Annotated in this window: 112 protein-coding genes (2 of these 112 running past the window's edge); 64 read left to right on the plus strand and 48 right to left on the minus strand. The window is 59.0% G+C overall.

The window, feature by feature from the left end; genetic code table 11:
- The 4 genes from ACXWTF_RS06915 to ACXWTF_RS06930 all read left to right on the plus strand — a co-directional run.
- On the plus strand, positions 1–193 hold the end of the coding sequence (locus ACXWTF_RS06915; protein ID WP_461714268.1) for a hypothetical protein. 1,052 nt of this gene lie to the left of the window's left edge; the window shows 193 of its 1,245 coding nt (coding positions 1,053–1,245); its start codon lies off the left edge, out of view; it ends in the stop codon at positions 191–193.
- Between the two features lie 136 nt (positions 194–329).
- Positions 330–857, plus strand: a complete 528-nt coding sequence (locus ACXWTF_RS06920) for an FMN-binding protein (protein ID WP_461714269.1) — start codon at positions 330–332, stop codon at positions 855–857.
- Entirely contained in the window at positions 857–1,339 is a 483-nt protein-coding gene (locus ACXWTF_RS06925) for a hypothetical protein (RefSeq protein WP_461714270.1), read from the plus strand. The genes ACXWTF_RS06920 and ACXWTF_RS06925 overlap by 1 nt, the downstream gene beginning before the upstream one ends.
- Entirely contained in the window at positions 1,339–1,806 is a 468-nt protein-coding gene (locus ACXWTF_RS06930) for a hypothetical protein (RefSeq protein WP_461714271.1), read from the plus strand. Before ACXWTF_RS06925 ends, ACXWTF_RS06930 begins: the two co-directional genes overlap by 1 nt.
- Here the strand turns inward: ACXWTF_RS06930 and ACXWTF_RS06935 are convergent.
- From ACXWTF_RS06935 to ACXWTF_RS06945, 3 genes are read right to left on the minus strand one after another with little or no spacing between them, the layout of a single operon-like run.
- Positions 1,742–2,242, minus strand: a complete 501-nt coding sequence (locus ACXWTF_RS06935) for a hypothetical protein (protein ID WP_461714272.1) — start codon at positions 2,240–2,242, stop codon at positions 1,742–1,744. The genes ACXWTF_RS06930 and ACXWTF_RS06935 overlap by 65 nt on opposite strands.
- The gene (locus tag ACXWTF_RS06940; protein ID WP_461714273.1) at positions 2,229–3,164 is read right to left on the minus strand and encodes an FAD:protein FMN transferase; all 936 of its coding nucleotides are present in this window, start codon (positions 3,162–3,164) and stop codon (positions 2,229–2,231) included. The genes ACXWTF_RS06935 and ACXWTF_RS06940 overlap by 14 nt, the downstream gene beginning before the upstream one ends.
- Position 3,165: 1 nt before the next feature.
- A complete protein-coding gene (locus ACXWTF_RS06945; protein ID WP_461714274.1) occupies positions 3,166–3,792 on the minus strand; it encodes an HAD family hydrolase in 627 nt (208 codons plus the stop codon).
- Positions 3,793–3,919: 127 nt separating this feature from the next.
- On the opposite strand from ACXWTF_RS06945, the gene ACXWTF_RS06950 reads away from it, so the two are divergent.
- The 4 genes from ACXWTF_RS06950 (at position 3,920) to ACXWTF_RS06965 (ending at position 9,745) form a co-directional block, all read left to right on the plus strand.
- Positions 3,920–4,738, plus strand: a complete 819-nt coding sequence (locus tag ACXWTF_RS06950; RefSeq protein WP_461714275.1) for an MlaA family lipoprotein — start codon at positions 3,920–3,922, stop codon at positions 4,736–4,738.
- Between the two features lie 4 nt (positions 4,739–4,742).
- Positions 4,743–5,327 carry a Tgt2/MlaC family protein gene (locus ACXWTF_RS06955; RefSeq protein WP_461714276.1) on the plus strand — a complete coding sequence of 195 codons (585 nt, stop codon included), beginning with the start codon at positions 4,743–4,745 and terminating at the stop codon, positions 5,325–5,327.
- Positions 5,320–7,827 (plus strand): efflux RND transporter permease subunit, encoded by a 2,508-nt coding sequence (locus ACXWTF_RS06960; RefSeq protein ID WP_461714277.1) that lies wholly within the window; start codon positions 5,320–5,322, stop codon positions 7,825–7,827. Before ACXWTF_RS06955 ends, ACXWTF_RS06960 begins: the two co-directional genes overlap by 8 nt.
- A 70-nt stretch (positions 7,828–7,897) precedes the next feature.
- The gene (locus tag ACXWTF_RS06965) at positions 7,898–9,745 is read left to right on the plus strand and encodes a response regulator (RefSeq protein WP_461714278.1); all 1,848 of its coding nucleotides are present in this window, start codon (positions 7,898–7,900) and stop codon (positions 9,743–9,745) included.
- A 66-nt stretch (positions 9,746–9,811) separates the two neighbouring features.
- Here ACXWTF_RS06965 and hemH read toward each other — a convergent pair whose 3' ends face one another.
- Genes hemH through ACXWTF_RS06985 form a run of 4 tightly spaced genes read right to left on the minus strand, consistent with a single transcriptional unit; the run spans position 9,812 to position 13,711 of the window.
- The gene (gene hemH, locus ACXWTF_RS06970; protein WP_461714279.1) at positions 9,812–10,765 is read right to left on the minus strand and encodes a ferrochelatase; all 954 of its coding nucleotides are present in this window, start codon (positions 10,763–10,765) and stop codon (positions 9,812–9,814) included.
- Complete coding sequence (locus ACXWTF_RS06975) at positions 10,765–11,535, minus strand: alpha/beta hydrolase (protein WP_461714280.1); 771 nt, start codon at positions 11,533–11,535, stop codon at positions 10,765–10,767. The genes hemH and ACXWTF_RS06975 overlap by 1 nt, the downstream gene beginning before the upstream one ends.
- Positions 11,532–12,569: a hypothetical protein gene (locus ACXWTF_RS06980; protein ID WP_461714281.1), complete on the minus strand. Its 1,038-nt coding sequence runs from the start codon at positions 12,567–12,569 to the stop codon at positions 11,532–11,534. Before ACXWTF_RS06980 ends, ACXWTF_RS06975 begins: the two co-directional genes overlap by 4 nt.
- A gap of 17 nt (positions 12,570–12,586) precedes the next feature.
- Entirely contained in the window at positions 12,587–13,711 is a 1,125-nt protein-coding gene (locus ACXWTF_RS06985) for an NAD(P)/FAD-dependent oxidoreductase (protein ID WP_461714282.1), read from the minus strand.
- A gap of 150 nt (positions 13,712–13,861) precedes the next feature.
- Between ACXWTF_RS06985 and ACXWTF_RS06990 the strand changes: the two genes are divergently transcribed.
- The 10 genes from ACXWTF_RS06990 (at position 13,862) to ACXWTF_RS07035 (ending at position 21,526) form a co-directional block, all read left to right on the plus strand.
- Complete coding sequence (locus ACXWTF_RS06990; protein ID WP_461714283.1) at positions 13,862–14,530, plus strand: nitroreductase; 669 nt, start codon at positions 13,862–13,864, stop codon at positions 14,528–14,530.
- A gap of 69 nt (positions 14,531–14,599) precedes the next feature.
- A complete protein-coding gene (locus ACXWTF_RS06995) occupies positions 14,600–15,829 on the plus strand; it encodes a multidrug effflux MFS transporter (protein ID WP_461714284.1) in 1,230 nt (409 codons plus the stop codon).
- A gap of 98 nt (positions 15,830–15,927) precedes the next feature.
- Positions 15,928–16,389: a hypothetical protein gene (locus tag ACXWTF_RS07000; RefSeq protein WP_461714285.1), complete on the plus strand. Its 462-nt coding sequence runs from the start codon at positions 15,928–15,930 to the stop codon at positions 16,387–16,389.
- A 106-nt stretch (positions 16,390–16,495) separates the two neighbouring features.
- Positions 16,496–16,951, plus strand: a complete 456-nt coding sequence (locus tag ACXWTF_RS07005; RefSeq protein WP_461714286.1) for a GNAT family N-acetyltransferase — start codon at positions 16,496–16,498, stop codon at positions 16,949–16,951.
- Between the two features lie 70 nt (positions 16,952–17,021).
- Positions 17,022–17,552 (plus strand): J domain-containing protein, encoded by a 531-nt coding sequence (locus ACXWTF_RS07010; protein ID WP_461714287.1) that lies wholly within the window; start codon positions 17,022–17,024, stop codon positions 17,550–17,552.
- Between the two features lie 251 nt (positions 17,553–17,803).
- Entirely contained in the window at positions 17,804–19,324 is a 1,521-nt protein-coding gene (locus ACXWTF_RS07015) for a diguanylate cyclase domain-containing protein (protein ID WP_461714288.1), read from the plus strand.
- 187 nt (positions 19,325–19,511) lie between these two features.
- Positions 19,512–19,892 carry a hypothetical protein gene (locus tag ACXWTF_RS07020; protein WP_461714289.1) on the plus strand — a complete coding sequence of 127 codons (381 nt, stop codon included), beginning with the start codon at positions 19,512–19,514 and terminating at the stop codon, positions 19,890–19,892.
- A 59-nt stretch (positions 19,893–19,951) separates the two neighbouring features.
- Positions 19,952–20,413 (plus strand): YccF domain-containing protein, encoded by a 462-nt coding sequence (locus ACXWTF_RS07025; RefSeq protein WP_461714290.1) that lies wholly within the window; start codon positions 19,952–19,954, stop codon positions 20,411–20,413.
- 92 nt (positions 20,414–20,505) lie between these two features.
- Positions 20,506–21,027 (plus strand): hypothetical protein, encoded by a 522-nt coding sequence (locus tag ACXWTF_RS07030; protein ID WP_461714291.1) that lies wholly within the window; start codon positions 20,506–20,508, stop codon positions 21,025–21,027.
- A 43-nt stretch (positions 21,028–21,070) separates the two neighbouring features.
- Positions 21,071–21,526 (plus strand): DUF4188 domain-containing protein, encoded by a 456-nt coding sequence (locus tag ACXWTF_RS07035; protein ID WP_461714292.1) that lies wholly within the window; start codon positions 21,071–21,073, stop codon positions 21,524–21,526.
- On the opposite strand, the gene glyS is transcribed toward ACXWTF_RS07035, so the two are convergent.
- Entirely contained in the window at positions 21,523–23,571 is a 2,049-nt protein-coding gene (gene glyS, locus ACXWTF_RS07040; RefSeq protein WP_461714293.1) for a glycine--tRNA ligase subunit beta, read from the minus strand. The two genes, ACXWTF_RS07035 and glyS, sit on opposite strands and share 4 nt — an antisense overlap.
- Positions 23,572–23,745: 174 nt before the next feature.
- Here glyS and ACXWTF_RS07045 point away from each other — a divergent pair, with 174 nt between their 5' ends.
- The 5 genes from ACXWTF_RS07045 to ACXWTF_RS07065 all read left to right on the plus strand — a co-directional run bounded on the left by ACXWTF_RS07045 (position 23,746) and on the right by ACXWTF_RS07065 (position 28,164).
- Positions 23,746–24,222 (plus strand): HugZ family pyridoxamine 5'-phosphate oxidase, encoded by a 477-nt coding sequence (locus tag ACXWTF_RS07045; protein WP_461714294.1) that lies wholly within the window; start codon positions 23,746–23,748, stop codon positions 24,220–24,222.
- Between the two features lie 30 nt (positions 24,223–24,252).
- Positions 24,253–25,641 carry a phospholipase D-like domain-containing protein gene (locus ACXWTF_RS07050; RefSeq protein WP_461714295.1) on the plus strand — a complete coding sequence of 463 codons (1,389 nt, stop codon included), beginning with the start codon at positions 24,253–24,255 and terminating at the stop codon, positions 25,639–25,641.
- 119 nt (positions 25,642–25,760) lie between these two features.
- Complete coding sequence (locus tag ACXWTF_RS07055) at positions 25,761–26,150, plus strand: class II SORL domain-containing protein (RefSeq protein ID WP_345986872.1); 390 nt, start codon at positions 25,761–25,763, stop codon at positions 26,148–26,150.
- Between the two features lie 77 nt (positions 26,151–26,227).
- A complete protein-coding gene (locus ACXWTF_RS07060) occupies positions 26,228–26,890 on the plus strand; it encodes a uracil-DNA glycosylase (protein WP_461714296.1) in 663 nt (220 codons plus the stop codon).
- The gene (locus ACXWTF_RS07065) at positions 26,887–28,164 is read left to right on the plus strand and encodes a type 1 periplasmic-binding domain-containing protein (RefSeq protein ID WP_461714297.1); all 1,278 of its coding nucleotides are present in this window, start codon (positions 26,887–26,889) and stop codon (positions 28,162–28,164) included. Before ACXWTF_RS07060 ends, ACXWTF_RS07065 begins: the two co-directional genes overlap by 4 nt.
- Here ACXWTF_RS07065 and ACXWTF_RS07070 read toward each other — a convergent pair.
- Entirely contained in the window at positions 28,153–28,533 is a 381-nt protein-coding gene (locus ACXWTF_RS07070; protein ID WP_461714298.1) for a YbgC/FadM family acyl-CoA thioesterase, read from the minus strand. The two genes, ACXWTF_RS07065 and ACXWTF_RS07070, sit on opposite strands and share 12 nt — an antisense overlap.
- A 199-nt stretch (positions 28,534–28,732) precedes the next feature.
- Between ACXWTF_RS07070 and ACXWTF_RS07075 the strand changes: the two genes are divergently transcribed.
- Complete coding sequence (locus ACXWTF_RS07075; protein ID WP_461714299.1) at positions 28,733–30,877, plus strand: alkaline phosphatase D family protein; 2,145 nt, start codon at positions 28,733–28,735, stop codon at positions 30,875–30,877.
- A 36-nt stretch (positions 30,878–30,913) separates the two neighbouring features.
- Here ACXWTF_RS07075 and glgP read toward each other — a convergent pair whose 3' ends face one another.
- From glgP to ACXWTF_RS07120, 9 genes are all read right to left on the minus strand, one after another.
- Positions 30,914–32,551, minus strand: coding sequence for an alpha-glucan family phosphorylase (gene glgP, locus ACXWTF_RS07080; RefSeq protein WP_461714300.1), 1,638 nt, complete (start codon positions 32,549–32,551; stop codon positions 30,914–30,916).
- A 5-nt stretch (positions 32,552–32,556) separates the two neighbouring features.
- Positions 32,557–33,822: a glucose-6-phosphate isomerase gene (locus tag ACXWTF_RS07085; protein ID WP_461714301.1), complete on the minus strand. Its 1,266-nt coding sequence runs from the start codon at positions 33,820–33,822 to the stop codon at positions 32,557–32,559.
- A 73-nt stretch (positions 33,823–33,895) separates the two neighbouring features.
- The gene (glgB, locus tag ACXWTF_RS07090; RefSeq protein ID WP_461714302.1) at positions 33,896–35,818 is read right to left on the minus strand and encodes a 1,4-alpha-glucan branching protein GlgB; all 1,923 of its coding nucleotides are present in this window, start codon (positions 35,816–35,818) and stop codon (positions 33,896–33,898) included.
- A gap of 11 nt (positions 35,819–35,829) precedes the next feature.
- The gene (gene glgA, locus ACXWTF_RS07095; RefSeq protein ID WP_461714303.1) at positions 35,830–37,317 is read right to left on the minus strand and encodes a glycogen synthase GlgA; all 1,488 of its coding nucleotides are present in this window, start codon (positions 37,315–37,317) and stop codon (positions 35,830–35,832) included.
- A 49-nt stretch (positions 37,318–37,366) separates the two neighbouring features.
- Entirely contained in the window at positions 37,367–38,800 is a 1,434-nt protein-coding gene (locus tag ACXWTF_RS07100; protein ID WP_461714304.1) for a glycogen synthase, read from the minus strand.
- Positions 38,793–39,818, minus strand: a complete 1,026-nt coding sequence (locus ACXWTF_RS07105) for a galactose-1-phosphate uridylyltransferase (protein ID WP_461714305.1) — start codon at positions 39,816–39,818, stop codon at positions 38,793–38,795. Before ACXWTF_RS07105 ends, ACXWTF_RS07100 begins: the two co-directional genes overlap by 8 nt.
- 44 nt (positions 39,819–39,862) lie before the next feature.
- Entirely contained in the window at positions 39,863–41,896 is a 2,034-nt protein-coding gene (locus tag ACXWTF_RS07110; RefSeq protein ID WP_461714306.1) for a glycoside hydrolase family 57 protein, read from the minus strand.
- A complete protein-coding gene (locus ACXWTF_RS07115) occupies positions 41,896–44,403 on the minus strand; it encodes a sugar phosphate nucleotidyltransferase (protein WP_461714307.1) in 2,508 nt (835 codons plus the stop codon). The genes ACXWTF_RS07110 and ACXWTF_RS07115 overlap by 1 nt, the downstream gene beginning before the upstream one ends.
- A 90-nt stretch (positions 44,404–44,493) precedes the next feature.
- The gene (locus tag ACXWTF_RS07120) at positions 44,494–44,775 is read right to left on the minus strand and encodes an early set domain-containing protein (RefSeq protein WP_461714308.1); all 282 of its coding nucleotides are present in this window, start codon (positions 44,773–44,775) and stop codon (positions 44,494–44,496) included.
- A gap of 180 nt (positions 44,776–44,955) precedes the next feature.
- Between ACXWTF_RS07120 and gatC the strand changes: the two genes are divergently transcribed.
- From gatC to ACXWTF_RS07135, 3 genes are read left to right on the plus strand one after another with little or no spacing between them, the layout of a single operon-like run.
- A complete protein-coding gene (gatC, locus tag ACXWTF_RS07125; RefSeq protein ID WP_345984383.1) occupies positions 44,956–45,246 on the plus strand; it encodes an Asp-tRNA(Asn)/Glu-tRNA(Gln) amidotransferase subunit GatC in 291 nt (96 codons plus the stop codon).
- Positions 45,243–45,590 (plus strand): arsenate reductase family protein, encoded by a 348-nt coding sequence (locus ACXWTF_RS07130; protein ID WP_461714309.1) that lies wholly within the window; start codon positions 45,243–45,245, stop codon positions 45,588–45,590. Before gatC ends, ACXWTF_RS07130 begins: the two co-directional genes overlap by 4 nt.
- Positions 45,587–46,663 (plus strand): type IV pilus twitching motility protein PilT, encoded by a 1,077-nt coding sequence (locus ACXWTF_RS07135; RefSeq protein ID WP_461714310.1) that lies wholly within the window; start codon positions 45,587–45,589, stop codon positions 46,661–46,663. Before ACXWTF_RS07130 ends, ACXWTF_RS07135 begins: the two co-directional genes overlap by 4 nt.
- A 381-nt stretch (positions 46,664–47,044) precedes the next feature.
- On the opposite strand, the gene ACXWTF_RS07140 is transcribed toward ACXWTF_RS07135, so the two are convergent.
- A complete protein-coding gene (locus ACXWTF_RS07140) occupies positions 47,045–48,394 on the minus strand; it encodes a class II 3-deoxy-7-phosphoheptulonate synthase (RefSeq protein WP_461714311.1) in 1,350 nt (449 codons plus the stop codon).
- 150 nt (positions 48,395–48,544) lie between these two features.
- Between ACXWTF_RS07140 and ACXWTF_RS07145 the strand changes: the two genes are divergently transcribed.
- The 9 genes from ACXWTF_RS07145 to ACXWTF_RS07185 all read left to right on the plus strand — a co-directional run bounded on the left by ACXWTF_RS07145 (position 48,545) and on the right by ACXWTF_RS07185 (position 56,999).
- Positions 48,545–49,147 carry a CvpA family protein gene (locus ACXWTF_RS07145; protein ID WP_461714312.1) on the plus strand — a complete coding sequence of 201 codons (603 nt, stop codon included), beginning with the start codon at positions 48,545–48,547 and terminating at the stop codon, positions 49,145–49,147.
- Positions 49,144–49,626, plus strand: a complete 483-nt coding sequence (locus tag ACXWTF_RS07150) for a Fur family transcriptional regulator (protein ID WP_461714313.1) — start codon at positions 49,144–49,146, stop codon at positions 49,624–49,626. Before ACXWTF_RS07145 ends, ACXWTF_RS07150 begins: the two co-directional genes overlap by 4 nt.
- Positions 49,627–49,641: 15 nt before the next feature.
- Entirely contained in the window at positions 49,642–51,198 is a 1,557-nt protein-coding gene (gene lysS, locus ACXWTF_RS07155) for a lysine--tRNA ligase (protein ID WP_461714314.1), read from the plus strand.
- A gap of 149 nt (positions 51,199–51,347) precedes the next feature.
- Entirely contained in the window at positions 51,348–52,595 is a 1,248-nt protein-coding gene (locus tag ACXWTF_RS07160; RefSeq protein WP_461714315.1) for a serine hydroxymethyltransferase, read from the plus strand.
- Positions 52,595–53,131 (plus strand): DUF1882 domain-containing protein, encoded by a 537-nt coding sequence (locus ACXWTF_RS07165; protein WP_416768199.1) that lies wholly within the window; start codon positions 52,595–52,597, stop codon positions 53,129–53,131. The genes ACXWTF_RS07160 and ACXWTF_RS07165 overlap by 1 nt, the downstream gene beginning before the upstream one ends.
- Positions 53,124–53,822 carry an SPOR domain-containing protein gene (locus ACXWTF_RS07170; RefSeq protein ID WP_461714316.1) on the plus strand — a complete coding sequence of 233 codons (699 nt, stop codon included), beginning with the start codon at positions 53,124–53,126 and terminating at the stop codon, positions 53,820–53,822. Before ACXWTF_RS07165 ends, ACXWTF_RS07170 begins: the two co-directional genes overlap by 8 nt.
- A 12-nt stretch (positions 53,823–53,834) precedes the next feature.
- On the plus strand, positions 53,835–55,241 hold the full coding sequence (locus ACXWTF_RS07175; RefSeq protein ID WP_461714317.1) for an anthranilate synthase component I family protein: 1,407 nt from the start codon (positions 53,835–53,837) through the stop codon (positions 55,239–55,241).
- The gene (locus ACXWTF_RS07180; RefSeq protein ID WP_461714318.1) at positions 55,238–56,035 is read left to right on the plus strand and encodes a shikimate dehydrogenase; all 798 of its coding nucleotides are present in this window, start codon (positions 55,238–55,240) and stop codon (positions 56,033–56,035) included. Before ACXWTF_RS07175 ends, ACXWTF_RS07180 begins: the two co-directional genes overlap by 4 nt.
- Positions 56,016–56,999 (plus strand): lytic murein transglycosylase, encoded by a 984-nt coding sequence (locus ACXWTF_RS07185; protein WP_461714319.1) that lies wholly within the window; start codon positions 56,016–56,018, stop codon positions 56,997–56,999. The genes ACXWTF_RS07180 and ACXWTF_RS07185 overlap by 20 nt, the downstream gene beginning before the upstream one ends.
- A gap of 27 nt (positions 57,000–57,026) precedes the next feature.
- On the opposite strand, the gene ACXWTF_RS07190 is transcribed toward ACXWTF_RS07185, so the two are convergent.
- From ACXWTF_RS07190 to ACXWTF_RS07215, 6 genes are read right to left on the minus strand one after another with little or no spacing between them, the layout of a single operon-like run.
- A complete protein-coding gene (locus tag ACXWTF_RS07190; RefSeq protein WP_461714320.1) occupies positions 57,027–57,809 on the minus strand; it encodes an energy-coupling factor ABC transporter ATP-binding protein in 783 nt (260 codons plus the stop codon).
- Positions 57,802–58,350, minus strand: a complete 549-nt coding sequence (locus tag ACXWTF_RS07195; protein ID WP_461714321.1) for a hypothetical protein — start codon at positions 58,348–58,350, stop codon at positions 57,802–57,804. Before ACXWTF_RS07195 ends, ACXWTF_RS07190 begins: the two co-directional genes overlap by 8 nt.
- Positions 58,340–58,987, minus strand: a complete 648-nt coding sequence (locus tag ACXWTF_RS07200; protein ID WP_461714322.1) for an energy-coupling factor ABC transporter permease — start codon at positions 58,985–58,987, stop codon at positions 58,340–58,342. Before ACXWTF_RS07200 ends, ACXWTF_RS07195 begins: the two co-directional genes overlap by 11 nt.
- Before the next feature lie 10 nt (positions 58,988–58,997).
- Positions 58,998–59,972: a transporter gene (locus ACXWTF_RS07205; RefSeq protein WP_461714323.1), complete on the minus strand. Its 975-nt coding sequence runs from the start codon at positions 59,970–59,972 to the stop codon at positions 58,998–59,000.
- Positions 59,969–60,388, minus strand: a complete 420-nt coding sequence (locus ACXWTF_RS07210) for a hypothetical protein (RefSeq protein ID WP_461714324.1) — start codon at positions 60,386–60,388, stop codon at positions 59,969–59,971. The genes ACXWTF_RS07205 and ACXWTF_RS07210 overlap by 4 nt, the downstream gene beginning before the upstream one ends.
- On the minus strand, positions 60,388–61,056 hold the full coding sequence (locus tag ACXWTF_RS07215) for a hypothetical protein (RefSeq protein ID WP_461714325.1): 669 nt from the start codon (positions 61,054–61,056) through the stop codon (positions 60,388–60,390). Before ACXWTF_RS07215 ends, ACXWTF_RS07210 begins: the two co-directional genes overlap by 1 nt.
- Before the next feature lie 224 nt (positions 61,057–61,280).
- Here ACXWTF_RS07215 and ACXWTF_RS07220 point away from each other — a divergent pair, with 224 nt between their 5' ends.
- Positions 61,281–62,624 carry a DUF4139 domain-containing protein gene (locus ACXWTF_RS07220; protein ID WP_461714326.1) on the plus strand — a complete coding sequence of 448 codons (1,344 nt, stop codon included), beginning with the start codon at positions 61,281–61,283 and terminating at the stop codon, positions 62,622–62,624.
- Here ACXWTF_RS07220 and ACXWTF_RS07225 read toward each other — a convergent pair.
- Together ACXWTF_RS07225 and recR are read right to left on the minus strand one after the other, a co-directional pair.
- Positions 62,621–64,156 carry a bifunctional aminoglycoside phosphotransferase/ATP-binding protein gene (locus ACXWTF_RS07225; protein WP_461714327.1) on the minus strand — a complete coding sequence of 512 codons (1,536 nt, stop codon included), beginning with the start codon at positions 64,154–64,156 and terminating at the stop codon, positions 62,621–62,623. The genes ACXWTF_RS07220 and ACXWTF_RS07225 overlap by 4 nt on opposite strands.
- Positions 64,157–64,160: 4 nt before the next feature.
- Positions 64,161–64,730, minus strand: coding sequence for a recombination mediator RecR (gene recR, locus ACXWTF_RS07230; protein WP_461714328.1), 570 nt, complete (start codon positions 64,728–64,730; stop codon positions 64,161–64,163).
- Between the two features lie 145 nt (positions 64,731–64,875).
- Between recR and ACXWTF_RS07235 the strand changes: the two genes are divergently transcribed.
- The 4 genes from ACXWTF_RS07235 to ACXWTF_RS07250 all read left to right on the plus strand — a co-directional run bounded on the left by ACXWTF_RS07235 (position 64,876) and on the right by ACXWTF_RS07250 (position 68,646).
- Positions 64,876–65,547 carry a class I SAM-dependent methyltransferase gene (locus tag ACXWTF_RS07235; RefSeq protein ID WP_461714329.1) on the plus strand — a complete coding sequence of 224 codons (672 nt, stop codon included), beginning with the start codon at positions 64,876–64,878 and terminating at the stop codon, positions 65,545–65,547.
- Between the two features lie 271 nt (positions 65,548–65,818).
- Positions 65,819–66,517: a hypothetical protein gene (locus ACXWTF_RS07240; protein ID WP_461714330.1), complete on the plus strand. Its 699-nt coding sequence runs from the start codon at positions 65,819–65,821 to the stop codon at positions 66,515–66,517.
- A 9-nt stretch (positions 66,518–66,526) separates the two neighbouring features.
- Positions 66,527–68,137 carry an ORC-CDC6 family AAA ATPase gene (locus ACXWTF_RS07245; protein WP_461714331.1) on the plus strand — a complete coding sequence of 537 codons (1,611 nt, stop codon included), beginning with the start codon at positions 66,527–66,529 and terminating at the stop codon, positions 68,135–68,137.
- A gap of 29 nt (positions 68,138–68,166) precedes the next feature.
- The gene (locus ACXWTF_RS07250) at positions 68,167–68,646 is read left to right on the plus strand and encodes a hypothetical protein (RefSeq protein WP_461714332.1); all 480 of its coding nucleotides are present in this window, start codon (positions 68,167–68,169) and stop codon (positions 68,644–68,646) included.
- A 121-nt stretch (positions 68,647–68,767) separates the two neighbouring features.
- On the opposite strand, the gene ACXWTF_RS07255 is transcribed toward ACXWTF_RS07250, so the two are convergent.
- Together ACXWTF_RS07255 and mltA are read right to left on the minus strand one after the other, a co-directional pair.
- The gene (locus tag ACXWTF_RS07255) at positions 68,768–69,739 is read right to left on the minus strand and encodes a class I SAM-dependent methyltransferase (protein WP_461714333.1); all 972 of its coding nucleotides are present in this window, start codon (positions 69,737–69,739) and stop codon (positions 68,768–68,770) included.
- Positions 69,740–69,746: 7 nt separating this feature from the next.
- On the minus strand, positions 69,747–70,844 hold the full coding sequence (gene mltA / locus ACXWTF_RS07260) for a murein transglycosylase A (RefSeq protein ID WP_461714334.1): 1,098 nt from the start codon (positions 70,842–70,844) through the stop codon (positions 69,747–69,749).
- A gap of 95 nt (positions 70,845–70,939) precedes the next feature.
- Here mltA and dnaJ point away from each other — a divergent pair, with 95 nt between their 5' ends.
- Genes dnaJ through ACXWTF_RS07275 form a run of 3 tightly spaced genes read left to right on the plus strand, consistent with a single transcriptional unit; the run spans position 70,940 to position 72,993 of the window.
- Positions 70,940–72,058, plus strand: a complete 1,119-nt coding sequence (gene dnaJ / locus ACXWTF_RS07265; RefSeq protein WP_461714335.1) for a molecular chaperone DnaJ — start codon at positions 70,940–70,942, stop codon at positions 72,056–72,058.
- Positions 72,059–72,099: 41 nt separating this feature from the next.
- Complete coding sequence (locus tag ACXWTF_RS07270) at positions 72,100–72,393, plus strand: chorismate mutase (protein WP_461714336.1); 294 nt, start codon at positions 72,100–72,102, stop codon at positions 72,391–72,393.
- Positions 72,394–72,993 (plus strand): class I SAM-dependent methyltransferase, encoded by a 600-nt coding sequence (locus tag ACXWTF_RS07275; protein ID WP_461714337.1) that lies wholly within the window; start codon positions 72,394–72,396, stop codon positions 72,991–72,993.
- Between the two features lie 64 nt (positions 72,994–73,057).
- Here ACXWTF_RS07275 and ACXWTF_RS07280 read toward each other — a convergent pair whose 3' ends face one another.
- From ACXWTF_RS07280 to ACXWTF_RS07295, 4 genes are all read right to left on the minus strand, one after another.
- Positions 73,058–73,270 (minus strand): YgaP family membrane protein, encoded by a 213-nt coding sequence (locus tag ACXWTF_RS07280; RefSeq protein WP_461714338.1) that lies wholly within the window; start codon positions 73,268–73,270, stop codon positions 73,058–73,060.
- A gap of 88 nt (positions 73,271–73,358) precedes the next feature.
- On the minus strand, positions 73,359–75,131 hold the full coding sequence (locus tag ACXWTF_RS07285) for an ABC transporter ATP-binding protein (protein ID WP_461714339.1): 1,773 nt from the start codon (positions 75,129–75,131) through the stop codon (positions 73,359–73,361).
- Between the two features lie 86 nt (positions 75,132–75,217).
- On the minus strand, positions 75,218–75,772 hold the full coding sequence (locus ACXWTF_RS07290) for a DUF4382 domain-containing protein (protein ID WP_461714340.1): 555 nt from the start codon (positions 75,770–75,772) through the stop codon (positions 75,218–75,220).
- A gap of 84 nt (positions 75,773–75,856) precedes the next feature.
- Complete coding sequence (locus tag ACXWTF_RS07295) at positions 75,857–77,056, minus strand: amidohydrolase family protein (protein ID WP_461714341.1); 1,200 nt, start codon at positions 77,054–77,056, stop codon at positions 75,857–75,859.
- 97 nt (positions 77,057–77,153) lie between these two features.
- Between ACXWTF_RS07295 and ACXWTF_RS07300 the strand changes: the two genes are divergently transcribed.
- The 11 genes from ACXWTF_RS07300 to ACXWTF_RS07350 are packed head-to-tail and all read left to right on the plus strand — an operon-like array spanning position 77,154 to position 85,886.
- A complete protein-coding gene (locus ACXWTF_RS07300) occupies positions 77,154–77,522 on the plus strand; it encodes a c-type cytochrome (RefSeq protein ID WP_461714342.1) in 369 nt (122 codons plus the stop codon).
- On the plus strand, positions 77,519–78,571 hold the full coding sequence (lpxB, locus tag ACXWTF_RS07305; RefSeq protein WP_461714343.1) for a lipid-A-disaccharide synthase: 1,053 nt from the start codon (positions 77,519–77,521) through the stop codon (positions 78,569–78,571). The genes ACXWTF_RS07300 and lpxB overlap by 4 nt, the downstream gene beginning before the upstream one ends.
- Positions 78,568–79,665, plus strand: a complete 1,098-nt coding sequence (locus ACXWTF_RS07310; RefSeq protein ID WP_461714344.1) for a DegT/DnrJ/EryC1/StrS family aminotransferase — start codon at positions 78,568–78,570, stop codon at positions 79,663–79,665. The genes lpxB and ACXWTF_RS07310 overlap by 4 nt, the downstream gene beginning before the upstream one ends.
- The gene (locus ACXWTF_RS07315) at positions 79,662–80,561 is read left to right on the plus strand and encodes a Gfo/Idh/MocA family oxidoreductase (protein ID WP_461714345.1); all 900 of its coding nucleotides are present in this window, start codon (positions 79,662–79,664) and stop codon (positions 80,559–80,561) included. The genes ACXWTF_RS07310 and ACXWTF_RS07315 overlap by 4 nt, the downstream gene beginning before the upstream one ends.
- Positions 80,558–81,280 (plus strand): acyl-ACP--UDP-N-acetylglucosamine O-acyltransferase family protein, encoded by a 723-nt coding sequence (locus ACXWTF_RS07320; protein ID WP_461714346.1) that lies wholly within the window; start codon positions 80,558–80,560, stop codon positions 81,278–81,280. Before ACXWTF_RS07315 ends, ACXWTF_RS07320 begins: the two co-directional genes overlap by 4 nt.
- 10 nt (positions 81,281–81,290) lie before the next feature.
- A complete protein-coding gene (locus ACXWTF_RS07325) occupies positions 81,291–81,758 on the plus strand; it encodes a hypothetical protein (RefSeq protein WP_461714347.1) in 468 nt (155 codons plus the stop codon).
- 3 nt (positions 81,759–81,761) lie between these two features.
- Positions 81,762–82,799 carry a coproporphyrinogen III oxidase gene (locus ACXWTF_RS07330; RefSeq protein WP_461714348.1) on the plus strand — a complete coding sequence of 346 codons (1,038 nt, stop codon included), beginning with the start codon at positions 81,762–81,764 and terminating at the stop codon, positions 82,797–82,799.
- 44 nt (positions 82,800–82,843) lie between these two features.
- The gene (locus ACXWTF_RS07335) at positions 82,844–82,984 is read left to right on the plus strand and encodes a hypothetical protein (RefSeq protein ID WP_345984425.1); all 141 of its coding nucleotides are present in this window, start codon (positions 82,844–82,846) and stop codon (positions 82,982–82,984) included.
- A gap of 9 nt (positions 82,985–82,993) precedes the next feature.
- Entirely contained in the window at positions 82,994–83,128 is a 135-nt protein-coding gene (locus ACXWTF_RS07340; protein ID WP_461714349.1) for a hypothetical protein, read from the plus strand.
- On the plus strand, positions 83,125–84,450 hold the full coding sequence (locus tag ACXWTF_RS07345) for an NAD-binding protein (RefSeq protein WP_461714350.1): 1,326 nt from the start codon (positions 83,125–83,127) through the stop codon (positions 84,448–84,450). Before ACXWTF_RS07340 ends, ACXWTF_RS07345 begins: the two co-directional genes overlap by 4 nt.
- Complete coding sequence (locus ACXWTF_RS07350; RefSeq protein WP_461714351.1) at positions 84,432–85,886, plus strand: TrkH family potassium uptake protein; 1,455 nt, start codon at positions 84,432–84,434, stop codon at positions 85,884–85,886. The genes ACXWTF_RS07345 and ACXWTF_RS07350 overlap by 19 nt, the downstream gene beginning before the upstream one ends.
- Here the strand turns inward: ACXWTF_RS07350 and ACXWTF_RS07355 are convergent.
- Positions 85,880–86,398, minus strand: a complete 519-nt coding sequence (locus ACXWTF_RS07355) for a hypothetical protein (RefSeq protein WP_461714352.1) — start codon at positions 86,396–86,398, stop codon at positions 85,880–85,882. The two genes, ACXWTF_RS07350 and ACXWTF_RS07355, sit on opposite strands and share 7 nt — an antisense overlap.
- A 176-nt stretch (positions 86,399–86,574) precedes the next feature.
- Between ACXWTF_RS07355 and ACXWTF_RS07360 the strand changes: the two genes are divergently transcribed.
- The 5 genes from ACXWTF_RS07360 (at position 86,575) to ACXWTF_RS07380 (ending at position 91,086) form a co-directional block, all read left to right on the plus strand.
- Entirely contained in the window at positions 86,575–87,150 is a 576-nt protein-coding gene (locus ACXWTF_RS07360; RefSeq protein WP_461714353.1) for a class I SAM-dependent methyltransferase, read from the plus strand.
- 41 nt (positions 87,151–87,191) lie between these two features.
- Positions 87,192–87,521, plus strand: coding sequence for a hypothetical protein (locus ACXWTF_RS07365; RefSeq protein WP_461714354.1), 330 nt, complete (start codon positions 87,192–87,194; stop codon positions 87,519–87,521).
- Between the two features lie 55 nt (positions 87,522–87,576).
- The gene (gene metE / locus ACXWTF_RS07370) at positions 87,577–89,934 is read left to right on the plus strand and encodes a 5-methyltetrahydropteroyltriglutamate--homocysteine S-methyltransferase (protein ID WP_461714355.1); all 2,358 of its coding nucleotides are present in this window, start codon (positions 87,577–87,579) and stop codon (positions 89,932–89,934) included.
- The gene (gene truC, locus ACXWTF_RS07375; RefSeq protein ID WP_461714356.1) at positions 89,883–90,611 is read left to right on the plus strand and encodes a tRNA pseudouridine(65) synthase TruC; all 729 of its coding nucleotides are present in this window, start codon (positions 89,883–89,885) and stop codon (positions 90,609–90,611) included. Before metE ends, truC begins: the two co-directional genes overlap by 52 nt.
- A gap of 82 nt (positions 90,612–90,693) precedes the next feature.
- Positions 90,694–91,086: a hypothetical protein gene (locus ACXWTF_RS07380; protein ID WP_461714357.1), complete on the plus strand. Its 393-nt coding sequence runs from the start codon at positions 90,694–90,696 to the stop codon at positions 91,084–91,086.
- 10 nt (positions 91,087–91,096) lie between these two features.
- Here the strand turns inward: ACXWTF_RS07380 and dsbD are convergent, their stop codons facing one another.
- Positions 91,097–92,902: a protein-disulfide reductase DsbD gene (gene dsbD, locus ACXWTF_RS07385; protein WP_461714358.1), complete on the minus strand. Its 1,806-nt coding sequence runs from the start codon at positions 92,900–92,902 to the stop codon at positions 91,097–91,099.
- A 105-nt stretch (positions 92,903–93,007) separates the two neighbouring features.
- Positions 93,008–94,834: a protein containing Six-hairpin glycosidase-like domain protein gene (locus ACXWTF_RS07390; RefSeq protein ID WP_461714359.1), complete on the minus strand. Its 1,827-nt coding sequence runs from the start codon at positions 94,832–94,834 to the stop codon at positions 93,008–93,010.
- Positions 94,835–94,908: 74 nt separating this feature from the next.
- On the opposite strand from ACXWTF_RS07390, the gene ACXWTF_RS07395 reads away from it, so the two are divergent.
- Positions 94,909–96,111 (plus strand): hypothetical protein, encoded by a 1,203-nt coding sequence (locus ACXWTF_RS07395; protein ID WP_461714360.1) that lies wholly within the window; start codon positions 94,909–94,911, stop codon positions 96,109–96,111.
- 256 nt (positions 96,112–96,367) lie between these two features.
- On the opposite strand, the gene ACXWTF_RS07400 is transcribed toward ACXWTF_RS07395, so the two are convergent.
- From ACXWTF_RS07400 to ACXWTF_RS07425, 6 genes are read right to left on the minus strand one after another with little or no spacing between them, the layout of a single operon-like run.
- Positions 96,368–96,985, minus strand: coding sequence for a response regulator transcription factor (locus tag ACXWTF_RS07400; protein ID WP_461714361.1), 618 nt, complete (start codon positions 96,983–96,985; stop codon positions 96,368–96,370).
- A 1-nt stretch (position 96,986) separates the two neighbouring features.
- On the minus strand, positions 96,987–98,375 hold the full coding sequence (locus tag ACXWTF_RS07405; protein ID WP_461714362.1) for an HlyD family type I secretion periplasmic adaptor subunit: 1,389 nt from the start codon (positions 98,373–98,375) through the stop codon (positions 96,987–96,989).
- A complete protein-coding gene (locus tag ACXWTF_RS07410; protein WP_461714363.1) occupies positions 98,368–100,521 on the minus strand; it encodes a type I secretion system permease/ATPase in 2,154 nt (717 codons plus the stop codon). The genes ACXWTF_RS07405 and ACXWTF_RS07410 overlap by 8 nt, the downstream gene beginning before the upstream one ends.
- Entirely contained in the window at positions 100,522–102,426 is a 1,905-nt protein-coding gene (locus tag ACXWTF_RS07415) for a bifunctional diguanylate cyclase/phosphodiesterase (protein ID WP_461714364.1), read from the minus strand.
- Positions 102,423–103,079: a transglutaminase-like cysteine peptidase gene (locus tag ACXWTF_RS07420; protein WP_461714365.1), complete on the minus strand. Its 657-nt coding sequence runs from the start codon at positions 103,077–103,079 to the stop codon at positions 102,423–102,425. Before ACXWTF_RS07420 ends, ACXWTF_RS07415 begins: the two co-directional genes overlap by 4 nt.
- A 28-nt stretch (positions 103,080–103,107) precedes the next feature.
- Positions 103,108–104,484, minus strand: coding sequence for a TolC family outer membrane protein (locus ACXWTF_RS07425; protein WP_461714366.1), 1,377 nt, complete (start codon positions 104,482–104,484; stop codon positions 103,108–103,110).
- Between the two features lie 166 nt (positions 104,485–104,650).
- Between ACXWTF_RS07425 and ACXWTF_RS07430 the strand changes: the two genes are divergently transcribed.
- Positions 104,651–106,591, plus strand: coding sequence for a thioredoxin domain-containing protein (locus tag ACXWTF_RS07430; RefSeq protein WP_461714367.1), 1,941 nt, complete (start codon positions 104,651–104,653; stop codon positions 106,589–106,591).
- Positions 106,592–106,694: 103 nt separating this feature from the next.
- A complete protein-coding gene (ppk2, locus tag ACXWTF_RS07435; protein WP_461714368.1) occupies positions 106,695–107,636 on the plus strand; it encodes a polyphosphate kinase 2 in 942 nt (313 codons plus the stop codon).
- Between the two features lie 9 nt (positions 107,637–107,645).
- Here ppk2 and thrC read toward each other — a convergent pair whose 3' ends face one another.
- The 3 genes from thrC to cutA all read right to left on the minus strand — a co-directional run bounded on the left by thrC (position 107,646) and on the right by cutA (position 111,006).
- Positions 107,646–109,115 carry a threonine synthase gene (gene thrC, locus ACXWTF_RS07440; protein ID WP_461714579.1) on the minus strand — a complete coding sequence of 490 codons (1,470 nt, stop codon included), beginning with the start codon at positions 109,113–109,115 and terminating at the stop codon, positions 107,646–107,648.
- Between the two features lie 56 nt (positions 109,116–109,171).
- Positions 109,172–110,614: a methylated-DNA--[protein]-cysteine S-methyltransferase gene (locus ACXWTF_RS07445; RefSeq protein ID WP_461714369.1), complete on the minus strand. Its 1,443-nt coding sequence runs from the start codon at positions 110,612–110,614 to the stop codon at positions 109,172–109,174.
- Positions 110,615–110,685: 71 nt separating this feature from the next.
- A complete protein-coding gene (gene cutA / locus ACXWTF_RS07450) occupies positions 110,686–111,006 on the minus strand; it encodes a divalent-cation tolerance protein CutA (RefSeq protein WP_461714370.1) in 321 nt (106 codons plus the stop codon).
- A 73-nt stretch (positions 111,007–111,079) separates the two neighbouring features.
- On the opposite strand from cutA, the gene ACXWTF_RS07455 reads away from it, so the two are divergent.
- Positions 111,080–111,817, plus strand: a complete 738-nt coding sequence (locus ACXWTF_RS07455) for a methyltransferase family protein (protein WP_461714371.1) — start codon at positions 111,080–111,082, stop codon at positions 111,815–111,817.
- On the opposite strand, the gene ACXWTF_RS07460 is transcribed toward ACXWTF_RS07455, so the two are convergent.
- The 3 genes in view from ACXWTF_RS07460 to argB are tightly spaced (at most 16 nt apart) and all read right to left on the minus strand, a layout consistent with a single transcriptional unit that may run on beyond the window.
- Entirely contained in the window at positions 111,818–112,537 is a 720-nt protein-coding gene (locus ACXWTF_RS07460) for an LrgB family protein (protein WP_461714372.1), read from the minus strand. It lies immediately after the preceding gene.
- Entirely contained in the window at positions 112,527–112,889 is a 363-nt protein-coding gene (locus tag ACXWTF_RS07465) for a CidA/LrgA family protein (protein WP_461714373.1), read from the minus strand. The genes ACXWTF_RS07460 and ACXWTF_RS07465 overlap by 11 nt, the downstream gene beginning before the upstream one ends.
- A 16-nt stretch (positions 112,890–112,905) precedes the next feature.
- A protein-coding gene (argB, locus tag ACXWTF_RS07470; protein WP_461714374.1) for an acetylglutamate kinase crosses the window boundary here: on the minus strand, positions 112,906–113,325 show its final stretch. Its footprint extends 432 nt past the window's final position; 420 of the gene's 852 nt are visible here — the last part of the coding sequence; its start codon lies beyond the right edge, outside the window; its stop codon occupies positions 112,906–112,908.

A 113,325-nucleotide genomic window follows, 5' to 3' on the forward strand; every position in this document is an offset into this window, starting at 1 on the left:
GAGCTATGACCCCGTCTCCTCCGTCGCCGGCGGCACCCGCCCGGACCTCGAGCAGACCAACACGACCGTCGGCCTGAACTTCTTCCCCCACGAACAGGTCGTGCTCAAAGCGGACTACGTCATGACCGATTTCCATGACAGCGCCCTTGAAGACTACAACGTCGTCAGTATCGGGATGGGCTTCGTCTTCTAAGACGGCCCCGTGCACGCGCCCGGCAAGCGTTCCTTCTCCTTCCCGCTCTGCCGCCGTGTGTTATAATTTTTGAACAGAGCCGATTATCAAGCACCCGCATCTGCGGGGATTTGATAATCCGTTTTAAGAGAGTTCCATGCTGAAAAAATTGATAGTAACCCTGATTGTATTGAACGCCGCCGCATCGGCTGCCCTGCTGATCTCCCCCATCGATGCGATGCAGCACGCCTTCGGGGCGCAGAGCGAGGTGACAAAGAAGAACACGCTGCTCACCGGCAAACAGGCCGCCGCCGTCACCAAACGCGCCAAGCTCAAACTGGAAACGAAGATCTACCGCTTCTATACCGCCGCGATTGACGGCAAAGCCGTCGGGTACGGGGTCCTCGTGACACGCCAGGTCCGCCAGAAGGATGCCACGGTCCTCTACATGATCACGCAGGAGGGCACCCTAAAGGCCATCGAAATCATCGCCTTCAACGAACCGCCGGAGTATATGCCCCAGCACACCTACCTTGAACAGTTCAAAGGCAAGGACGCCAATGCGACCCTGCGTGTCGGCAAAGACATCCCCACCGTCAGCGGCGCGACGCTGAGCGCGCGCAACGTCACCGACGGCGCCCGCCTGGCCCTGGCACTCTTCGAGACCGTCATCAGGAAAAAGTAATGCGCTTCACCCTTGTCAAGGACCTGCGCAGCGATGCGCTGATGCGTCCGCTGCTCAACGGGCTGCTCCTCTTTACCGGGAGTTTCCTCGTCGCCGACGCCTTTCTCAAACGCGACCATATCGGCCTCAGCCGCGACACCCTCTCGAATACCCTCTACGGCAATGAGGAGGAGTTCATCGAGCCCGTTAGCGAACACTTCGTGCTCGAACTCCTGCACAGCGACATTTTCTTCATGATGATGACGCTGCTGACCCTCTCCGCCGTCTATGCGAGGCTCTGCCCGCTCAAACGCGTTGCCGCGGTCGTGATCAATATCGCCATGATCGCCGCCGTCGCCGACATCACCCTGCTGGCCCTGGCCTATTACCGGGGTGGGTCCTACCTGCTGCCGTGGCTGGGGGCCTTCTGGCTCTGGCACGCTGCGGCGCTTTTTATGGTCTTCGCCTCGCTGCTCTACCTGAACATCCTCAAGAAGCCCTGATGCAGCGCGCCTACCGTTTCGCCATTGTCTACTTCGCCCTGTTCGGCCTCCTGCTCATCGCCTCGGCCGCCGCCCTCTTTCTCAGCAAGGTCGGCTTCTCGGCACAGGGGGTCGAGCTCTACTACCTGGGCAGCGACACCGTCCCGGGCAAGAGCGCCTACGGTCTGCTGGAGAGCGCCGTGCCGCACCTGGCGGCCATGGGGCTTTTCATCATGGTAGGGGCCCACTTCCTGCTCTTTGCGACCGAAACCGCCAAACGGCGTACGATCCGGCTCGCCATCGCCCTCTTTGCCGCGGCGCTGCTCGACATCGCCAGCGGCTACTTTATCGCCTCCGGCGCCACCCTCTGGGTCTGGATCAAACTCGCCGCATACCTGCTGTTGAGCCTGCTGGGTACGCTGCTTATGCTTCAGCTGATCTACTACGCTTTTTGGCATAACTTGTCGCGGCAACGACATCCCCGATAATAGCGCGGTGGTACGCGAAGGGGGCCTTGATATGGCTGATGACATACCGCCCTCCCGAAGTCGTCAGCACCTCAAGCGTTCCGACGTCAATCTGGTTCTTGAACCGTTCGCTGTAGGGCTTGATATAGATCGTCCGGATCTCTTCGAGGTTGATCGGGATGATCTCCCGGTTTTTGAACCCTTTGTGGATGATGAGGCGTTCGGGGGTCAGCACACAGTGGTAATGCTTCTTTTCCCGGATCTCCTGAAGGTGCATGTAGAAGGTACGGAGGATAAGCACCAGACCGATCACCCCGATCTCGTACTCGTAGCCGATGAACAGCAGCAGGGCGCCCAGTCCGTAAAGGGAGAGAATGCCGTTATAGAAGGTCTTGGATATCTCGGCGGCCACGAGGATCGTCTCCTCCGGATGCAGCATCTTCTCAATCATCTTCATGGTTCCCCTCCCATACTTCGAGGTAGTGCGACAGGTTTGCGCTTTTGACGATTGTACCGTCATTATAGATCAGCACATACCCCACCGGCAGCGTCCGCAGAAACGCAACGGCTTTTGGGGGCGGCATTACGGCCGCCGCCGTCGTCCAGGCGTCCAGGTCGCCGCTGCGGACCGTGCCGACGAGGGTGATCGACGCAAACAACCGTTCGGATTCCCGTGTTTTCGGATCGATCAGGTGGTTATGGCTTTTGTCCCCGACAAACCGGCGGTAGTCGCCGCTCGTGCTCATCCCCGTCTCCGGGGCGAGGCTTTTGAAGGCCATCACGGTCCCTTCCGAAAAGGGGTCCTGGATCGCCAGAAGGCAGCGGCCGATACAGCGGATGTCCCCGCTGAGCGCCACCGTTCCCTCCGCGGCACCGCAACGGCGCAGCGCGGCAGCGGCGGCGTCGATGCCCACGCCCTTGCCGAATCCGCCGAAGTCCAGCATTGCACCGGGCGCGAGCCGTGCGGCGGTCGCATTGAACTCCAGCAGGTCCAGCCCGATCGGGAGGGCGGCGACTTCCGCCCTCCCCGGTACGCGTTCGGCTTCGCCGAAGCGGTAGGCCCCGCGGCTCAGCGCACCGATCGTGATATCAAAATAGCCGCTGCTCTGCACGTAATAGCGCTCCGCGCTCTGCAGGGCGTCGTAAAGCGTCGGTGAGATCGCCAGCGACTTGTCCCGGTTGAGCCGGTAAACCTCCGCTTCGGGGTCATAGGATGATAGCGCCTTCTCGACGAAGATCATCGCGGAGAAGGCCCTGTCGATGCATTTGGCATCGCGCTCCTGTACCGACACGGTGGCAAACGTTCCCATGATCACACGGGTACGCTCCGCCGCCTGCAGCGCTGCAAAGAGGAGCAAAATGGTGATCAGCCACTTCATCTTAGACGATGTCCAGCAGCGCCCCGGGATGCCCGATAACGATATCGCCCTCCCCTTCGGCACTGAATCCCCATGTGGAGAAGATCCCGGTAATGCCGGCCAGGCGCGCAGCGTCGATATCTTTACTGTTGTCGCCCACCATCCAGGCCTGATGCTCGCGCGGTTGAAATCCCAGGGATTCGAGGATCAGGCGGAGCATGGCAGGGTCGGGCTTCGAGGCCCCGGCGATGTCGGGCCCGACGATGTGTTCAAAATAGTCCGCCATGCCGAGATGGCGGATCATCCGCCTCGCAAAGCTGCTCGGCGCGTTTGTCGCCACGGCAAGCCTGACGCCCGCGGCGTGCAGCGTCTCGACCGTCTCCCTGATGCCCGGGTAGAGCACCGGGTTCTGCACGCACTGCTCATGGTAGTGGGCCTCAAAAAGTTCGCGATCGCGCGCCTCGTACTGCTCGGTCCCGTAAAAGAGTTTGGGCAGATTGCGTACGGGACGGTTGATCCATTCAACGACGGTGGCGCTGTCGATGGGCGGCAGGGCATGGTTGAGGGTGCGGACATGGTTGATCGAGCAGGTGATGTCATGCTGCGAATCGATCAGCGTCCCGTCCATATCAAAGATCACAATGCGCATGTTTTCCTTCCCTGCCGGTGGTTTCGCGCTATTATAGCGAAGCCGTTAAACGGGACGCGCTCGGTTACCCAACCGTATCAAAATGCAGTGACATATTTAGACAAATTGGGTACAATCGTGCAATTTTATGAAGAAACTGATTCTGACACTGATTTTCGGGTTTACACTGCTTCACGCCCAGGAGGGAGAACGGCCTGCGCCTGCTGGAATGGAGCAGATCGGCCCCCTTGCGCACCTCTCCGGTCCCGAAGACGAGATCTTCGACGACAGCGGTTTCGACGACGCCGGATTCGACGAAGAGTTCGCCGATATCGCCACCGAGCCGGTCTACGACCCGCTTGAGGGGTACAACCGCTGGATGACCGGGTTTAACAATACCCTGTTCGATTACATCCTCGATCCCGTTTTCAGTGCCTACAACTTCCTTCTGCCCGAACCGATCCGGGTCTCGGTCAACAATATTTTCAACAACCTCTACTACCCCGTCAGCCTGGTCAACAACCTGCTGCAGCTCAAATTCGACCACGCCCTCTCCGAGACCGGACGCTTTATCGTCAACTCCACCTTCGGGTTCGCAGGAATGTTCGACACCGCAAGACAGATCGGCGTCGAGCCCCACGTGGAGGATTTCGGGCAGACCCTGGGACACTACGGCGTCGGGAACGGCATTCCGATCGTGCTCCCCTTCTTCGGCCCCAGCAACCTGCGCGACATCACCGGCGACCTGCTCGATTTCTACGTCAACCCCATCTACTATGTGGAGCCGAGAAAGTATAATATCCCCCGCAATATATACGAAGGATGGGGCCTGGTCGGCTACAAACGCTTCAACAAGTTCTCCCTGTACGAAAAAGAGTACAGACAGATACGCGAAGAAGCGATAGACTTCTACCCCTTTATGCGCGATGCCTACGAGCAGAACCGCAACAAACTGATATCGGAGTAATCGTATGAAAAAACTGTTCTATCTTGCCCTGCTCTCCCTGCTGCTGCCGCTCTCGGCCGCAGCGCTCGAAGCGAACGAGATCGGCAGCGTAATGCGCCAGAAAGTCGATGTGGTCCTGGAGATCCTCAACGATCACAACCAGAGTAAAACAGAGCGCAATACGGCCATTGAACAGGAGATGGACCCCTATTTCGACTTTGTCCTGATGGCCAAGCTCAGCCTCGGCAAAAGCGGCTGGCAAAAGGCAACACCCGCCCAGCGCAAAGAGTATGTCGTGCTCTTCGAACGCCGCATCAAAGACTTCTATATGAGCAAACTCGACCTTTACAAGGACGAGGTGATCACCCTGGAGGAGCCCAAACAGGTCAAGAACCGCATCTATCTCAACAGCTACATCGTCGAGAAGGGCGAAAAGAAAGAGGTGCTTTACAAGTTCTACCATGCGAAAAAGGGGTGGCTGATCTACGACGTCGACGTCCTGGGGGTCAGTATCATCCAGTCGTATCGCAGCCAGTTCGCCGGCGAGCTTGAAAAGGGCTCGATCGAGCAGCTCCTCAACAAACTGCGCCAACCGCAACCTGATGCTTAGACGCTTCTATACCGACGTCGTTTTCCGCTTCCCGCGCACGGTCATCGCCCTGGTGCTGCTCACCGCGGCGCTGCTGGGCACCCAGGCCGTCAAACTCAGCGTCGACGCCTCCGCCGAAACCCTCCTGCTTGAAAACGACAAAGACCTCGCCTACTCCCGCCTCGTCGCCAAACGCTACCGCGGACAGGATTTCCTTGTCATCACCTATACCCCAGACGCCGACCTGCTCGCCCCCCGGACCCTCGAAGACATCCGGAGCCTCAGCGCGGCGCTGCTGAAGATCGACGGGATCGACTCTGTCAACTCCATTCTCAACGTCCCGCTCCTGGAGAGTCCCCCGAAACCGGTCAAGGAGCTGCTGGAGAAGATCCCCTCCATCGAGGCGGGCGATGCGAACCTGACCCTGGCGCGCGAGGAGTTCAAACACAACCCGCTCTACGTCTCCAACCTCGTCAGTCCCGACCTCAAAACGACGGCCCTGCAGGTCAACCTCGTGCGCGACGACCGCTACTACGAACTGCTGGACCATCTCAACGGCCTGCGTGCGGCCGATGACAACGGCAGCCTCACCCCGGAAGGCAGAACAGCCCTCGCCGAGGCGACGGCGGCTTTCAAGGACTACCGTGACATCGCCCGGGAGCGCGACCACCGTATGATCCTGGCCGTGCGCGACACCCTGCGCACGCACGACACCGCCGGCGAACTCTTCCTGGGCGGGGTCACGATGATCGCCGACGATATGGTCAGTTTCGTCAAAGAGGACCTCAAGACCTACGGGGTCGCCGTCCTGGCCCTGCTCATCCTCGTCCTCTGGACGGTCTTCCGCCAGAAACGGTGGGTCGCCCTGCCGGTACTGATCTCCGCGCTCTCCATCGGCATTACGGTCGGGCTGCTGGGCCTGCTCGGCTTCGAGATCACGGTCATCTCCTCGAACTTCATCTCGCTGCAGCTGATCATCACGATCTCCATCATCATCCACCTGATCGTGCGCTACCGGGAACTCGCCCTCACCAACCCCGGGGCCGACGAACGCACCCTGGTCCTGGAGAGTACGCTCTCCATGTCCAAACCGACCTTCTTCGCCATCATCACGACGATCGCGGGCTTCGCGTCGCTGATGCTTTCGGGGATCAAGCCGATCATCGCCCTGGGCTGGATGATGAGCATCGGCATCAGCGTCTCCCTCATCGTCGCCTACCTGCTCTTCCCGGCCGTCAACATGCTGCTCAAGCGCAAGCAGCCCAAAACGACCTTTGACAAAGAGTTCTCCGTCACCAAGGTCCTGGCGACCTTCACCGAACGCCACGGCGCCCTGACGCTCATTACCGCCGTGGCGCTGATCGCCTTCTCCGTCACCGGCGCGCAGCGGCTCGTCGTCGAGAACAGTTTTATCAACTACTTCAAACCCTCCACGGAGATCTTCCAGGGGATGTCCGTCATCGACCGCCAGCTCGGCGGGACGACGCCGCTGGACATCACCATCGATCTGCCCCAGGCCCCTACGGCCGAGCCGGTCTCCGAGAGTGCCGGCGCCGCCGACGGTTTCGATGAGTTCGACGAATTCGCCGAAGAGTTCAACGCCGAGGCGCAGGGGGCCCAGTACTGGTTTACGGAGAACCGGATGGAAGTCGTCCGCCGCGTCCACGAATGGCTTGAGAGCGTCCCCCACGTCGGGAAGGTCCTCTCGCTCGGGACGATGCTCGAGGTGGGACGCACCCTTAACGACGGCCGCTCCCTCGATAACTTCGAACTGGCCCTGCTCTACAACGAGATGCCCGCGAAATTCGCCGACATCATTCTCAAACCCTATGTCAGCATCGAACACGACCAGGCCCGCTTCGCCCTGCGCATCGTCGACTCCGATGCCGACCTGCGCCGCGCCGACCTGCTGCGGGAGCTGCATGACGGTCTCATCAACGAGGTCGGCATCCCCCCGGAGCATCTGCACATCTCCGGCCTGATGGTGCTCTACAACAACATGCTCCAGAGCCTCTTCGACTCGCAGATCGCCACCCTGGGCGTGATGGCGATCCTGCTCTTTGTCATGTTCTGGGCCCTCTTCCGCTCCTTCCTCACGGCCGTCGTCGCCATTATCGCGAACCTTGTGCCGGTCGGAACGGTCTTCGGGGTCATGGGGTGGTCCGATATCCCGCTGGATATGATGACCATCACCATCGCCGCCATCAGTATCGGGATCGCGGTGGATGACACCATCCACTATATCCACCGCTTCCGCATCGAGCTGGCCAAAGACGGTGACTATATTGCGGCGATGCACCGCTCCCACGAGAGTATCGGTTACGCGATGAGCTACACCTCCGCGGCCATTATGATCGGCTTCGTCATCCTCGTACTCTCGGTCTTCATCCCGACCATCTACTTTGGCCTTCTCACCGTGCTCGTCATGTTCATGGCGATCGTCGCGGACCTGCTACTGCTACCGAAACTCATCCTCTGGCTGCGTCCTTTCGGCCAGGTGGCGAAAAAAGTTGCCAATTAAAATTAACACGCTACAATAGTAACAATATCTACCAGCGGGGTTCACGCCCCCTGTGCCATTAGGATGGATCATGATTAAGTTACGTCGTCTTCTTCTTGCCGCTATGTTCCTGGCCGCCGGAGCATATGCTGCACTCAACCAGGCTATTTCCATCGGTGCGTTCAGCAGCGCCGATGCCGCCCAATCACGCATTGCTGAGGTTAAAAAGCACCTGATGCAGGATGATGCCGTCGCTGCGATCATCGCAGCCGAGCGCTTCGGCTTCACCGTCGAACAGGTCAAAGGGCTCTACCGTTCGGAACTGACCGGGTTCACAGACGCCGGTGACCTTCCCGTCGTCATGGAGCGCGTCAAGGGTATCGTCCCGGACGCCTATTATGTCAACCGCACAGCGGCCGCACCGGCTGCCCCGACTGCAGCACCGGTACCGGTCCAGGAGGAAGAAGGGATCGTCGTGATCGACGAAACGGACGAAGTCGTCACCGAAACCCCCGTTGCCGTCGCTCCGGAACCGGCTGCCGTTCAAGAACCTGCCGCTGCCCCTGCACCCGTCAAGGTCACCCCGGAAGCCGCACCTGCTCCCGCCGCCGTTGATGAGGCGCCCGCCCCTGCCGCCTCCACCGAAGTGACCGCCAGCGACGATCTGCCCGAACCGCCGCTCGACGGGACCTCTTCGATGCTGCTGTACAGCATCCTTCTGGCCGTGGTCGCCCTGCTGATCCTGCTCTACATCGCCCGCAGAAAACGCCACGCTTCCGACCTCTTCCCGCAGCAAGAAAAAGCGGATTTCGAAGAGCTTGCCGAGAAGTTTGCCGCCTCTTCGGCCGCCGAGCATGCCCCTGAAACGGAGACAGCCGCCGAAGCGCCGGAGGAACCGGAAGCCGCGCCGATCGAAGAGGCGTTTGAACCCGAACCGGCCGTCAAGATCGAAGAGACCCCGTTCTACGAGGAAGCGGCCGAGGAACCGGAACCGGTGGTCTTCGAAACCTTTGAAGAAGAGGTCGCCGAGCCAATCCCGGAAGCACCCGAAACACCGGTGGAAGCGCCGGCCGCTCCGGTTACCCCTGCGGAAACCGCCACACGCAAAAAGCGCGAACTGCCGGCGGACCTGGGTGCCGTCACCAAAGAGCGCCTGGCCGAATTTGCCGGCAACCGCCTGCTCATCGCCGAAGACAACCTGATCAACCAGAAGGTGATCTCCCGCCTGCTGGAGGGAAGCGGTATGGATATCGTCATTGCCAATAACGGACAGGAAGCCCTGGACATGCTCAATGAGAGCCCCGATTACAACATGGTACTGATGGACGCACACATGCCGGTCATGGACGGTTTCGAAGCGACGCAGGCGATCCGCAATGATCCCCGTTTCGATGCCATTACCGTCGTCGCGCTGAGCGGGGATGTCGGGGCCGACGACATCCGCAAGATGCGCGAAGCCGGGATGGAGGAGCAGCTGGCCAAGCCGCTGCGCGTCGATGCCCTCTATGCAGTGATGTACCAGTACCTCAATCTTGCCTCGGAAGCGTCCGAAGAAGCGGAGGACGAAGCGCTTCCGGAACTGAAGACCCACGAAACCGACACGGCGCTCAATGCCGCCGTCGGCCTGGACATCTGCGCCGGCGACAAAGAGATGTACGCCGAGATCCTGGATGAGTTTGTCGCGTCGTACAACCAGGCAGACAATCTGGTCCGCAGCTACATCAAAGCCAATGACGACACCAAACTCGTCGCCTTCATGCTCGACGTCAAAGGCGTCGCATCCAATATCGGTGCCGATGCCCTTTCCGAGGCTGCGGAGACCCTGCGCGAAGCGGTGCTTATCAACCGTGTCGAGGAGTACAACAAGCTCGCCGACGCCTTCGCCTCGACGCTCCATAAAACGATGGCCGCCATCGACAGCTTTAAAGCGACGCTCTAAGGCTTCCCCTTCGGCGCACCTCCAGGCGGTGTGCTCCTTTCACTTCACCTGCTGCTTTTCATACGCTCAGACGCGCAATTTCGCATACAGCGATGCCAGGGCCTCCACAAAGAGCGGATGGTCGTTCGGACAGGCCGCAACGCGGTAATCCTCGAACCCCAGCTCCTCCGCAACTTCACGGTACTCCATATCAAGCTCGTAGAGGGTCTCGGAGTTGTCGATCGTAAAGGCGATCGGGAAGACGAGCACCTTTTTGCGCTCCAGGCTTTCAAGCTTCTGCTCCAGCGAGGGCTCCAGCCATTTCAGCGGCCCGACTTTGGACTGGTAGGCGATATGGATGTCGGCAAAGGAGAGTCCCGCCGCTTCGAGCATCGGCTTCAGCAGCGCGACATGCTCCGTCACATGCTGCTCGTAGGGGTCGCCTTTGTCGACGATCTTCTGCGGCAGCCCGTGTGCGGAGAAAATAAGCTCAAATGCCCCTGCGTCCGTTCCGGCCATCGCCTCGCGGATACGGTCGATGATGACCGCGTTGTACGCCGCATTGGTGTAGAAGTGCTTGATCTCCGTCACCAGGGCCTTCAACCCCAGGGCATGCATCCGCGCCTCGTAATCCTCCAGGGAGGACTTGGTCGTCGTCGTCGAGTACTGCGGGTAGAGCGGGATCAGGTAGACGTGCGTCACGCCCGCCGCTTTCAGGCGTTCGATGGAAACGTCCGCAAAGGGCGGCGTATAGCGCATGGCGAAATCGACGATGACGTCTTCGCCCAGTTTCGCCTGCAGCGCTGCGACGAGCTTCTTTGTAATGCCGACGATAGGCGATTTGCCGCCGAGCTTCTGGTAGACCTCCTGCGCGCTTTTCGTACGGTTCGAGGTAATGACGCTGGCGATGAAGCGGCGCAGCAGGCCGCTCTTCATTGTCAGGATATTGGGGTCGTTGAACATGTTATGCAGGAAGGTCTGAACCTCGTAGAGGTCGTTCGGGCCTCCCATATTAAGCAATATGACTGCATTCTTGGCCATCAGCACACCTTTGAGACGTCGGCGATGAAACGATCGCTGCCGAGTATTTCTGCATGATTGTACCCGCTGTATACTTTATGGACAGCTAACAACGGCGCCTTCTCCTTCAGCGCAAGGCTCTGCTCAACCGGTACGATTTCGTCGTCCCGGCTGGCGAAGATGCTCACCGGTGCGCTCACGCCGCCGAGAAAGCGGGCCGTCTCGAAGCGGCAGCGCATCATCCACCCGGGGAAGAAAGGCACCCTGCGGCGCGCAAGGGAGGGGATGTCGTAAAAGGGTGCGACGAGGATCAGCTGCGTCACGTCGGTGCGCGATGCGGCATAGGCCGCCACGCTGCTGCCGAGGCTGTAGCCCATCAGCATCAGCGGCCCGAAACGTGCTTTGGCATAGGTCACCAGCGCCACGGCGTCTTCGAGCAGAACGCGTTCACCGGGTCTGCCGCCGCTGCGGCCGTAGCCGCGGTAGTTGAACGCGATGATGCGCCACGAGGGGAAGCGCTCGCTGAGCCTGCCGACCAGCGCCACGCTGTCTTGCTCCTTCCCGCCGAAGTAAAAGACCGTGCAGCGGGGTGCTTCCGGCTCATACACGACACCTTCGAGCACAATGTTGCCGTCACGTATCTGTTCAAGCCCCCGGAAGCGCTCCGGATGCAGATGAAACGCGTCACGTTTGGGGTAATAGACGGGAGCGAAAACCAGCCTCGGCCACACAAGGAAAAGCACAGCCCAAAGCAGCGCAATCACGCCGACGACCGTCAGAATAACCGTCACTGCAGTTCCTCGAAACTGCCGGTCTCGAAGCAGGCACGCTGCCGCAGCGGGGCGTAGTCCGGGTCATCCACCGCCGCCTCGTGCGCGCCGATCGCAGTACCTTCGGCATCGTGGTATGTTGCGGCATAAAAGGATTTCCACTGCACACCCTCCTGCAGGCCGAGCTCTCCGTATGTAGAGATAAAATCGCTATAGGAGGGGTCGTCCGTCGCCGTGACGGCGCGGATGCGGGATGGGTCGGGCACAGGCGGCGCCGCGGTGATCCAGTCGGCAACCGTCCCCGTGACAGGAACGTCGTCGGGCACGTCGTAGATGCCCGCAAGCATACAGACGTGCCCTGCGCCGAAAGACTTGGAGAGGAATAGCGCCTGTCCCGCCCCCTGCGAATGGCCGCCGGCGTAAAGGTTTTCCCACGCCACGCCGCCTGTGCCGACGACCGTCACAGGGAAATGAAACCCGTCGGCTTCGAAATACGCCACCAACTTCTGCAGCCGTGGGATGACAGCGTCGGCAACGGGTACGTCGACGACGGCGGAGAGGTCTTCGCCCGTCAGCTTCTCCGCTCTCACCTTCCCCGCGCAGTTGTCCACCTCGGGGTGTCCGCCGCACTCCGTCGTGCCGTTGACGAGGTAGCGGTTGTGGTAGGCGACGTTCAGCACGACAAAGCCGTTCTGCGCCGCTTCATGCATAAAGGTCTCGGAGGAGAACGCTCCGCTCTCCTGGTTATAGGGGCGGCCGAAGGTCCCCACCATATGTACGTAGACCCCTTTGACGGCGCTCCCCTCCGGCGGGAACACCGCACCGTGGTATCCGAACCCCAGCCGCTGGTCCGGCAGCGTCGCCGTACCGAACGCGTCGCGGGCTGCGGGGTCAAGGCGGGAGGGACGCACGGCACACAGCAGCGTCCCGTCGTCAAGGGTTTTGCTGGCGTCGCAGAGCGCGGCAGAGGGCTGGTGAAAGGGGTCCGCGGCACCGCTGCTCCCGCACCCCTGCATCAGCGCCGCCGCCGCGACGAACGGAAGGAGCGTTTTCATAGTCCTATTGTAGCAGATCACTTCCCGGCGCGTTTCGCCCAGCGGTAGAGGAACCGGGTCGGATCCAGCGCCTCGGGAATCTGCCGTCCCTCCAGCAGCGCGTCGGCGAGGGTTTTGGCCAGCAGGGGCCCCATCACGAAGCCGTAGCCGCCCGTACCGTTGATCATGTAAAGGCCGGGGTGGTAGACGAGCGACGCCGCGTCGGTTTTGTCGCCTTTCAAAAGTCCCGGGACTGCCTGGACGGAAGCCTCGGCATCTGCAACCCTTCCCACCAGCGGGTAGTAGTCGTTGGAGCCCGAACGCAGCCCCGTATAATCTTTGACGACTTCAATGTTTTCCAGCCTGACTGTTTTGGCCGCCTTCTCCAGCAGTTCCGCCCGCCCTGCAGCATAGTCATAGGGCGCCGTCGCGGTCTGCGGGTCGTAGTGTACGTCGTGCGTCGCGCCGATGGCGCCCTCCCCGTCCGCACCGGTCGCGGCGATAGAGACGTACTGGTGGAGGTGGCACGGCAGCGGTGTCGACGTCCTGATATCGACACGGTGCCCCCAGACGGCCCGCAGCACGATATGCGGCATCGTAACGACGGGCCTATAAGCCCCTGTCGCCAGGACGACCCGCTTTGCACGGATGGCTCCAACCGACCAGAGGCCTTCATGATATTTTATAATATTAATATCATCCAATATAAAGTCCGAACCCTCCGCCAGCCGCGCGCAGACCGCCTGGGCGTTGACCAGACCGCTGCGCGCCAGTACGACATGCTCGAACGCCTCCGCCTCCGCTGTCAGCGGTGCTTCCGGCATCGTAGCGAGCATCGGCAGCGTTGTCGTCTCTTTGAACGCCCTCACCTTTTCATTCTCATCTTCGTACTTGGCGAAGTGGATCAGGGGCGCGACGCGGATCAGTTCGGGAAAATGACGCTCGTAAAAATCGAGGGAGAAACGGTAGCCCTCCTCCATCAGCGCCTTGAGCGGTCCGCCCTTGGAGAACTTGGGCGAGACGAAGGCCCCCGCCGCCCCGCTGCCGCCGGCGGCAATCCCTTCGCGGTCGATCAGGGCGACTTTCTCGCCCCCCTGCGTCAAAAAATACGCCGTGGCGCAGCCGTTGATGCCGGCGCCGATAATGGCCGTGTCGTAGGTCAAAAGGCTCCTTTTTCGTTTGGCTTAGTGTAACGAAACTCCGTTTTAAAACGCGTACGCCTCCGGCTCCCGGCGGGGCGGATGTTGGTTTTTGGGTGTTATACTGCCGCCAAACCATATCCGCTATTATCAGCCAACAGCAAGAGGAACCCGATGAAGACACTCGACGCACTCCTGGAACGTAAATCGGTCAGGGCTTTTCTGGACAAAGCAGTGGAGAAAACAACCATTGAAACGATCCTCGAACATGCAAAGCATGCACCCTCCGGTGTCAACATGCAGCCGTGGAGCGTCTGTGTCGTCGGCGGCAGCATCAAAAAGCGGATCGAAACGAGGGTTATCGAGGCCTTCGAAGCGGATGAAAAAGCCCGGATGGACTATCACTACTACCCGCAGCAATGGGAAGAACCCTACCGGAGCCGTCGCAAAGAGACGGGCCTGCTGATGTACCGGACGCTGGGCATTGCCAAAGAGGACAAGGCGGCGCAGGCCGAACAGTGGAAAGCCAACTACAGGGCCTTCGACGCCCCGGTCGTGCTTTACTTTTTCATCGATGCCGCCCTGGAAAAGGGTTCCTGGCTCGATTACGGCATGTTCCTGCAGTCCGTCATGCTCGCGGCAACGTCCCTCGGTCTGGGCAGCTGCCCCCAGGCCGCCCTGGCCGAATACCCCGATATCGTCCGCGAAGAACTGGGCATCGGCAGCGACAAGACCCTGCTGTGCGGCATGGCCCTGGGCTACGAGGACAAGACGGCCCCCGTCAACGGCTACCGGACAACGAGAATCCCCGTTGACGCGTTCACCGCGTTCTACGATGCCTGAAGCTGAAAGCGTTCCCCCGAAGCGTCGCACCGGCCGGGCCTGAAGCCGATCCGTGGTAAAAAGGTCAGAATGAAACCGTCAACACACCAACCCTCCTTTAAAGAGTTTGTCCTTCTGATGAGCCTCATGACCGCTGCGGCGGCCCTGGCCATCGATGCCGTCATGCCTGCACTCAGCACCATCGGCACGGCCCTTCAGGTACAGGCGGACAACGACCGCCAGCTCATCATCTCCCTGCTCTTTGCGGGGATGGCCCTGGGGCAGCTGCTCTACGGGCCGCTGAGCGACAGCTTCGGGCGGAAGCGTGCCATCTACGTCGGGTTCGGCCTCTACATCGCCGGTTCCCTCATCGCCCTGCTCAGTCCGAACCTGACCGTGATGCTTTTCGGCCGTTTCCTGCAGGGTCTCGGTGCCGCCGGGCCGCGCATCGTCTCCGTGGCCCTCATCCGCGACCTCTACGAGGGGCGCATGATGGCGCGGGTAATGTCCTTCGTCATGAGCATCTTCATCTTCGTGCCCGCCGTCGCCCCGGCGCTGGGCGAAGGGCTCCTCTACCTCTGGGGCTGGCAGGCGATCTTCGGGCTCTTTATCGCCGTCGCCGCCGTGACCCTGGTCTGGTTTATTCTGCGCCAGCCCGAAACGCTGCCCAAAGCGCGGCGCATTCCCCTCTCGGCCTCGCACATCATTACCGGCATCGTCGAGACCTGTAAGAACCGCACCGCCCTGGGCTATACCGTCGCCATGGGGCTGGTCTTCAGCGTCTTCATGGGCTATCTCAGCTCCGCCGAGCAGATCTTCCGCGACACCTACGGTACCGGCGAGCTCTTTGCCCTCTATTTCGGCATCTTCGCCCTCTCCATCGGCCTCGCCTCCTACCTCAATGCGCGGCTGGTCATGCGCTACGGGATGCGGCCGCTCAGCTCCTCCGCGCTCGCGGCCCTTACCCTCGTCTCGCTCCTCTTTTTCGCCTATGCCTACGCCCATGACGGCATACCGCCGTTTTGGAGCTTTATGCTCTACGGCCTGATCACCTTCTTCTGCTTCGGCCTGCTGTTCGGCAACCTCAATGCCATGGCGATGGAGCCGCTGGGGCACATCGCCGGCATCGGGGCCGCGGTTGTCGGTTCCCTCTCGACCTTCATCGCCCTGCCCATCGGCGTGACGATAGGACGCCTCTACGACGGCGGCATCCTCGCCCTTGTCGGGGGATTTGCCCTCCTCGGTGCCGCCGGGCTCGCCGTCGTACGCCGCACCGGCCGTGAAACGATGCAGCGCGTCCCCGTCCCGGCCGACGACTGAAGCCGCCATGTTACATATTAATTAATATACTATATAACCGCTGCCGACCCGAGAGCTTTTTTTGCATTGGTGCGGCACAATACGGCAAAAGGAGTCCCATGGAAACGCATAAGGACAGAGTCTTCCTCAGAGGCCGCGGGGGAAGTGACGCGGCGCACCGGGCCGACGAGGCGCTCTACCACGAGCTGCTCGTCCGCCACGGCGAGCTTGAACGCACGACGCAGAAAACGGATGAAGGGATCGAAACGGTCACCCGCGTCACCTCCGGGGACGCCAAGCTCGTCACCATCCTGCACGAACACGTCGCCGGGATGAAGAAACGCTACGACGGCGGCCGGGCCGTCCGCTCCTGGGACCCCCTCTTTGTCGAGCTCTTCGACAACCGCGACGCCATGAATCTGACCTGGGAGCTGCTCGAAGACGGCATCAAGGTCACCCTCACCTCGGACGACCCCGCCGTCGTCGATATCATCCACCGCCACGACGAGACCCTGCAGATGTTCGTACAGTACGGCCTGCAGGCCTCACGCCACGAAAGCCCCTACCGCCCGGAGGCGTAAGGCGGAAAAAAGTCCGGTCAATCCCCGGGCACGACGCCATCTGGCATCTTTTTTGCAAACTGCCGCGTCATGAAAACATCAACTACCAACCTCAAGAAGTAAACCGATGCGGTGGCAATGGTCATTGTACGATCGGCTCTCCCCCATGGAGATCCTGGAGATCATGAAGCTCCGGCAGGCCGTTTTTGTCGTGGAGCAGGCGTGCGCCTATCAGGATGCGGACGATCTTGATCCGCTTTCGTGGCACCTCACGGGGTGGGAAGAAGATACGGACGGAAAGCGGCTCGTCGCCTATCTGCGCGTCGTCTCCCCGGGCAACAGGTTCGAGGAACCCTCCATCGGGCGCGTCATCACCCCGTTGACGCTGCGCGGCAGGGGTCTGGGTAAAGCGCTGATGGACGAAGCGATAGCGCGTATCCCCTCGCTCTACCGGCAGGAATCGATCCGGATCTCCGCGCAGCAGCGTATGGTGCCCTTTTATGCCGGATTCGGCTTTGAAACGGTTTCAGAACCCTACGACGAAGACGGGATTCCCCACGTCGAAATGCTGCGAGTACCCTAGAATTAGGCGTCTCTTTCTCTCATTTAGCATATATATTGCATGTCCTGCCAAACACGCAAGGAGACAGGTCATGCAAGAGCGTTCGTGGGAAGAGGAGCAATTCATCATCTGGAACAGTGCGCTTGGTCTCCGCGACTTCGTTATGATCGACCGCGTCGAAGGCGACGAAGGGCGCCGGGTCGCCTGGCTGGAAGAGCCCTACGAGATGGTCGGCCCCTTCGACTTTGACGAATTCCTCTCCACGGGCTGCATCAATTTTGCCGCCTGTGTCGTCATGTCCCGCCATAAATGGAACACGGAACGCACGCAGCTGCTGCAGGAGTCCATGGAACGCCGCCGCAAAACCCAGGAGAAGGTCTTCGAGGACCTTGCCCGCCGCAACCGGCACAAACGGCGCCACGGCAGCCCCTTCCGGCAATTCAACGAACGGGAGATGCGCGAACTCCTGGAACTCCCCGTCGACGGCGAACTCCAAGTGACCCAGATCAAAGCCGCCTACCGCCGCCGCGCCAAAGAGTCGCATCCCGACGTCGGCGGCAGCCATGAACTCTTCGTGCAGATCACGGAAGCGCGCGACCTCCTGCTCGAACTCATTGCTTAAATACGGCTCCAGTCTCCATTAGAAATCATCCCGGCACCCCTGCCAGACGACATAATCCAGCTGGAAAATACTCGTCAGGCCACCATACGTTACACCGTTAGAACCAAACGGACATCGTTTGCTTTCTGTCCCTCTTTGTCGGCATTTAGGGGATAATTTATGCTATATTGTTATCAATTTGCATAAATACAATTCAATCTTCTGAATATTTTATAAATAAATCTAAGAACCAAAGATGGGGTGAGGTCCGAATGAGAGAGCAGCAGCCGACCGGCAGCATGATCGATTACTGCGCTGAAACTTTGCAAATGGAGCAGGCACGGGTGCTCTACTCCCATCTGCCCTCCTCACTGGCCATGAGCGCCATCCTCGCCGTCATCCTGGTGGTGATTCAGGCACCGGTCATCGATGCCGACGTACGGTACGGATGGCTTGCCCTCCTCTTTTCCGTACTGCTGGGCCGGACGATCCTGCTGTTCGCCTGGCGGCGTGCCGCCAAGACGTGCACTCCGGCCGATGCCGAACGTTGGCTGCTGTTTTTTCGCCTCGCGCTTGTGCTGACCGGCGTTTTCTGGGGGATCGGCGGTGTCCTGCTGGTCCCTGCCGGGGACATCGACCATACGCTCTATGTCGCCTTCACCCTTGCAGGCGTGAGTGCGGGAAGTGCAACGATCCTTGCGATCGACCGCAAATCGGTGGTCGGATTCATCTCACCCGTTTTATTGTCGCAGATCCTGCCGCTGGCCGCCATGGACGACCCGGTCTCCCAGGGGATGGCGGCGATGCTCTCGCTTTTCCTGCTCTTTTTGCTCCTCAGTGCCCGCCAGACCGGGCTTCGGCTTGAAGAGAACTTCAACCTGCGCATCAGAGCGATGCAGAACGAAGCCCGGCTTCTGCAGATGCTGGAAAGCAGCCCCATCGCGACGCGCATCGCGGACCTGGCCACCAACCAAGTCGTCTTTGCCAACAGCTGCTACAACGACCTGGTCGAACTGCCCGCCCACAAGATCATCGGGGTACACCCCTCAAACTATTATGCCCATCCGAAGGAGTTCTCCGAGATCGTCAAGAGCGTCGCCAAGGGAGAAAAGGTTGTCGACAAACTCATCGAGATCCGCTCGCCCGGCTCGTCCCAGTGGATCAAATGGGTCCTGGCCTCTTACTTTCCGATAGAGTACCATGGCAAACCGGCAGTGCTGGGGTGGTTTTACGACATCACCGACCGCAAGCTGGTTGAGGATGAGGTCGAACACGAGGCCTTCCACGACATGCTGACCGGACTGCCGAACCGTCTGCAGCTGCATAACCGGCTGCACAAGGCGATTTCCAACGCAGAGCGGAAGCAGACCAGCCTCTCGTTGATGTTTATCGATCTGGATAAATTCAAACCCGTCAACGATCGTTTCGGGCACGACATCGGCGACCTGCTGCTCAAGGCCGTCGCCGACCGTATCGTCGGCTGCCTGCGCCAGTCCGACATGGCCGCGCGCATCGGCGGTGACGAGTTCGTGGTCATGCTTTCGGGGGTTGGAAGCGAAAATACCGCCACGGTCATCGGGGAAAAGATCCGTCATGTCCTGGAGATGCCGTTCGAGATCGAAGGGCTGACGCTCGAGATATCGTCGAGCATCGGGATTGCCGTCTACCCAAGGCATGCCCGGAAAGAAGAGGATCTGCTCAAGCGGGCGGACATCGCCATGTACAATGCCAAAGCCGGAGGCCGCAACAGCGTCGTCACCTACGCGCCGGGCATGCAGGGCGAAGGCAATTGACCGCCGTCGCTGGCCTGTAACAACTATATCCTCCCCTCTCACATCACCATGACTAGCGGAAGAAAAAGAATTGCACTAAATAGAAATACTTTACATTCATATGTGTTTTTGTTAATACTAATGAGACACTATTCTGATAAAATATACAAAAATCAACAGTTTTTCGACCCTGAAGAAGGACTCCTCTATGCTCAGAACCATTATCCTCGGTACCGTTGCTCTCTGTAGCACAGGCGCGCTGCACGCCGTCGACCTGCAAATCTCCACCCTGGAAGAAAAAGAGACATTCCGTATTATCAACGCCTCGCTGATCTGCGACGGGCAGAACATCGGCAGCAACCTCATTGTCTTCCAGGGCGGCGCCCAGATCCAGATACCGTTCAAATCGATCACTTCGCTGACAATGGGCCAATCAGAAAGCGGGTTCAACATCAAAACCAAAGACGGGAAAGAGACGACGGGGAATCATATGTACTGCTCACTCTACCAGTGGATTGGCGAAAACGACTACGGCGGTTCCATCTCGATCCGCGGCGACAAGTGGGATGTAGTCAAGATGCTGGACTAATCACGTATTGCAATACTAAAAATATTAAACATTTAACTCTTTATGTAACAAGGAAAAAAATGAGACTTATTGGAAATGTGATCTGGTTTCTTCTGGGTGGTGTCATTATGGGCCTTGCGTGGTGGCTCGTAGGTATCATAGCTTTTGTTTCCATAGTGGGAATACCTTGGGGCCGTGCTTGTTTTGTCATAGGAAGTTTTTCATTTTTTCCTTTCGGAAAAGAAGCAATAAGTCGAAAAGAACTGACGGACCAGGAAGACATCGGCACGGGTGCTTTCGGAACACTGGGAAATATTATTTGGTTTGTGCTTGCCGGTCTCTGGTTGGCAATCGGCCATGTTGTTTCTGCTATTGCATGTTTTCTTACAATTATTGGTATTCCATTCAGTATTCAACATTTAAAACTCGCTGGTATTGCACTTTTTCCAATCGGTAAAACTATCGTAACAAAAGAGGTGGCCAGAGCTGCATTGGAAGCAAACGCTAAATCCGCAGTGTCATCTATGCGTGCAAATACATAACCATTCATTCAAACGTACAACGCTGTTTGAATCAAGAACTAGACCTTCTCGGATTTGATCATGTCTAAAGTTACAGTGAAAGGAAAAAAACATTGAACACACCTTCAACAGAAACAAGCCCCCATTCGACGAGTCGGGAATGCTTTTCGTTCCGATTACGCATGTTCGAACAAGGTGCGAAAGAACTTCAAGAGCATATCAGAAGAATAGATGACATCCTGTTTAAAATAAAGACCAGTTCTATAACTGTATGGATCGCTTTGATGGGCTGGTCTTTTACGGAAAAAATATGGCATCTCTTACCGTTTGGCTTTATCGTAATCCTTGGTTTCTGGTTGTTTGAAGGTTACTTTCGGGGCATACAGGCGCGCTATTTACTGTCATCGGGGGAATTAACGTCTTTTCTGAACAATAAATCCCTTGTCAATACATCATTTGACAGCAAAAGCTTTCCGGAAAACATCATTTATCCTATGACATTTGAACGTAGTGAAGGTGAAAAGTTCATGTGGTACATGAAAGGCCTAATCGCTCCTTCTGTTGCGATTCTATATTTCTTCTTATTCTTCTTGAACTTGTTTTTGGTTTATACTTTGACGACTTTAACGTTATGAAAAATTGGGAAACAGCATCATGCAAAAGATTTACAATGAAAGAATGACCGCCAGGCCCGAAGGCGAGTTCGTCGTCTTCCTGATCGGGATGCGCATCAATAAGCCGTGGAAAATCCACAAGTGGCTGCCGGTAGCGCTGGCGATGCCGCGGATGCTCAGGGAGCTGCAGGCGGACCCGGAATTGGGCCTGCTGCACTACGAGCAGTGGTTCGGGCGTACGATCATCCTGGTGCAGTACTGGAAGTCGTTCGAGCACCTGGAGCAGTTCGCGGGGCTCAAAGACGGGGAGCACCCGCCGGCATGGGCAGCTTTCAACAAACGCGTCGGTTCAAGCGGCGACGTCGGTATCTGGCATGAGACCTATGTCGTGCGGCCGGGGCAGTATGAAAATATCTATCATAATATGCCGCAGTTCGGGCTGGCGAAGGCGTTCGGTTTTGTCGAAGCGGAGGGCCGCCATGCATCGGCCAGGGGGCGCCTGGAAGGCGGACGGGGTTAGATCGAGATCTCTTTGATGTCCGCGATGCCCAGCAGCGTCTTGTAGACGGAAGCAACGAGGGCTTTGCGGTTGTAGCGGACGGCTTCGTCCTCGGCGTTGACCATGACGTTGTCGAAGAAAGCGTCGAGCTCCGGTTTCAGGCCGAAGAGCGCGTCGAGCTCCGCTTCGTAGCTGTCATACTCGGCATCGACGACGGCTTTGAAGGCTTTGTAGAGCGCGCCCTCTTCCACCGCCTCGAAACGGCTGAGGTCGATGTTGAGCGAACCGTTGACGTCGAAGTCCTTGGTAATGTTCGCGACACGTTTGAAGGTCGAGAACATCGTCGAGAAGCTATCGGACTCCACAAAGCTCGCAACGGCCTTGATCTTCGCGTCGAGGGAGAGGATCTCCCGTTCGCCGGAAGCAAGGACCGCCGCGACGATGGAAGGGTTGACCTTGTAGTACTGGTTGACCCGCTCGATGAAGAAAGATTCGAGTTTTTCGAAATCGATCCCTTCGTACTTGCTGCCGAGTTCGCGCAGGGTCGCGGCAATGTCAAAGGGCAGGCCGTGGGCCAGGGCAATGCGGACGATCCCGTTGACGGCGCGGCGCAGACCGAAGGGGTCGCGCGAACCGGTCGGGATCTGGTCGACGCTGAAGAGCCCCAGGAGGGTGTCGAGCTTGATCGCAAGGGCCACGAGGGCGCTGAAGCGTGTCGACGGTACCGGGGAGTCCTCGCCTTCGGGGAGGTACTGCTCTTTGATGGCGAGGGCGACTTCGTCCGCCTCGCCAAGCGCCTTCGCGTAGTAGTAGCCCATCAGGCCCTGCAGCTCGGTAAACTCATAGACCATTTCGCTCATCAGGTCGGCCTTGGCCAGTTCGACGGCGCGCTGCAGCAGCTCCTGGTTCATCTCGTAGGAGAGGCTGTTCTCCGCCGTCACGAGGTCGCCGTAGCGCTCAAAGAGGGCGTCGGCGATGTCGTGCTCGCGGTCGATTTTGTTGCGCAGCGTTCCCAGGCCATCCATAAAGACGACCTTCTCCAGCCCCTCGGTACTGAGGCCCTTGTTCAGGTCGTTGTCGTAGAAGAAGAGCCCGTCGGCGAGGCGCGGGCGGAGGACCCGCTCGTTGCCTTCGACGACCTTGCTGAAGTCCTCCGTCAGGGCGTTGGAGACGACGACGAACTGGTTGACGAGTTTGCCGTCTTTGAAAACAGGGAAGTAGCGCTGGTGCTCTTTCATGGAGGTGATGATGACCTCCGGCGGCAGGCGCAGGAAGGTGTCGTCGAAGCTGCCCAGCAGCGGCGTCGGGTGCTCCGTGATGGCGATGACCTCGTCAAGCAGGTCGGCGTCAACCTCGATGGCAATGCCGTGCTCTTTTTCGAGGGCTTCAAACGCATCAATGATCGTCTTGCGGCGGTCGTCGGCGAAGAGCGTGACCGCACCCGATTCGAGCAGCTCGAAGTACTGCTTCTCGTCCGCGACCATCTGCGGCTCGAAGCTGTGCATACGGTGCACGTAGGTGACCGGGGCGCTCTTGACGTTGAAGAGGGTCATGTCGACGCACTCGCCCTCCATCATGACGTTGACCCAGCGGATCGGGCGGATGAAGCTCTCTTCAAGCGACCCCCAACGCATGGATTTACCGAAGCTGAGGCTACGCAGCCACTGGGAGATCATCCCCTCGAGCAGGTCCTTGGAGGGTTGGCCTTTGATCTCTTTTTTATAGTAGAGGACCTCTTTGCCGCCCTTCTCCGCGCGGCCGACCTCGTCCAGCGACACGCCGCATTTGCGCGCGAACCCCTCGGCCGCCTTTGTCGGTTCACCGTCTTTGTAGGCAATGGCAATAGGCGCTCCGAAAAGCTCCTCGGTCGTGTCGTCCTGGGCGGACTTGAACTCGCGGTGCCACAGTACGAGGCGGCGCGGCGTGTAGTAGAACTCGAACTCGCACATCAGCGCGTTTTCCTCGAGCACCTTCGCCCACTTCTTCTCGATGTTTGCAAGCTCGCTCAGCAGCGGTACCGCCGGCAGCTCCTCTACCCCGATTTCGATCAATAGTGTCTTCAGCATATCTATCCCGTCGAATAAAAAGTATCGCGATTTTAGCGCGTGGCAGGTTAAAAGCGGATGATAGCGCCCGCCCCTTGGGGCCATTGCCGCTTAAATCGGCACGCCCCCTCCGTTTTTTTACGCAGGTACCCTATAATAGCACCATATTTCGCCCCGCTTTAAAGGCCTGGACCCATGCTCGATTTTCTCTCCGCGTTCCGCAGCACCGTTATCGGAACGACAGACGCCGACGGTTTCCCCTTCGCCTCCTACGCCCCCTTTGTCCGCGACGATCACCGCTACTACGTCTTTATCAGCGACATCGCGCGCCATGCGGCCAACCTCCGCCGGGAGGGGCGCGCTTCGCTCTTCTTTATAGAGGATGAGTGCAACGCCGAAAACCTCTTTGCACGCAAACGGGTCTCGCTGCAGTGCGAAACGCGCATCGTCCCCCGCGAAGACAAGCGCTTCGACGCCGTCATGTCCCGTTTCAAGGAGACCTTCAGCCCCGAGATGATCGGTGCACTGATGCAGATGCAGGATTTCCACCTCCACGAGTTCACCCCCGTCGGCGGGGAGGCGGTCTTCGGTTTCGGCGAAGCCTACACCCTCGGCGGGGAGCACATGGAAACCCTGCTTCCGCGCCGCGGCGGCGGGCATAAAAAGGGGTGAATCACGCTATGCTGTCGGTAAAGGAGTAGGATGAATTTCGACTGGCTGCAGCTGCTGCTCTTTCATACCTTCGTTATCCTCGGCGAGCTGATGGTCATCGCCTCGCTGCTGCACATGATCTACCAGCGGCGCACCCCATCAAGCATGATGGCATGGATGCTCGCCATCGTGCTGCTGCCCTACCTCGCCGTCCCCCTCTACTTCGTCCTGGGGTCGCGTAAGCGCCGCTCGCGCTACCTCAAGACGGCCTTTGACATGCGCGAGACCGAGGCCGCCGTCACCCAGGCCAACCCCATCGACGGCATCCTGCGCAGCAACGGCATCCCGGGTGCTACCTCCGGCAACCGCTTTACCATGCTCTTCGAGGGGACAGAGGCTTACAGTGCCCTCCTGGAGCAGATCCGTACCGCCCGGGAGAGCATCTGGCTGAGCACCTACGTCTTCAAGCACGACGCGGTGACGGCGGCGCTGGTCGGAGCCCTCATCGCCAAACGGCGTGAAGGGGTCGAAGTGAAGCTCCTCATCGATGCCCTGGGCTCCTGGCCGCTCTACTTCTGGCAGTACCCGCTCAGCGAATTGCGCCAGGCCGGGGCGGAGGTCTGCTTCTTCATGCCGATCCTGCGGATGCCCTTTCGCAACTACATCAACCTCCGCAACCACCGCAAGATCTACCTGTTCGACCGCACGACGGTGCTGACCGGCGGGATGAACCTCTCCGCCGAATACATGGGCCCCGCCGGCGGACGAAAACGGTGGGAAGACCTGCTGTTCCGTATCGAGGGGCCGGCGGCCTACCACTATGTGGAGATCTTCGCCGCCGACTGGGCCTACGCCGCGGAAACGGCGCCACCTCCGCCGGGCACCCCCGTCCGCACCGGCGGCGACACCTACGTGCAGGTCGTCCCCTCCGGCCCCGACGTGCCGGGCGACGCCCTCTTCGAGGCGCTCCTCAGCGCCGTCTACGCCGCCCGGGAACGCATCTGGATCGTCACGCCCTATTTCGTCCCCGACGCTTCGCTGATGCAGGCGCTTGCCATCGCCCATACCAAGGGCGTCGACGTGAAGCTCATCACCCCGCGCGAATCCAACCACCTCCTGGCCGATCTCGCCCGCAGCAGCTATATGCGCGAGCTCGAAGAGGCCGGCATCCATGTCGCCCTCTACGAGGGGGCGATGCTCCATGCCAAAGCGATCCTCTTCGACAACCTCGGCGCCATGCTGGGATCGGTCAACATCGACAACCGCAGCCTCCTGCTCAACTACGAAGTCGTCAGTTTCGCCTACTCCGAACACATCATCGGCGAGACCGAATCGTGGATGCAAAAACTGCTGAAAAATTCCACCACCAGCATCCGCCCCGCCGGGCGGTTCCGGCGGCTCGGGGAGAACCTGATGCGCCTGATCGCACCGCAGCTGTAGCCCCGCTTTTCCGGGCCCTTATGTATTTATTAAATCAGATATAATTTCTCTTATTTATGTTTTATTAAATCTTTGCAGGTGTACAATGCTCGCGTAAATCAAAAACAGAAGGAAATGCCATGCCAACTATCAACCGCTATGTCGACATCGACACTGTCGAGCGCGAAGCAAAAAAAGACTACATCGACCGCCACTCTCCGTTCATCCACTGTGCTGCAACGGCGAAAAAAGGTGAAAAGTTCCCGGTAACAGTCAAAATGGGTAACGAGTATACGCACCCGGACGATCCGGACCACTTCATCGAAAGCATCCGCCTCTTCAACGGCGAAACGCTCCTCGGTGAAGCTTCTTTCACTTCCGGTATGCTCGGCGGCCAGGATATGAAAGGTCACGCAGAAGTGACTTTCAACATCATCCCGAGCAAAAAGATGAAGCTGGTTGCGCAGGCGTACTGTACAAAGCACGGCCTCTGGGAAAACGAGCCGGTCGAAGTCACAGTCGAAGACTGATTTCCCTCTCCCGCCGCGCCTCTGCGGCGGTTTTCTTATAATCCCCTTTTAACACCGCATTCACTATACTCTGATTCATGAAATCGTACCAGAACGCTGCGCTTTTGCAGAACCTTTACCGGCTCAAAGCCCTGGGTTTCGACTACTGCGACCCGGTCATCGTCAACCCCCGCGGCGCCCCTGGGGAGCTTCCCAACGACCTGGGTGCCCTGCAGCACATCGTCAGCAGCTGCCACCTCTGCGACCTGGCCAAGATCCGCCGCCAGAGCATGGTCGGCACGGGCAGCGGCGGCGCGGATCTGATGATCATCGACGCCTACGTCTCGATGGCCCAGGACGAGAGCGGGGAGTACTTCGCCGGCCGCTCCGGGGCCTCGCTCGAGAGCATGATCACCAACGTCCTGGGGCTTGACCCCGCCGCGGTCTACCTGACCCATACCGTCAAGTGCAAAGGGGGCGGGACGCAAAAGCCCACCGCCTCGGAATGCAGCAGCTGCAAGCCCTACTGGCGCAAAGAGATCGAGCTCATCCGTCCCAAAGTCATCGTCACCCTGGGCCCCGACGCCTACCGCATCGTCACCGATGACAGCACCCCTTTCGAACAGGTGCGCGGACACAAGATCGACTATGACAAAGGCACCCTGCTCGTGCCGCTGTACCACCCGCAGTACCTGCTGCGCAACCCGTCGCTCAAAAAGGTGACGTTCTTTGACCTTCAAAACATCAAGGCTGCCCTGTGAAAACCCTTCTGTTTACCCTTCTGCTGCTCCCTGCGCTGCTCTTTGCCCGCAGCGGTGTCGTCTCCGGCATCCCCCTGCCCAAGACCTACGTGCTCAACCTCGACCCCTACGAATGCGACGCCGGGTGCCTCGAAGACCTCGCCGAACATGAGCAGGTCTTCTCCTTCCTCGCGCAGATGCCCGAACCTTCCGAAGACGAGGCCCTGAACGAGCAGCGGCTCATCTACGTCGCGCTCTTCAACATCGACGGCGCCGTCGTCGGGACCGGGGTGCGTTTCGCCCTGCTGCTGCCCGAACGGGTCATCGGACGCTACGCGGCATCGACGACGAACAGCGTGCTCGCGTACCTGCTGGGCAAGAACCGCGATTTCGAGCTCAAGACCTTCAATATCGGTGGAGAATCCCCCGAGGATATCCGCGCCGGGCTCTCGGCCGTCAACCAGGAGCGCTTCCACTACGTCATCGCCCCCTTTACCAAAAGCGGTGCCGAGACCCTCGTACAGCTGCGCCCGCGCTGCAGCGTCTACCTTCCCACCGTCAATATCGCCGATGTCAACGCCACCGAGCTCGAAGAGAACGGCGGGCACTTCTACTTCGGCGGGATCGACTACCGCGCGCAGATCGGGAAGCTGCTGGAGAACGCGACCCCGCCGCTGGTCGTCTTCTATGACAAATCCGCCCTGGGCGAAGAGCTGAAAAACGCGGCGGAGAGCGCCTACCTCGAACGTTTCAGCGACGAAGACCCCCGCAGTTTCGATGCCGCCGGCCGGACCATCTACACCTACCCGATCGACAAGCGGACCACCAACCTGAAGCATATCCTCGATCAGAACGAAAAACTCCAGCACGGCACCTTCCTGCTCAACACCCCGCTGGTCAAAAGCGCGATGATCATGTCCCAGCTCACCCTTTACGATGCGAACGCCACCCAGGTGCTCTCCACGCAGATCGGCTACAACGCCATGCTCTTCGACATCACCCAGCCCCAGGACCGCGAGAACATGCTCGTCGCCAACTCTATCGGGACGCAGAACGGGGTGCTTGTCGAGAGCAACAAACTGCTGCAGAACGACATTGAATACGACTGGATCAATTATGCGACGACGCTGGGGATCGATTATTTCTATTCGCTGGCTGCGGGATCGCCGCGCGAGTACACGGTGCCCATTGAAGACAACCAGGTAGATTACCCCGTCACGCTCTACCGCGCGGGGATTTCACGTTTCACGGTGATGGAGGAGGATGGGGAGTCGCCATTCGACTCACTCTTCTAGCAGGGCCTTCAGTTTTTCCTTCTTGGCGGCATCGAGCCGCCCCACCCGTCCATCGGTCATCAGGTAGACGAGCTGCACGTCGAGGGTAAAAAGCAGCGCGTCTCCGCGCCGCACCTCCTGGTGCATCTGCAGCCCCGTGCCCCTTACAGACACGACTTCCGCAGAGACCTCCAGCAGATCCCCCAGCACCGCCGAACCGAGATAATCCGCTTCGATGTGCCGTACGACAAAGTGCCCCCCTTCGAACAGGGGTGACTCCCCCTTACTGAAAAAGAGCTCGCTGCGGGCACGTTCGCAGAACTTCAGGTAGTTGGCGTAGTAGACGACGCCGCCCACGTCCGTGTCTTCGTAATAGACGCGTATGGTCATACTTTCTTCCTTTCGATACAGCTTGCAGCCGTATTGTATTCAAAACATGCCCGTTCAACACCATCCGGCGCGCGGGTTTGTGACGTCAATGTCACTAAAATGAATAATTTTTGTAATCTTTTTACTGTAGCATCCCGGACCGACAAAACGGCGGGCCTTTTTCCGGCAGCCGAAATCCAACTTGACCAAGTAAAATATCATGCAAAAACCACCCAAACACACTGCACCGGACAGACGTACTTTCCTCAAAAACAGTCTCCTTTTCAGCGGGGCTTCGCTTGCCCTGTTCAACGGATGTGCCTCATCGGATGAGGCGCCGGGCGGCACGGACGATACGGTACCGGCCTTCGCCCCAAAAACCCTCTACGGTGACGGAGGCTGGACTTATGACGTCGATAACCGCCTTCTTGACATTACCTTTTATGAAGCCGAAAACGAAGCCGTGTCGTGGGCCGGGCAGAGCTATACACTCACCGTCACCGCTCTTTTTCCTGATGCCATGTACTGGGAGGAGACGGTAGACGGCCGGCGCTGTCTGATGCAGTGGACCCGTCTCTCCGAGCCTGAAGCAACACCGGCCGCGGGGACATGGGTCAACAGCTACGGCTATCATCTCACACTCCTGGACGACGGAAAGGCCCAGCTCACCTACCTGTACGAAACGGCGACAGGCGACACCTTCTGCGGATTGAACCGGCTGACGCAGCAGCCGTTCCGGCAGGGCATTGCCAGCGGCGAGCCCCAAAGCGGCAGTCTGATCCTCTGGAGCCGCTTTGAAACGGACAATGCCGACACCGTCACCTGGAAGGTATCGAAAACGGCCACCTTCAGCGACATCGTGCAGCGCGGCCAGCTCACCCCCGATGCGCAGAGCGATTACTGCCTGAAGGTGCAGGTGACAGGCCTGGAAGCCGGTACCCGGTACTACTACCGCTTCGAGACAGAGACGCTGACGGACGCCAACGACCGCCCCTACCTCTCCCTGACCGGCAGGGCGAAAACGCTGCCGGCCGCGGACGAAGCAGTACAATCCCTGCGTTTCGCCGTCACCTCCTGTTCCAGCTATCCGCACGGCTACTTCAACGCCTACCGTCAAATGGCGCGTTTTGATGATCTCGATTACGTCATGCACCTGGGCGACTACATTTACGAATATGCGGCAGCGGAGTACGGCAGCGCGGAGGCGATCGCCCAGGGGCGCGTCTACGCACCGGAGAACAACAAGGAGATCACGACGCTCTCCGACTACCGCCTGCGCCACCGCCACCACAAAGAGGATGCGGACCTGCAGCTGCTGCACACCCGCTATACGTTCATCACGACCTGGGATGACCATGAAACGGCGGACAACGCATACGATCCCGACGGCAGCGGGACCGGCGGCGGGGCCGTTAACCATACCGATGCCACAGAGGGTGCCTGGGAGACACGCAAGGCCAACGGGGTGCGCGCCTACAGTGAATGGATGCCGATCGCGCCGATCGCCGACCCGAACGACCCGCAGATCTACCGTGTTTTCGACTTCGGCGACCTGGCGGAGCTGATGATCATGGATACCCGGATCCAGGGCCGGCACAAACAGGCGGACGTCTTCACGGATGCCTATGACGACGCCAGCCGCCGCCTTGTCTCCGAAGCACAGGAGGCCTGGCTGAAAGAGCGTCTCAGCAAGGCAAAGAACGCCGGCCGCACGTGGAAACTGATCGGGCAGCAGGTCATGATGGGCAAATTCCAGGTCCCTATGGGCGCCTTGGCCGCCCGGATCACGGAGCTCGACCCGGCGTCGGCCCAGGCGACCCTCGAGGAACTGATCGCTGCCGGCATCAACCCGGATACCTACCTGTCATTGCTAGAGCAGCTTCCCGGCACAGGGTGGGCAAACGTCTTTAACGTCGACCAGTGGGACGGGTACAATGCCAACCGCCAGCGCATCTGGGACTATATCCGCGACAATGCCATTGACAACGTCGTGGTCCTGACGGGCGATATCCACACCTCCTGGGCCATGGAGTTGGCACAGACCCCCGAAACCTATCTCCTGACCGAGCAGATGGGCACGACGGAGAAATACGGCGTCGAGTTTGTCACCCCCTCGGTCACCTCGCCCGGACTGCCCAATACCGAAGGGCTCCTTGAAGGGTTCATCTCCACATACGACCCGCATATCAAATTCACGGATCTCTCGAACAAAGGGTATATGCTGCTGGAACTGACGCCGGAAAAGAGCAGCGCCACATGGTATTTTGTAGAGAATATTCTGGATGTCGCCAATGAGCATCAGCGGATCGCCGCGCGCTTCAGCGTCGCGAACGGCTCCCGTGACCTGGTGGACGAGCTGGCATAGGGGCACCGGCGCTGCCGCCGCAGCGCAAGCACAGGGCTATTTGTACATCAGTTCGTAGTACTCGTGGGCCATCCGGCCCGAATCGAATTTCGGGATGACATCGGACATCGCACGCTTCATCATGTGCGTCCACTGGTCGGGATGTTCGTAATAGAGCGGGATGATCTGATCTTCCAGCATATCCATGAGGTTTTTGTTGTCCTCGCGGTCCTGTTCCTCCGTCGGGGTGCTGTGATCGATCGGCGGGATGGTAAAGGCGTTCATCCCGTTGATGGCGAATTCGGGGTGCCAGCCGTCATCGGTGGAGAGGTGCAGCGTCCCGTTCATACTCGCGCTCATCCCGCTCGTACCGCTCGCTTCGCGGGAGACCCGCGGCGTATTGAGCCAGACGTCGCTTCCCTTTTTCAAAACCGCGGAAAGCTCCAGCTCGTACCCCGTCAGGACCGCCATCCGTTTGAACTGGTGGCTGATGTGGATCAGCTCGTTAAAGAGGTTCACGGCGCTGGAGTCGAACGGGTACGGTTTCCCGGCCCAGATCACCTGGATAGGCTGGTCTTCACGCTCGATCAGGGTTTTAAAACGTTCAAAATCGAGTTTGAGAAGCCCGGGGCGTTTGTACTCGGCGAAACGGCGCCCCCAGACGATGGTGAGGATATCGGGATCGAACATCTTCCCCGTCTGGTCGGCGACGATGTTGAAGAGCTGGCGCTTGAGGTGTTTTTTGCGGGCCAGCAGTTCGTAATCCTCGTGGCTGTCGAGGGCGGCCTGCATCCCCTTGTCCGTCCAGTAGCGGCGGTTCTGGGCGTTGGTGATCGAGATGATCTCCGAACGGCCCTCGCAGTCCGCCCACATACGGTTCGCCACCTCCCCGTGGAACTTGGAGACGGCGTTGGTGATCTTCGCTGCCCGCAGGGCCCCGACGGTCAGGTTGAAGTTCTCACCCTGCTCGCCTGTAAGCTCTCGGACCTCTTCGAGCGAGAGGCCGTTAAAGAAGCCGAAACGGTGCAGCAGGTGGATATTGTGCTCCTCGTTTCCGGCCGCTTCGGGCGTGTGGGTCGTAAAGGCGACATGCTCTTTCAGTGCCGCAAGCGAGCCGTAGCGCTTGTAGAGTTCGTAGGCCAGCGGAAGCGCGTGTCCCTCGTTGAGGTGGTAGATCTCCACTTGGTGTTTGAGGGCCTCCAGGACCCGGACACCGCCGATGCCCAAGACGATCTCCTGGGAGATACGCGTCTCCTCGTTGGCATCGTAGAGTTTGTGGGTGATGGTACGGGCCAGGAAGTCGTTTTCGGGAATATCCGTCGACAACAGGATGACCGGGGCCGACGAAAAGATGTCCGGCGGCAGGTAATAGGCCTTGATATGGACATCCTCTCCATGGATCTTTACCGTGGCGCAGATGCCGAGGTCTTTGAGGAAGTAGTAGTGCTTGCGGATAAAGTTGATCTTGAGGCTGCGGTCTTCGTGCCGCCCCTGGTCATAGTAGCCGTAGCTCCACATAATCCCCACACCGATCATGTTCTGACGCAGGTCGTAGGCGCTGCGCATGTGCGAGCCTGCCAGGAAACCCAGGCCGCCGGAATAGACTTTCAGGGCCTGGTGAATGGCGAACTCCATGGAGAAGTAGGCAACGGGCTTGGCATACTTAGGGTCGAAGTCGTAGTCATGCAGGATCATAGCGATCAGCCTTTGTCTGTAAATGTTTCGTAAAGAATCACCTTGCCAAGCTCGACGCCCGGCTGGTCATAGGTGTTGACCAACAGCATCGCGCCGACGAGGGAGGTCAGAAGTTCATAGTAGATAATCATGGTACCGACGCTCGCGGCATCGATCTGTTCAATGACGATGCCGTCCGTTGGCACGCCGCTGCGCACGAGGCTTTCACGGGTGGCGGCGCACTGGGCGTTGATCAGGGTGTTGAAGCTCTTGCCGTTGATGAAGTCGGTCTTTTCAATGTGCTTGAGCGAGATCTCCGGGACCGTGAGCGGTGCGCCGAAATCCTCGATGCTGATAAAGGTGACAGTCTTGTCTTTGGGCCCTTCGATCAGCAGCTGCAGGAAGGAGTGCTGGTCCACCGAACCGATCAGCCCCACCGGCGTCATACCGACGTGCGACCCCATCGCATCGATCTTGCCCAGGGACTCGCCCCAGAGCTGGACGTACCACTTGGTAAAGTTCTCCAGGTCGTTGGCGTAGGAGAAGAGGACGTTGACGGAGTGCTCCCGGTCATGTTCGTAGATGAAACACGCCTTCTCCAGCAGGTGCTGCTCTTTGCCCTCGAAGAAGGAGCCGAGGAAGCTTCCCGCCCCCGCCAGCAGCGCCGCCGTATCGTAACCCGCCAGCGTCAGGGGGATGATACCCACGGCGCTGAGGACGGAAAAGCGTCCGCCGACGTTGTCGGGGATGTTGAACTGCCCCAGGCCGTAGGCGTCGCCGAACTGCGAGAGGCTGGAACCTTTATCCGTAATGACGAAGACCCGCTCGCGGTCCGCACCCTCAAGCTCCAGGCCGAAGTGCGCGATCAGCGTCTTGAAGATGGAGGTCGTTTCGATCGTGCCGCCGGATTTGGAGATGACAATGAAGAGTGTCTTCTCCCTGGTCAGCTTCGCCATCGTACGGGTGATATCGATGGGGTCGGAGTTTTCGAAAAAGTGCAGCGCGCGGGTTTTGTCGCCCCGGGAGTCCAGCAGCGAATCCACCGCCTTGATCCCCAGTGAAGAGCCGCCGATGCCGATGACGGCGATGTCCGTGATCGCCCCCGATGCCAGCAGGCTGTTCTGCGTCTCCAGCGCCTTGGCCGCTTCCACCAGCGCCTGGGAACCCTCCGGAAGGTCATAATAGCCGATCCGTCCCTTGTGCTCTTCGGTCACGACGGCAAACGCCTCCTCCATCACCCGCTGCTGTGCCTCGGTACCCTCAAACGTAAAATCGCGATCAAAACGTAACATTGTCATCCCTCTCAAAATTGTTAATATCAGTATAGCCCTGGTTTGGCTGAAAAAGCACCACTGTGCTGTATTACTATTGTGCAGTCCGCTTTTTCAGGTAGACGACGGCCATCGGCGGCAGCGTCATTGCCAGCGAGAACGGCCGGCCGTACATCGGCGTCGCTTCGGCATGGATCACGCCGTCGTTGCCGATCTCCCACCCTTCGTAATCCTTGGCCTGGGAGTTGAATATCTCCACGTATTCGCCGCCGTCGGGGAGTGCGAGCCGGTACCCTTCGCGCGTCTCGTCGGCAAAGTTGCAGACGACGTAGACCGTCTCGTCGGGGTTGTCGCTTTTGCGCATGAAGCTGATGCAGTTATGGCTGTAATCGGCGTCGTCGATCCACTCGAAGCCTTTACGCTCCACGTCGTTCAGGTAGAGTGCCGGTTCGCTGCGGTAGAGCCGGTTGAGTTCGGCCATCATCTTCTGCAGCCCCTGGTGCAACGGGAATTCCAGCAGGTGCCACTCGAGGCTGTGCTTGTAGGCCCACTCGGCGTACTGGGCGAACTCCCCGCCCATGAAGAGCAGCTTCTTGCCCGGGTGGGCCATCATGTAGCCGTACAGTGCGCGCAGGTTGGCGAACTTCTGGTTGGTATCGCCGGGCATCTTGTTGATCAGCGATCCCTTCATATGGACCACCTCGTCGTGGCTCAGCGGCAGCATGAAGTTCTCGTCGAAGGCGTACCACATGCTGAAGGTGAGCTGATCGTGGTGATGCTGGCGGTAGACCGGGTCGCGGTGCATATAGGCGAGCGTATCGTGCATCCACCCCATGTTCCATTTGAAGCCGAACCCGAGCCCGCCGACCTCGATCGGACGCGTCACCATCGGCCAGGCCGTCGACTCCTCCGCGATCATCATGATGTCCGGGAAGGCGCCGTAAGCCGCCGTGTTGAGCTGGCGCAGGAAGGCGACCGCTTCGAGGTTCTCGTTGCCGCCGTGTTCGTTGGGGACCCACTCGCCCTCTTCGCGGGCGTAGTTGAGGTAGAGCATCGAGGCGACGGCGTCGACGCGGATCCCGTCGATATGGTACTTCTCCAGCCAGAAGAGCGCGGAGCTGATCAGGAAGGCGCGCACTTCGTTGCGGCCGTAGTTGAAGATGATGCTGCCCCACTCCGGGTGGTACCCCTGCCGCGGATCCTCGTGCTCGTACAGCGCGGTGCCGTCAAAGTTGATCAGCCCGTGCATATCGACGGCGAAGTGCGACGGCACCCAGTCCATAATGACGCCGATGCCGTTTTGGTGCAGCGCGTCGATCAGGTGCATCAGATCCTGCGGTTCCCCGTAGCGCGACGTCGCGCTGTAATAACCCGTCACCTGATAGCCCCAGGAGCCGTAATAGGGGTATTCGGTCAGCGGCATGAACTCGACGTGGGTGTAGTTCATCTCCTTGAGGTAGGCCACCAGCTCCTCGGCCAGTTCGCGGTAGGTCAGGTAGCGGTCCCCCTCCTCGACCTTGCGGCGCCAGGAACCCAGGTGCATCTCGTAGACGCTGACGGGGGCGTCGTGGCGGTTGTGCAGCCCGCGCGTTTCCATCCATCCGCCGTCGTTCCAGCCGTAGCCGTCCAGCTCCCAGATGCGCGACGCGGAGTTGGAGGGCACTTCCGCGTAGAAGGCGAACGGGTCGGCCTTGTCGTGCACGATGTTATGGAACTTCGAGACGATATGGTACTTGTAGGTCAGTCCCGCTTCGACCCCTTCGATGTACCCTTCCCAGATCCCCGAACCGTCCCCGCGCAACTGCAGCGGGTGGCGCTGGGTATCGTAATCGTTGAAATCCCCCCGGACGCTGACGCGTTCGGCATTGGGCGCCCAGACGGCGAAATAGACGCCGTGTGTGCCCTCGCGCTCCATAAAGTGCGCCCCCATCTTCTCGTAAAGCTTGGTGTGGGTCCCCTCTTTGAAGAGGTAGATGTCCATCTCGGTAAACCGGGAGATGTCGTAGTGGATCGTCATGGTGGCTCCGTTTATTGGTGGCGGCTGCTGCGCCGCCCGCCGATGATATGGCAGTAAATGTCGCTGTAGGCTTCCGCCGCGACTTCCCAGTCGAAACGCTCCGCCATCGCATTGAGACGCATCTGGTCGATGGCGTCCGGGTCTTCATACCAGGTCTCTACCGCCCATTTGACGGTATTGGTCAGCGCATCCGGCGTTGCGAAATCGAACTTGAAGCCGGTACCGCTCTGCCCGTCACTGCCGTAGTTCTCGATCGTATCATCCAGCCCGCCGGTGGCGCGTACGATGGGCAGCGTGCCGTAGCGGAGGCTGTAGATCTGGTTCAGGCCGCAGGGCTCAAAGATCGACGGCATCAGGAACATGTCGCTGCCCGCCTCGATACGGTGCGCCAGGTCGTTGCGATAGCCGATGTAGCAGGCGAACTTTCCGGGGTACTTGGCGGCCACGTCGCTGAAGAAGTGTTCCGCCCACTTTTCGCCCGTGCCCAGCAGCACGATCTGCACATCCAGCTCCATCAGGTTCCAGACCGCCCCGGCGAGCAGCCCGATCCCTTTTTGCTCCGCAAGCCGCCCCACCAGGCCGATCAGCGGTACGTCCGCACGTTCGGGCAGGTTGAACTCGCGCTGCAGATCTGCTTTGCAGACCGCTTTGCCGGCGAGCTTGTCCGCATCGAACTGTTTCGCGATAAAGGGGTCGACCGCCGGGCTCCACTCGTCGTAATCGACCCCGTTGAGAATGCCGTAGAGCTTGTGGGCGTTGGCGTCAATGAGCCCTTCCAGTCCCCAGCCGAACTCCGCCGTGCGGATCTCGTTGGCGTATTTGCGGCTGACGGCATTGACGGCGTCGGCGTGCACGATGCCCGCTTTGAGCAGATTCACCCCGCCGAACTCTTCGAGTTCGTCGGCGTTGTAGTGCTCCCAGCCGACGCCAAGCACATCCATCGCCCCCTTGTAGAACTTGCCCTGGTGCTGGAGGTTGTGGATCGTCAGCAGCGTACCGGTGTCTTCAAAATCGGGGTCGAAGGCGTAGGTGGTGTTGAGCAGCAGCGGGATCGAAGCCGTATGCCAGTCGTTGGCATGGATGACGTCGGGTTTGAAGCGCAGCATTTTTGCCAGCTGGAACACCGCTTTGGAGAAGAAGATGAAACGGTTGTCGTTGTCACCGTAGGCCTGGCCGTCTTCGTCGTAGAGCCCTTTACGGCCGAAAAAGCCCTCGTGCTCGATAAAGTAGACGGGGACATCGCTGCCGGGCAGTACCCCTTCGTAAACGGCCGCCCAGGCTTCGCCCATGCTGCCCATCGGTACGCCGAGGGAGCCCTTGAGCTTCTTGAGCTTGTACTTCTCGATGTCAACGATGTAGTAACGCGGCATGACGACGCGCACGTCGTGGCCCAGGGCCTTCAGCGCCTTGGGAAGCGCGCCGGCGACATCGGCGAGACCGCCGCTCTTAGCGAAAGGGACGACTTCGGACGCCGCCAGAAGAATATTGAATGATGTCATGCAATGCCTCGTGTTGAAATACGGAATGTCCCGGACGCGATAAAGGGAGTCATTTTACCGCGCTCCCGCTGATTTTCCGGTACAGAGCGGCGTACGCCGAGGCACTTTGGCCCCAGGAGACGTCCGCCTTCATATTGTGGGTTGCGGCCTTTGACCACGCCTTCGTATCGCGGTAGAGCCCCAGGGCCGTTTCAAAGGCCGCCATCAGGGCGTCCGGCGTCGCTTCGTCGAAGGGGATGCCGCAGGGGATGGGTGCGCCCGGCACGGTCGCAACCGGGGCGACCGTATCGGCAAGCCCCCCGACGGCATGGACGACCGGTACGGCGCCGTAGTGGGCCGCGATAAGCTGGTTCAGCCCGCAGGGTTCGAACAGGGAGGGCATCAGCAGGAAATCCGCCGCCGCGTACATGCGGTGGGCCAGCCCCTCGTCGTAGCCGAAAAAGAGATGGATGTTCGGATGCGCTTCCGCCGCCGCCTCGAACCGGGGATGGTACTGGGGTTCGCCTTCGCCCAGGATGGCGATGTTGCAGGGCAGCGACGCCATCTGCGGCAGCGCCTCGAGGAGCAGGTCGATCCCCTTCTGCCAGGTAAAGCGCCCGATAAAGATGAACAGCGGCAGCTCCGCGTCGGTGAGCCCCGCTTCTGAGAGGTAGCGCTGTTTGTTCGAGCGCTTGCCCCGCGGCGTCTTGTAGGGGCGGAAAAGCGCACGGTCCTCCCCCGGTGCGAAATGTTCCGTATCAATCCCGTTCGCGATACCGGTCACTTTGGCGCGGTGGTGCTGCAGGTACCCCTCCAGCCCGCAGCCGAAGCGGTGGGTGAGGATCTCCTCCGCGTAGGTGGGGCTCACTGTCGTCACGGCATCGGCATACCCTATTCCCGCCTTCATCAGGTTGATCCGGCCGTAAAATTCGATCCCCTCGTGGGTGAAATGGCGTTTGTCGATGCCCAGCTCCGTGAGGGCCACTTTCGGGAAATCCCCCTGGTAGGCAAGGTTGTGGATCGTATAGACGGTTGCAGCGTTCAGGGTCTCATCCTCGGCAATGATGAGGGCTGCCAAAGCCGTCTGCCAGTCGTTGAGATGGACGATGTCGCTCTGCAGGCGCCGGGCAAGCTCCGTGACCGCATAACTGAAGAGGCCGAAACGCTGCGCGTTGTCGTCGTACCCCTCCCCCGGCGGGCCGTAGAGGTAATCGCGGTCGCAGAGCTGGGGTTCATAGAGGAAGCGGTAGGCGCGTCCCTCAAAGCAGCTCTCATAGACGGAGACGGTCCGCCGCTCCGTGCCCAGCATGACGTCGAAGAAATCCGTCGGCCCCTCAATGGCGAATTGCTGCCGGTCAACCGTGTGGTACAGCGGCATCACCACCGTCACCTCGAACGTCTCCGCCAGGGCCTTGGGCAGGCTGTAGCCGACGTCCGCCAGACCGCCGGTCTTCGCGAATGGGTACACCTCGCTGGCCGCGAAGAGCACCTTCGGCTTACGCATCAGCGTCACCCCGCAGCAGTCTGGCCGCCGTTTCGGGGGCGACGGGGTTGATCATCATCTGCGTCGAGAGCTCGAAACCGCCGTGCCGGTAGAGCCGCGGCTGGATACGGAGCATGAACCGGAACATGTCGTCCGTCGTCGCATTGGGCGCGGCGCCGTCGGGGTGATGGAACGGAGGGGTCACGATCTCGATGTTAAAGGCCAGGCATCCCAGCTGCCGTTCCAGTTTCGAAAGGACCTCCAGCAGCAGCGGTGCCAACGCCTCGAAATCCTTCGGCGCAAGCGTGTCGATCTGTCCGCGCAGTGTTTCCGGGGCGATGATCACCTCGAACGGGTAGGCGCTTGCAAAGGGGCAGTAGGCCGTATAACCGCCCTGCTCCGCGATAATGCGTTCGCCCGCCTGGCGCTCATGGCTGATGATGGAGGCGACCAGCGCCGTGCCGTGTTCGCGGAAATAGCGTGCGCCGCGTTCATAATAGGCGCGCTTCACTTCCGGGAGGATCGGCAATCCGATGAGCTGGGTGTGCGAATGGGGCTGGGTCGCCCCCGCATCGCTCCCCTCGTTCTTGAACAGGGAGATATACCCGATGCGGATGTCCCGCCGCAGGTCCGCAACCCGTCTCCCCAGGGTGGTCAGCCAGTCGACGACCTCCTGCTCGCTCCACTGCGTCATGGAAGTGCGGTGCTCCGGCGTGTCGATGACCACTTCATGCGCCCCGAACCCTTCATGGTATTCGAAGATCCCGTAGTGGTGCTTGTGGGGCGTCTCGATCTGCACGGCCTTGTAGAGGTTGGGAACGACGCGGGTCTTCCACCCCGGCTCGTTCGCAAAGCTCCCCGCGCTTCTCAGCGCGAAGATCTCCGGCGGCGTCAGGGACTCGTTCCCCTCACAGAAGGGGCATTTGGCGACGTGGCGGTGCGATTTGACGCGTTTGGGGATGCAGTCGGGACGGTGGAGCCGTTCGGGCGCCACAAGGACATGCGCGTCGTGAAGCTTGTCGTATCGGATCTCAGACATTGCCGTCCCTTTGCATCAGATATTGTGCCATGTACTCTTTTTTCCTAGACAAACCAGTGCTCCGCGTAAGTTTCATTCAGATCGATATGCAACGACCCGTACCCCGGCAGCGTTTGGATGATCTCGTCGCCCCGGGTGATCTCGAATCGCAGGTGGAAGACATCGAGCCCGATGAACCCCTCCCGCGACAGCGCCAGTTCCGGGCGCTCGTCGAAGGCGAAAGTGAGCCGCTTGTCCTCCTGCGCTTTGGCCATCGGCAGTTCGATCCGGTGGCCGTTCTCCTCGATCGTCACGACGAGCATACACCCCTTGGCGCGCAGCTGATCGGTATCGCCGTCAAAGGCGAGGTAGACCTGCTGCTCATCGTGCCCGTAGTGGATCTTCTCGACGGGACCGCGGACACGGTCCATCGTCGAGTACCCCTTGCTTTCATCGACGGTACCGCTGCCCAGCCACTCGAAGAAGCTCGACTCTTTCCCGTCGATGACGGGTGAGACCGCGCTTTGCGGATAGGTGAGGAAGGCGTCGCGCCCCTTCTGGGAGATGATCGGGTCGAAGAGGTCTGCCGGAGGCTGCATCCCCAGCAGGCGGTAGATGGCGATGAGGTGGTCGCGGAAAAGCGCATCGAACTCCTCGGCGAAGTCTGTCGCGTGGTCGTCGCCGTACCACCAGAACCAGTCGCTGCACTCGGCGGCCAGGAAGTGGAAACGGATCTTTTCCGCCGTCGCCGCGTCGACCCTGCCCCCGTGATGATCCGCATCGCGTCGGGTCTGGTAGATCAGTTCCCATGCACGGTTCTTCTCGGCGTGACCGCTCCAGGTGTCGAAGTTGCCGTAGATCCAGCTTCCCGGCGCAAGGTGCGGCAGCGTCGGCTGGCCTACTTGCAGTGCCACCTCGTTCATCGTCACCGTTTGCACGGCGCTGCTGCTTTTGAGGCGGGCATAGAGTGCCGTAAAGAAGTCGTAGGCGTTGTTTTCAAAGAACTCCCAGGCATTCTCCCCGTCCAGGATGACAAAGACGGTGCGCTCGGCTTTGCCCGCGGCGATACCGCCGACGGAACGGATAAAATGCTCCGCCGCTTCGTCCGCCGGCTTGAAACGGTAGGTAAACCCGATGAGGTCGCTGAGCCCGTGGTCGCGGAAGCCGATGGTGACGCCGTCGAAACGGTAGGGGCTGTAGAGGTGCTCGCGGGCGTCGTTTTTGAGTGAGCGGAAGAGGATCTCCTCGTCCGTCGCGATCCACTTGAGCCCGTGCACCCGGTAGATGCCGACGCTGCGCTCGTCTACCGCGCCCTCCGCCGGCCAGAAGCCGACGGGGTCGGTGCCGAACGTCTTTTGATACAGGGCGATCGCGCGGCGCACCTGCTCCACCGCGTCCGCCTCCAACGAGAGCGGGTTGGCCGGCAGTGTCGTATGCGGGTTGGCCTTTTTGGCATTCCCGACGTCGAGCAGCAGTGGCAGGATGGGGTGGTTGTACGGCGTGGTCGAGACGGCGATCGTCCCCGCTTTCTGCAGCTGTGCGTAAAACGGAAGGATCGTTGCGACGAAGGCCGTCAGCTCCTCGAGCAGCGCATGCTTGTCCCGTTGGGAGTAGGCATCGTGCTGCGCCAAAAGCTTCTGGACCACGCTGCTGTGCTGGCGCAGGTAGTTGCCGCACCAGGCCAGCATGAAAAGCACCTGCAGCTCCAGCAATTGGGCGTGGCTGTAATCGTCGCGGTGGAAAAGTGCCGCATAGCGCGGCAGCGGCCGCACCATCGTCTCGAACTGTGTCGACTTGCACATCTTGACCATCCAGGTGCGTTCGCTCTCCTCGAGCTGATCCGTCGGCTTGATCCAGAGCGCCAAAAAGGCGTCATTGGCAAGCGGGTCACTGTAGAGGTTCAGCTGTTCGATCAGCGGCGGGGTGACGTTGAACGTCGCTTTAAGCCCCGGGAATCGCGTCAGAAGCCACGGCATCTCGTAGTAGTCTTTGATGGCATGCAGGAACACCCACGGCATCGTCATCACACCGCTGCTGTCCCGGTAGTCGGGCTGGTGCATGTGCCAGATAAACGCGAGGTTCAGCGGTGCAGTGTTCATTATGCTTTGGCCCACTCCGCGATCTTGGCCGTATATTCGGCCAGGATCTCCTCGCCGCGTGCGTCCGATTCCGCCTGGATATAGAGGTTGAGGCTGTCGCTGTACTGGTCCGGGATCATCAGGATCCAGTCATTGGCATCGAGCCAGATCTTTACCCCGTCGAGGGTCGAGGCGTCTTTGCCCTTGGCATCTTCCAGGAAACGGCGCATCATCTTGCCCTTGTGGGACTGGCTGCACGGGGCCTGGGCCGCCTTGTAGAAGAACTTCGGCAGTGACGCGATCAGGTCGGAGAGCTTGACGTCGAACTTGATCATCAGCTCCAGGATCTTCAGCGTCGCGAACATGCTGTCGCGGTGCGTCGCGAAGGCGGTAAAGGCGAAGTTCCCCTCCCCCGTCGCCACCAGGTCGTACCGGCGCATCTCCTCCGCTTTGAAGTTCGCGTACTGTCCCCGCTCGATCTCGAGGGCGTCGAAGTAGACGATGTCCGCTGCCCAGGTCGGCAGGAAGACTCTCATCTTCTGCCCCCGTTCGCGTGCTTCCATGTTCAGCAGCGACAGAACAACATAAAGGGCCGTCTGCTTCTCGAGCACCTTCCCGTCATCACACATCATGTCCAGCCGCTGGCCGTAGGGGTAGACCATGAAACCGGCGTCAAGCTCCATCGACTTGATCACGGCGCTCAGGTCGCTGACGGAGCGCTTGATCAGGGTGTTGATGTTCGCCAGGCGTTTCTCATCGGCATAGGCGTTGAAGATGATGTTGTCCACTTCCATGTCGCGCAGGATGTCCGGGTAGACCTCGTAGCCCATCCCGTGCATGACGTCCACGGCGATGCGGCGGCCGCTGCGCTTGAAGAGATGGGTATCGAAGAGGTGTTCCATCTGCTTCTGGTAGGCCGCGTACTCTTTGGCGTGGTCCGATTCGAAGATCTGTCCGATCTGGGAGAAGTCGACCCGGCGGAAATTCTCTTTGAAAAAGGCCTTCTCCACCTTCTTCGCCACATCGTTGTTGATCCGCAGCGCTTCATGGTTGTAGAAGGTGATGACCGTGCTGGTCGGGTCGTCGATCAGCTGACGGAAATAGACCCCCGCGACAACATGCTTGTCCACGGAGAGACTGCAGCGCAGGACCGAAGAGGGGATCCCGTTGTAATCTTTGACGTTGACACCCGAGGAGAGCAGCCCGCCGACGAAGGCGCGCTTGAGCATCCGCGACCCCTTGTTGTAGTCCCGGGCCATAACGACCGTCGAACCGATAGGCAGCTGGGCGCCGAAGGCCTCGGCAAGCTTGGTCGCCATCTCGCAGGAGAGCTCGACGTTGGACTTCCCGATAACGTAGCCGTTCTCGAAAATAGAGTTCTTGTAGCGGCTCCCGAAGATGACGCTGCGGCTGACGATGGCGGCATCTTCGATCACCTTGTGCGGCCAGATCGTGACATCCTTCTCGACGGTGACCAGCTGGCCGATCTCGCACTCTTCGGCGAGGATCATCCCCGCCTTCGCCGTGACGTTCTTGCCGATCTTGTTGTCGTTACAGATGACACAGCCGTCAAAGAGGGCGCGTTTGTCGACCTTGACCCGTTCCCACAGCACGCTGTTGCGGATCTTGCTCTCTTTGCCGATCTCGCACTCGTCGCCGACGACGACGTTGTTGAGCTTTGTGCCTTTGCCGACCGTGACATTTTGGCCCAGGACAACCGTCCCGATGATCTCGACGCTGTCGTCGAGTTCATAAGGCGCTTCGCTGTAGAGCACACCGTCGGGATACTGCTGGCGGACCGGCGGCATTTTGACTTCCACCCGTCCGCCGAGGATATCCTCGTAGACATCGCGGTAGCTCTCCGGGTTACCGACGTCGCGCCAGTACCCTTCGGCGTTCCCGGCCATCAGGGGCACCCCTTCGCGCATCAGCAGCGGGAAAAGGTCCTTGGCAAAGTCGAAGTTCTCATTGCTCGGAATATAGGAGAGGATCTCCGGTTCGATGACGTAGATCCCCGTGTTGATCGTATCGCTGAAGACCTCGCCCCAGCTCGGCTTTTCAAGGAACTTCTCGATCCGTCCCTCTTCATTGGCGATCACCACCCCGAACTCCAGGGGGTTTTCGACGGACGTGAGTGTAATCGTCAGCTTGGAATCTTTCTGCGCGTGGTAATCGAAGATCTTCTTGAAATCAAAATCGGTCACAAGGTCACCGCTGATGATAATGAAGTTATCGTCGCCGATATGCTCCTCGGCCAGTTTGACCGCTCCCGCGGTCCCGTAATCGTCATCGGGCAGGACGTAGGTGATATTGATCCCCAGGTGACTACCGTCTTTAAAATAGTCCCTGATGATATCCGGCTTGAAATAGAGCAGGACAATAAACTCGGTGATCCCGAGATCCTTCAGGGTCATCATCGTGTGTTCCATCATCGGACGGTTCACGATCGGCAGCATCGGCTTGGGACGCGAATGGGTTAACGGCTGGATCCTCGTTCCAAACCCACCTGCCATAACAACGGCTTTCATACACTCTCCTCACAATATAAATCAACCCCTCCGTTTAACGACCGGTAAGGCGGTTACGTCGTCCTTGGTGCTTCAGAGTTCAAACGGCATTCAGAGCTCCAGCAGCGCGTTGTGGCTGCCGAACGGCGAAGGGACCGTTGTACAGTCCCCCTCCGCCATCCAGGCACCGTCGCCGCTTTTATAGCCGAATTCATAAGTACTGCCGGCAGGTAATACCTTCGTCAGATAGAACTCGCCGTTCTTCTTCTGCTTCATCGGTTCATCCGACCAGTCGTTCCAGGCACCGCATAACGCTACCGTTTCCATCCCCATCTCGGGAGCCACTGTAAACGTAACCCAGACTTTTTGTCCGTTCTGTTTTTTTCTGATCATTACCCACCTCTTATGTTTTGAAATGTGCTTTTAGGATTCTACTACAAAATAGTATGCAAAACAGATTACGAAGTGGTTGCAATTTAATCAATAGGCTCCTGTATGCAGTCTTTATGGGCACTCTGACTCTAAGTATCTTTTTGCTACAATTAATAGAATTACGCAACAAAAGGTACTAGTATGCAAATCGATGACGCCCTGCTTAGCCGTCTGGAAAAACTCTCGATGCTCAAAATCGATGACGCCCACCGCGAAGAGGTGATCGGTCAACTCAGTGAGATTGTCGCCTTTGTCGACAATCTTAGCGCACTTGATACGACTGACGTCCCCGATACCTTCGCCATGACCGCAAATGCGACGCAACTGCGTGAAGATGTTCCCAACTGCAACACCGCCGTCAACGACGACATCCTCGAACATGCTCCGCACAGTGACGAGCACTTCTTTATCGTTCCGAAGATTATCGAATGATAACTGTCTACGGCATCAAAAACTGCGACAGCGTGAAAAAAGCCCTCGCTTTTTTTAAAAAGCACGCCATCGACTACACCTTCGTGGATTTCAAAACGGATCCCGTCGGCGAAACGGAAGTCGACCGCTGGCTGTCACAGGGTGCCGAGATGCAGCAGCTTTTCAACACCCGGGGGACGACCTACCGCACCCTGAAACTCAAAGAACTGAACCTTGATGATGCCGGGAAACGCACCTGGCTCACAAAAGAAAACCTGTTAATAAAACGCCCTGTTGTCGAAACCGGAAATCATGTTATAATCGGTTTCAATGAACCCCTCTACGAAGGAGAATTTCTCTCATGAGTCAGACCCTGGATATCCGTAAACTATTAAAAAGTGTCGTTGCCTACAATGCATCGGACCTTCACCTCGTTTCCCGTTCCGAACCGCAGATCCGTATCGACGGGCGCCTGGTCGCACTGAACCTGCCCGTCCTCGACGGCAAAACGATTGAGGATATGTCCTACTCCCTGCTGACAGAGAAACAGAAGAAAGAGTTCGAAGAGAACAATGAACTCGACTTCGCGATCCTGTTGCCCGAAGTCGGCCGTTTCCGTGCGAACTACTATAAGACGATGGGCGATATCGCCTGCGCCTTCCGTATCATTCCGATCGAGATCCCGAGCCTGGACGATCTCAACGCCAAGCCGATCTTCAAAAAGCTCGTCAAACGCGAAAAAGGGCTGATCCTCGTTACCGGTCCGACCGGTAGCGGTAAGTCCACGACGCTCGCCGCGATGCTCAACGAGATCAACGAAACGGAAAACCGCCACATTATCAGTGTCGAGGACCCGGTCGAATTCGTCCACACCAACAAGCAGTGTCTCTTCTCCCACCGTAACGTCGGGACCGACACCGCCAACTTTGCCAACGCGCTCAAATACGCGATGCGTGAAGACCCGGACGTCATCCTGGTCGGGGAGATGCGTGACAAGGAGACCATCGCCGCGGCGCTCACCGCCGCCGAAACCGGTCACCTCGTTTTCGGTACCCTGCACACCAACTCCGCGCCGCAGACGATCAACCGTATCATCGACGTCTTCAGCGGGGACGAGCAGCCGCAGATCCGCGCGCAACTCTCGACGTCCATCATTGCCATTATCGCCCAGGCGCTGCTGCCGCGTCTCGGCGGCGGCCGTGTCGCCGCCCAGGAGCTGATGATCAACATCCCGGCGATCGCCAACCTGATCCGCGAAGACAAGGTCCACCAGCTCTACTCCCAGATGCAGCTTAACCAGCAGGAGACCGGCATGGTCACCCAGACCCAGGAGCTCTTCGACCTGGTACGCAAACGCGTCGTCTCCAAGCAGGACGCCATCCAGTGGTCCAACCGCCCGGATGAACTCATCAAGGCGCTCGACGCCGCCGCGCTCTAAGCGCACCGCTCCGCACATCCCCGTTCGGGGAAAAATCACGTAATACTTTCTTGGAATTGTCTTGAATCTGAAAATTGCCGCAGTGTAGATTTGTGTAATGGTTAAGTGCGGTTTATACCTGAAGGTACTTCCTTCGGTCGCCTGCACGCGCCCTGAAAGAAGTGCCCTTGGGGTGCGCCCTGAAAGAAGTGCTCTCGGAGTGTGGGCTTCCTGCCGAGGATGAAGCTTGCGGAATTCCGCAACAAAGTGAGGACAAAACCCAGTGTTAAGGTGAGAAGCGTCAGCGGATGCAAACTGCTTTGCATCTGTAGCTTCGGAACCGGAGGCATTGTGCCGGAGCACTGCCGAAGGAGGCCGAGGCCCGGATGCCGTAATTAAAAATTAGCTACGGGCAGCTTTGAGGGTATCGGCGATGAGGAACGCCAGTTCGAGGGACTGGTCCGCGTTGAGGCGCGGGTCGCAGTGGGTGTGGTAGCGGCTGTTGAGATCCTCTTCGGTGATCTGGAACGCCCCGCCGAGACACTCGGTAACGTTCTTGCCCGTCATCTCCAGGTGGACGCCGCCGCCGTAGGTCCCTTCGGATTTGTGGACCTGGAAGAACTCTTTCATCTCGGTGAGGATATCGTCGACGCGGCGGGTCTTGTAGCCGTTGCCGGACTTGATGATGTTGCCGTGCATCGGGTCGCAGCTCCAGAGCACCTTCTTGCCTTCACGCTCGATCGCGCGGATCAATTCCGGCAGGTGGTCGCCGACCTTGCCTGCACCCATGCGCACGATGACGTTGATGCGTCCCGCTTCGTTCTCCGGGTTGAGGGTATCGCAGAGCTTGAGCAGATCCTCGGTCGTCATGGACGGACCGGCCTTGAACGCCAGCGGGTTCTTGACGCCGCGCAGGAACTCGACGTGTGCGCCGTCGACCTGGCGGGTACGGTCGCCGATCCAGAGCATGTGCGAGGAGACGTCGTACCAGTCGCCCGTCAGGGAGTCCTGGCGGGTAAAGGCCTCTTCATAGTTCAGCAGCAGCGCTTCGTGGGAGGTGAAGTAGTCCGTTTCACGCAGGGTACGGTAGCTCTGCGACGTCACGCCGCACGCCTCCATAAAGCGCAGGGACTGCTCGATCTGTGCGGCGAAGGCTTCGTACTTCTCCGCCATCTCCGTCTGCTTGACAAAATCGAGGTTCCACTTGTGGACCTGGTGCAGGTCCGCCATCCCGCCCGAAGCGAAAGCGCGCAGCAGGTTCAGCGTCGGTGCCGCCTGGTGGTAGGCGTGGATCATGCGTTCCGGGTCCGGGACACGGGCCTTCTCGGTAAATTCGATGCTGTTGATGATATCACCGCGGTAGCTCGGCAGCGTGACGCCGTCGACGGTCTCCGAGTCCGAAGAGCGCGGTTTGGCGAACTGTCCGCCCATGCGCCCGACTTTGACGACCGGCAGGCCGCTGGCAAAGCTCATCACGACCGCCATCTGCAGCATCACTTTGAAGGTGTCGCGGATATTGTCGGCATGGAACTCGGAGAAACTCTCGGCACAGTCACCGCCCTGGAGCAGAAAAGCCTTCCCCTCGGAGACCTGGGCCAGCTGGGACTTGAGATTGCGCGCTTCGCCCGCGAAGACCAGCGGGGGATAACGCCGAAGCTCGGCTTCGACCCGTTTCAGATGATCCTGATCCGGATAGGTCGGTTGCTGCTTGATCGGAAAACTTCTCCAGCTCGATGGTGACCAGTTGCTCATGGCTCTACATACCTTATAATCAATTTTGAGCGGGAATCATACATCAGGAAGCTTTAACAGGGGGTTAATAACGGTGCCGGGGCCTCCTGTCAAGCTTTTTTTAGTGAGAGTTGTTTATAATTCTTCTCAATTTCAAAACGGGCGTTCTGAATGGATTTCAACTACTTCGACCTGGTCGTCTCCGTCATCATCCTGCTGCTTGGCCTCAAAGGCATCCTCAACGGCTTCTTCAAAGAGCTTTTCGGGCTGATCGGCATTGTGGGCGGTATCTTTGTCGCTTCGCGGGTCAGCGGCGAGGTCGGCGGCTTCCTCAGCGACAATATTTTTCATTTTGAAAGCCCTTCGCTGATCAGCTTCTCGGGTTTCCTGCTCACCCTGGCGCTCTTCTGGCTGGCCATGGTCGGCCTGGGCCACCTTTTCAAACGCCTGGGCGCTGCCAGCGGCCTCGGTGCCCTTGACCGCATCGCCGGTTTCATCTTCGGAAGCGGGAAGTTCTTCCTGATCGCGGCCGTGATCGCCTACGCCCTCAACAACGTCGTCACCATTCGCGACAACATCAAAGAGCCCCTCGAGGGGAGCATCCTCTTCCCGATTCTCGTTGAAACGGGCGGCTATATCATGCACCTCGACACCGAGAGCCTTCAGCCGGCAGCCGCGCCGAAAAATGAAGCAAACGACACCGGGATCTCCCTCGAACGGGCCGGCGAGATCATCGATACGGTAAAATCGCAGCTGAAGGAGAAGACACAATGAGCCATTCAAACGACTTCACCGCCAAGACGATCGAGTACGAACAGCTCCTCGAGGACTTCAAACAGCTGCTGAAAAAGAACGGGCTGAAGTTCACGATCCAGCGCGAGGTGATCCTCGAGACGCTCTACAACTCCGACGAGCACCTGACCCCCGAAGCGCTGCACAAGAAGATCCAGGAGAACTACCCGGACCTCAAAACGGGGATCGCGACGATCTACCGTACCCTGGGGCTGCTGGAGAACGAGGACATCGTCACCTCCCTCTCCTTCGGCGCCCAGGGCAAAAAGTACGAACTGGGGGCCAAGGAGCACCACGACCACATGATCTGCACCGAATGCGGTTCCATCACCGAGTTCGTCGACGCGGAGATCGAAAAGCGGCAGCACGCCATCGCCGACGCACTGGGCTTCCTGATGAAAGACCACTCCATGCAGATCTACGGGATCTGCGCCGAGTGCCAGAAGAAATCCAACACCTAACAGAGGAGCACGCTATTGTCTTTTTTTGACAACAAATATATCCAGCAACGTATCGAAAAAGCCGAAGCGCTCAAGGCGGCAGGCATCAACCCCTACGCCAACGACTCGGCGCGCAATACGACCATCGACAAGTTCCTGAACGTCAACTCCGACCTGGCGCACAGCGAAAGCAAACGCGACGAGAACCGCCGCTACTGCGTTGCGGGGCGCATCAAGTTCTTCCGTATCATGGGGAAGGCAAGCTTCGTCAAGATCGAAGACGAGAGCGCCATGCTGCAGATCTACGTCACCCGTGACAACCTGCCGGAGGGCTTCTACAACGAGGTCTTCAAGAAGCAGATCGAGGTCGGTGACATCATCGAAGTCGAGGGCTTCCCCTTCGTCACCAAGCAGGGTGAGCTCTCCCTGCACGTCGACGCGCTCAAACTCCTGACCAAGGCGATCGCACCGCTGCCGGAGAAGTTCCACGGCCTCACCGACAAAGAGATGCGCTACCGCCAGCGCTACCTCGACCTGATCATGAACAGCGAAGTGCGCAAGACCTTCAAGATCCGCAGCCAGATCATTTCACTGACACGCCGCTTCTTCGAGGACAAGGGCTTTCTCGAGGTCGAAACCCCGATGATGCACCCCATCGCCGGCGGTGCCAACGCCAAGCCATTCGTCACCCACCACAACGCGTTGGGCGTCGACCGCTACCTGCGTATCGCCCCGGAGCTCTACCTCAAGCGCCTCATCGTCGGCGGCTTCGAGGCGGTCTTCGAGATCAACCGCAACTTCCGCAACGAGGGGATGGACGCGACGCACAACCCTGAGTTCACCTCCATCGAGTTCTACTGGGCCTTCAAGACCTACAAGGACCTTATTGCGCTGACGAAGGAGTACTTTGAATACCTCTTCGACCACCTCAACCTGCCGACGCGGCTCCCCTACGGCGAAATGGAAGTCGATTTCTCCAAGTTCACGGAGATCCCGCTGGTCGACTCGCTGAGCCAGATCGGCGGCGTGCCGGAGATCATCGTCCACGACAAAGAGAAGATGCTCGTCTACCTGCGCGAAAACGGCTTTGAAGTGAGTGACAGCCTCAATGTCGGCCAGCTCCAGGGCGAGATGTTCGACGCCTTCGTCGAGGACAAACTGATCAACCCGACCTTTATCACCATGTACCCGGTCGAGATCTCCCCGCTGGCGCGCCGCAACGACGCCAACCCCGCCCTCACCGACCGTTTCGAGCTCTTTATCGCGGGGCGCGAGATCGCCAACGCCTTCAGCGAGCTCAACGACCCCATCGACCAGCTCGGCCGTTTCGAGGGACAGCTCGAAGCCAAAGCCGGCGGCGACGAAGAGGCGCATGAGATGGACGAGGACTTTGTCCGCGCGCTCAGCTACGGGATGGCGCCGACCGCCGGCCAGGGGATCGGTATCGACCGTCTCGTCATGCTGCTGACCAACGAGCACTCCATCCGCGACGTGCTCCTGTTCCCGGCGATGAAGCCGCTGAAACACGAGACCAATCAATCTAACGACGGAGAAGACGCAAACGAACCTGACGTAGACTTGAGCGAGATTTAGAGAAGAAAAACATGAGTGCGGTTCACCTGCACGCGGGCACCCCGAGGGTATTTCTTTCAGGGCACACCGCCGAGGTGAACACAGCGTTAGCGTAGGCAGCCGGACTTTGTTCGGATGCCGTATAAAACAAATCAACAAAGAGGAAAAAAATGAGCTTTCTGCAAGAGTTTGACAACGAAGTCTATGCCCTGTGTGAAAAAGAGCTGGAGCGTCAGACCGACCACCTTGAGATGATCGCTTCCGAGAACTTTACCCTGCCGGCCGTCATGGAGGCGATGGGTTCCGTTTTTACGAACAAATACGCCGAGGGTTACCCGCAAAAACGCTACTACGGCGGTTGTGAATTCGCCGATGCCGTCGAGCAGCTGGCCATTGACCGCGCCTGCGAACTCTTCGGCTGTAAGTTTGCCAACGTCCAGCCCCACGCCGGGAGCCAGGCGAACGGCGCCGTCTACGCCGCGCTGATCAAAGCCGGCGACAAGATCCTCGGGATGGACCTGAGCCACGGCGGTCACCTGACCCACGGTGCAAAGCCGAGCTTCTCGGGCAAGAACTACCAGAGCTTCACCTACGGTGTCGAACTCGACGGCCGCATCAACTACGAGCGCGTCATGGATATCGCGCGCATTGTCCAGCCGAAGATCATCGTCTGCGGCGCTTCCGCCTATGCCCGTGAGATCGACTTCAAGAAGTTCCGTGAGATCGCCGATGAAGTCGGTGCGATCCTCTTCGCGGACATCGCCCACATCGCCGGTCTCGTCGCCGCCGGTGAGCACCCGAGCCCGTTCCCGTACGCCGACGTCGTCACGACGACGACACACAAGACCCTCGCCGGACCGCGCGGCGGTCTCATCATGACCAACGACGAAGATATCGCGAAGAAGATCAACTCCGCGATCTTCCCGGGGCTGCAGGGCGGACCGCTGGTCCACGTCATCGCCGCCAAGGCCGTCGGCTTCAAGTACAACCTCTCCGAAGAGTGGAAAGCCTACGCGAAGCAGGTTAAGTCCAATGCGAGCGTCCTCGCCGACGTCATCATGAGCCGCGGCTACAAGGTCGTCAGTGACGGTACGGACAACCACCTCGTTCTCGTCTCCTTCCTCGACCGCGAATTCAGCGGGAAAGACGCGGACGCGGCACTGGGCCGTGCGGGCATCACCGTCAACAAGAACACCGTGCCGGGCGAATTCCGCTCACCCTTTGTCACCTCCGGTATCCGTATCGGTTCCCCCGCACTCACCTCCCGCGGGATGAAAGAGGAGCAGTTCGAGATCATCGCCAACCGCATCTGCGACGTCCTCGATGATATCGAGAACGAAGCCAAGCAGGCGGAGATCAAAGCAGAGCTCAAAACCCTCGCCCAGCAGTTCGTCATCTACTCCCAGCCGACGTATTGATGGACAGAGAGGCCCGTTTTTTCGAACGGATCGTCCGGACCCACTACTGGCAGAAGATGCCGGAAGTGGCCGAGCAGATCCCCTTCGGGAACCGCACCTTCTTTTCAAAATACAAACAGATCGCCGCCCCGCTGAGCGATGCGCTGATCAACGCGCACCGCGCCGGGCAGCTCACCCTGGCCCACCCCCTTGTCGACGATGACGGTAACGTCCCTTTTATCGTGATCGACTACAACGGCGACGCGGCAAAGCACTTCTACCACCATGCGGGAAAGGTCCTCGCCGGACTGGGCTACGAAGACCTTGTCACCTTCCGCTCTGCCACCCCGCAGCACCTGCACCTCTACATTCCCTGCGGCAACGCTTTACAACAGGCCGTTGAAATGGGTAAAATCATTTCCCAAAAACTGGAAGAGAAAATGAACCGGCAATGGCGGGTCTTCCCGACCGATACCCTGCCCGATGCCTACAACATCATCAATCTTCCCTACGCCCTGTTTACACCCGGCGGCAGCAAAGGAGCTCAGCATGCCTGACGAACACCACAACGAACTCAACGATATCATCCTCAACCGGAGCGCGCGGGACGGTACCCGCAAGAAGATGCTTATCGGAGTCGGATCGCTGGTGATCGTCGCCATCGTCATCATCGTGATCATGGGACGTATGAGCGGTTCCGCGCCCGTACAGGTCGCCCATCCCGAACTCGTCTCCCGGCCCGTCGCGGCACCGGTCACGCCTCCGGCGAGCGTCGATGCACCGGCTGAAACGGCCGAAGCAGCGGAACCGGAACCGGTTCCCGAAACGCTCGACGAACCGGCGTCGGCCCCCGAGATCGCCAAACCGGTGCCGATCGCACAGAGCGACATCATCGTCATCGATGAGACGGCACCCGAAGTCGCACCGGCACCGGCCCCCGCACCGGTCGTGAAGCCCAAACCGGCTCCGGCACCGACGCCCGCACCCGCCGTCGCAGGCCACCCTGCACCGGGTGACGTCTACATCCAGGTCGGCTCGTTCAGCCGCTACAAGCCCAACCGCACCTTCCTGGACAACATCAAGCGCAACGGGTACGACTATACCTTCCACCGTGTCGTCATCAACGGCGCGACGACCAACAAGGTCCTCGTCGGTCCGTTCAAAAACCGCAGCGACGCCAAAGCGCGCCTGCAGGATGTCCGCCGCAAGATCGAATCCGGCGCGTTTATCTATACCATCAAACCGTAAGAAGCGAGAGTCATGTTCCACCACACCCAGTTTATGCTCGATCAGTTCGCGCCGATCGCGCTCTACCAGAAACTCAAAAACGCTTTCGCGGACGAGATCACCTTCCTGTTCGAGAGTGCCGGCGGCAGCGGCGGCAAGAACAGCATCGTCCTGATCGGTGCGCGCGAGCGGCTGCAGTACCGTGAGGGTGAGACCCGCTACACGAACGCCGCGGGCGAAACGGAAGTGTCCGCGACCTCCCCGTTCGACTTTCTCAAGTCCTACTATGCCGCGATAGACACCGCCCCCTACAAGGCGGTCTGCAAAGATCTCGACATCGGCTACGCCGACGGCTTCATCGGCTACATCGGCTACGACATGGTCAAGGTGTTCGAACCGGTATTGAAAACCTACATGGAGAAGCTCGACGACCCCATGAAGGTGCCCGACCTCGACCTGATCCTGCCCAAGCTCGTCGTCGTCTACTCCCACCAGAACCACAAGGTCACCCTGCTGACGACGCTAGACGCGATGGCGGAGCGCTTCGGCACCCTTGAGGCCGAGATCAAAGGCGAGTACGACTACACGCCCCTCGTACCGATGCGCAATGACGAAGGGGGAAGTTTCGCCTTTACGAAGGAGCGCTTCTTCGAGATGGTGGCGGACTCCAAGGAGATGATCAAGAGCGGCGACGTCTTCCAGATCCTGATGACGAACCGCTACACCCGCACAGCGAATGTGGACCCTTTCAGCTTCTACCGCATCCTGCGCACCAAGAACCCCTCGCCCTATATGTATCTGCTGGAGTACGAAGATTTCGCCATCGTCGGCAGCTCCCCGGAGGTCATGGTGCGCCTGCAGGAGAACGAACTGCTGCTGCGCCCCATCGCGGGAACGCGCAAACGCGGCGACACCAAAGAGCGCGACCGCGAGCTTGAAGAGGAGCTCCTCGCCGACCCCAAAGAGCTCGCCGAGCACCTGATGCTCATCGACCTGGGCCGCAACGACATCGGCCGCGTCGCCAAGACGGGGACAGTCAAGGTCGAGGACATGATGCACATCGAGCGCTACTCCCACGTCATGCACATCGTCAGCGACGTCACGGCCGAACTGCGCGACGACAAGGATATGTTCGACCTCTTTATGGCGACCTTCACCGCCGGGACCATGACCGGGGCGCCGAAGATCCGTGCCATGGAGCTTATCGCCCAGTTCGAAGGGCTCAAACGCGGCTTCTACAGCGGGGCCATCGGCTACTTCGGTTTCGACGGCAATATGGACAGCGCCATCACGATCCGTACCTCCCTCGTCAAACCGGGCGAGGTGATCCTGCAGGCGGGCGCGGGCATCGTCGCCGACTCCCAGCCCGAGCTTGAATACCTCGAAGTCCAGAACAAACTGGGAGCACTCATGAGTTCCCTGGAGGACCTGAAGTTTTGACCCCCGCCCTCTTCGCCATCTTCGGCGATCCCGTCCACCACTCCCGCTCACCGCTGATGCACAACCACGTCTTCAAGCGCCTGGAGTTTCCCGGCTGCTATACGCGGGTGCACCTCTCCGACGGTGCAAAACTCCGCAAGACCTTCTTCGACCTGGGGCTTCGGGGCGCGAACATCACCGTGCCCCATAAAGAGGCCGCCTTCGATGCCTGCGACGAGATCCGCGGTTTCGCCCGGGAGGTCGGCGTCGTCAATACGATCATCAACGAGAACGGGAAACTCATCGGTTACAACACCGATGCCGACGGGTTCCTCTTTGCCATCCGCAATTTTGAGAACGTCAACGACGTCCTGATCCTCGGCGCGGGCGGCACGGCGCGGGCGTTGGCATCGCGGCTGCGGCAGGAAGGCAAAACGGTCCACCTGCTTAACCGCTCCGCGGGCCGCCTCGCCCCCTTCGCCGCCGACGGCTTTACCACGATGACCTGGGACGATTTCACCCCCAAAGCGTACGACCTCGTCGTCAACACGACCTCGGCCGGGCTCGAAGACGACAGCCTCCCCGCCCCCGAAGCGCTCCTGCTCCCGCTGCTGCAGCAGAGCCGCTACGGAGCCGACGCCATCTACGGCAAAGTGACACCGTTTCTCGCGCTGTGCGCCGATCACGGTCTGCGCGCCATCGACGGTGCCGAGATGCTCCTGGGCCAGGGGGTCCTGGCCAACCGCTTCTTCACGGAAGAGCGCTACAGTGCCGAAACCATCGAAGAGGTGATGCGTGAAAGTTTCGCTTTTTAAACGCGCGCTCCTGCTGCTCCCGCTGCTCGGCACCACCCTCTTTGCCTACAGCGACTGCGCCTTCAGGCTGGACGCCTACGAAGCGATCTGCAAAAAGGCCGTCTCCAAGGGCGTCAGCATCGACTACGCCAACCGCTACCTGCTCGACCCCCAGACGGCCCTGCGCGACGGCAAGAGCCTGCGCCTTTTCAGCCCGAAAATGATCAAGGTCCACCACGCCAACGAGAAGCGCGCCAACAACGCACTGGTCACCTTCGTGCCCGCCATGGTCGAGAACCTGCGGCAGTACCGCGCCGCCTACGACGAGGCCGAGAAACGTTTCAAGGTCAACCGGGAGGTCATCGCCGCCATCCTCGCCAAGGAGACCCGGCTGGGGCGTTTCCCATCCAAGCACGACGCCTTCACCGTCTTTAACACCCTGATCCGCGAACTCCCCGGCACTACCCCGCGCAACAAAAGCCTCCTCGCCATGGCCGAACGCAACATCGTCTCGCTGATGCGGTTTTGCTACGCCAACGGTATCGCCCCGGCCGAATGCCGCTTCAAAAGCTCCTACGCCGGGGCCGTCGGCATCCCCCAGTTCATGCCGCAGAATTTCTATCTTATCGAACGCTACGGCGAAGGGACGGGCGACCTGGAACGGATGGAGGACGCTATCCTCTCCACCGCGCGCTTTTTGAATGAAAATGCAGCCTTTACGGCACTGATTGACTGGAAGAAGTTCCCGGAGATGCCGACGGTGGAATCGGCGTGGTACGACTACGATTTCGCCAACGACAACGCCTCCTTTGCCTTCGACAAGGGGCGCAACGGCCGCACCTACAACTGTTTCGCCTGCCAAAAACCTGAGCTGGATTACCTCGCCGTCTACGTCAAGAAGATCATGCGCTACAACAACTCCAGCAACTACGCCGTCGGCGTGCTGCGGCTTGCCTACGACGCGCATCTTTTACTGCAGAAATAAAACGGTATCCCAACAAGAAAGTCAGTTTTACGCCCAGTCGTGCAGGTGGGCGTGGGTATGCTCCTTGCCGTCATGGGTGTGGCGGTGGCGGTGCAGCAGGCTGGCCCCGTCCAGGATATCCAGGTGCTCGAACAGCGCACCGACGGGGCCGTCGTAATGCAGGGTATGGTCCGGCCCCAGTACCAGGGCCCTTGTGCCCAGTTCCCGGCCGAGGCTGAGATTGTGCGTGCAGAGCAGCGTCGTGATCTTCATCTCCTGCAGCAGCTCGACCAGCCACCCCGTCGTCGGCGGGTCCAGGTGCGCCGTCGGTTCGTCCATCATCAGGAACTTCGGTTCGACGGCCAGCAGGGAGGCCAGCAGCACCCGCTGTTTCTCGCCGCCGCTGAGCCGGTAGGGGGCGCGTTCGAGCAGCTTCGTCACCCCGAAGAGCTCCGCGAAGTGCCGCACCCTCTCATCGACATCGTCGAAACCGAAACTGCGGGGGCCGAAGGCGATCTCCTCGTAGACGCTCGTGTTAAAGAGCATGCTGTTGGGGTCCTGCATCTGCAGCACGTTCTCCCGCCTAAACGTCGCCTTGTGGGTCTTGAGAAACCGTTTGTCCATCAAGGCGCCGCCGTAGAGGATCTCGCCGCTTTTGGGCTGTTCCAGCCCGTTAAGAAGCTTGAGCAGCGTCGATTTTCCCGAGCCGTTGATCCCGAAAAGTACGACCTTCTCCCCCTCCTCTATGCTAAAAGAGAGCTCGCGCAGCAGCGGGAGCTTCTCCCCTTCAAAATCGGTCGCGTCAAAAGAGACGTTACGGCATTCAATCATCCATCACCCCCCGGGAGCGCATCCCCATCGCATTCTCCTGCGACAGCGAGAGCGTCCTGTACATAAAATAGTGGAGCTGGGCCAGGAGCGCGTGCAGCCTCGTACCGCGCTGCCGCCCCGCGTGGCGGCTCTTCATCCCCTCCGAAAAGGCCGCGTAACTTCGCATGAAAGCGATGATCTGCGAGACGCAGAGCGTATAGAGCAGCGAGAGCGTCTTTGAGAAGGAAAGTGCGCGGGCCATGTTGATGCGCGACACCAGCGTAAAGGTCATCAGCGTCATCGCCAGGGCCCGCAGGTTGATCAGCAGCAGCGCCGCCTCCGGCAGACCGAAAAAATAGTGGGCCAGAAGGTAGGCCACTGTCACCGTCACGTTAAAAAGCAGCAGGGCCGCGACCGCCCGGCGCAGCAGCAGCCAGCGTCGCCGCCCTCCCAGCGCGATGAGTACAAGCACGGTCGCGGCAACGACGCGGACATCGTGGATATAGCCGAGCGCGACGATCCCTGCAAGATACGCCAAAAGCCAGAGCCGGTCATACCGCATCGAACACCCCTTTGAAATAGCGCTTTAAAAACCGCACCATCATCACCGTCACGGCCCCCTCGGCGAGGCCCGCGATCAGGTGCGGGATGACGATGCTCGGCAGCGTCACTTCCAGCCCGAAGGGGAAAAAGAGCGGTTTGCCCCAGGCATCGTGGGCGATCAGCGGTTGGATGCCCAGCAGCACCGCGACGATGACGGCGGGGACGACGAGGCCCGTCCACCCCGCCGCAAAGAGGGCCACGGGCTCCGAAACCCGCTTCAGGAACCGGTAGATGCCGTAGGCGGAGAGCGCCCCGGCGAAGGCGATGGCGATGACATGCACCCCGTAAGCGGTGATCCCCCCTTCCCCGAAGAGCAGCGCCTGCACCAGCAGCACCAGCGAGAGCGCCCCGAAGGCCGTCCAGGGGCCGAACAGCACCGCCATCAGCCCCACCCCGCCCAGATGTACCGAGGTGCCCCCGGGCATCGGGATCGCAAAGAGCATCGCGACAAAGCTGAAGGCACTGATCGCCGCGACGCCGGCGATCCTGTCGGCGTCGAGCTCCGTGCGCTTCAGGGCCAGGGCGATGAGGCCTGCCGCCGCGGCCGTGGCGGGGAGGTAGGTGGCCGGGGAGAGAAAACCGTCGGGGATGTGCATCTGGTCGCCTTTAAAAGAGGGTCGAGAAGGTAAAGATCAGCCGGTAGCGCTCTTTCCCCTCGGCACCCTGCTGAAGATCTTCTTCGTTCAGGTCCGTTGCCGTCGGCAGTTTCACGCCCAGCGCCGCCGAGATCGTCTTGTAGGTCACCCGCAGGCTCGGGGTCGTATAAAGGATCGACCCGCCTGTCGCCTCGGCCCCGACACCGTCCTCTTCGTCCCGGCCGAGGTAGAGGTAGTTCGCCTCGAGGGCCGCATCGAGCCGCAGGCGCGATTTGGGCACTTCGTAAACGCGCGCCGTGAGCGCACCGTTGACACGGTACTCGTCCCCGAACCGCAGCTTGGTGCCGTCATCATAGGTGTGTTCAAAGAACGTATTATAAGAACAGTCGCCGACAAAGGTAAAGGCGTTGCCGAACCACTTGGTCATGCTGGCCCCGACCATCAGCGAGGGCTCGCCGAACCCCGTCTGCATGCCGGGGTCGATGAGGGCCCCGCTGCCGTCGGTGCGTTCGGAATCCCCCGTCGGAAGGGTACCGTTCACAAAGAGTGTAAAGTGCCAATCCTCCATGTCGTCCAGGCTTTCGTTTTTGCGGGCCGGCTTGAACCCCTCGTCGTAGACCAGGCCGAGCACGACCTGGACATTAACGTCATGGAAACCCGAGACCATTGTCGAATCATCCAGCGCCTTCGTATAGTAGGGCATGAACACGTACGCGCTCAGGTAGGGGGTCGCCCCGTAGCCCAGGCCGTAGAGCCAGTAGTCCGTTCGCTCCATTTCGCCGTCTTTGGCACCGGTATAGGTTTTGTACGTCGCGTGATCGAGCTTCAGGTAGCCCAGGAAAGAGCCTTCGGGGAGGGTCGTAGAGCTGGTCGTCTCCAGCGGTGCACCCGGCCCGTCGACGCCCGTCAGGCTGATCGAAGGGACCCCGTGGTGCCCCCATGCCGCGGCACACGCCAGCGCCGTTATTCCCAATACCTTTTTCACTCTACTCTCCTTTTTTTATACAGATACAGCCCGCAGAACAGTGCGAAGATCAGCGCAAGCCCCACAAAGGCCTTCTGGAACCGCTCGAACAGCGGCTGCGCATACCCGTCCAGTGCCAGATGCTCATCGACGGTGATCTCCACCGCCGCGCCGTGCCCGTCCTCGCCGAAGGCCTTCAGGGTCCACACCCCCTGCTTCGTCGGCCGGAAACAGAGCGAGGAGGCTTTGTCCGTCCGTCCCACCTGGTAGGGGATCGTCTCCCCAGGGGCATAAAGTTCATACGCCTGGTAGGAGAAGTCGCTCTGATCGGCGTAGGCGAAGGAGACGGCGATGCACTCCGAATGCGACACCCGGTGCACAAGGTCATGGGCGCCGAGCAGCGATACCAGGGTAAACAGTGCGGGAAGCCAGCGCATTACTTCACCTCCAGGTTCAGCGTCGCGTTGTAGAGACGCTCGGCGACAGGGGCGTTTGCCAGCGGCTGCCGCAGGGTGGCGCGGATCTGCTGCAGGCCCGCGTGGCGGATGCGGACGTTGATGCGCCCCGCTTCGTCCGTGGTGCCGATGACCCGCCCTTCGTAGGCGACGACCGCACCCGCTTTCGGCGCACCGTCGAAGGTGGCGAGGAGGCGCATCTTGTCCCCCGCTTCCAGGACGGAGGGGTCCCGGCTGAAGCTGAGCTCGAACCCTTTGCCCAGGGGGGCGAAATCAGACAGTTTTTCCACGCGCTTGACGCTCTCTACACTCTCCCAGCTTTTTATGACCATCGAAGGGTTCGCCTCCGACGCCGTGACGATGCCGTAGGGGGTTTTGGCGTAGTTGCCCAGGTGCAGGACAACCATCATGGTGTCGCAGGCCGTGCCGACGCGCCCGGAGACCCCGAAGGCCCCCTGTGTCTCATCGACGCTGCCGCCCCGGCGGCAGTAGCGTTCCGAGGGGTATTGCCGCACCGCATCGTCTTTATGCATATGCTCCGAAGCGGACGCACCCAGGTGGCCGCGCTTCAGCGTGCCCGACGCGTCGATCCAGTACTCGTGGGCCATGAGCGCCGTCACCGTCGCCAGCAGAAGAAAGAGTCGGTACATGCTTGCCTCCAAAACAGACCAGACTGATCTGAATCCTTATTCACCTGCATCTTAAGGAAGGATCTCTAAAGCCGTACTAAACGAATGCACTTCTTATATTGTTTTCGGACTAGAAAAGACAAAAAGCCCGCTTCTTCCTCCACACCAACCGCTGCGGAGACGGCGCGTTACAAAAAACTGCTACACTGACAGCACAAGAATCCACCCCTTACCAAGGAGCCGCCATGCACCCGACCCGTCCGCTTTTTCTGACGCTGCTCGCCTCTCCCCTGCTCTTCGCCGCCACCCTTTCGCCCGCTTCGACGGAAACGGCCCTCGTCATCTACAACGCCGGAATCGGCTTGGTGCATGAGAAACGGCAGCTCAGCGTCGAGAAGGGCAAACAGAGCATCGTCTACCCGGGTGTGGCGACGACGGTGCAGACCGACGCCGTCAGCGTGCGGCTGCCCTCCGGCGTGACGCTCTACTCGCAGCAGTACCGTTTCGACAAGATCACCCTGGCCAAGATCATCGAGGCGAACATCGGCAAGCGTGTCCGGTTTAAAACGGGCGACAAAGAGCATCCGGACATAGGCGGAGGGGTACTGCTGGCGGCATCGCCCGCCGTCGTGCAGACCGACCGCGGCATCGAGAGCGGGATCAGGAGCGAGGATTTCATCTTCGACACCATCCCCGACACCCTCATCATGAAACCCTCCCTCGTCTGGAACGTCGAGGCCTCCAAGCGGGTCCGCGGCGAGATGGCGCTGGACTACCTCATAGGCAGCATCCAATGGAAAAGCGACTACACCCTCACCCTGGACGGCAATAAAGGGGACCTGACGGGATGGATCACCGTCAACAACCGTTCGGGCAAGCGTTTTGAGGAGACGAAGCTTCACCTGCTCGCCGGGGAGATCAACCGTGCCGCCCAGCCGCGGCGCTATGTCGGCAAGGTGATGATGGAGACCGCGGCGGCACCGGTGGCAGAGCAGGCCGTCGAGGGGTACCACCTCTACACCGTCCCCTTCAGGGTCACCCTTGCCGACAATGAAAAGACGCAGATACGCTTTATCGACCAACCGTCCCATGCGCTCACACGCCGCTACGAGGTGACCATGCCCCCGCCCCTGCAAAGCGGGGCGGAGCTGAAACGCCCCGTCAGCCAGTTCGTCGACCTCGAAGGCTTCGACATCCCGCTGCCCGCGGGCACGGTGCGCACCTACGCCGAGACGGACGGCACGACCATCCTGCTGGGCGAAAGCCCACTGGACAACACCCCGAAAAACGAGACGGTCACCCTCCGCCTGGGGACGAACTTCGACATCGTCGCCAAAAGCACGCTGGTGAAGCGCCAGGACGAGGGCAGCTACTGGAACCTAACCGTCTCCTACCGCCTCTCCAACCGCTCTGACGCCGCCAAACGCGTCGACGTCCTCGTGCCCGGCGTCTCCTCGGACAGCAAGACGACCATCAAAAGCACGCTCTCCTACGAGCGACGCGACGGCTACACCATCCGTTTCTCACCGACACTGAAGGCGGGGGAGACCAAAACATGGCAGGTCTCCTACCGCATCCCCAAGCCCTAACTCTTCTGCGCTTCTATAAACGCCGCCAGCGCCTTGACCGGCAGCGGCGCGTCGCACTGCAGAACAAAGCGGTTCGCCTGCTCCGACGGTGAAAGCGGCTTCACTCTGCGCTGCTGCATGGCGAGGACCGCTTCGTCCGCTTCGGAGACGTCGTCGCCCGTCTCGCTGCGCAGCCGAATGCGGCGCAGAAGTTCCTCTTCATCGCATTCGATGTCCAAAATGGCATAGGGAACACCCCGGCGCGCAGCCAGTGCGGCAAAGAGGTTGCGCTGCTGCGCAGTAAGGAAAGTCGCGTCGGCAATGGCACTGCAGCCCGCTTCCAGCAGCGTTGCGGCAAGCCCCTCTAACCTTCCATAGGTCGCCGCCGTCGCCTCCGGCGTGTAGATATCCACTTCATCCCCTTCGCTGCGGAAGAGGCGCATCCGTTCGATATCCGAACGCAGGCGGAGCGCGCCGAACGCCTCGACGGCTTTCAGGGCCAGGGTGCTCTTGCCCGACGCGGAGACGCCGTGCATGATCATCAGAAAAGGCTCACTCTTCTCCCCGTAGCTTTTTGCCAGCGCGATGTAGGCGCGTACCTCGTCGATGACGCTCTCGCGCTCCTCCTCCGTAATCTCCTGCGCAGCGTGGAGGGCGAGCACCTTCGCCCGCACCATGGCCCGGTAGGTTTTGTAAAAGGGCAGAAGGGCCACGGCGGCGTAGTCACCCGTATGTTCAAGGTAGCGGTTGAGGATGCGGCGGCTCTGCCGGGCCAGTCCCCTGTACTCCAGGTCCATCAGTAAAAAGCCGAGATCGCTGATGACGTCGATGTGGTTGAGGTAGGGGTTGAACTCGATGGCGTCAAAGAGCATGGGCCTGCCGTCGAAGAGCGCCATGTTGTGCAGGTGCATGTCGCCGTGGACTTCGCGCACAAAGCCCTCATCGCGCCGCTGCTGCAGCAGCGGGGTGAGGCGCGCATGCTCCGCCTGCGTCCACTGCTCCAGCGCCGCGACGTCCGCGGCCAGCTCACCGTCGCGGTGCAGGGAGGCCATGAGGTCGAAGTTCTCCTGCATCGGCATGATGACCCTCGCGGGCGTACCGTAGTCGCTCTCGGGGTCGACAACGGGTGCGCCGTCGTGCATGGCGGCGGCCGTGTCGGCGACGGCGTCGCACTCGTCGTCGGTGAGTCCCCTCGCAGCGGCGATGTTATCGAGCTGCGCCCCGGCGTCGAAGCGGCGCATCTTCACGGCGTACTCTATGGCCGGGCCCTCCCCGTCCAGTTCCGGTGATGCGATGCTGCCCGTGATGGCGACGACGCCCAGGTAGAGCTGCGGGGCGTAGCGGCCGTTGATGCGCACCTCTTCCCTGCAAAACAGTTTGCGGCGCTCCAGGGTGGAGTAGTCCAGGAAACCGAAGTCGACAGGTTTTTTCAGCTTGTAGACGACGTCTTTGGCGATGATGACGCTGGAGATGTGGGTCTGGATAAGGGAGGATTCGGGCAGCTGCAGCAGCCGCAGGTTGCGCACCAGCCGGTCGTGGTCGCGCTCGGTCATTTTACTAGACCTTGACGCGGTCTTCGAGGGCCCGGGCGAGGGAGAGCATGTCGATATTCTCCAGGCTCACGCCCGTCGGGACCCCCTGGGCGATCCGGGTGAACCGCACGTCCATCCCCTCCAGCTTGTCCTCGATGTAGAGGATGACGGCGTCGTTGGCGATGGAGGGGGTCAGCGCGAAGATGATCTCCTCGACGCCGCTGCCGACCGTGGCGCGCAGGTGATCGATGTCGAGGCGGTCGAGGGCGTCGAGGACGTAGTAGCGTCCGCCGAAAAGTCCGTTTTCCTCGATGGTGAGAATGTCCTTCGCGTTCTCGACGATGCACAGCAGCGATACGTCGCGTCCCCCGTCGGAGCAGACGCCGCAGAGCTCGTCCTCGCTCATCCCCCCGCACGAGCGGCACTTTTTGATGCTGCCGACGGCATCCTCGATGGCGTGGGCTATCTTCATCGCCCCGAAGCTGTCGTGCATCAGCATGTGGTAGGCCAGGCGGGTCGCCGACTTCTGCCCCACGGTCGGGAGCTCCTGCAGGGCGTCGACAAGGCGCGTAAACTTCTCAAGGCTGTGTTTCATAGCGCTATTTTAGCGTAAAGCCGCCCCGGTGAGGCGCTGCCGCCTGAAAGATTTTTCAGCAATTAAAACGGGAACGGCGATGATAGAAAACCTTTACCTGTTTCGGCCTAGAATAAAAGATTACGGCATTAGAAGGAGCAGCGTCATGGCAGAGTTTGACCCCGAAGCATACAGGCAGATGGTCCGCTCCTACCAGGAGCGCGACGACCCGCTGGGGTGGTTCGACAGCATCTACAGCAGCGCCGACGGCGACCACACCGCCGTCTTCTGGGCCGACCTCGCCCCCAACCCCTATCTGACCGACTGGCTCAAAATGCACCCCCTCGCGCCGGGGGAGAAGAAAAAGGCCATCGCCGTCGGCTGCGGCGTCGGCGACGACGCCGAAGAGCTCTCCGCCTACGGTTACGACGTCACCGCCTTCGACATCGCCCCCAGCGCCATCGCGCTGTGCAAAAACCGCTACCCCGACAGCAAAGTGGAGTACCTCATCGCCGACCTCTTTAACTACCCTGAAGCGTGGCGGGGGGCCTATGACGTCGTCTACGAATGCAACACCATCCAGGTGCTGCCGGGCAAGTACCGCATCATGGCCCGCGACGCCATGGTCTCGCTCCTTGCCCCCGGCGGCACCATCCTCGTCTCCTGCCGCAGCCGCCTGGCCGGTGAGCAGACTGACGCCATCCCCCTCCCCCTCGACAAAGACGAGATCGGCGGCTTCGTCCGAGCGGGCCTAAACGAGGAGAGCTTTGTCGCCTACGACGATGACCAGACCCCACCAGTGCCGCACTTTTTTGCTACTTATCGCAAGTCTCTGTAAGCAAACTGATCAGCCAAAAGGTCTAGATCTACTTAACTCAAAAATTTATGATTAATATCGACAACTGTCGATAGACCTGCATAGAGTTAATTAATCATCAGAAATTATTATTATTATTATGCATTTTTCCTTACAATTAAAGCATATAGAGCTATAAAATATGTAATAATGTTATACATTTAGTAACAATATATATAGTGGGATAGCTTTGTAGCGCAGTAAAATATTTACAAGTCAATAGTTCATTCAAAAAAAGGATTAATCGATTATCATGGACATACAAGAATACTTTAATAGATTAAATTCTGAGTCACAGACAATATTCATTCAAACGATATCTGAGAAAGAAAAACTCGGTACACTGCATCATTTATCGTCGTGTGTATACGAATACGCTGAGTGCCTACTTGATCCCCAAGAAAAAGAAATTCTTGTAACTGTTAGTGCGCAACTGGAGTCAGCAAACCTAAATGTAGTTCTAGGATTATATAGGCAAGCCTTTTCGTCATTGCGGCTAGCGTTTGAAATGGGACTTGCAGCTATGTATTTCTCCGTAAATAAATTGGAGTTACATGAATGGCTTGACGGTCGCACTGATATAAAATGGTCAAGTTTAGTTGATGAAGATAACGGGGTCTTGTCAAAGCGATTTACACAAGCATTCTTTAGCGAATGTTCAGAACATAGTATCGTGTATAGAAGAAAAGCCATTTCTGTTTACAGGAAACTTTCTGAATATGTTCATGGGAATAATGAAACTTGGCAAAACAGTGGTCTAGAATTAGGCTATAACGCTACATTATTTGAACTGTATTGTGATTATTTTACATCTGTTGCAAAAGTGATTTTATTTACTGCTGTATGCAGGTACGCAAAGCAGTTTGATGAGTCTACACGCGAGTCACTACAGTTTGTCCCAGAAGAACTCAATGAAGTTGAACCTATTCGAAAATTATTTGGACAATCATAAGGAATATTAATGAATGAATTTTATCTAAGAACAGAAAGTATTAAACAAACAGATATTTTAAACTTATCAGTGGTTAACGCGGCTGACAGAAATATATTAAACGCTCTCAAAGCAAATGAACCTTGTTTACTGGAAGGCTCTAGAGGCACCGGAAAATCTTTTTTAATGCGAGTTGCAGAACTTGAATTAGAATCTGAAAGTGAATCTTATATCAGTGTTTTTGTACCCTTCAACATGAGCTCGTTAATCAGTACAGAAGACAATCTTCAATTCTATCATTGGATGTTAGCCAAGACTCTTAAATCCTTACTCAACAAACTAAGGAAGAGAGGAATCGTTGTTTCTTCCCTAACTGCAAGTCTGTTAAGCAATGATGTTAATGAAACCGAAGATGAAGTTCAGATCAGTCTTAAAGAAATCGTTAAACTGTTCGAAGAATCATATAGAGGAAATTCTAAAGTTGATATATCTGCGCTACCTGACATAGAAGATGTAAAAGAAGCGATACAAACGATTTGTGAAGAAAACTCTCTTGAAAGAGTAGTCTTTTTTTTTGACGAAGCTGCACACGTTTTTAGGCCCGAGCAACAGCGACAATTCTTTAATCTTTTTAAAGACCTAAGATCACCTTATATATCATGTAATGCAGCTATTTACCCAGGTGTAACACACTTTGGAGACACATTTGAATTAACTCATGATTGTGTATACAAAAAATTAGAAAGAAACATTTCTGACGCTGATTATCTCCAATACTTTAAAGACATTGTTTTCAAACAATCTGACGAAAAGTTACGTGAAGACATCGATAAACAAAGGGAACTGTTTAACACCCTTGCTTTATCATCTGGTGGTAACCCTAGGATGTTATTAAGAACTCTTCAAAACATAGCAAAATTCAACACGTCAAACGTCAATTCAGAAATCAAATCATTTTATCGTGGTCAGATTTGGGCAGAACATACTGAGCTAGGAGAAAAATATAAAGGTCACCGAGGAATAATTGATTGGGGAAGAGATTTTCTCGAAAAAACAGTTATTCCAAAAGTTGAAGAGTATAACAATACTAGAAAAGAAAAAGGGATTGCTGAATCCACGATTTATTTTTGGATACATAAAGACTCCCCCGAGGCTGTGAAAGAAGCGTTAAGACTTTTAACGTATACCGGAATCATCAGGAAGATAGATAGTTCAGTGAGAGCGACTAGAGCCGAATTAGGGTCTCGATATGAGATCAAATATGGCTGTATGATTTCATTAGAAAGTAATCCTCATAGCGAGTCATCTGAATTTTATAAAAACTTATCAATCAAAAAATTCATTGAGTTTGGTAAAAACCATAGCTCATACTCTGGTAGTGACGGTTTAGTTCAAACTGATGACGAACAACAGTACGGAGAATCATTGAGGTCTTTACTTGAGAAGTCAATTGACGTTTTAGTTCTTCTTACTCCTTGGCAAAAAGAAAAGCTAAGGTCTGCTGGAATCAATACAATTGAAGATTTGCACAAAAATACGGAAGAAAACTTGATTGAAAAAATCTATAATGTGGGTCCAGTACGAGCTCGATTAATGAAAAATGCTGCCACTGCAGAACTCTTAGAATACATTTCAGGATAAATGTACAAATCGAAGGAGAAATCAAAGAAATGAAAGAAATGATCGCCTTACTAGACACAATACTACCCTATCTTGAACGACATGGTATGGGTACGCTTGTTACAATTTGCTTGAGCATTTTACTTATTGCAACAACTATATGGGGAATTGCTTTCATTGTTGATCAAAAATCTATACGCAATTTATCGAGAAAATTCAAGGAACTCATTAAACTTAGCAGATCTTGTTTTGAGGATGCCAACACATCTCCGTATGACGACGTTGTAGCTAATTCAAATACATATAAGATTATTGAATTTATATATTTATATCTAATTTCCGCAACAATGTTCTTCTATGGTTTATTAATTCTGATAACTGGAGTTATTGTTGAACCACAGGTTTGGTGGGGAAAAGTAGTTGTAATTTTATACGGAATTGTTATGATAGTTATTGCACGCTTCGCTAAAGTTGCTGCTGACAAGTCGCTTTATCGTTTCAAAACTGCTAACGAATGTATGGCATCATAATAGGAATAAATCCATATAAAATACGTGTTAAGTGAAAATTTTCTAAACATTTGAGACAACAATGATTTTTATCTGGAAATGTCGCTGGAACGTTGGCCAACTCTGAACAAGTTTTTTTAGATCAGATGTTGCTGCTTGGTTGTGCCTGCCGGTTCAACTCGAAAGGTGTTGCACTAAGAAAAAGATACGGCTTGCCAGTGAGCGTCACCCGGAATTTCTTCTGCTGCAAATACTTCTTGCAGAAGTAAACGTCCTTATAAAGCAGCGACTGTTCCGAGAACGCATAGTTGGGTGCTTTGGCACCGTAGATGAGTTCTCCATCTGTCCAGCGGCTGTTGGGGAAGCCGAGGATGACACTGCCTCCGGGGGCGAGGTAGTTTTGTATCAGCGACATAAACAAGGGCTTGAACTCCACACCGGGGCTCTGCAGGGTACCGATGCTCATAATGAGGTCGAAACGACCGAGATCGAGGCTGCCAAGGTCATTGATGTCGTGGACGTGGAAGCTCACATTGGGCTCGGGAAATTTTGCCTGCGCTTCGGCGATGGCCGTTGCCGAATGGTCGACTCCGACCAGCTCCATCTCACCAAAATCGCTGCCGAGCATCCGGCGGATCAGCTCGAACTCCTCTCCGCTGTTGATGCCGAGGTTGAGCACCCGCTTCCGCTGCCCTACTTTTACCCGTTCCAGTGAATGACGGTAGGCCCAGAGGAAAGCCGGCTCCTCGTTCTTGTTGATGGCCGCGAAGGGGGAAGCCGCGCCGTACTTCTCCGTTCTCTCCTCCACCTCTTCCCGGTGGAAGGACGACGCCGTATCGAGCTTCATAAAACGCAGCCGGACTCTGCCGTTTTCAAGGCGTTCAGGGGTCATCATCCGACACATCAGAAGCTCCGAAAGATCGGTCCATGCCTTGTAGCCGCGGTAGAGGTAATCGGTCCCCTCGACAGTAATAGTTGCACCTGCATAGTGCCCCGCGCCCAGGTCGGGGTCGAGGACGGAGAACTCTATGTTCTCCCCTGCGTTGAGCTGTGCCACCTGTGCTTCGAGCAGAGGCAGGATCTCCGCCATCGGTTCGGTCGTAAATGTCAGCATCTTCCTCCTACTCCGCTTTCGGCACAAGGAGCCAGAGGCGCAGCGGCGATTTCATCCGTCCCGCTTCGGCTTCCGCATGCTCGCCGTAGCCCCAGAAGAGGTCGGCGCGCACCTGCCCTTTGATAGCACTGCCCGTATCCTGCGCCATCGCCAGGAGCTGCAGCGGTTTACCGCCGAGGGGTTCGACGGCGTCGACGTAGACGGGGTAGCCCAGCGGAATGCGTGTGCGGTCGACGGCGACGGAGTGCATCGGGGTCAGCTCCGCGCCGAGGGTTCCCGTCGCCCCCTGCGTGCGCAGGCCGAAGAAGATGTAGCTGGGGTTCGACTCCAAAATGCGCTTCTTCTCTGCCGGGTGGCTGCGGAGGTAGGCGCGGATCGTCTGCAGGGAGATCTCGGCTTTGGGGATGAGCCCCTCCTCGACCATCAGTTTCCCGATGGAGCGGTAGGGGTGGCCGTTTCGGTCGGTATGGCCGACGTAGAGGGTCGTGTTGTCGTCGAGCAGTACCCTTCCGGAGCCCTGGACATGGAGAAAGAAGCGGTCGATGTCGCTGCTGACATAGCACAGCGGACGCGCGTCGACATCCCCGGCGTTGATCTGCGCCCGGGAGGGGTACGGTACCACGCGGTTGCCCTGCAGCCTGCCGCGCAGGTAGCGGTGGGTAAGGTCCGGATAGAGTGAAGCGAGTTCGATGCGCAGCAGGTCCTTGGGCGGCGCGTACAAAGGATAGGGATACGCTTCACTCTGATTCGCTGAGCCGTGCAGGAGCGGTTCGTAGTAGCCCGTCATCAGCCCTTCACTCTCCCCCTTTTCCGTCAGCATAAAGGGACGGAAGTTTGCTTCGAAAAAGGCTTTGGGGTCGTTGCTCTTTTCCGCCTCTTCGCAGAGCGTCTGCAATGCAGGCACCTTGTTCAAGCCGCACTGCTTTTTGAAAACGGCCAGGCCCGCTTCGGCCCGCTGTTCGTTCCACTGCGGCAGCGCGTCGAAGGGGACGAAGACGCCGCTGCTGTCCGCTTCGCCGTTAAGGTTCAGGTGTGTCGCCTTCTGCGCACAGCCGGTCAAAAAGATCAGGAAAACGAGGGTAAAAAGGGAATGAAAAATGTACAACTTTATATCACTTCACTCAAGATGGTATAATTCCGAAAATTTTTTCGGGGCACTGTTTGTGCCGATCAAAAAAAACAGTATAACAAGGGATTTGTATGGAAGAGATGAGCTATTACGAAATTTTGGAGATCAGCCAGAGCGCTGAAAAGACCGAGATCAAGAAAGCCTATCGCAAAATGGCAAAGAAGTACCATCCCGACGCCAACCCGGACGACCCGGAAGCGGAACACAAATTCAAGCTCTGCAACGAGGCCTACCAGGTCCTCAGCGACGACGAAAAACGGAGCATCTACGACCGCTACGGCAAACAGGGGCTCGAAGGCATGGCCGGCGGCGGTGCGCGCGGCGGCTTCGGCGGGTTTGAGGACCTGGGCGAGATCTTCGAAGAGATGTTCGGCGGCGGGCGCCGCTCGCGCCAGAACCCTGCGGACATGGACAAATACCCCCTCGACCTCGGTGTCGAGATCACGCTCAGCTTCAAAGAGGCGGTCTTCGGCTGCGACAAAGAGATCAGCTTCAGCTACAAAAAGGCGTGTGCGATGTGCGACGGCACCGGCGCCAAGGACGGCAAGCTCGCCCCCTGCCAGCAGTGCGGCGGCAAGGGCCAGGTCTACGTGCGCCAGGGCTTCATGACCTTCTCCCAGACCTGTCCGGTCTGCCACGGCGCGGGCACGATGCCGGGCGACCCCTGCTCCGAGTGCCACGGCGCGGGCTTTGAAGAGGTCGAAGAGACCATCACCATCAAAGTCCCCGCGGGCGTCGACAGCGACAACCGCCTGCGCGTCTCCGGCAAGGGCAATGTCAGCAAGCGCGGCAGCCGCGGCGACCTCTACGTCACCTTCCAGGTCGAGCACGACGAGACCTTCCAGCGCCACGGCAACGACGTCTACGTCGAAGTCCCGGTCTTCTTCACCCAGGCGATCCTCGGCGAGAACATCACCATCCCGTCGCTCACCGGCGAGATCGAGCTGAACCTCGACCAGGGGACCCGCGACAAGCAGCAGTACCGCTTCCGCGACGAGGGGATCGAAGACGTCCACGGCCACGGAAAAGGGAGCCTGATCGCCCAGGTCAAGCTCATCTACCCGAAGAAACTGAACGACGAACAGCGCGAGCTTCTCGAACAGCTCCAGGAGAGTTTCGGCATCGAATCGAAACCCCATGAAAGCGTCTTCGAATCGGCCTTTGAAAAAGTGAAAGGGTGGTTTAAATAAGGGGAGGTAAAATACCTCTATAATCACCACAGGAGCGCCCGATGAAAGAGTGCAACTCCCTAGCAGAAGTCCGCGACGAGATCGACCAGCTTGACGATCAGATCGTCGAGCTCATCGCCAAACGCAACAACTACATCAAACAGGCCGCCCGCTTCAAGAACACCATCGACGAGGTCAAAGCCCCCGACCGAATCGACGGCGTCATCCAGCGCCTGCGCCGCAAGGCCCTCGACCTCGACCTCTCCCCCAACCTCATTGCCGAACTCTACACGCTGATGATCAACGAGATGGTCGAGACGGAGATCGCCGAACTGCGCAACGCGAAAGACCTGTAAATGTCCCGTTTCGACGCCGCGGCCGCCGACTGGGACAAGGGGGACCTGCGCCGGCAGATCGCCGCGCATACCGCCGATGCCGTTATAGAAACCATCCCCCTGAACGACGCCATGTCCCTGCTCGACTTCGGCGCGGGGACGGGGCTGCTCACCTACCGCGTCGCCCCCCATGTCGGCTCCGTCACCGCCGTCGACACCTCCGAGAAGATGCTCGACGTACTCAAGAGCAAAAGCACCCCGGAACACGTTATCAAAACCGCCTGCTGCGACATCACGCAGATGCCGCTGAGCGAAACCTTCGACGGCATCATCAGCTCCATGGCGATGCACCACGTCGATGACACCGAAGGGTTCCTCAAGACCCTCTATGACCACCTCAACCCCGGCGGCTTCATCGCCGTTGCGGACCTCGACAAAGAGGACGGCAGCTTCCACTCCCACGGGAACGAAGGGGTCTTTCATTTCGGTTTTGACAGGGAAAAGTTGACGGAGATGGCTCAAAAATGCGGATTCGTCGATGCGGCCTTCACGACCGCACTGACGATTGAAAAACCGGAGAAGAACTACCCGGTCTTCCTCTTTACTGCTTATAAAGCATAAAACGACATCCGAGCACAGCCCGGAGATCTACGCTAAAACTCATTTCAGCATCAATAGGTGCTGATCACTCCTCTTGCTCTTTCTTCTCTTCGCGCTTACACCCCGTATTGAGCTTCAGCGGAATGTAGAGCGGGCAGACACCCAGTACACCCGTCAGCAGCGGCACCAGCCCGATCACGGCAACAATGTAGTTCGGCGCGACGAGCCCGTAGGCGATCAGGGCGATGCCCAGAACGATCCGGATGATCTTATCGACGGTTCCCATATTGACACACATCATACTCTCCTTGGATAGAAAACTTGGATATGGGGTCAGTATATACAAAACAGGCAGCCGCCGTCAGTAACCTAGGTCACCAAAGGCGTCAATGCACAAGCTGTTTCTGGACAAAGCGCTGGTAGAACCCTTCGCGCCGCAGCAGCTCCTCCGGCGTGCCCGCCTCGACGATGCGCCCGTCGTCGAGGAAGTAGACGTAATCCGCATGCTCGACGGTGCTGAGACGGTGGGCGATGATAAGGGTCGTCTTGCCCTTGAGGTAGTCGCGCAGGGAGGTGAAGAGGTGGCTCTCCGTCTGCACGTCCAGCGCCGAGGTCGATTCATCGAGGATGACGACGCTCGGTGCGTGCAGCAGCATCCGGGCGATGGAGAGGCGCTGCCGCTCCCCGCCGGAGAGCCTTATGCCGTCCTTGCCGATCATCGTCTCCAGGCCTTCTGTCAGTTTGGCCACGACGTCGTCGAGCTGCGCGACGTGCAGCACGTCATAGAGCTTGTCGTCGGGAAGGTCCCGGCCCAGGGTCAGGTTCTGCCGCAGGGTATCGTTGAACATCTTCGGCGTCTGCAGCACGAGGGCGACATGGTCGCGGATGACGTCGAGGCCGATCTTCTGGACGGGGATATCGTCGATGCAGATGCTCCCCTCCTGCGGGGCGTAGAGCCCCAGTACCAGCTGTGCCAGCGTCGTCTTGCCGCTGCCGCTGTGGCCCAGAAGCGCCACGGTCTTGCCCGCTTCTATGTTCATAGAGATGTCGTGCAGCACCCGCTTCTGACCGTAGCCGAAACTGAGGTGTTCCACGGAGATGCCGTTGGTCTCTCTCCCCTCGAAGGGGTTCTGCTCATGGGGGTACCGGGGCTCCTTCTCCAGCCGCAGCAGCGCGTTGAGGCGCTCGAGCGCCGCCGTGGCGTTCTGGTAGGAGAAGATGATCTGCAGCATGTCCTGCAGCGGTGTCACCATGAACCAGAGGTAGCCGAGCACGGCGAACATCTCGCCGATGGAGAGCGATGAAAAGAGCACCATCAGCATCGACGCCGCCCGGAAGAACTCGAAGCCGCTCAGAAAGAGCAGCGAGGAGAGCTGCCCCGCCGCCTCGCTCTTCCAGCCGTACTGCGTCGAGGCGTCGCGGATGGAGCGGGCATCGTCGATCATGCTGTCGATGTAGCGCTGCTCCTGGTTGTAGGTGCGGATCTGCACGAAAAGGTCTAGGGTCTCGGAGAGGCGGTTCTGGAAGCGCTCGATCTTCTGGTTCTCCGTCCGTTTGAGCCGCCGCACTTTCTTGCCCAGCCAGGTCGTCAGCGCGACGACGGCGGGGTTGAGCAGCAGAATGATCAGGGCCAGCTGCCAGTCGATATAGAGCAGCACCAGCGCCACGCCGATCAGGGAGAGTGCCGAGACGAAAAAGCGCCCGATACTGACCCCGATAAAGGCGTCGACGGTGTCGATGTCCGTCACCAGCCGCGCGCTCACGCCCCCGCCGCCGAGGGCTTCGTACTCGGAGACGGAGACGTGCCGCAGGTGTTCCAGGATGCGGCGCCGGATCGTAAAGACGAGGTGCTTGGAGATGATCGTGAAGAGGCGGGACTGGAAAACGTTGGCGACGACAAAGAGCATGCGCAGGAACAGTGTCGTCAGCAGGACAACGACGATGTAACCCCAGGGGTGCTCGGGCGCGAAGAGCCAGTCGATCAGCCCCGTCAGCTGCGCGGGCTTTTCGAGCAGCACCTGGTCGACCAGCAGCGGGAAGAGCAGCGGGACCGGCAGGGAGATCGCGACGGCCAGCACCGCGACGAGCTGCCCGAGGGTGATCCGTTTGCGAAAGGGTTTCGTATCGCGCAGCAGCGTGCGCCAGGTCATTTCTTGCATGGGGGATTATAGACTACGGTGGGTGTGGGGAACGTAAAGCGGGGAGACAATGCCCCCGCGTTTACCCGGGTGAAAGGTTGAAGCGGTTACTTCGTATCGACGTGCAGGACCGGTTTGAGCATCCACTTGCCGCTGCCGGTGGAGTGGATCGACTTGTTCGCATCAAAGTCGACCGTCATCGTCATATTGCCGTCCGGCGCCATGACGAAGTTGTGGCTCTCTTTGACTTCCATGCTCGGGATCGTCAGTTCGCTGGGCGTACCGCCGATCACGACGTAGTTGCCGTACGGGTGAACCGTCGAGTCATTGCTGTCATACTGGAGGACCAGGCGCATCTGCGTATACGTGGCCGCCGGGATGTTCGCAACGCCGAGCATCGACACATTGCCGTCGCGCAGTTTCAGCAGGTCGTAGGTCCCGTTGACGTCCGCAACGGTCAGCCAGGAGGAGTTGGACTCGTTGGACTCATCGGCGCGGTGCACCATTACTTTGTCAATGGTCACGTAGACGGCTTCAAACTCCGCCGGGGCATCCGTCAGTCCGACGTTGAGCACCCCGCTGTCCGAAGAGCTGCCGCCGCATCCCGCGATCCCGGCCGTCAGCAGTGCCGCTGCGGCTATACTTGCGTAAAAACGTTTCATACTAGGCTCCTTATAATATGCACTGTATTGTACTATTATAGCCTAGAATAGTTACCGTCATAAAGCCCCTGTTTTAGGGGGTTTTCAGGCATTTCGGAAGAGTGTGACGACCGTTCCATGAAGGGTTTCGCCGTCATAGAGCGACTGGCGGTCTTCGAGCATGCGTACGGGCTGGGGGTCGAAGAGCACCACGTCGGTGCTGCCCACATCGATGGTCCCGGCGTCGCGGCCGATGGAGCGGGCCGGTTCGCGCACACAGAGCGTCACCAGTCTTTCCCAGCTGATCCACCCCGAGGCAACCAGCTTCGTGTAAAGCAGCGGCAGCGCATCGGCGATACTTTCACAACCGTAAGCCGCGTCGGCGAAGGCGACCTCTTTGTTCACCGGCGAATTGGGCTGGTGCAGCAGCGTCAGCATGTCGACCGCCCCGGCTTCGAAGGCCTCGCGCAGCTTCAGCACGTCGCTCTCCGACTGCAGCGGCGGGTCGAGCTTGGCGACGGTGTTGAACCCTTCGCACGCCTCGTCGCTTTTGAGGAGGTGGTGCAGGCTCACCTCGCAGCGCACATCCACCCCTTCGCGTTTTGCGGCGGAGATCATCTCGATGGAGCGCGGGGAGGCGATGCTTTTGAAGACGATGGCGATCTTGAACTCGCGGGCGATCTCGATCATCCGCGCGACGTGGACCGGCTCGCCGAGTGCGGGGATGCCGACCAGGCCGAGGCGCTGGGCCACCGCCCCCTCGTTCATCACCCCGTTGGAGGAGAGGTTCCGGTCGAAGGCGCGGCAAAAGAGCGTCCCGCCGAACATCTTGACGTACTCGGCGATCCGCACGGCCAGGTGGTTGGAAATGGAGGTCGTCATATAGGGTGCGACCGCACCGCGCCCCAGCAGGATGGCGATATTGCTGAAACGTTCGTCGTCTATGGTCGCGGCGATCGCCGTTTCGATCCGCGCCCCCTCGCAGCCGTCGCGCTGGTTCTGGACGAACTCCAGGGAGATCGCATCATCGACCGAAGGGGTCGAATCGGGGGAGAGCACGACCGTCCCCACCCCCCCTCTGCGCGCCGCCTTGGCCAGTTCCACCAGGTGGCGTCCCGTCAGGCGGCCGTCTTTGAGGCGGACGTTCGTGTCCACAAGCGCCGGCAGCAGGATCTTGCCGGTCGCATCGACCCGCGCGTCGCCGGCGATCTGTTCGGCGATCTCGGTGATGCGCCCCTCCTCGATGCGTACGCAGGCGACCCGTTCACCGCTGCAGTCGCAAATCGTCACGTTTTCATAAATCATGCCCGTGTCCTCACTCCCGGGCCCCGCAAGCGCGCAGGAAGGCCCGGATGCTATAATGTCGACATTGTATTGCAAAACCAATAAGCCAGGGGTTAGAGTGCGTTTTTTTCTTTTGATTCTTTTTGCGGCCGCTGCATTCGCGGCGCAGGAGAGCGATAAGACCTATGAGCGGGGCAAGACCCTCTACTTTCAAAACGGCTGCAACAACTGCCACGGCTCCCGCGCCGAGGGGACCGGCAACTACCCCTCCCTTGCCAACCGCGCCCAGGGGTTCCTCGCCTACAAGCTCCGCACCTTCCGAAAAGGGGTCGCCGACACCCCGATGCAGGAGATGATGATCGGCTTCGCCGCGCCCCTCACCGACGGGGACATCGAGGCCATCGCGACCTTCCTGCACGACTTTCACGACGCCCAGACGGAACGCTACGACCCCGCCTTCCAGCAGTGGGGGGACGGCGGATCATGAAGCTGCTCGTATCCGCCCTCGAACACTCCGCCAATGTCCATCTCAAGGCCCTCAAAGCCGAGCTGAGCGACGACGTCGAGCTGAGCGGCATCTTCGACAGCAGCCTGGGCGAGCCCATCGTCGACCTCCGCTCCCTGGCGATCATGGGCTTCGTCGATGCCCTCAAGAAGCTGCGCTACTTCTTCAAACTCGCCGACGAGATGGTCGAACTCGCCGCCGGGGCTGACAAAGTGCTGCTGATGGACTCCTCGGGCTTCAACCTCCCCCTGGCCAAGAAGATCAAGAAGCGCTACCCGGACAAGGAGATCATCTACTACATCCTCCCCCAGGCCTGGGCGTGGAAACAGAAGCGGATCCCCGTGCTGGAGCGCACCATCGACCGGCTCGCCTCCATCCTCCCTTTCGAGAAGGAGTACTACAGCCCGGGGGCTCCCATCGAGTACGTCGGCCACCCCCTCCTCGACGAGATTGCGCACTTCAAAACCGACACCGCACCGGAAATCAAACGTGTCACCTTCATGCCCGGGAGCCGCAAAAGCGAGATAAGGCGGCTGATGCCGCTGTTCCGGGAACTGCGCGCGCGGCTCGATGCCGAAGCGGTGCTCGTCGTGCCGAAGCATTTTGCGAAAGAAGAGCTGAATGATCTTTACGGTAACCTATCACCGTTTATTGTGGCACACGACGCGCATGCGGCCCTCTACGAGAGCGATTTCGCCTTTATCTGCAGCGGCACCGCGACCCTGGAAGCCTCGCTGATCGGCACCCCCTTCGTCCTCGCCTACGTGGCGAAACCGCTGGACTACCTGATCGCGAAGAGCCTGGTCAAGCTCGACTACATCGGCCTGGCGAACATCATGTTCTCCCGCTTCAAAGGGCGGCCGCTCCACCCGGAACTGATCCAGGGCGCCGTCACGGCGGAGGCGCTCTACAGCGCAATGCTGGCCCTCGACCGGCAGGCGTTCATCGAAGACGCCAAGGCGCTCCGGGGGTACCTCGAACACGGCAGCAGCGCGCGCGTGGCACATCTTATCGAAGGTGAACAGGAATGAAAATCAATTTTATCGATCTGCAGGCGCAGTATCAGGCATACAAAGAGGAGATCGACCGCGAAGTCGGCGAGGTTATGGCATCGGCCCAGTTCATCGGCGGACCGAAACTGCAGCAGCTTGAAAGCGGCCTGGCCGCCTATACCGGCGCCGCGCACGCCATCGGCTGCAGCAGCGGCACGGACGCCCTGCTGCTGGCCCTGATGGCCCTCGACATCAAGGCCGGCGACGAGGTCATCACCACCCCCTTCACCTTCATTGCCACGGCGGAGGTCATCGCCTTCCTCGGCGCCAAAGCCGTCTTCGTCGATATCGACGAGACGACCTACAACATCGATGCGGCCCTGATCGAGGATGCCATCACCGAGCGCACCAAGGCGATCATCCCCGTCTCCCTCTACGGGCAGTGTGCCGATATGGACGCCGTCAACGCCATCGCGGCCAAACACGGCCTCCCCGTCATCGAAGACGCCTGCCAGAGCTTCGGCGCGGAGTACAAGGGCAAAAAGTCCTGCAACCTCTCCACGATCGGCTGTACCTCTTTCTTCCCCTCCAAACCGCTGGGCGCCTACGGCGACGGCGGTGCCGTCTTCACCAGTGACGACGCTATCGCCTCGAAGATCCGTATGCTGCTCAACCACGGCCAGAACGAGCGCTACAAGCACAAGTACATCGGCATTAACGGCCGCCTTGACGCCATCCAGGCGGCGGTCCTGAATGTCAAGCTCGCCCACTTCGACGATGAAGTCGCGGCACGGATGCGCATCGGTGCGGCCTACAGCGAAAAACTAGCAAACGCCGATGTCGTCACCCCTGCCGTCATCGAAGACCGCACCAGCGTCTACGCGCAGTACTCCGTACGCGTCAAGAACCGCGAAGCCGTCGCCGCGGCCCTGAACGCCCAAGGGATTCCGACAGCGGTCCACTACCCCATGCCGCTGCACCTGCAGGAAGCCTTCGCGCCGCTGGGCTACAACGCGGGCGACTTCCCCGTCTCCGAGCGCGTCAGCGAGGAGATCATGTCCCTGCCGATGAGCCCCTACCTTACCGAAGAGCAGCAGGCGTTCGTCGTAAAAGCCCTGGAGGAGAACGCATGATCAAGATCGCCCTCATCGGCCTGGGTTCCATGGGCCGCAACCACTACCGCATCCTCCACGCCCTGGGCGAGAAAGTCGAGATCGTCGCGCTCTGCGACGTCGTGAAAAACGGCGACTTCGCGGAGCCCTTCTTCACCGACGTCGACGAGATGCTCGACACCGCCAAGCCCGATGCCGCCATCATCGTCGTGCCGACCTTCCTGCACAAAGAAGTCGCGCTCAAATGTATCGAGCGCGGGGTCCACGTCTTTATCGAAAAGCCGGCAGCCTCGACCATTGAGGACGCGAAACTGATCGCCAAGGCGGTCCAGGAGGCGGGGCTGAAGAGCTGCGTCGGCCACGTCGAACGCTTCAACCCCGTCGTCCAGGCGCTCAAAGAGGAGCTCAAGGGCAAGGAGATCTATACGATGTCCATTACCCGTGTCGGTCCCTTCCCGCCGCGCATCGCCGACGTCGGCGTCCTGACCGACCTTTCGGTGCACGACATCGACCTGATGCGTTTCATCACCCACCGCAATATCCTGGAGAAGAACATCTTCAAGTCCCGCAAGATCCACAACCACCACGAGGACAACGCGGTACTGAGCTTCGAGCTCGAAGACGCCATCGTCGGCGAGATCCTCACCAACTGGCTGACGCCGTTCAAAAAGCGCACCATCGAGGTCGCCTGCAAGGACGCCTACTTCGAAGCCGACCTGATCACGCAGAACCTCACCGAGTACTCGAACTTCCACGTCAACAACTCCTACGTCGTGCGCGGCTGCCACATCAAGAAGGATGAACCGCTCCTCAAAGAGGTCGAAGCCTTCATCACCTACCTTGAAACGGGCGAGCGCGGCTCGCTGGCCTCCATCGAAGACAGCATCATTACCCTGCAGGTGGCGACCGAAGCATGATCCATCCTACTGCCGTCATCGCTCCGGGAGCCCAGGTCGCCCCGGACGCCCAGATCGGGCCTTTTTGCAACATCGGCGCCGAGAGTGTCATCGGTGCAGGCGTGCGGCTTGAAGCCCATGTCGTCCTTGAAGGCCCCGTCACCCTCGAGGAGGGCGTACGCCTCTTCTCTTTTGTCAAGATCGGCAACGGCCTTGCCCCTGTCACCGTCGGCAAAGGCACCTTTGTCCGCGAGTTCTGCCAGTTTGCGACGCAGAACGACACCGCCGACGCCGTCACCATCGGTGAAGCGAACTTCATCATGGCCTACGTCCAGCTCTTCCCCGGCGTTACCCTCGGGGCCAACTGCATCCTGACCAATGCCGTGACGATGCAGGCCAAGAGCCGCTGCGAAGAGCGCGTCATCGTCGGCGGGCTCAGCACCGTGCACGCGGAGTGCACCATCGGCACGGGCGTCATGGTCGGCGGCGCATCGAACCTCCAGTATGACGTTCCCCCCTTCTGCCTTGTCGAAGGCAACCCCGCCACCGTCCGCGGCCTCAACCTGATCGGGATGCGGCGCCGCTTTGAGGACCGCGAGGATATCGAAAGCGTGCGCCGCTGCTTCCGGCAGCTGCACAAGCAGTTCGATTCCCGCACCGCCGCCGAAATGACCGAAGCCCTCGAAAACCCGCAGGCCAAACGTTTTACCGGCTTTATCGCTGCGCACCGCTGCGCCTGAGGAGAAAAGAATGCTGCAACTCAACACCTACGACAACGACACCCTTACGGCCATCCGTGAGCAACTGAACGCCTGCGCCGAAGCCCTTGGCGGTACCGGGCGCCTGCTCGGCCTGGCGGAGACGATCCTCGGCATGAAGCCCTCACCCCTGCAGAACAAGACGGCATCGTTCCACTTCGAACAGGGCAAGGTGAGCTGGGACAAGGTCCTCTTCGCCGACAAGATCGAGACCGTCGCGCAGATGATCAAGAAGCATGACACCATGGAGAACCTGCTGGAAAAGGGCTCTAAGAAAGAGCAGAACGCCATCCGGACCCTCTTCCCCGTCACCTTCACCATCATGCCCAAAGAGGGAGAGCCCTTCACCTTCAAGGCCGTCGACGCCCCCGACGCAAAGACGGCGCGCATCAACCCCCTCTTCGAACTGCTCTTCTTCGCATCGACGGGGCTGATCAAAAAAGCGATCAAGGAGGCATAGGCCATGGAACGCATCTATTCGAAAACGGCGGAGTCGGAGGCGGCAATCGCCCTGATGGAGAACCTGCAGCTCTATTTTGTCAACCGTCTCAACGGACTGAGCCAGATCTTCGGCGCCAACGTCCCCTTCGAAGCCGTAGAGTGGTTCCGAGACGAGGGGCGCCACGGCGGCGGCATGCGCTACGAAGGGCGAGACGAGCGCCTCTTCAACCGCGCCTCCGTCAACGTGTCGCAGGTACACTACGAGGATATGCCCCAGAAGAAGCTCGATGCCGCCAGCGCCATCTCGACCATTATCCACCCGCGCAACCCCCATGTCCCCTCCATCCACATGCACATCAGCTATACCCGCATGAAAGACGGGAACGGCTACTGGCGTATCATGGCGGACCTGAACCCCTCCATCTACTACGAAGAGGACCAGCACCGCTTTATCGAACACCTCAATTTCATCACCCCCGACCTCTTTGAAAAGGGGGCGGAACAGGGGGACCGTTACTTCAACATTCCCGCACTTGAGCGCCACCGCGGCGTCGCGCACTTCTACCTGGAGCACTACAACAGCGGCGATTTCGGAACGGACTACGGGTTCGCGAAATATTTTGCCGAACAGGTAATCGACGTCTACGTCTCCATCATCTCCGACGCCCTGGCCAACCGGACGGCCGTGAGCGAAGAGGACGTCGCCGAACAGCTCGCCTACCATACGCTCTACTTCTTCCAGGTCCTTACCCTCGACCGCGGCACGACCTCGGGGCTGCTGATCCATAACCAGAACGACGTCGGCATTATGGGCTCCATCCCCGAGTTCGTCGACAGAACACTGCTGCAGAGCTGGCTGCCGAAGATGACCGTCCCGCAGGATGCACTTCTGCAGGCGCTGATCGACGCCCTTCCCGACGAGGAGATCGTCCTGGTCGACGAAGCGGTCAAAACGCGCCTTGCCGAAGCGGTGCGCACCCATTACAAAGTCCACCCGGAAGCCCTTTCCATGCAGGCCGACAGCGCCGTGGTCCCGCCAACCGTGGAGAACCACAGCTAGTATCCGGCTATAATGCTCTGAATAGAAGCTGTGAGGAGTCACCCATGGGACCTGCGAACCTTCCGCCGGACAGTGCCGGCCATCTCAATACCGCTGCCCTCCCGGGTTTTATGGTCTGGGCCGGCGTCATCATCTGCCTTGTCGCCTTCGCCTGGTACCTGGAAAAACAGCGCGGCGACGATTAGGCATCAGCGATGCAGAACCCCGATGCCGCCGCCCTCTTTGACACGATCATCCTTCCCGGCTTCGCCGGGCTTTCAGTCGCCGCACTTCTCTTACTTGTCTATGCGGCCTATCTGAATAAAAAACACCCCAAGGACAGACCGTGAATATCATCATCGCCGGGGCCGGACGGGTCGGCTACCGCCTCGCCAGCACCCTCTCGCACCGCCACAACGTCACCATTATCGACCGGCGGGCTGCGGCGCTGCAGCAGCTGCAGGAGAGCATCGACGTTTTCACCATCGCCGGCGACATCGAGAACCCCGACACCTACCTCCCGCTGAAGCAGCGCCGTTTCGACATCTTTATCGCGGTAACCGACAGCGACGAGGCCAACATCCTCTCCACCCTCATTGCCGGGGATGTGATCGAAGCCGACACCAAGATCATACGCCTGAAAAACCCCTACTTTGCCGACAGCACCATCGCCGGGAAACTCGGGATCAGCAGCGCCGTTTTCCCCTTCTCCTCCGCGGCGCGCTCCATCAGCGCTCTGCTCGACTACCCGCAGGCGAACAACGTCAAATCCTTTATCTACTCCCCGTTCCAGATGGTCTCTGTCTACGTCGAAAGCGCACCGGGAACGGGCATCCCCGTCTCGGAATTCGTCCATGAGACCTGCGTCGTCGTCGGCCTGGAGCGTGACAAACACTTTTCCCTGCCCGACGGGGAGAGCGTGCTGTACCGGAGTGACCTCGTCTACTTTTTCGGGGATCCCGAGACCATCCGTGCCTACTGCGCCCGGCTCAACCCCGCCGTCCCCGACCGCATCGACCGCGTCGCCATCTTCGACGCGGGCCAGCTGGGGCTGGAGATTGCCAAGGCACTGATCCCGCGGGGGGTCAAGCTCAAGATCATCGACAAGCATCTTGAGAAATGCGAACGCGCCTCCGAACAGCTGCAGGACAAAGCGGCGGTGATCAACAGCCACTACATCGAACACACCCTCTTCGACAATGAGCACGCCGGCCGCGCCGACTTGGCCATCTTTACGAGCGAAGAGGACGAGGAGAACATTATCCGCTGCCTCGAGGCCAAAGAGCACGGCATCCCGCGCACGGTCGCCATCAACAACGACATTGAACGCTACGGCCTGATGCACTCGCTCGGCATCATCCCGATGCGCGGACCGAAGTCCAGCGCCTACTACGCCATCCTCGAAGCGATCGGGTCGAGTTCCATCATCTCCGAACGCCACTACTGCGGCGGCAGGGGGATCATCTACTCGCGCAAGATCTTCTCCGATTCACCGCTGCTGGGCAAGCTGCTCCCTCCGCCGGACCCGAAACGGTGCAGAAGTTTTCTGCTCAGGGACAACCTTCTCCTGCCGTGGGTCGCAAAATTGCAACTGCACGAGGATGACGTTCTGTTCGTATTTCTTGATGCCGAAAATGAGGAGGCGATGAAACGGTGGATATACACACTCTGATCAACAGTGCCAAATTCATCAGCAGTATCGGCACCGGGCTGGCGCTCTTTTTCCTGATCCCGATCGCGACGGGGCTCTGGTACGGCGAGGATATGAAACCCTTCATCCTCTTCGACCTGCTCTTCTTTCTCTTCAATGCCGCCCTCCTCGGCGCCCTGGCCCGCCGCCGGATGCAGATGACGGTCAAAGGGGCCATCTTCTCGGTCAATCTTATCTGGATCCTGCTGGGGATCGGCGGGGCCATTCCGCTCTATATCTATACGGACGTGACCCCCGGCAGCGCCTTTTTCGAGGCCATCAGCGGGTTCACGACGACGGGGGCGACGATCTACACCCAGATCGAGCAGCTGCCCAAAAGCATCCTGATGCTGCGCAGCCTGATGCACTGGCTCGGCGGTATGGGGATCATCGTCCTGGGCGTGGGGCTCTTCTCGCTGATCAATCCCACGGGATCGCTCACGATGTTCCGGGCGGAGTCCACCGGGATACAGCTGGAAAAAGCGACACCGAAGATCAGGGATACCGCCCTGTGGCTCTGGGGGATCTATTTCCTGTTTACCGCCGCAAACACCCTGCTGCTTCTGGCGGGCGGCATGGGCTTTTTCGATGCCGTCAATCACGCTTTTTCGACGATCGCCACCGGGGGATTTTCAACCCGGGACCTCTCGATGGGCTACTGGAACGATACGCCTTTCATCCTCTGGACCACCACCTTTTTCATGCTCGTCTCGGGGATCAACTTCCTCGTGCACCTCAAAGCACTGCGGGGTGATTTCAGCGGATGGCGCAGCGAAGAGGTACGGTGGTATCTCGGCATCTTCCTGCTGCTTTCCGTGCTGCTGACCGCCCTGCATCTGTTCACCGGCAGTGACGGTCTTGCCTACTGTGCGACCCACGCCTTTTTCACCGTCGCTTCGCTGCTGACCACCACCGGGTTCACGACCCTCGATTATGAGCTGTGGGGCGCGGCGCCCATAGCGCTGCTGATGGTCGCCATGCTGCTCGGCGGTAACGCCGGTTCGACGGCCGGGGGGATGAAGACCATCCGTTTTGTCGTCCTGTTCAAAAACCTCAGAGCCCAACTGAAGCAGATCCTCCAACCCAACGCCGTCGTGGGCATCTTCATCGACCGAGAGCGCGTCGGCGGCGAGATCATCGGCAGAGTCAGCGGTTTTCTCGTACTGTTTATTGCGACCAATATCCTGGTCTCGATGTACCTCTTTGTCCGCGGCTACGACCCCTTGACCTCCATCAGCACCGCCATTGCCTGCGTCGGCAACATCGGGCCGGGGTTCGCGCTCATCGGGCCGTCGGAGAATTTCCACTTCTATTCGGACGGGGACAAGTTTCTGCTCTCGGCCGCCATGATCATCGGCAGGCTGGAGTTCTACACGGTCGTGCTGCTGTTCACCCGGAGCTTCTGGAAACGCTACTGACCTTTCGGGGACGTTTCGTTCCAGATAGGGTTTTCCCGGTCGTCGGGGTGGAGTTTCGCCTCCTCATCCGGGTAGATATGCCAGAAAGATCGGTCGATGGCCGCGTCTTTGTAGGAGGGCTTTTTAGCGTGTCCGAAGGGGCACCACCAGTTCTCCACCACCTTGACCAGGTAGGCCAGGTAGCTGAACAGTGCCACGCTCAAAGGGCAGTAGAGTTTGCAGTTGAAGAGCCAGAACAGCCGGTAACGGGCGAGCTGCCACCATGCCGTATCGGTGGTGAAGATGATCTGGTCCTGCCGCGTATAGCGGTGGCTGGCCCACTCCGGGACAAAATCACGGTAGGACTTCAGGTGCTCCGCCCCCATGATGCGCAGGTGCCAGCGCACCAGTACCACCGCCAGGACGGCAAAGGGAATGGCGACCAGGATCGGCAGGTAGATCAGCACCGTTCCCGGGACCGTTTTCCAGATCGTCTTCGTTTTATGATTGGCCCCGATTCTCACCCGTTCCATACTGCTCCTTTATGGGTACCCAGTATAGACAAAGCGGCTTAAGGGGGTGATTAAGCCTCTGCCCGTGTACTTTCGGTGGAGAGGCCCGAGATCGAATCATCAGCCGTTTGGGACTATAATCGGTCGCATCGTTTCTGCATACCGGCACAATTGAGACCATAAGACAAGGAGAAACCGTGGCGCAAAAAGACAAAGAGAAATGGGACAGGAAGTACACCGAGATGGAGGGCCTGCTCGATCGTAGAGCGCCGAGCGATCTGGTCAGCGCGCATGCCGCCGAAGCCCCGGGGACGAAGGCCCTGGACCTCGCCTGCGGCGGCGGGCGCCACAGCCTCTATCTCGCCGACGAGGGGTTTAGTGTCGATGCCGTGGACATCTCGACCGTCGCCCTCGCGGCGCTGCGGGAGAAGGCAGACCTTGACAAGATCAACCTGATCGAAGCGGACCTCGACACCTTCGTCCCCGACGCGGAAACCTACGACATGATCGTCAAAACGAACTTCCTCGACCGCGGCCTGATCGCACGTGCAAAAGCGGCTTTGAAACCCGGCGGCATCATGGTCGCGGAGACCTACATGGCCGACGAGGGCAACGAAAAGCCAGATTCCAACCCCGATTTCCTGCTCCGGAAGGAGGAGCTCAAATCGCTTTTCGGCGAGGGCTTCACCGTGCTTGAATACAAAGAGTTCTGGAACGAACCGCACGAGAAATACCGTATGAAAAAACAGGCGATCGCCGTACGCAAAGATTGATCGCTGTATAATGCGGCGATATTTTGAGAACAGGAGAGGTTTTGAGAGCACCCAGAGGCTTCGGCAAGCGTTACTTTACCCTCGCTTCCATCCAGGCGCACAGCGTCGCGCCCGCACAGAACGCCCTGCACCTCTGCCTTGAGACCTATGCCACCGTCTTGCAGCACGACCGTGAAAGCGACGATGAGCCCCCCGAGGAGCCCCTCGAGGCGCTTACCTGTTTCACCAGCGACAAACCCTGCCACTGCGACTGTTACTTTAGACGCCGTACCTTCCTGACCCTGCGCGCCTGCCGCAAACAATCTACCTGTAACTGCAACTGCCGATTTTACAGCTTCCGACGTACCGGGGTTCACCCGCCGCACCTCTGATTTTTTCCATCCGTACCAAAACGATCAAAAAAGAAAAATATCAAAGGACAGACCCATGTCAAAAAACTACGTTATCGGCTACCCGCGCATCGGGGAGAAACGCGAACTGAAATTCGCGCTGGAAAGTTACTGGAGCGGCAACAGCGACCTTGCCGCCCTTGAAGAGCGCGCCGCAGAACTGCGCCGCCGCCACTGGCTTGAACAAAAAGCGGCCGGCATCGGTGCGATCAGCTGCAACGACTTCAGCTACTACGACACCATGCTCGACACCTGTATCCTGCTCGGCGCGCTCCCGGCCCGCTTCCGCACCATCGAAGATGAAACGCTGCGCTACTTCACCATGGCGAGAGGCGACAGCCGGCGTACCGCGATGCAGATGACCAAGTGGTTCAACACCAACTACCACTACATCGTCCCGGAATTCGCCGCGGACGACACCTTCACACCGAACACCGCGAAGATCGTCTCTGAATACCGGGAAGCGAAGGCCGCGGGGATCACCCCGAAAATAAACCTGATCGGCCCCCTCACCTTCCTCGGCCTCGGCAAAAGTGTCGACAAAAACTTTGACCGCTATGCCCATTTCGATGCCGTTGTCAAATGCTACGAAGCGGTGCTGACGTCGATCAGCACCCTCGACGACCGCGTCACCGTCCAGATCGACGAGCCGCTGCTGGTGACGGGGCCGGATGCCAAGACCCTGAGCCTGCTCAAACGGGCCTACGACCGGCTCGGCGCTACCGCGTCAAACGTGGAACTCATCGTCGCGACCTACTTCGAACACGCCTGCGAGGCCGCCGAAGTCCTCGCCCATACGCCCGTCAGCGGGATCGCCCTCGATTTCGTCCACGGCCCGGGCAATATGAAAGCACTCGGCACCATCGCCCAAAGCGGCAAAACGCTCATTGCCGGGGTCATCGACGGGCGGAACGTCTGGCGCAGCGACCTCGATGCCGTCGGCGACAGGCTCGAGGTGATCGCGCAGACGGTTCCCCGTGCCCTCATCGTACCCGCCACCTCCTGTTCGCTACTGCACGTCCCCTATTCGCTCGCAGCGGAAACGAAACTCGACGCGGAAATAAAGCAGTGGCTCGCCTTTGCAAAGGAGAAGCTGGCCGAACTGAACGTCGTCGCCAAACGCTTTGGCGGGGAGACGCTGGACGACGCGGAGCTGAGCCTTATGCAGCTCAGCCGGGAAGCCGTCCATACTCGGCAACACTCCCCGCGCATTCACGACGCCGCCGTCCGGCAGCGCGTGGCATCCCAGACCGGGACGGCACGTGCGCAACCCTATGAAACAAGGATCAAGGCCCAGCGCGAGGCGCTGCGCTACCCCCTGCTGCCGACGACGACGATAGGCTCCTTCCCCCAGACGCCGGAACTGCGTACCCTTCGCCGGGACTTCAAACGCGGCGGGATCGATACGCAGGCCTACGAGGCGGGTATCAAAGCCTATATCGATGACTGCATCGCCTTTCAGGAGTCGATCGGCCTTGACGTGCTCGTGCACGGTGAGCCCGAACGCAATGATATGGTCGAGTACTTCGGCGAGCAGCTTTCCGGGTTTGCTTTCAGCGCCAACGGCTGGGTCCAGAGCTACGGCAGCCGCTGCGTCAAGCCGCCGCTCATCTACGGCGATGTCAGCCGTCCCCAGCCGATGACGGTGGGCTGGACGACCTACGCGCAGCGCCGGACAGAGAAGATCGTCAAGGGAATGCTCACCGGGCCCGTCACGATCCTCAACTGGTCCTTCGTCCGTGACGACCTGCCCCGAAACGACGTCGCCGCGCAGATCGCCCTGGCCATCGGCGACGAGGTCGACGATCTCCAAAACGCCGGTATCCGCATTGTCCAGGTGGATGAGGCGGCTTTCAAAGAGGGGTACCCGCTGCGCCGCGAGAACATCCCGTACTATGAAACCTGGGCCGTCGACGCCTTCCGCCGCAGCGTCGCCTGTGCGCGCAGCGAAACGCAGATCCATACGCATATGTGCTACAGCCAATTCAACGACATCATCCACACCATCGAGGCGATGGACGCGGACGTCATCTCCATCGAGACCGCCCGCAGCGGCAACGCCCTGCTGCGCATCTTCAAAGAGGTCGGCTACAAGCAGGAGGTGGGTCCCGGCGTCTACGACATCCACTCCCCCCGCGTCCCGCCGGTGGCGGAGATGGTCGCGCAGATCAACGCCCTGCTGGAGGTACTGCCCCAAGAGCAGCTCTGGATCAACCCCGACTGCGGCCTGAAAACCCGCAAATGGGAGGAGGTTAAACCGAGTTTGGCCAACATGGTCGAAGCCGTCAGCGAGGTACGCGCCTCATTTGACGCTATAATCGCATCCAAAAAAGGCGATGCAGCATGGACGAACCCCTCGAGATCCTCTACCGCGATGCGTGGCTTGTTGCCGTAAACAAGCCCAGCGGGCTGCTGGTGCACCGTTCCTGGATCGACAAGGACGAGACCCGTTTTGCGCTGCAGCTCGTCCGGGACCAGATCGGGCAGTACGTCTACCCCGTCCACCGCCTCGACAAGCCCACCTCCGGTGTGCTGCTCTTCGCCCTCGATCCCGATACGGCCCGCAAGGTCGGCGAGATCTTCGAGGCCGGGAGCGTCCGCAAGGAGTACCTCGCCGTCGTCCGCGGCTATAGTGACGAAGAGGGCCGCATCGACTACCCCCTCAAAGAGCTGCTCGACAAGATGACCGACGCGAAGGCGCGCACGGACAAGGAGGCCCAGGAAGCCGTGACGGACTATGAGCGCCTCGCGACCGTCGAGCTTCCCATCCCCGTCGGGCGGTACCAGACCGCCCGCTACTCCCTGGTGCGGCTTCGGCCCGAAACCGGGCGAAAACACCAGCTCCGCCGCCATATGAAACACCTGCTGCACCCCATTGTCGGCGATACCAAATACGGCCGGACCGAGCACAACAACCTCTTCCGGGAACATTTCAACTGCCACCGTCTGCTGCTGGCCTCGACGAAGCTTGAACTCCCCCACCCCGTAACCGGTGAACCGCTCTGTATCGCGGCCTCCGTCGGGGAGGTATTTGAAGCGGTGATGGCACAGTTCGGCTGGCATACTGAATAATATTTTTTAATTTTACATACGGCAAACGCCCTCAACAATACGGTGGCATAATGAAAAATAACGCCCGTGTAAAGGAGTGCCGATGAAACCGATAATCCTGACCCTCCTCCTCGCCGCATCGCTGTTCGGCGCGGACGGATACAAGATCTATGAACAGCACTGCGCCTCCTGCCACATGGTCATGCTTCCGCTGGACGAACCGGAACGCGGCCTGCAGAAGGCAAAGATGAAAGCGCCGACAATGCGGATGGTCTCGATGCGCCTGAAGATGATGATCCATATCCACAACGAGGATGAGGATATCCAGCGCAAGGTCGTCAAGGCCTTTATCAAGGAGTATATCGATGATCCGGACGAGGATTACGTTTTGTGTCTGCCGGAGATGGTGGAAAAGTTCGGGGTGATGACGCCCGTCAAAGGGTTGACGAACGCCGAAAAAGAGGCCGTAGCAGACTGGCTGTGGGAGCAGTTCTAGGCACGGCCGCTTAGAGCGAGCGCAGGTGCTCCAGGAACGCTTCGGGCGGTTTATAGCCGATCAGCGTTTTGTTCTTGATCAGCTCACCGTTTTCATCAAAGAAGAGGATACCCGGAGGGCCGAAAAGGCCGAAGTGTTTTGTCAGGGCCTTTTCGCGGTCGCTGTTATCCGTGACATCCGCCTGCACGAGGACAAAATCCTCCAGTGCCGAGACGACCCGCGGATCGGCAAAGGTGATCTCCGCATACTCCGCGCAGGCCGTACACCATGCGGCAGAGAAATCCAGCATCACCTTTTTCCCCCTGTTTGACGCGAGGATCTGCTCCAGTTCCGCCTCGGAGTGGATCACCTGGAAGGCCACCTCTTTGGGCGCAGCAGCAGCTGCAGGGGCAGCACTATCCGTGCACATCTTCACCTCAAACCCCTGCAGCGGCTTGGTCATCGACGTCCCGCCCGAAAGCGCACCGACAAGCAGGATCGTTCCGTAGAGCATGAATACGATGCCAATCGCCTTGATAAACGAGTGCATTGAACGGCGGACACCGCCGTGGACCGGTTCGAAGGCGCCGAGGTAGACGGCGGCGACGATGAAGTAGATCGCCCAGAGCATCATCGTGATCCAGTCCGGGATGACCCGCGACACCATCCAGATGGCGATCCCGATCATCACCGCACCGAACACCTCTGTGACGATGTTCATCCAGCCGCCCGGTTTCGGCATGAACCTGCCGGCACCCAGGCCGATCAGCAGAAGGGGAACCCCCATACCGAGGCTCATCACAAAGAGGGCGACACCGCCAAGCGCCGCATTACCCGTCTGGCCGATATAGATCAGTGCCGCCGCCAGGCCGGGGGCGACACAGGGACCGACGATAAGCGCACTCAGGAAGCCCATCACGGCGACGCCGGTAAAGCCGCCCTTTTCACCCGCCTTGTCCGAAAAGCGCGACAGCCGGGTCTGCAGTGTCGCCGGAAGCCCGATTTCGTAAAAGCCGAACATCGAGAATGCCAACGCGACAAAGATCAGTGCGAAGGCACCGATGGCCCACGGGTTCTGCAAGATCACCTGCAGGTTTTCGCCGAACAGGCCCGCCATGATGCCGGCGATCGTATAGGCGAAGGCCATGGCCAGGACATAGACCAGCGAGAGGGTAAAGCCGCGCCGGGCCGTCAGGTTCTCCCCCTGCGATACGATAATGGAGGAGAGGATCGGGATCATCGGGAAGATGCACGGGGTCAGCGAGAGCGCCAGCCCGAAGCCGAAAAAGAGGGCCAGGATCGCCCAGAGGCTACCGCCTTTGAGCGTATCGACGATCAGGTCCGTTTCGCTTTCCCCCTGCGCGGCGGCGGGTGCGTCCGGCGCGGCAGGCAGGTCAGTGGCGGCCTTCCCCAGTCTGGAGAGATCGATGTCGAAGGTGTACTCTTTGTTCTGCGGCTCGTAACAGAGCCCTCGTTCTGAGCACCCCTGGAATGCAAAGGCGACGGTGACGGGTACCGTGCCCGTTTTCTGGGACGATGTCAGGATGATCTCGACGGGGACCTTGTGCAGGTGGACCCTGTCGCCGTCGTGATCTTCCGCAACGCTGTTGACCTTGACTTCGGAGATAGAAACCCCCGACGGCGCCTTAACCTTGGCATCGATCTTGTCCGCATAGACATAGATGCCCTCACCCAGGTCGATATCAATGGCAATATGCTGATTGTCCAGCAGGCTTGCCTTGGGCTTGAATGCCTCTTCGGGCATGAGGAAACTGCTCTGAAAAGCGAAAAGGAGTGTCGCCGAAAGCAGGGTAAAAAACGCGAAAAACCGTTTCACAGATAGCCTTTGTGACGAAATTGGCCCACATTTTAGCGCAAGTAACAAAAACGAAACAGTAACATCCTCCCATCTTCTGGGGGTTCAGCTTTCAGATAGGGCGTTTCACTTCAATATCGGGAGCAGTCGGGCATAGAAACAGGCGGCATGCTGCACGGCATCGACGCGGATCCACTGGCGCGTCAGTTTAAAGCGGAAGCTTCCGACGCTGCGCTCGGGGTAGCGGTGGGCATAGACGGATTCGGGCGTATTGAAGGTGGCGAGCAGTCCCCGTGCCGCCAGGAGCATCGGGCCGAGGATGCGCGTCATCTGGGCCTTTTCACCACGCTGCCGGGCCAGGCGGAAGGCAGCCATCACCCCTTCGCACCGCGAACCGTCATGGTAGACGTGATCGCCGTACCGGTAGTAAAAGCCACCGGCATAATCGGGGTAGAGCGCGTCATCGGGCGTGTACATATGGCGGATCATCTGTGCCGCGTCCCCATAAACGAAAGCCCGGTGCGCATCGGTGACAACACCCCCGATCCCGTCCCAGGCTTCGATGGCCTGCATCAGCCAGCTGTCCGCCGGAAGCGGTTCGAAAAGGTCGGCATACTTCTTCGGGCGGGTGTGGATGAGGAAATCAAGCGCACGCCTGCTCTGACGTCTGATCTCCGTTTTCAGTCCTTCCGACCCGTCGCCGTAGGCGTAAAAAAGCGCCAGCCCCAGCAGCGCCTCACCGGGGTAATAAAAGGAGAAAAGGGCCCGCTTCGTCTCGTCATCGATGCCGACGAGCGGTGCACCCTTCCCGAAACGCGGGTGGCGGTAGTAGCCGATCATCTCTCCCTCTGCATCGATGCGGCTGAGCAGGTGCCTGACCAGCCCCTGCGCATACTGTCCGTAGCGACCGTCACCGCTCAGATGCCGGTAGCGCATCAGGGCAGCCAGCCCTATACCCGCACCTCCGAGCTTGGATTTCTTGTTGTAAAAAGGGTAGCAGCGGTACCCTTCCGCATCCTCCTCTTCGCGCAGCGTCGTCACGAAAAAATCGATGGAATGGCGCGCCGCTTCCAGCAGGCGGGGTTCTTTGAAGAGCGTATACCCCTCGAGCAGGGTGATCGTCGCACCGCTGTGGCGCAGAATATTGTAATACCCCGGGTTTTTCGGGTGCTGGAAGTCGGCTTCACTGTCGCGCAGGGGGTCGTAATAGTAGAGAAACCGGCCGTCACTGCGCATATTTTCTGCCAACCAACCGATGCTTTCATGCAGCGCCCGCTCCACGGCACCGGCCGAGAGGGTAAAAGGGCCTGGGAGACCCCGGTAGAGCGGCAGGACCTTCTCATCATGGGAGACCACCGCAACGCTTTTGATCAGACTGCACTGCAGCGGCAGTGCGCGCATCTTCGCGGCACGCTGCTCCTCGTCCTCGCCCTTTTCTGCCAGGCCGAACCGTCTGGCAAGGAACTCCAGCATCTGTGTTACACTCATAAGACTCTCGGTGACGGCATCGGTCGGCATGACGTAGCGCACCTTCCCTTCCCATTCACACCGCAGCCCTGTCACCCCGGGCTCATACCGTGCCGGAGAGACCTCCATCCATGTCAGCGCTTCAAGACGGCAGGGGCGGGATTCCGTCACCATTTCGACCATGATGCGGCAGACCGAGGTGTCGGTAATAGTAAATTCCCCGAACCCTTTGCGTTTGCGCACGCCAGTCACAGCCCGCATGACCGTCCGTGCGAGGGTCTGCTGCCGTGACCCCCAGCGCACCGGCTTCAGGCCCCGTTGAAAAAGCGTGATATAAAGTTGCGAAAAGGCGGGATCAAAACTGCGTTCAAAATGCTCAGGCAGCTGCAGATCGCTCTGTTCCCCCGCCAGCAGCTTCCGGATCTGTGCAATAAACTGTGTTTGCTCTGCTTTTTCCGTGCCGGAGACCGCGTGCGGTACCGTCATCCCCTCTCCTTCACATGCCCACCGGCACCTATGCTCTTTTCAGCTCTTGCAAAAAAGTGCCATGCAGGCACCCTTTGGTAAAAGCGGTGCGGGGCAAGCCCGCCCCTTTAGACAACGCTGTCCGGATCCGGATCCACATCCAGATCGGCCAGATCGCCGTCATCGAAGATGTCGAAGTCGTCCGCATCCATCGTACCATGGCCGCCGCCGCCCTGGCCTGGGTTGCTGTCGTCATCATGATCCTCGTCGTTGCCGTGACCGTTGTCATGATCGTCGTCGCTGTCCGCATCAGAATCAGCATCCGTATCACTGTCAGCATCCGTGTCAGTGTCTGTGTCAGCATCCGTGTCGGTATCTGTATCCGTATCGGAATCGTCATCCGTGTCGGCACCGTGGCCGCCGCCGCCCTGACCCGGGTTGCTGTCGTCATCATGGTCATCGTCATTGCCGTGACCGTTGTTGCCGTCGTCATCATCGGTATCAGTGTCTGTGTCCGTGTCAGTATCCGTGTCAGTGTCCGTGTCAGTGTCCGTGTCAGTATCGGAATCATCATCCGTGTCGGCACCGTGATCACCGCCGCCCTGGCCCGGGTTGCTGTCGTCATCATGGTCATCGTCATTGCCGTGACCGTTGTTGCCGTCGTCATCATCATCGGAGTCATCGTCCGTGTCGGCACCGTGACCACCGCCGCCCTGACCCGGGTTGCTGTCATCATCATGGTCATCATCATTACCGTGACCGTTGTTGCCGTCGTCATCGTCATCGTCATCGTCATCGTCATCGTCATCGTCATCGTCATCGTCATCGTCATCGTCATCGTTGTCGGTGTCGGTATCGTCGTCGTCATCGTCATCGTCATCGTTGTCGGTGTCTGTATCCGTGTCAGTATCCGTGTCAGTATCCGTGTCTGTATCAGTGTCGGTGTCCGTGTCGGTGTCTGTATCCGTGTCAGTATCTGTATCAGTATCTGTGTCCGTATCTGTGTCAGCTGCCGGCTGGGCATCCGCAGGATTGTCGAGATCCGCACTGGCGAAACCGCGGCCTGCCGCTTCATCGCCCTCCTGATCTGCACCGACGTCACCCCGCGCGTCATCGCGCTGCTCGTAGATGGCACCATTGCTCAGTCCGCTGCCCTGGCCACCGCCCTGGCCGGCTGCCGTCGCACCCATCTCACCGCCGATCAGGGCGGTTTCGAGGGCAGTGACGTCACCGATCAGCGCATCGTTCTCGGCAGTATCGACCGTGACACTGCTGTCGAGCACGACATGCTCGTGTGAACCGATCTCAACCGTATGGCCGTTATCAAGGCTCAGGACGATCCCGCCATCGCCGGTGATCACGGTGTCATTTTCGTGAATGATATCACCCGATACAGCGATTTTCTCACTGCCGTCCGGGCCAATCACTTTCACAACGCCTTCTATTGCCGTTACCATTCCGATTGAAGTTGCCATCTCATCTCCTTTTGATGTATCTAAGCAGTATTATGGCCCAAACTGCCTCACAACTCAATACTACTTTCGTATGAATTTGTTATTGTCCGGCACTGTTTACCAGGATGGCCAGTTCCAACCGGCTGGTCACGCCCAGTTTGTCATAGACGGTCTTCAGGTGGGTCTTGACCGTCTGTTCGGTGATATCCGCCGTCTGGGCGATCTCTTTGTTGCTCATCCCCAGCGCCACCATCTCCGCCAGTTCCCGCTCTCGCGCCGACAGCGCATCAAGCGTCTCTTGCCGATGGGCGCCCATCATGCTGTTTTGCCGGATCATCATCTGGATAAACTCCGGGTAGAGCCAGATATTGCCGCCGATAACCGCCTTGACGGCCTGGTTGATGTTGTTGGGGGAGGCATAGGTGTTGAGCAGTGCGCGGGCCCCTTCCCTGAGCAGTACGATGCCATCCGAATAGACCGGGCTGCTGTTCATCGCCATCACGGCGCTCTTCGAGCCCTTGAGGAACTGCAGCAGCTCCTCGATCTCCCCGACTTTGCCGTCGTAATCGAACAGGACCGCCGCAGGCTGTGCCTGTTCCAGGGCGCCGTAGAGCGCCCCGAGCTCCTGGAACACCTGCAGGTCGTACAGCCGGGACATCCCGCTTTTCCAGTGCTTCAGAACCGAATCACGCTTTGAATAGAGGTAAAGTCGTTTCATCCTATCGCTCCTTGAAGGCATTGTCTTTCGTGTGCAGCAGCGGTCGGAGAATGTAGTCGAGTATACTCTTCTTCCCCGTCACGATCTCTGCGTTGACGACCATCCCCGGTATCAGTTTCAGCGGGTTTTCCACCGTGCCGAGGAAGGTTTTGTCCGTTTCGATCCAGACCTGGTAATAGGTCTTGCCGTCGGCTTCGTTGATGGAGTCGGGGCTGATCCGAACCACCTTCCCGCTCAGCCCGCCGTAGATGGAGAAGTCATAGGCGGTGATCTTGATCACGGCACGCTGATCGGGGTACAAAAAGGCGATGTCGCGCGGGTGGACCTTCACTTCGACCAGCAGGGAATCCCCCGTCGGGAGGATATCCATCATCTTCATCCCCGGTGTCACGACCCCGCCGATGGTCGTGACGTAGAGGCGCTTGACGATCCCGTCGACCGGGGAGCGCACAAGGGTACGGCTCACCTGGTCCTCGAGCGCCGTCTGCGACTCCTTGATCCGCTGCATCTGCGCCTCGATGCCGTTGAGCTCCTCCTTGGCCCTGTTCTGGAAGGCGAGTTCGGCTTCGTCACGCTTGCTCTTGGCCTCGTCGATCATGGAACGCGTCGATGTGATCTGGTGGCGCGTCGCCGTCAGGGACTGCTGTACGTTGTTGGCATCGCGCTGCAGCTTGATAAAGTCGACCTCCGGTACGATCCGTTTTTCGACCAGGGGACGGTTGATCTCAATCTCCCTCTGGACCAGCTCCATCTCTTTTTGCAGTTCGGCAAAATGCTCCCGCGCCTCTTTAAGCTCGCTGCTGCGCTGGGCAATCTGTGCGTTCAGGACCGCGATGCTCTTCTTAAGCTGTTTCCGGTTGCTCATAAAGAGGCTGCGCTCCTTCTCGATCAGCGCCTTTTGCGCCGGGTCGCTTGTCTCGGGCTCAAGGAAACCGGTGCCGTGGGCCTCTGCCCGCAGACGGACCGCGCGGGCATAAAGTTCGTCATACTCCAGCCGGTTCTTCTCTACCGTCGAACTGAAGTAGATGTCCTGCATCTTCAGCAGCGGTTCGCCCTGTTGGACCAGGTCCCCCTCTTTGATGAGGATCTCCTTGACGATCCCCCCTTCGAGGTTCTGGATCGGTTTGATCTGGCTGCTGGGGACGATCTTGCCGTCGCCCTTGACGACCTCGTCGATCATGGCATGGTCCGCCCAGACGATAAAGACCGCCACCGTCAGCAGCATGATCCACAGAAACAGCCGTGAATGCAGCGCCGTACGTTCAAGCACGGCGGCGCTGCGGCTGTTGAGGTAGGCCAGCTCCTCTTCCGATACGCCCCGGGGACGCAGATCTTTCTTGTCCGACGGGCGCCGGGGCGGCTGGCTGGAAAGCATCGATTTGTCAAGCACTGTGCACCCCCGTCTTTTTCATAAAGGCCAGGACCTCTTCCTTCGTCCCGTCCTTAACGACCTCCCCGCGCTCAAGCAGGATGATGCGGTCGACCAGTTCCAGCACGGCATCCTTGTGCGTAACGAAGAGGGCCGTTTTTCCCTTGATCTTCTGGGCGATCCCGAGGATGGCCATGCGTTCGCTCTCTTCGTCGAGGTGTGAGGTCGGTTCATCGAACAGCACAAGCGAAAAGTTGTCGAGTAGCGCCCGCGAGATCCCGATGGTCTGACGCTGCCCGCCCGACACGTTCTGCCCCTTCTCCTTGATCTTCATATTGAAGCCGTCGGGGTTGAGGTTGATGTAGCGTAGGGCCCCGCTGAGGCGTGCCGCCTCGACGATCTCGTGCGAATCGATGCCGGGGTGTTTCAGGGCAATGTTCTCCTTGATTGTCCCCTGCAGCAGTACAATTTCCTGGGGAACATAGGCGATCTCTTTGCGCAGCTCCGCCGGCGCGTACTGGTCCATCTCGACGTCATCGACAAGGATCATCCCCTCTTTGGGGGCATAAAAGCCCATCAGCAGGTTGATGATGGTCGTTTTTCCCGAGCCCATCTCGCCGATGATGGCGACATGCTCGCCGGGGTTGATCGTAAAGGAGACGTCATGCAGGGCGTTACGCGCCGAATCGGGGTAAGCAAAATCGACATTGACGAACTCGACCTTCCCCTTGAGGTGGCGTGCGCTGATGAACTCCTTGTCCTTCGGGTGCTCGATGGCGCTCCCCATCACCTTCTCGATCGCGCGGAAGCCCGCCCGGGCTTTGTTGAACTGCAAGATCAGCATGACCAGCTTCCCAACCGGGTTGACGGCCCGCGACGAGAGGATATAGGCGACCAGCAGTCCCCCCGTCGTCAGCAGACCGTTGTGGATCATATAGACGCTCGCGACAATGACGGCGACCGTCTGCACCCGGATTAAAAAGGCCGTCACCGTTGCGATGGAGCCGTTTAATACACGGGATTTGAGCCCCCGCTGCGCGATCTTGCCCGTCGCCTCTTCCAGTTTCCACTGCATGACGCTGCTGTAGTTGAAGGCCTTGATCGTCTCAATGGCGTTGAGGCTCTCGAGCAGAATGCTGTTCTTCACCGCCGATGCCTGGTTGGAGTTGCGGATGCTGGTCCGGATCGGCCCCTTGATGAAAAACGCATAGAAAACGATCAAAACGATCGTGAGTAGCGGAATGTAGACGACATCACCCGCGACCCAGTAGACCACCAGCAGGAACAGGATGGAAAACGGAAGGTCGATCAGGGTCGTTACGACGGTGGAGGCCAGAAAGTTCCGGATGCTCTCATACTGTTTCAGGTCGCTTGAAAAGGCCCCCACGGAACCGATCTGCTCGGAGAGCTTCATATCCATCACATGCTCGAAGATCCTCGAGGACATGATGACGTCGCTCTTCTTCGCCGCAATCTCCATAAAATAGCTGCGAAGGAAACGCAGGAAGGCTTCGAGGACAAAAATGGCAACGACACCGTAGGTAAGCACCCAGAGTGTATCGAGGGCCGTGTTCGGGATGACCCGGTCAAAAACGTTGCGCATATACAGCGGCAGGATCAGAATGAAGAGGTTGACCAGGAACGACCCGATCAGGATATCGGCATAGATCGCCTTCGTCCGTGCCAGCGTACTCCAAAACCAGTGCCGGCCGTCCTCCTCTTCCTTGTCCTCCTCCGCTTCAAGCTGGTAGCCGAAATTCTTTTTTATCAGGAAGCAGTACCCGAGGTACTCCTCTTCCAGGTGCTCAATGGGGATCCACCCCTCCTGGTCGGGGACCCCCGGAAGCAGCACGTTTGCATATTCCATCTCTTTGTCGAACTCCAGCAGCACGCAGGCCCGCTCCTCTTTGAGGATCAGGATGCACGGCAGCAGGTGCTGTGCGATCTTGCGCAGCGGTTTCTTTTGGAGGGTACTGGCAAAACCCGCTTTCTCCGCCGCGCGGCTGAAGAGAGAACGGGAGCGCTGGGGATCGGGCTCGAAGAGCTTCGGATCCTTCGGATCGACCGGCAGTCCGGCCAGGACGATCTCCTCCGTCACTTCCTGGTTGTAGAGCTTGGCCACGGCCAGCAGGGCGTCAAGCAGCCCCGAACGGTTCCGTTCGCCCATCTACATCACCCCCTTGTCCGGCTCTCCGACCCAGAAGCCCTGCAACAGGTCGATCCCGTGCGCATGAAGACTTGCCGCCGTCTCCTCGCTGTCGACCCCCGTCGCGATCAGATCGATATCGATCAGGTGCGCAATTGTAAAGAGCGCCGCTTCGCGCTTGCTCTCGGAGCCGATCAGGGAGAGCAGGTACGCCGCATCGATCTTCAGGTAGGAGGGTTTGATGCGCTGCAGGAACGTCAGCTCTTTTTCCGACTCGACCGTAAAGTGGTCGATACCGAACCGCCACCCCTGCTTCTGGACGAATGCCGAGAATGTCGCCGCCGTCTCCGGTTCACTGAGGACCGTACTGTTGGAGACCTCGAATGTCACCCCCAATGCATTGTCCTCCCATTCGTTTTTCTTAGCGGCCAGCCACCCCATGGTGGCGCTGTGGGCGATAAACGCCCCGGAGACGTTCACCGCGACCTCGATGCCGTGGAAATGCTTCCCGACCTTTTCGAGGACATAGCGGTCAAGCGCCTCTTCCAGGTCGAGGTGGGCCACCACCGGGATGAACGCCCCGGCATTGAGCAGCGTGCCTTCCAGTTCCAGACGGAGCAGCAGCTCTTTTTGGACCGTTTCACCCGCCCGGTTGACGACGGGCTGGTAGAGGTCGACAAAGCGGTCGAATTGCATCGCATTGTTCAGATGCTTGAGCCACGTATCGTGGCCCCAGGTGGGGACATTATCCTGCTTGGCACGGTAGAGGACCGGTGCCGCCCCGCCGGCTTCCGCCTGCATCAATGCATAATCAAGGTGCGTCAGAAGATCCGACGGGGTCTCGCCCGCGCGGTACGCAGCCGCGGCGATCGTCACGCAGTAACCGGCCCCTTTGCAGCTGTCCGCCGCCGAGGAGAGCAGTGCCGAGACCTCGGACTCCTCCAGGGAGGGCAGGATCAGCATCACATCAAACTCGCGCACGCGGCAGGCAAACCCCTCTTCGACGCCGTTCACGATGCCCCGGGAGATATCCCCGATAAATGAGAGTACCTTCTGCAGGACGTAACCGCCCTCCTCATGCTTCACCTTGTCGGGATCGCACAGCTGCAGCGCGGCGACATAGCCCGAGGAGAAACGATCCTCTCCCGAAACGAGGCTGCCCAGCTTCATCATAAAGAAGTCGCGGTTTTTCAGATGGGTCTGACGGTCTTCATACAGGAGCGTATTATAACGGGCAACGGCGTCGGCCTCCTGTTTATAGACCTCTTTGACCTTGTACACAAGGGTATTGATCGCCTGGACGACGTCGCGGAACTCCCTTGTTCTCGGCAACGGTTTTTGGATGATGAACCGGTTGCCCGAGACCGCCTCCGCCTGCTCGCGGACCGCTTCAAGCGAACGCAGTACCATCTTGAGCATAAAATAGATCCCGGCCGTCGCCAGCAGGCTCAGGAGAATGAAACTGACGACCACCTCCTTGAGCGCATCCCACATCTGGGTATAGGCGTTCCCGCGGTGCCCCTCGATCCGGAGGTGGCCGACCTGCATCCACTCTTTGCCGACGGGTACGGTTGCCGCGGCAGGCGGCAGGGCGATGCTGTCGGCGAACCACGCAGGCACCCCGTCAAGGATCAGCGGGGTGTGGCGCTCGTACAGCACTTCCCCGTCGACATTGCGGTAGACGATCGCTTCGTAAAGCCCGCTGTCAAAGACGGCATTGATCATCGTTTCGGCCATCGCCACGTCCTCGCCGTCGGAAGCCCGGCTTATCGCCAGTCCCAAAGAAGATGCCGTGTTCTGTGCACTGGTATAGAGCTGGTTCTCGATAAAACGGACATTCGTCCGGTAATTGCTGAACATCGTTACCGCCAGCAGGGCGACAACCAGCACGGACATCGCCAGCGTGATCTCTTTAAAGAGTGTCACAATCCCTCCTTTTCAATGCGCTGCAGGAATGCAGCCCATGCCTTGTTGCGTGTGCGCCCGCCGCTGAGTGCCTTGCCCCTTCCCTTTTGGGTGTTCAGGAAAAGGGACTCCGCGTTGAAACTGTAGACATAGACAAGGTCTTTGCGTTTCGTCGCCGGGAAGATACGGTAATTGAGATTATCCAGGACCAGCGGTACCGCTTTGGGCTTTGCATAGTAGGTCAGTACCATGTGTGCCTGATTGAGCTTGACCGCTTTGACGTAGGTAAAAAAAAGCTTGCGCTCGGGAACGCCGAGCTGTTTCAGGGCAAAATACTTTGCGATGACATAATCTTCGCAATCCCCTTGGTCCCGTGTCAGGAATTCACTCGGTCGCGCCCAGTAATCCTCTACACCCCAGTTCTGGATGTCGGAGACGAAACGGACACGATTGAAGAAGTCGTTGACCCCCTCAAGCTTTTCCATTTCGCTTTTGCCCCGAAGATCGCTGAGCATCTTCTGCATGGCTTCAAAACGCTGCTTGGCGAAGTACTCCTGTTGTTGCGCATTGGCCGCCGCATGCTCAACCGCCACCCTCTTCCCGGAAGGAGGCGGGGTGGCGCTCTGCCCTGCACATCCGAGAAAGACCAAGAGCAGTGCGAGATACCTGAGCAAGTGAACGACCACCTTTTACCGTGCGCGTCTATTCAGACGCCGGAACCTCTGTCGGCGCCATCGCGTCGCGTTTCAGGGCCAGGATCTCTTCGGATTTGACCTCCGCAACCAGCGGCAGGTTACCGACGTTTTCGATGACGCGGTACTCTGCAAGCTGCTGATCGTACAGTGCGGACACGTAGGCTTTGCGTGACGTGTAGTACTCGTTCTCGACATCCAGGACGTCCAGAAGCGTACGGCGTCCGAGGCGGAACTCTTCGTTGTAGGCCGACAAAGTTCTTTGCGTGAAGTCGCGGTGCTGTTCGAGATATGCCACCTGTTCCGCAATCCGTGTTTTGGCCGCCCAGGAGTAGTTCAGGCGTTCAAAAATGAGACGCTGGTTCTCCATCATCTTTTCAGAGGTGTTGAAGGCCGATGCGAGCGCTTTTTTACGCCCGGCGGCATCCGCGCCACCGTTATAGAGGTTCCACGAAGCGATCAGCTGCACGCTGAACTCATTCTCATCCCCCGCATTCGTACGCCACGCATAATCGCCCGTCCTGTCATTGTTGACATGGGACTGTTTGACCTCCAGGTCTACGCTCGGGTAGTACGGCGCTGCCGCCTGGCGGTAGGCCGCCTGCGCCGCCTCGATGCTTTTACGGTTGGCCATCAGGGTCGGATAGCGCATCAACGCCGTTTTTTCCGCCGCAGCGATATCCGCCGGCAGCAGCGACGCGTTGATATCGACTTCCATCATATCTTCCGGGTCGACCGCCTCGCCGTAGATACGCTTGAAGTTCGTCTGCGCATCCTCAAAGTTGTTGATGGCGACCTTGACGTTCGATTCGGCCAGGGCGAGACGGCCGGAAATCTGTTCCATGTCCGACTGCGCACCCGCTCCCGCCTCGAGACGCTCTTTGATCATGTCAAAGTAGCGCTGGTGCGTATCGCGGTTCTCCAGCGTCAGGGCCAGAATCTGTTTCTGTTTCAGTACGCCCAGATAGCTTTCGATCATGGAGAGCCCAAGCTGGCTCACTTTCTCCATCAGCGCGTACTCCGCAGAGACCAGCCGCGCATCCTGCTGGGCGACGTCGTACATTGTCGAGAAGCCGCGGAAGAGGTTTTCGCGCGCCCGGACAAATGCTTCGGTGTGCAGGTAGTCATCTTCGTCCACGTCAGGCCCGATCGGCCCCGTGGAGCCTTCATCATGCCTGTAACCGACGGAGCCCTGCAGGTCCACGACCGGAAGATAGTCGGCAAATGCAATTGTTTTGTCCTCTTCGACCGCACGGTAGTCCTCGATCCGCTGACGGACCTCCGGATTGGTGTCGATCACCGTACGATAGGCTTCTTCCACGGTCAGCCCGTAACCGGACGTCGCCAATAAGAAAGGTAGAATCCCCAAAATACCTTTACGTTTCATTCTCAATCCTTTACTCTTGATTTGCCAGTCATTGAAACTGTTCTTAAGAAGATTATAGCCCGTTTCAGCCTTATAAGAACATAATGTAATAATTTTTATCTACCTTCTTTATTAAGTGCTACTTTGTATATAATGCCTCGTTTATCCCACGATATATGGACCGACTATGCCGAACCGACTCGCCCATGAAGACTCCCCCTACCTGCAGCAACACAAGAACAACCCCGTAGACTGGTACCCCTGGTGCGACGAAGCTTTTGCCCGTGCCCGCGAGGAGAAGCGCCCCATTTTCATCTCCATCGGCTACAGCAGCTGCCACTGGTGCCATGTCATGGAGCACGAAGTGTTCGAAGACGAAACGATCGCGGCATATCTGAACGAGCACTTTATCAGCATCAAGGTCGACCGCGAAGAGCGCCCCGACCTCGACAAGTATTACCAGGAGGTCCATCAGCTGCTCAACCGGCGTGCAGGCGGCTGGCCCGCCTCCATCTTCTGTACCCCCGACAACAAACCCTTCTACGCCGGCACCTACATCCCCCCGACCACCCGGGAGCGTATGCTCGGCTTTACGGAACTGACCGAAATCATCGCCACAAAGGTGGCCGAAGGGGATGAAAAGCTCTTTCAGAACGCCGACGAGATCCAGAACTATCTCAAACCCGAAGACCGGCCGAAGGAGGCAACGGTCCTGAAGCCCTCCCTGGCCACCGGTTTCGTCAAACAGGCGCTGCACAACTTCGAGAGTGTGAACGGCGGCTTCTCCCATGAGCCGAAATTTCCACACACCTCGACACTGAACGCTCTGCTTGACATCGTCCTGCTCCAAAACGATGCCGACGCCAAGAAGATGGTTACCCAGACCCTCTCGATGATGCACCGTGGGGGGATGTACGATCTCATTGACGGCGGGTTCTGCCGCTACAGCGTCGACGCTGAATGGCTCGTACCGCACTTTGAGAAGATGACCTACGACAACGGGCTGCTGTGCGAGCTCTATGCCCGGGCCGGGCGGATGCTTGAGGATGCCTCCTATACCCGCACGGCCATGGAGATCGCCGATTTCATGGCGGCAAAGATGCAGGAAGACGGCCTCTTCTACTCCGCCAGCGATGCCGACAGCGAGGGGGAGGAAGGCACCTACTTTATCGTGGCGTACGACGTTGCGAAGTCGGCACTGATCGAGGACGGCTTTGCCGAAAATGACGCCGATGCGATCCTGGAGACGCTCCACGTCACACCGGGCGGCAACTTCGAGGGCAAAAATATCCTCTGGCTCTCCGAACCCGACGAACGCCCCGCGTGGTTCGCCCCCGTCCGCGACGTCTTTCTCCGCCTCCGCGAAGAGCGCGACTACCCCTTTATCGACCGCAAGATCCAGACCTCCTGGAACGCCATGATGATCCGCGGCCTCTTCGAGCTCGGCAAAAGCGACCCGACCTATATCGAAAAAGCGGTGACGGCCCTCAAGGCCCTGCAGGATTTCCTCATGCCGGACGGGATACTTTACCACACCGCGCTCATTCACAGCACGCCGAAAATCGGCGCGTTCCTGGAGGATTACGCCTACCTCGGCACCGCTTTCGTCAAGGCCTACGAGGCGACCTACGACAAAACCTACCTCATGCAGGCGCAGCAGATGGCCAACCGTGCACTGGAGACCCTCTACGACAACGGGCGCTGGTACTTCAGCAGGGGCGAGTTCGTCACCGACGCCGACCCGACCGACAGCTCCTACCCCGGCGCCGTAGGGGTCATGGTCGACCTGCTGCTGAGCCTCGGCATCCTCATCGAGGAGAAGTACCGCACCTTCGCCTTCAAGACCCTGGAGTACTACTCCGCCCGCCTGGCGAAGACGCCCATCTATTTCCCCTACCTCTTCAACCAGGCGCTGCGCTACCTCTTCGAAGACCTCGTTGTCAAAGCCGACGCCGAACGGCTGGCTTCCGCCGCGGGTAATCTCGCCACAATCACCTACCCCTACGTCCACGTCAAGGCTACTGACGACGATGCTTACATGCTCTGCGGCGTCCAGAGCTGTTTCGCACAGCTCAAGAATGCCGACGAGATCGCCCCGACGATTAAGGAAAAGATCTCGGTGTTATGAGCATGACCGGTGCGAAGGCACCGCTCCGTCTTTGCCCTTTTGATAAGCGTTTTCTCATCTCCCCGCCTTCATAACCATGCTATAATCGGCCAAAGGAGCGTGTATGGGTACGAAACACGAGATGCTGGGTACGGAACTGGAAAAGGGTGAAATCCTCAAAGAGATCATCCATGACGACCGCAGGATCGAAAGCGCCGAGGCCTTTGAGCGGGAACGGCGCGAGCACAACAAGAACGGCAAGAAACGCGTGGCCGTATGGATCCGCAAGAGTGTCATCGACTACGAGAATGAGCTGAAGCACCTGCAGGTCGAACTGCTGAAACTGCAAAAACATGTCAAAGAGGAGGGGCTGAAACTGCTCCTCATCTTCGAGGGGCGCGACGCGGCCGGAAAAGGGGGGACGATCAAGCGGATCATGGAGCACCTCAACCCCCGCGGCGCGCGGGTCGTGGCATTGAACAAGCCCTCGGACGTCGAGAAGACGCAGTGGTATTTCCAGCGCTATGTCGAGCACCTCCCCAGCGCGGGGGAGATCGTCCTCTTCGACCGCAGCTGGTACAACCGCGCCGGCGTCGAACCGGTCATGGGATTCTGTGACCAGGAGGAGCACCAGGAGTTCCTGCACGAAGTACCGCAGTTCGAGCGGATGCTCGTCAATGCCGGCATTACCGTGATCAAATTCTACTTCTCCGTCTCGAAAAAAGAGCAGGCCAAACGGTTCAAGGAGCGTGAACGCAACCCGCTCAAGCACTACAAGCTCTCCCCCATCGACCTCCGCTCGCAGGATCTGTGGGACAAATACACCATCGCCGAATACTCCATGTTTATGGCCTCGCACACCGACCACGCCCCCTGGACGATCATTCACGCGGACAAAAAGAAAAAAGCGCGCCTCAACTGCATAAAATATATTCTCAAACAGATTGATTATCCGGAAAAGATTGGTAAGAAAGCGTTGCAGACGGATAGCGAAATGCTCTATTCTGCAGACAGGATGATCGCCGAATTCGACAGCAGCGTCGCCCTGCAGCCCGAAAAGGCCTAGGCGGAGGCGTTAGATAAAGCTCAGGATCTCGGCTTCGATCTGCTCTTTTTCGATGATGGTATCCTGGGTGACAGGCTTGTCGAAGAGGGCTTTGATCATGTCGGGGATACCGATCTTCGCTTCGGCGGCGATGGCATTCAGGGCGTCGATGTCGTGCGTATCGATCTCGCCGGTGAGCGCATTGGCGATCGTCGGGGAGAACTTCGTCCACTCCGCCGTGGAGTAGGCGATGGTTTTGAGCTCCTTCGTCGCACAGCTCTCGTAGGCTTTGAAACAGGTCGCCGTATGCGGGTCCATCAGGTAGCCGTTCTCCAGCGCGATCTTGATGAACTGCTTGCCCTCGTCGCCCGTTGCGAAATCCGCCGCGAAGAACTCCTGCAGCTTGGAGAGTTCCATCGTGCAGAGCTCGTAGAAGTGCTCGTTGTCAAGCTGCTCCATCAGCGCCTTTGTGCGCGCTTCGCCGAAGAGGTCGTAGAGGATGCGCTCGACGTTGGAAGATTTGAGGATGTCCATCGCCGGGGAGGTCGTCGCGACAACGTGGGCGTCACGCAGATCGTACTTGCCGGTCGTGATGAGGCGTGTCAGGACGTTGTTTTCGTTGGAGGCGATGATGATCTTCTCGACCGGCAGCCCCATCTTCATGGCGTAGTAGCCGCCCAGGGCGTTGCCGAAGTTCCCGCTCGGCACGTCCAGGTAGACCTTCTCACCCATCGTGATCGCACCCTGGCGCACCAGTTCGAGGTAGCTGTGGATGTGGTAGATGATCTGGAAGATGATCCGGCCGAAGTTGACGGAGTTTGCCGCGGAGAGGGAGGTGTTCTTCTCCTTCAGCGCCGCCTTGAAGGTGTCGGAACCGAGCAGGCGTTTGAGCGCGCCCTGGGCATCGTCGAAGCTCCCCTTGATACCGATCACTTTGAGGTTTTCCGCATCTTCGGTGACCATCTGCAGGCGCTGGACGTCACTGGTACCGCCGTCGGGGTACATACACGCGACCTTGACGTTGGCGCGGTTTTTGAAGGTTTCCAGTGCCGCCGGACCCGTATCGCCGCTGGTCGCCGCGAGGATCAGGTAGTTCTCGTTTCTGGCCTGCGCGATGGAAGAGAGCACGACGCCGAAGGGCTGCAGCGCCATGTCTTTAAAGGCGCGGGTCGGCCCGTGGTAGAGTTCGCTGACATAGAGGTCCTCTTTGACCTTGACGACCGGGACGGGGTTGGAGGGGTCGTCAAAAGCGTCGTAAAGCGCGAGCGCCTCGTCGATGACCGCCTCGTCGATGTCGATCCCGAAACGCGTGAGCATATCCTTTGCCATCGTCTTGTAACTGCTGTCCAGGTGCTTCTGCAGGAAGGCCTCGCCCAGCTCCGGCAGCGCTTCGGGGACGTACAGGCCGCCGAAAGAGGCGATCGGACTCAAAATCGCCTGGGAGAAGGTTACTTTTAAAGGATGGGATCCGTCATTTCCACGTGTCTCGATAAACTGCATCATCTTCGCTTTGAAAAAATTTTCGCAATTATAGCGAAGCGGGAGTTAGAGGTGCCCTAAACGAAACGGTAACGGTGTTCGTCAAAATCAACGACCCTTCCCCTGCGCACACGGAGCCCCTCGGCTGCCAGCAGGGCGATCTTGCGTTTGACCCCGCCCTCGCCCGAATAGCTGCCGATCCGGCCGTCGCTGCGGACGACGCGGTGACAGGGAGTCTCCGGCGCATAGGGGTTCCTGCCCACGGCCGTTCCGACCGCACGGACCGCCTTCGTGCCCAGGTAGGCCGCCAGGTCCCCGTAGGTCGTCACCTTCCCTTCCGGGATACGCTTCAGTGCCTCCCAGACCGCGCGTTGAAAAGGAGTACCCTGCCGGGAAACGTCTCCCGTCTGCCGCATCGTCGCCGCATCGCCCCTGTCGGCCGTCCACTGGCCGATCCGGAACACGACGAACTCGGCCGGCTTTACCGGCGCGACACCGACCTGCAGCATCAGTAGCCCGTTATCAATATCATCCTGTGTCATCGTCGTCCGGTCGCACCGGACAAAAAAGGCTTCCTCGGTTTTTGCACCCGTCAATGCCCCTTTCCGCCACTCCATGTACAGAAAGTTGGTAACGGACGCTTCTATTTGTGACCATAGCGGTTTGTCGTTGGGTTCAAAGACAGCCCATTGGGTCCCTCTATCAATGGACGCCTCCAGGTAGAGCAGAAAGCGGCGGACATTGACGTATGTCCACACCGAACCCGGTGGGGCGACGGTCCGTGCGCCCCATACCAGGATACCCCGGCCGGGAAAACTGCGGATGCAGTTGATCCCCTCCGGGTTCAGCAGCGCCTGTTCGTTCTGAGAAACATCCCTTTCCAAAGCAACAGCGCCGCCGACGACCGCATTCGCCGGTGCCTTGAAGACGCCGCGTTCCCTGTCGCTTCTGGCATAGAGCCCCGCGACGGCGCCACTGGGCGGCACAAGCTGTGTTTCCGTAACAGTGTTCCCGTCACTATCAGTCGTTTCAACGCCCATCACCATCCACGGATAATAGAGTGCACCGATCCCCTTCTCCGACACGAGACGGCGCTTCTGCTCCCTCACCGCCGCAACGTCCGCACCCTCGTGACTGTCGAGGATGCAGAACCTGCCGCCCGCCGCTTCGCAGTGGGCGATCAATGCCGACTGCACTTCCGCGCCGGTTGCACCGGGAATACAGACTATGCCCACGTCATCGACGCGCTCCAAGGCCGCCAACCCGGAGCGAAAGTTATTAGCATCTACAATATTGACGACATAGCAGCGCTGCCCGCCGTTGGCAAAATAACTCTGAACGGCCGGCGCAAGATAGGGTGCGTCGTCACTGCTGCGTCCAAAAGTATCCGTAAATGCCCGCCACGATGTCATCAACACGGCTGTGCCGTATTCGTTTGGCAGTGCTGCAACCCCGACGAACCCCGCCGTCGCGGTGGCTACGCCTTCAATGGGACGCCCTGCCATCGATGTTTCTTCCACATAGACACCGGGAGCATTCAGTGTGGCCACGACCCGCACCTAGCCTGCCGTTGCCGATGCAACGATCAAGGTCATTTCACACTCGTCTGCAGCCACGACAGGTAGCTGTCGTTTCCGGCGACGATGGGGGCAGCGATGATCTCGGGGACGTCGTAGGGGTGCAGCGTCTCTACGCGTGCCTTGAGCCGCCCGAAGGCCTCGGCGGTCGTCTTGATAATGAGCAGCACCTCTTCGTCTTCGCAGTATTCACCCTTGAAGATGTAGTGCGACATCACGGCAGGAAGACGGTTGACGCAGGCACAAAGCTGCTCTTTCACCAGGGCTTCGGCAATGTCTTTGGCGCTGAGTGAATCGGGGCAGGTACAGTAAACGATTAGCGATTCGGTTTTCATGACTTCATTATAGCGCTTATCCATCCGGCGGGTTGCGCAGAAAAAGAACAGCTATCATAAAATATAATACATTATGCAACAGATTCTTCTTTTTCTTTACGCCCTCTTCGCCTACCTGTCGGCGATGGTCTCCGTCTCGCTGCTGATCCTATGGGTCTACCCCTGGTCGTTCATGCCGCTCACCATCGACAGCGGCAGCGGCGGCAGCGGCAGCTTTGCCCTGCTTATCAACCTGGCGCTCATCGCGCTTTTCGGCCTGCAGCACTCCGTGATGGCCCGTCCCGCCGTCAAGCAGGCACTTTTCGGCACCCTGCCCGTCGCGTTTCGCACCTCAACCTATACCGTCCTCTCGGCACTCTGCCTGCTGTTGATCATCCTGCTGTGGCAGCCGATGACAAGCACCGTATACGCCTTTGAAACCGGGCCGCTCTTCTGGACGGCAACGCTGCTCTATCTCCTGGGATGGAGCATGGCCTTTGTCGCGACCTTCCAGATCGACCACTTCGAGCTCTTCGGGCTGCACCAGGGGTACCGCGCCCTGCGGGGAATCCCGGAACCCGAAGTACGTTTTCAGAAAAAAGGGTTCTACAAGTATGTGCGCCATCCCATCCAGACCGGCACCGTCATCGGCCTCTGGGCCACGCCGGTGATGAGCACCGGACACCTGCTCTTTGCTTCGGGCATGACGCTCTATATTCTTATCGGCTTGATGTACGAAGAGAAGGATCTTGTCAAGACGCTGGGCAGCGCCTACCGCCGTTACCGCGAAGAGGTGCCTATGCTTTTACCCTTTGGAAAAAAACGCCCCTGATCAGAGCCATCCCATCCATTCGAACACGGGCGGCAGCAGCAGGGCCGTCAGGAATGCGGCGAGCGCCATGGCAAGGCCGGCGAATGCACCGCTGACCGGGTGGGCTTCAAAGGCACGCGCCGTCCCGACGCCGTGGGCCGTCACCCCCATCGCCACGCCGACTGCACTCTCATCGGTCACCCCCGCCGCTTTCAGGATACGCAGTCCGATCACCGCCCCCGTAATGCCCGTGAAGACAACGAAGGCCGCCGTCATGGCCGGGATGCCGCCGAGTACCTCGCTTATTCCCATGGCCACCGGGGTCGTCACCGATTTCGGCGCCAGGGAGAGCAGCGTTTCACGGTCAAGCCCCAGGGCATACCCGATGGCCACGGCGCTGAAGGCCCCGACGAGTACACCGACGGCAAGGGAGACCGTCACGGGGAACCAGATGGCGCGCAGACGGGCCATCTGCCGGAACAGCGGTACGGCAAGCGCCACCGTCGCGGGTCCCAGCAGAAAGTGCAGGAACTGCGCCCCGGCGAAGTAGGCGTCGTAGGAGGTCCGGCTCAGCTCCAGCAGAACGATCAAAGCGACGATGGAGACGGCCACGGGGTTCAGCAGTGCCATGCTGCCGCTTTTGAGAAAGAGTTTCTGTGCAGCCAGGTAGACGAGGATGGTCAGCGTCAGCCACCACAGCGGCGAAGCGGCAAGGTAGACCCAGAAGCTGTCAAACGCCATCTCGCCGCTCCGTTTTCTGGCGCCGCAGCAGCCACTGCATCGTCCACCCCGTCACCACCAGCGTGATCACGGCGCTGGCAAGCAGCGTCACCCCCAGCTTCAGCCAGGTGCCGCCCAGGGCGTCAAAGTAGACCATCACCCCTACCCCGGCGGGAACGAACAAAAGTGCAAGGTATTTGAGCAGTCCGTCAGCGGTCAGATCAAGATCGTGGGTGGAACGGCCCCGGTAGCGGAGCCAGAGGAAAAGCAGCAGCATCCCGAGCACGGGACCGGGAAGCGGCCAGCCGGAGAGCCGCACCAGCGCCTCGCCGCAGAGCTGGCAAAAGAGCAGAAGCGCCATGCCGTTGAGCACCGTATCGCCTTGATGCCTAAAGGGTGATCTGCGTGCCGATACCCTCTTCGGTAAAGAGTTCGAGCAAAATGGCGTGTTCGATCCGGCCGTCGATGATGTGGGCTTTCTGGACACCGCGTTCGATCGCCTCGATACAGGCGTCGACCTTCGGCACCATACCGCCGTGGATCGTTTTGTCGCCTTTAAGCTCCTCCACTTTCGCTTCGGTCAGCGATGAGAGCAGTTTGCCCTCGCCATCAAGGACACCCGGGGTGTCGGTCATAAAGACGACCTTTTTCGCCCCGATCGCCCCGGCGATCTTGGAGGCCGCCAGGTCGGCGTTGATGTTGTAGCCCGGATGGCCCGTCTCTTTGTCTGAAGCGATCGGGGCGATGACCGGGATGAACTTCTCGTCGATCAGGCGGTGGATAACGTCGGCGTTGACATGGTCGATCAA

It is taken from the genome of Thiomicrolovo sp. ZZH C-3 (genome assembly GCF_054862725.1).

Coding starts and splice junctions, on each gene's coding strand:
- ACXWTF_RS06920 (WP_461714269.1), top strand. CDS start 330: ATGCTGAAAAAATTGATAGTAACCCTGATTGTATTGAACGCCGCCGCA.
- ACXWTF_RS06925 (WP_461714270.1), top strand. CDS start 857: ATGCGCTTCACCCTTGTCAAGGACCTGCGCAGCGATGCGCTGATGCGT.
- ACXWTF_RS06930 (WP_461714271.1), top strand. CDS start 1,339: ATGCAGCGCGCCTACCGTTTCGCCATTGTCTACTTCGCCCTGTTCGGC.
- ACXWTF_RS06935 (WP_461714272.1), bottom strand. CDS start 2,242: ATGAAGATGATTGAGAAGATGCTGCATCCGGAGGAGACGATCCTCGTG.
- ACXWTF_RS06940 (WP_461714273.1), bottom strand. CDS start 3,164: ATGAAGTGGCTGATCACCATTTTGCTCCTCTTTGCAGCGCTGCAGGCG.
- ACXWTF_RS06945 (WP_461714274.1), bottom strand. CDS start 3,792: ATGCGCATTGTGATCTTTGATATGGACGGGACGCTGATCGATTCGCAG.
- ACXWTF_RS06950 (WP_461714275.1), top strand. CDS start 3,920: ATGAAGAAACTGATTCTGACACTGATTTTCGGGTTTACACTGCTTCAC.
- ACXWTF_RS06955 (WP_461714276.1), top strand. CDS start 4,743: ATGAAAAAACTGTTCTATCTTGCCCTGCTCTCCCTGCTGCTGCCGCTC.
- ACXWTF_RS06960 (WP_461714277.1), top strand. CDS start 5,320: ATGCTTAGACGCTTCTATACCGACGTCGTTTTCCGCTTCCCGCGCACG.
- ACXWTF_RS06965 (WP_461714278.1), top strand. CDS start 7,898: ATGATTAAGTTACGTCGTCTTCTTCTTGCCGCTATGTTCCTGGCCGCC.
- hemH (WP_461714279.1), bottom strand. CDS start 10,765: ATGGCCAAGAATGCAGTCATATTGCTTAATATGGGAGGCCCGAACGAC.
- ACXWTF_RS06980 (WP_461714281.1), bottom strand. CDS start 12,569: ATGAAAACGCTCCTTCCGTTCGTCGCGGCGGCGGCGCTGATGCAGGGG.
- ACXWTF_RS06990 (WP_461714283.1), top strand. CDS start 13,862: ATGAAGACACTCGACGCACTCCTGGAACGTAAATCGGTCAGGGCTTTT.
- ACXWTF_RS06995 (WP_461714284.1), top strand. CDS start 14,600: ATGAAACCGTCAACACACCAACCCTCCTTTAAAGAGTTTGTCCTTCTG.
- ACXWTF_RS07000 (WP_461714285.1), top strand. CDS start 15,928: ATGGAAACGCATAAGGACAGAGTCTTCCTCAGAGGCCGCGGGGGAAGT.
- ACXWTF_RS07005 (WP_461714286.1), top strand. CDS start 16,496: ATGCGGTGGCAATGGTCATTGTACGATCGGCTCTCCCCCATGGAGATC.
- ACXWTF_RS07010 (WP_461714287.1), top strand. CDS start 17,022: ATGCAAGAGCGTTCGTGGGAAGAGGAGCAATTCATCATCTGGAACAGT.
- ACXWTF_RS07015 (WP_461714288.1), top strand. CDS start 17,804: ATGAGAGAGCAGCAGCCGACCGGCAGCATGATCGATTACTGCGCTGAA.
- ACXWTF_RS07020 (WP_461714289.1), top strand. CDS start 19,512: ATGCTCAGAACCATTATCCTCGGTACCGTTGCTCTCTGTAGCACAGGC.
- ACXWTF_RS07025 (WP_461714290.1), top strand. CDS start 19,952: ATGAGACTTATTGGAAATGTGATCTGGTTTCTTCTGGGTGGTGTCATT.
- ACXWTF_RS07035 (WP_461714292.1), top strand. CDS start 21,071: ATGACCGCCAGGCCCGAAGGCGAGTTCGTCGTCTTCCTGATCGGGATG.
- glyS (WP_461714293.1), bottom strand. CDS start 23,571: ATGCTGAAGACACTATTGATCGAAATCGGGGTAGAGGAGCTGCCGGCG.
- ACXWTF_RS07045 (WP_461714294.1), top strand. CDS start 23,746: ATGCTCGATTTTCTCTCCGCGTTCCGCAGCACCGTTATCGGAACGACA.
- ACXWTF_RS07050 (WP_461714295.1), top strand. CDS start 24,253: ATGAATTTCGACTGGCTGCAGCTGCTGCTCTTTCATACCTTCGTTATC.
- ACXWTF_RS07055 (WP_345986872.1), top strand. CDS start 25,761: ATGCCAACTATCAACCGCTATGTCGACATCGACACTGTCGAGCGCGAA.
- ACXWTF_RS07060 (WP_461714296.1), top strand. CDS start 26,228: ATGAAATCGTACCAGAACGCTGCGCTTTTGCAGAACCTTTACCGGCTC.
- ACXWTF_RS07070 (WP_461714298.1), bottom strand. CDS start 28,533: ATGACCATACGCGTCTATTACGAAGACACGGACGTGGGCGGCGTCGTC.
- ACXWTF_RS07075 (WP_461714299.1), top strand. CDS start 28,733: ATGCAAAAACCACCCAAACACACTGCACCGGACAGACGTACTTTCCTC.
- glgP (WP_461714300.1), bottom strand. CDS start 32,551: ATGATCCTGCATGACTACGACTTCGACCCTAAGTATGCCAAGCCCGTT.
- ACXWTF_RS07085 (WP_461714301.1), bottom strand. CDS start 33,822: ATGTTACGTTTTGATCGCGATTTTACGTTTGAGGGTACCGAGGCACAG.
- glgB (WP_461714302.1), bottom strand. CDS start 35,818: ATGACGATCCACTACGACATCTCCCGGTTTACCGAGATGGACATCTAC.
- glgA (WP_461714303.1), bottom strand. CDS start 37,317: ATGACATCATTCAATATTCTTCTGGCGGCGTCCGAAGTCGTCCCTTTC.
- ACXWTF_RS07100 (WP_461714304.1), bottom strand. CDS start 38,800: ATGCGTAAGCCGAAGGTGCTCTTCGCGGCCAGCGAGGTGTACCCATTC.
- ACXWTF_RS07105 (WP_461714305.1), bottom strand. CDS start 39,818: ATGTCTGAGATCCGATACGACAAGCTTCACGACGCGCATGTCCTTGTG.
- ACXWTF_RS07110 (WP_461714306.1), bottom strand. CDS start 41,896: ATGAACACTGCACCGCTGAACCTCGCGTTTATCTGGCACATGCACCAG.
- ACXWTF_RS07115 (WP_461714307.1), bottom strand. CDS start 44,403: ATGAAAGCCGTTGTTATGGCAGGTGGGTTTGGAACGAGGATCCAGCCG.
- ACXWTF_RS07120 (WP_461714308.1), bottom strand. CDS start 44,775: ATGATCAGAAAAAAACAGAACGGACAAAAAGTCTGGGTTACGTTTACA.
- gatC (WP_345984383.1), top strand. CDS start 44,956: ATGCAAATCGATGACGCCCTGCTTAGCCGTCTGGAAAAACTCTCGATG.
- ACXWTF_RS07130 (WP_461714309.1), top strand. CDS start 45,243: ATGATAACTGTCTACGGCATCAAAAACTGCGACAGCGTGAAAAAAGCC.
- ACXWTF_RS07135 (WP_461714310.1), top strand. CDS start 45,587: ATGAGTCAGACCCTGGATATCCGTAAACTATTAAAAAGTGTCGTTGCC.
- ACXWTF_RS07140 (WP_461714311.1), bottom strand. CDS start 48,394: ATGAGCAACTGGTCACCATCGAGCTGGAGAAGTTTTCCGATCAAGCAG.
- ACXWTF_RS07145 (WP_461714312.1), top strand. CDS start 48,545: ATGGATTTCAACTACTTCGACCTGGTCGTCTCCGTCATCATCCTGCTG.
- ACXWTF_RS07150 (WP_461714313.1), top strand. CDS start 49,144: ATGAGCCATTCAAACGACTTCACCGCCAAGACGATCGAGTACGAACAG.
- ACXWTF_RS07160 (WP_461714315.1), top strand. CDS start 51,348: ATGAGCTTTCTGCAAGAGTTTGACAACGAAGTCTATGCCCTGTGTGAA.
- ACXWTF_RS07165 (WP_416768199.1), top strand. CDS start 52,595: ATGGACAGAGAGGCCCGTTTTTTCGAACGGATCGTCCGGACCCACTAC.
- ACXWTF_RS07170 (WP_461714316.1), top strand. CDS start 53,124: ATGCCTGACGAACACCACAACGAACTCAACGATATCATCCTCAACCGG.
- ACXWTF_RS07175 (WP_461714317.1), top strand. CDS start 53,835: ATGTTCCACCACACCCAGTTTATGCTCGATCAGTTCGCGCCGATCGCG.
- ACXWTF_RS07190 (WP_461714320.1), bottom strand. CDS start 57,809: ATGATTGAATGCCGTAACGTCTCTTTTGACGCGACCGATTTTGAAGGG.
- ACXWTF_RS07195 (WP_461714321.1), bottom strand. CDS start 58,350: ATGCGGTATGACCGGCTCTGGCTTTTGGCGTATCTTGCAGGGATCGTC.
- ACXWTF_RS07200 (WP_461714322.1), bottom strand. CDS start 58,987: ATGCACATCCCCGACGGTTTTCTCTCCCCGGCCACCTACCTCCCCGCC.
- ACXWTF_RS07210 (WP_461714324.1), bottom strand. CDS start 60,388: ATGCGCTGGCTTCCCGCACTGTTTACCCTGGTATCGCTGCTCGGCGCC.
- ACXWTF_RS07215 (WP_461714325.1), bottom strand. CDS start 61,056: ATGTACCGACTCTTTCTTCTGCTGGCGACGGTGACGGCGCTCATGGCC.
- ACXWTF_RS07220 (WP_461714326.1), top strand. CDS start 61,281: ATGCACCCGACCCGTCCGCTTTTTCTGACGCTGCTCGCCTCTCCCCTG.
- ACXWTF_RS07225 (WP_461714327.1), bottom strand. CDS start 64,156: ATGACCGAGCGCGACCACGACCGGCTGGTGCGCAACCTGCGGCTGCTG.
- recR (WP_461714328.1), bottom strand. CDS start 64,730: ATGAAACACAGCCTTGAGAAGTTTACGCGCCTTGTCGACGCCCTGCAG.
- ACXWTF_RS07235 (WP_461714329.1), top strand. CDS start 64,876: ATGGCAGAGTTTGACCCCGAAGCATACAGGCAGATGGTCCGCTCCTAC.
- ACXWTF_RS07240 (WP_461714330.1), top strand. CDS start 65,819: ATGGACATACAAGAATACTTTAATAGATTAAATTCTGAGTCACAGACA.
- ACXWTF_RS07245 (WP_461714331.1), top strand. CDS start 66,527: ATGAATGAATTTTATCTAAGAACAGAAAGTATTAAACAAACAGATATT.
- ACXWTF_RS07250 (WP_461714332.1), top strand. CDS start 68,167: ATGAAAGAAATGATCGCCTTACTAGACACAATACTACCCTATCTTGAA.
- ACXWTF_RS07255 (WP_461714333.1), bottom strand. CDS start 69,739: ATGCTGACATTTACGACCGAACCGATGGCGGAGATCCTGCCTCTGCTC.
- dnaJ (WP_461714335.1), top strand. CDS start 70,940: ATGGAAGAGATGAGCTATTACGAAATTTTGGAGATCAGCCAGAGCGCT.
- ACXWTF_RS07270 (WP_461714336.1), top strand. CDS start 72,100: ATGAAAGAGTGCAACTCCCTAGCAGAAGTCCGCGACGAGATCGACCAG.
- ACXWTF_RS07275 (WP_461714337.1), top strand. CDS start 72,394: ATGTCCCGTTTCGACGCCGCGGCCGCCGACTGGGACAAGGGGGACCTG.
- ACXWTF_RS07280 (WP_461714338.1), bottom strand. CDS start 73,270: ATGTGTGTCAATATGGGAACCGTCGATAAGATCATCCGGATCGTTCTG.
- ACXWTF_RS07285 (WP_461714339.1), bottom strand. CDS start 75,131: ATGCAAGAAATGACCTGGCGCACGCTGCTGCGCGATACGAAACCCTTT.
- ACXWTF_RS07290 (WP_461714340.1), bottom strand. CDS start 75,772: ATGAAACGTTTTTACGCAAGTATAGCCGCAGCGGCACTGCTGACGGCC.
- ACXWTF_RS07295 (WP_461714341.1), bottom strand. CDS start 77,056: ATGATTTATGAAAACGTGACGATTTGCGACTGCAGCGGTGAACGGGTC.
- lpxB (WP_461714343.1), top strand. CDS start 77,519: ATGAAGCTGCTCGTATCCGCCCTCGAACACTCCGCCAATGTCCATCTC.
- ACXWTF_RS07310 (WP_461714344.1), top strand. CDS start 78,568: ATGAAAATCAATTTTATCGATCTGCAGGCGCAGTATCAGGCATACAAA.
- ACXWTF_RS07315 (WP_461714345.1), top strand. CDS start 79,662: ATGATCAAGATCGCCCTCATCGGCCTGGGTTCCATGGGCCGCAACCAC.
- ACXWTF_RS07320 (WP_461714346.1), top strand. CDS start 80,558: ATGATCCATCCTACTGCCGTCATCGCTCCGGGAGCCCAGGTCGCCCCG.
- ACXWTF_RS07325 (WP_461714347.1), top strand. CDS start 81,291: ATGCTGCAACTCAACACCTACGACAACGACACCCTTACGGCCATCCGT.
- ACXWTF_RS07330 (WP_461714348.1), top strand. CDS start 81,762: ATGGAACGCATCTATTCGAAAACGGCGGAGTCGGAGGCGGCAATCGCC.
- ACXWTF_RS07335 (WP_345984425.1), top strand. CDS start 82,844: ATGGGACCTGCGAACCTTCCGCCGGACAGTGCCGGCCATCTCAATACC.
- ACXWTF_RS07340 (WP_461714349.1), top strand. CDS start 82,994: ATGCAGAACCCCGATGCCGCCGCCCTCTTTGACACGATCATCCTTCCC.
- ACXWTF_RS07355 (WP_461714352.1), bottom strand. CDS start 86,398: ATGGAACGGGTGAGAATCGGGGCCAATCATAAAACGAAGACGATCTGG.
- metE (WP_461714355.1), top strand. CDS start 87,577: ATGTCAAAAAACTACGTTATCGGCTACCCGCGCATCGGGGAGAAACGC.
- truC (WP_461714356.1), top strand. CDS start 89,883: ATGGACGAACCCCTCGAGATCCTCTACCGCGATGCGTGGCTTGTTGCC.
- ACXWTF_RS07380 (WP_461714357.1), top strand. CDS start 90,694: ATGAAACCGATAATCCTGACCCTCCTCCTCGCCGCATCGCTGTTCGGC.
- ACXWTF_RS07390 (WP_461714359.1), bottom strand. CDS start 94,834: ATGACGGTACCGCACGCGGTCTCCGGCACGGAAAAAGCAGAGCAAACA.
- ACXWTF_RS07400 (WP_461714361.1), bottom strand. CDS start 96,985: ATGAAACGACTTTACCTCTATTCAAAGCGTGATTCGGTTCTGAAGCAC.
- ACXWTF_RS07410 (WP_461714363.1), bottom strand. CDS start 100,521: ATGGGCGAACGGAACCGTTCGGGGCTGCTTGACGCCCTGCTGGCCGTG.
- ACXWTF_RS07425 (WP_461714366.1), bottom strand. CDS start 104,484: ATGAAACGTAAAGGTATTTTGGGGATTCTACCTTTCTTATTGGCGACG.
- ACXWTF_RS07430 (WP_461714367.1), top strand. CDS start 104,651: ATGCCGAACCGACTCGCCCATGAAGACTCCCCCTACCTGCAGCAACAC.
- ppk2 (WP_461714368.1), top strand. CDS start 106,695: ATGGGTACGAAACACGAGATGCTGGGTACGGAACTGGAAAAGGGTGAA.
- thrC (WP_461714579.1), bottom strand. CDS start 109,115: ATGCAGTTTATCGAGACACGTGGAAATGACGGATCCCATCCTTTAAAA.
- cutA (WP_461714370.1), bottom strand. CDS start 111,006: ATGAAAACCGAATCGCTAATCGTTTACTGTACCTGCCCCGATTCACTC.
- ACXWTF_RS07455 (WP_461714371.1), top strand. CDS start 111,080: ATGCAACAGATTCTTCTTTTTCTTTACGCCCTCTTCGCCTACCTGTCG.
- ACXWTF_RS07460 (WP_461714372.1), bottom strand. CDS start 112,537: ATGGCGTTTGACAGCTTCTGGGTCTACCTTGCCGCTTCGCCGCTGTGG.